At 71.1% G+C, this 115,343-nt stretch carries 98 protein-coding genes, 1 tRNA gene and 1 pseudogene (2 of these 100 only partly in view); 49 read left to right on the top strand and 51 right to left on the bottom strand.

Annotated features, from left to right (window positions below):
• Nucleotides 1-95: the 3' end of an ATP-dependent helicase HrpB gene (hrpB, locus tag AS594_RS25825; RefSeq protein WP_069935418.1), read on the top strand. The gene continues 2,551 nt to the left of window position 1, outside the view; only the last 95 of its 2,646 coding nucleotides appear in the window; its start codon lies off the left edge, out of view; the stop codon is at nucleotides 93-95.
• A gap of 105 nt (nucleotides 96-200) precedes the next feature.
• Here hrpB and pgfA read toward each other — a convergent pair whose 3' ends face one another.
• The 3 genes from pgfA to AS594_RS25815 form a co-directional block, all read right to left on the bottom strand.
• Nucleotides 201-1,196 carry a cell envelope lipid trafficking protein PgfA gene (pgfA, locus tag AS594_RS25820; protein ID WP_069935417.1) on the bottom strand — a complete coding sequence of 332 codons (996 nt, stop codon included), beginning with the start codon at nucleotides 1,194-1,196 and terminating at the stop codon, nucleotides 201-203.
• 13 nt (nucleotides 1,197-1,209) lie between these two features.
• Nucleotides 1,210-1,347: an SPW_0924 family protein gene (locus tag AS594_RS43075; RefSeq protein WP_107357885.1), complete on the bottom strand. Its 138-nt coding sequence runs from the start codon at nucleotides 1,345-1,347 to the stop codon at nucleotides 1,210-1,212.
• A gap of 187 nt (nucleotides 1,348-1,534) precedes the next feature.
• Nucleotides 1,535-3,361: a lytic transglycosylase domain-containing protein gene (locus AS594_RS25815; protein WP_069935416.1), complete on the bottom strand. Its 1,827-nt coding sequence runs from the start codon at nucleotides 3,359-3,361 to the stop codon at nucleotides 1,535-1,537.
• 188 nt (nucleotides 3,362-3,549) lie between these two features.
• Here AS594_RS25815 and AS594_RS25810 point away from each other — a divergent pair, with 188 nt between their 5' ends.
• On the top strand, nucleotides 3,550-4,539 hold the full coding sequence (locus tag AS594_RS25810) for a DUF4184 family protein (RefSeq protein ID WP_069935415.1): 990 nt from the start codon (nucleotides 3,550-3,552) through the stop codon (nucleotides 4,537-4,539).
• Between the two features lie 29 nt (nucleotides 4,540-4,568).
• On the opposite strand, the gene polA is transcribed toward AS594_RS25810, so the two are convergent.
• On the bottom strand, nucleotides 4,569-7,283 hold the full coding sequence (gene polA, locus AS594_RS25805; RefSeq protein ID WP_079148752.1) for a DNA polymerase I: 2,715 nt from the start codon (nucleotides 7,281-7,283) through the stop codon (nucleotides 4,569-4,571).
• Nucleotides 7,284-7,399: 116 nt separating this feature from the next.
• Between polA and AS594_RS25800 the strand changes: the two genes are divergently transcribed.
• The 9 genes from AS594_RS25800 (at nucleotide 7,400) to AS594_RS25760 (ending at nucleotide 18,730) form a co-directional block, all read left to right on the top strand.
• Nucleotides 7,400-9,679: an FdhF/YdeP family oxidoreductase gene (locus tag AS594_RS25800; protein WP_069935413.1), complete on the top strand. Its 2,280-nt coding sequence runs from the start codon at nucleotides 7,400-7,402 to the stop codon at nucleotides 9,677-9,679.
• A 50-nt stretch (nucleotides 9,680-9,729) separates the two neighbouring features.
• Nucleotides 9,730-10,197 carry a PaaI family thioesterase gene (locus tag AS594_RS25795; RefSeq protein WP_069929249.1) on the top strand — a complete coding sequence of 156 codons (468 nt, stop codon included), beginning with the start codon at nucleotides 9,730-9,732 and terminating at the stop codon, nucleotides 10,195-10,197.
• Between the two features lie 671 nt (nucleotides 10,198-10,868).
• A complete protein-coding gene (locus AS594_RS25790) occupies nucleotides 10,869-11,765 on the top strand; it encodes a trypsin-like serine protease (RefSeq protein ID WP_079148751.1) in 897 nt (298 codons plus the stop codon).
• 199 nt (nucleotides 11,766-11,964) lie between these two features.
• Complete coding sequence (locus AS594_RS46285) at nucleotides 11,965-12,225, top strand: hypothetical protein (RefSeq protein ID WP_240509091.1); 261 nt, start codon at nucleotides 11,965-11,967, stop codon at nucleotides 12,223-12,225.
• A 579-nt stretch (nucleotides 12,226-12,804) separates the two neighbouring features.
• Complete coding sequence (locus AS594_RS25780; RefSeq protein ID WP_069929247.1) at nucleotides 12,805-14,037, top strand: branched-chain amino acid ABC transporter substrate-binding protein; 1,233 nt, start codon at nucleotides 12,805-12,807, stop codon at nucleotides 14,035-14,037.
• Between the two features lie 133 nt (nucleotides 14,038-14,170).
• Nucleotides 14,171-15,103: a branched-chain amino acid ABC transporter permease gene (locus tag AS594_RS25775; protein WP_069929246.1), complete on the top strand. Its 933-nt coding sequence runs from the start codon at nucleotides 14,171-14,173 to the stop codon at nucleotides 15,101-15,103.
• Between the two features lie 5 nt (nucleotides 15,104-15,108).
• The gene (locus tag AS594_RS25770; protein WP_069929245.1) at nucleotides 15,109-16,842 is read left to right on the top strand and encodes a branched-chain amino acid ABC transporter permease; all 1,734 of its coding nucleotides are present in this window, start codon (nucleotides 15,109-15,111) and stop codon (nucleotides 16,840-16,842) included.
• 5 nt (nucleotides 16,843-16,847) lie between these two features.
• On the top strand, nucleotides 16,848-18,017 hold the full coding sequence (locus AS594_RS25765; protein ID WP_069935984.1) for an ABC transporter ATP-binding protein: 1,170 nt from the start codon (nucleotides 16,848-16,850) through the stop codon (nucleotides 18,015-18,017).
• Nucleotides 18,014-18,730, top strand: coding sequence for an ABC transporter ATP-binding protein (locus AS594_RS25760; protein ID WP_069935411.1), 717 nt, complete (start codon nucleotides 18,014-18,016; stop codon nucleotides 18,728-18,730). The genes AS594_RS25765 and AS594_RS25760 overlap by 4 nt, the downstream gene beginning before the upstream one ends.
• A 74-nt stretch (nucleotides 18,731-18,804) precedes the next feature.
• Here AS594_RS25760 and AS594_RS25755 read toward each other — a convergent pair whose 3' ends face one another.
• A complete protein-coding gene (locus tag AS594_RS25755) occupies nucleotides 18,805-19,461 on the bottom strand; it encodes an ANTAR domain-containing response regulator (RefSeq protein WP_069929243.1) in 657 nt (218 codons plus the stop codon).
• A gap of 91 nt (nucleotides 19,462-19,552) precedes the next feature.
• Between AS594_RS25755 and AS594_RS25750 the strand changes: the two genes are divergently transcribed.
• Nucleotides 19,553-19,635, top strand: a tRNA-Leu gene (locus AS594_RS25750).
• 85 nt (nucleotides 19,636-19,720) lie between these two features.
• Nucleotides 19,721-20,509, top strand: coding sequence for a hypothetical protein (locus tag AS594_RS25745; RefSeq protein WP_069935410.1), 789 nt, complete (start codon nucleotides 19,721-19,723; stop codon nucleotides 20,507-20,509).
• A 106-nt stretch (nucleotides 20,510-20,615) separates the two neighbouring features.
• On the opposite strand, the gene pyk is transcribed toward AS594_RS25745, so the two are convergent.
• Together pyk and AS594_RS25735 are read right to left on the bottom strand one after the other, a co-directional pair.
• Nucleotides 20,616-22,067: a pyruvate kinase gene (gene pyk, locus AS594_RS25740; protein WP_069935409.1), complete on the bottom strand. Its 1,452-nt coding sequence runs from the start codon at nucleotides 22,065-22,067 to the stop codon at nucleotides 20,616-20,618.
• Nucleotides 22,068-22,201: 134 nt separating this feature from the next.
• Nucleotides 22,202-22,921, bottom strand: coding sequence for an SIMPL domain-containing protein (locus tag AS594_RS25735; RefSeq protein ID WP_069929240.1), 720 nt, complete (start codon nucleotides 22,919-22,921; stop codon nucleotides 22,202-22,204).
• 183 nt (nucleotides 22,922-23,104) lie between these two features.
• Between AS594_RS25735 and AS594_RS25730 the strand changes: the two genes are divergently transcribed.
• The 3 genes from AS594_RS25730 (at nucleotide 23,105) to AS594_RS25720 (ending at nucleotide 26,615) form a co-directional block, all read left to right on the top strand.
• Nucleotides 23,105-24,913, top strand: coding sequence for a bifunctional metallophosphatase/5'-nucleotidase (locus tag AS594_RS25730; RefSeq protein WP_069935408.1), 1,809 nt, complete (start codon nucleotides 23,105-23,107; stop codon nucleotides 24,911-24,913).
• 151 nt (nucleotides 24,914-25,064) lie between these two features.
• The gene (locus tag AS594_RS25725; protein WP_206281722.1) at nucleotides 25,065-25,859 is read left to right on the top strand and encodes a hypothetical protein; all 795 of its coding nucleotides are present in this window, start codon (nucleotides 25,065-25,067) and stop codon (nucleotides 25,857-25,859) included.
• A gap of 21 nt (nucleotides 25,860-25,880) precedes the next feature.
• On the top strand, nucleotides 25,881-26,615 hold the full coding sequence (locus AS594_RS25720) for a hypothetical protein (RefSeq protein WP_069929238.1): 735 nt from the start codon (nucleotides 25,881-25,883) through the stop codon (nucleotides 26,613-26,615).
• A gap of 102 nt (nucleotides 26,616-26,717) precedes the next feature.
• On the opposite strand, the gene AS594_RS25715 is transcribed toward AS594_RS25720, so the two are convergent.
• From AS594_RS25715 to AS594_RS25695, 5 genes are all read right to left on the bottom strand, one after another.
• Entirely contained in the window at nucleotides 26,718-28,139 is a 1,422-nt protein-coding gene (locus AS594_RS25715) for a lysine N(6)-hydroxylase/L-ornithine N(5)-oxygenase family protein (protein WP_069929237.1), read from the bottom strand.
• The gene (locus tag AS594_RS25710; RefSeq protein ID WP_069929236.1) at nucleotides 28,136-29,557 is read right to left on the bottom strand and encodes a pyridoxal phosphate-dependent decarboxylase family protein; all 1,422 of its coding nucleotides are present in this window, start codon (nucleotides 29,555-29,557) and stop codon (nucleotides 28,136-28,138) included. Before AS594_RS25710 ends, AS594_RS25715 begins: the two co-directional genes overlap by 4 nt.
• 376 nt (nucleotides 29,558-29,933) lie before the next feature.
• Nucleotides 29,934-32,426, bottom strand: a complete 2,493-nt coding sequence (gene pepN, locus AS594_RS25705) for an aminopeptidase N (protein WP_069935407.1) — start codon at nucleotides 32,424-32,426, stop codon at nucleotides 29,934-29,936.
• Between the two features lie 97 nt (nucleotides 32,427-32,523).
• A complete protein-coding gene (locus AS594_RS25700; RefSeq protein WP_069929234.1) occupies nucleotides 32,524-32,838 on the bottom strand; it encodes a chorismate mutase in 315 nt (104 codons plus the stop codon).
• Nucleotides 32,839-32,849: 11 nt separating this feature from the next.
• A complete protein-coding gene (locus AS594_RS25695; RefSeq protein ID WP_069929233.1) occupies nucleotides 32,850-33,737 on the bottom strand; it encodes a helix-turn-helix domain-containing protein in 888 nt (295 codons plus the stop codon).
• Between the two features lie 129 nt (nucleotides 33,738-33,866).
• On the opposite strand from AS594_RS25695, the gene AS594_RS25690 reads away from it, so the two are divergent.
• The gene (locus tag AS594_RS25690; protein WP_069935406.1) at nucleotides 33,867-35,627 is read left to right on the top strand and encodes a glycoside hydrolase family 35 protein; all 1,761 of its coding nucleotides are present in this window, start codon (nucleotides 33,867-33,869) and stop codon (nucleotides 35,625-35,627) included.
• A gap of 117 nt (nucleotides 35,628-35,744) precedes the next feature.
• On the opposite strand, the gene AS594_RS25685 is transcribed toward AS594_RS25690, so the two are convergent.
• Nucleotides 35,745-38,906 carry an endo-alpha-N-acetylgalactosaminidase family protein gene (locus tag AS594_RS25685; RefSeq protein WP_079148750.1) on the bottom strand — a complete coding sequence of 1,054 codons (3,162 nt, stop codon included), beginning with the start codon at nucleotides 38,904-38,906 and terminating at the stop codon, nucleotides 35,745-35,747.
• 105 nt (nucleotides 38,907-39,011) lie between these two features.
• Entirely contained in the window at nucleotides 39,012-39,797 is a 786-nt protein-coding gene (locus AS594_RS25680; protein WP_069929230.1) for a S1 family peptidase, read from the bottom strand.
• 368 nt (nucleotides 39,798-40,165) lie between these two features.
• Here AS594_RS25680 and AS594_RS25675 point away from each other — a divergent pair, with 368 nt between their 5' ends.
• Nucleotides 40,166-41,083 carry a hypothetical protein gene (locus tag AS594_RS25675; RefSeq protein ID WP_069935404.1) on the top strand — a complete coding sequence of 306 codons (918 nt, stop codon included), beginning with the start codon at nucleotides 40,166-40,168 and terminating at the stop codon, nucleotides 41,081-41,083.
• A gap of 23 nt (nucleotides 41,084-41,106) precedes the next feature.
• On the top strand, nucleotides 41,107-42,630 hold the full coding sequence (locus AS594_RS25670) for an ankyrin repeat domain-containing protein (RefSeq protein ID WP_069929228.1): 1,524 nt from the start codon (nucleotides 41,107-41,109) through the stop codon (nucleotides 42,628-42,630).
• 118 nt (nucleotides 42,631-42,748) lie between these two features.
• Here the strand turns inward: AS594_RS25670 and AS594_RS25665 are convergent, their stop codons facing one another.
• The gene (locus AS594_RS25665) at nucleotides 42,749-43,687 is read right to left on the bottom strand and encodes an SDR family oxidoreductase (RefSeq protein ID WP_069935403.1); all 939 of its coding nucleotides are present in this window, start codon (nucleotides 43,685-43,687) and stop codon (nucleotides 42,749-42,751) included.
• A gap of 94 nt (nucleotides 43,688-43,781) precedes the next feature.
• Nucleotides 43,782-44,555 (bottom strand): SDR family oxidoreductase, encoded by a 774-nt coding sequence (locus AS594_RS25660; RefSeq protein ID WP_069935402.1) that lies wholly within the window; start codon nucleotides 44,553-44,555, stop codon nucleotides 43,782-43,784.
• 56 nt (nucleotides 44,556-44,611) lie between these two features.
• On the opposite strand from AS594_RS25660, the gene AS594_RS25655 reads away from it, so the two are divergent.
• From AS594_RS25655 to AS594_RS25635, 5 genes are all read left to right on the top strand, one after another.
• Nucleotides 44,612-45,406: an enoyl-CoA hydratase family protein gene (locus AS594_RS25655; RefSeq protein WP_069929225.1), complete on the top strand. Its 795-nt coding sequence runs from the start codon at nucleotides 44,612-44,614 to the stop codon at nucleotides 45,404-45,406.
• A complete protein-coding gene (locus tag AS594_RS25650) occupies nucleotides 45,403-46,251 on the top strand; it encodes a CoA transferase subunit A (protein ID WP_069935401.1) in 849 nt (282 codons plus the stop codon). The genes AS594_RS25655 and AS594_RS25650 overlap by 4 nt, the downstream gene beginning before the upstream one ends.
• A 92-nt stretch (nucleotides 46,252-46,343) precedes the next feature.
• Nucleotides 46,344-47,048: a CoA-transferase subunit beta gene (locus AS594_RS25645; RefSeq protein WP_069930782.1), complete on the top strand. Its 705-nt coding sequence runs from the start codon at nucleotides 46,344-46,346 to the stop codon at nucleotides 47,046-47,048.
• On the top strand, nucleotides 47,048-48,259 hold the full coding sequence (locus AS594_RS25640) for an NAD(P)H-dependent flavin oxidoreductase (protein WP_079148749.1): 1,212 nt from the start codon (nucleotides 47,048-47,050) through the stop codon (nucleotides 48,257-48,259). Before AS594_RS25645 ends, AS594_RS25640 begins: the two co-directional genes overlap by 1 nt.
• A gap of 26 nt (nucleotides 48,260-48,285) precedes the next feature.
• Nucleotides 48,286-49,215: a tyrosine-protein phosphatase gene (locus AS594_RS25635; RefSeq protein WP_069929223.1), complete on the top strand. Its 930-nt coding sequence runs from the start codon at nucleotides 48,286-48,288 to the stop codon at nucleotides 49,213-49,215.
• A 190-nt stretch (nucleotides 49,216-49,405) separates the two neighbouring features.
• On the opposite strand, the gene AS594_RS25630 is transcribed toward AS594_RS25635, so the two are convergent.
• The 5 genes from AS594_RS25630 to AS594_RS25610 form a co-directional block, all read right to left on the bottom strand.
• Nucleotides 49,406-51,127: a DEAD/DEAH box helicase gene (locus AS594_RS25630; RefSeq protein ID WP_069935400.1), complete on the bottom strand. Its 1,722-nt coding sequence runs from the start codon at nucleotides 51,125-51,127 to the stop codon at nucleotides 49,406-49,408.
• Nucleotides 51,128-51,216: 89 nt separating this feature from the next.
• The gene (locus tag AS594_RS25625) at nucleotides 51,217-51,420 is read right to left on the bottom strand and encodes a cold-shock protein (protein WP_015607926.1); all 204 of its coding nucleotides are present in this window, start codon (nucleotides 51,418-51,420) and stop codon (nucleotides 51,217-51,219) included.
• A gap of 264 nt (nucleotides 51,421-51,684) precedes the next feature.
• Nucleotides 51,685-52,842, bottom strand: a complete 1,158-nt coding sequence (locus AS594_RS25620) for an acetyl-CoA C-acetyltransferase (RefSeq protein ID WP_069929221.1) — start codon at nucleotides 52,840-52,842, stop codon at nucleotides 51,685-51,687.
• Between the two features lie 40 nt (nucleotides 52,843-52,882).
• Nucleotides 52,883-53,494 (bottom strand): TetR/AcrR family transcriptional regulator, encoded by a 612-nt coding sequence (locus AS594_RS25615; RefSeq protein WP_069929220.1) that lies wholly within the window; start codon nucleotides 53,492-53,494, stop codon nucleotides 52,883-52,885.
• 50 nt (nucleotides 53,495-53,544) lie between these two features.
• Nucleotides 53,545-54,351 carry an SDR family oxidoreductase gene (locus AS594_RS25610; RefSeq protein WP_069935399.1) on the bottom strand — a complete coding sequence of 269 codons (807 nt, stop codon included), beginning with the start codon at nucleotides 54,349-54,351 and terminating at the stop codon, nucleotides 53,545-53,547.
• A 46-nt stretch (nucleotides 54,352-54,397) separates the two neighbouring features.
• Between AS594_RS25610 and AS594_RS25605 the strand changes: the two genes are divergently transcribed.
• From AS594_RS25605 to AS594_RS25595, 3 genes are read left to right on the top strand one after another with little or no spacing between them, the layout of a single operon-like run.
• The gene (locus AS594_RS25605) at nucleotides 54,398-55,264 is read left to right on the top strand and encodes an enoyl-CoA hydratase (protein WP_069929218.1); all 867 of its coding nucleotides are present in this window, start codon (nucleotides 54,398-54,400) and stop codon (nucleotides 55,262-55,264) included.
• A complete protein-coding gene (locus AS594_RS25600; RefSeq protein WP_069932184.1) occupies nucleotides 55,264-56,409 on the top strand; it encodes an acyl-CoA dehydrogenase family protein in 1,146 nt (381 codons plus the stop codon). Before AS594_RS25605 ends, AS594_RS25600 begins: the two co-directional genes overlap by 1 nt.
• Nucleotides 56,409-57,440 (top strand): acyl-CoA dehydrogenase family protein, encoded by a 1,032-nt coding sequence (locus AS594_RS25595; protein WP_069929216.1) that lies wholly within the window; start codon nucleotides 56,409-56,411, stop codon nucleotides 57,438-57,440. Before AS594_RS25600 ends, AS594_RS25595 begins: the two co-directional genes overlap by 1 nt.
• Before the next feature lie 122 nt (nucleotides 57,441-57,562).
• On the opposite strand, the gene AS594_RS25590 is transcribed toward AS594_RS25595, so the two are convergent.
• Complete coding sequence (locus tag AS594_RS25590) at nucleotides 57,563-58,063, bottom strand: pyridoxamine 5'-phosphate oxidase family protein (protein ID WP_069929215.1); 501 nt, start codon at nucleotides 58,061-58,063, stop codon at nucleotides 57,563-57,565.
• A gap of 222 nt (nucleotides 58,064-58,285) precedes the next feature.
• On the opposite strand from AS594_RS25590, the gene AS594_RS25585 reads away from it, so the two are divergent.
• Nucleotides 58,286-59,782: an FAD-dependent monooxygenase gene (locus tag AS594_RS25585; protein WP_069935398.1), complete on the top strand. Its 1,497-nt coding sequence runs from the start codon at nucleotides 58,286-58,288 to the stop codon at nucleotides 59,780-59,782.
• A gap of 24 nt (nucleotides 59,783-59,806) precedes the next feature.
• Here AS594_RS25585 and AS594_RS25580 read toward each other — a convergent pair whose 3' ends face one another.
• Together AS594_RS25580 and AS594_RS25575 are read right to left on the bottom strand one after the other, a co-directional pair.
• A complete protein-coding gene (locus AS594_RS25580; RefSeq protein ID WP_069929212.1) occupies nucleotides 59,807-60,361 on the bottom strand; it encodes a HutD/Ves family protein in 555 nt (184 codons plus the stop codon).
• Complete coding sequence (locus AS594_RS25575; protein ID WP_069929211.1) at nucleotides 60,358-61,092, bottom strand: VWA domain-containing protein; 735 nt, start codon at nucleotides 61,090-61,092, stop codon at nucleotides 60,358-60,360. Before AS594_RS25575 ends, AS594_RS25580 begins: the two co-directional genes overlap by 4 nt.
• A gap of 215 nt (nucleotides 61,093-61,307) precedes the next feature.
• Between AS594_RS25575 and AS594_RS25570 the strand changes: the two genes are divergently transcribed.
• From AS594_RS25570 to AS594_RS25560, 3 genes are all read left to right on the top strand, one after another.
• Complete coding sequence (locus tag AS594_RS25570) at nucleotides 61,308-62,039, top strand: SDR family NAD(P)-dependent oxidoreductase (RefSeq protein WP_069929210.1); 732 nt, start codon at nucleotides 61,308-61,310, stop codon at nucleotides 62,037-62,039.
• Between the two features lie 169 nt (nucleotides 62,040-62,208).
• Nucleotides 62,209-63,105, top strand: coding sequence for a rhomboid family intramembrane serine protease (locus AS594_RS25565; protein ID WP_069930781.1), 897 nt, complete (start codon nucleotides 62,209-62,211; stop codon nucleotides 63,103-63,105).
• Nucleotides 63,106-63,232: 127 nt separating this feature from the next.
• Nucleotides 63,233-64,810 carry an MFS transporter gene (locus tag AS594_RS25560; protein WP_069935397.1) on the top strand — a complete coding sequence of 526 codons (1,578 nt, stop codon included), beginning with the start codon at nucleotides 63,233-63,235 and terminating at the stop codon, nucleotides 64,808-64,810.
• Between the two features lie 134 nt (nucleotides 64,811-64,944).
• On the opposite strand, the gene AS594_RS25555 is transcribed toward AS594_RS25560, so the two are convergent.
• The 3 genes from AS594_RS25555 to AS594_RS25545 form a co-directional block, all read right to left on the bottom strand.
• Entirely contained in the window at nucleotides 64,945-66,405 is a 1,461-nt protein-coding gene (locus AS594_RS25555; protein ID WP_069935396.1) for a glutamate synthase subunit beta, read from the bottom strand.
• A complete protein-coding gene (gltB, locus tag AS594_RS25550; RefSeq protein WP_069935395.1) occupies nucleotides 66,398-70,957 on the bottom strand; it encodes a glutamate synthase large subunit in 4,560 nt (1,519 codons plus the stop codon). The genes AS594_RS25555 and gltB overlap by 8 nt, the downstream gene beginning before the upstream one ends.
• A 292-nt stretch (nucleotides 70,958-71,249) precedes the next feature.
• Nucleotides 71,250-71,981 carry a VIT1/CCC1 transporter family protein gene (locus tag AS594_RS25545; RefSeq protein ID WP_069929206.1) on the bottom strand — a complete coding sequence of 244 codons (732 nt, stop codon included), beginning with the start codon at nucleotides 71,979-71,981 and terminating at the stop codon, nucleotides 71,250-71,252.
• A 219-nt stretch (nucleotides 71,982-72,200) separates the two neighbouring features.
• Between AS594_RS25545 and AS594_RS25540 the strand changes: the two genes are divergently transcribed.
• Genes AS594_RS25540 through AS594_RS25515 form a run of 6 tightly spaced genes read left to right on the top strand, consistent with a single transcriptional unit; the run spans nucleotide 72,201 to nucleotide 79,515 of the window.
• On the top strand, nucleotides 72,201-73,364 hold the full coding sequence (locus tag AS594_RS25540) for an ADP-ribosylglycohydrolase family protein (RefSeq protein WP_079148110.1): 1,164 nt from the start codon (nucleotides 72,201-72,203) through the stop codon (nucleotides 73,362-73,364).
• The gene (locus AS594_RS25535) at nucleotides 73,361-74,680 is read left to right on the top strand and encodes an ADP-ribosylglycohydrolase family protein (protein WP_079148748.1); all 1,320 of its coding nucleotides are present in this window, start codon (nucleotides 73,361-73,363) and stop codon (nucleotides 74,678-74,680) included. The genes AS594_RS25540 and AS594_RS25535 overlap by 4 nt, the downstream gene beginning before the upstream one ends.
• The gene (locus AS594_RS25530) at nucleotides 74,677-75,834 is read left to right on the top strand and encodes an ADP-ribosylglycohydrolase family protein (RefSeq protein WP_069929205.1); all 1,158 of its coding nucleotides are present in this window, start codon (nucleotides 74,677-74,679) and stop codon (nucleotides 75,832-75,834) included. Before AS594_RS25535 ends, AS594_RS25530 begins: the two co-directional genes overlap by 4 nt.
• A complete protein-coding gene (locus tag AS594_RS25525) occupies nucleotides 75,831-77,444 on the top strand; it encodes an ADP-ribosylglycohydrolase family protein (protein WP_069935394.1) in 1,614 nt (537 codons plus the stop codon). The genes AS594_RS25530 and AS594_RS25525 overlap by 4 nt, the downstream gene beginning before the upstream one ends.
• Entirely contained in the window at nucleotides 77,441-78,688 is a 1,248-nt protein-coding gene (locus tag AS594_RS25520) for a CaiB/BaiF CoA transferase family protein (protein WP_069935393.1), read from the top strand. The genes AS594_RS25525 and AS594_RS25520 overlap by 4 nt, the downstream gene beginning before the upstream one ends.
• The gene (locus tag AS594_RS25515; RefSeq protein WP_069929202.1) at nucleotides 78,685-79,515 is read left to right on the top strand and encodes an HpcH/HpaI aldolase/citrate lyase family protein; all 831 of its coding nucleotides are present in this window, start codon (nucleotides 78,685-78,687) and stop codon (nucleotides 79,513-79,515) included. Before AS594_RS25520 ends, AS594_RS25515 begins: the two co-directional genes overlap by 4 nt.
• Here the strand turns inward: AS594_RS25515 and lgt are convergent.
• The 11 genes and pseudogenes from lgt to hisI all read right to left on the bottom strand — a co-directional run bounded on the left by lgt (nucleotide 79,512) and on the right by hisI (nucleotide 88,596).
• Nucleotides 79,512-80,453, bottom strand: a complete 942-nt coding sequence (gene lgt / locus AS594_RS25510) for a prolipoprotein diacylglyceryl transferase (protein ID WP_069929201.1) — start codon at nucleotides 80,451-80,453, stop codon at nucleotides 79,512-79,514. The two genes, AS594_RS25515 and lgt, sit on opposite strands and share 4 nt — an antisense overlap.
• Nucleotides 80,454-80,705: 252 nt before the next feature.
• Nucleotides 80,706-81,578 (bottom strand): annotated as a pseudogene (locus AS594_RS25505) (DsbA family protein); the annotation flags it as partial.
• Nucleotides 81,579-81,663: 85 nt separating this feature from the next.
• Nucleotides 81,664-82,488 (bottom strand): tryptophan synthase subunit alpha, encoded by an 825-nt coding sequence (trpA, locus tag AS594_RS25500; RefSeq protein WP_069929200.1) that lies wholly within the window; start codon nucleotides 82,486-82,488, stop codon nucleotides 81,664-81,666.
• On the bottom strand, nucleotides 82,485-83,777 hold the full coding sequence (gene trpB / locus AS594_RS25495; RefSeq protein ID WP_069929199.1) for a tryptophan synthase subunit beta: 1,293 nt from the start codon (nucleotides 83,775-83,777) through the stop codon (nucleotides 82,485-82,487). The genes trpA and trpB overlap by 4 nt, the downstream gene beginning before the upstream one ends.
• A 151-nt stretch (nucleotides 83,778-83,928) precedes the next feature.
• A complete protein-coding gene (trpM, locus tag AS594_RS46280) occupies nucleotides 83,929-84,153 on the bottom strand; it encodes a tryptophan biosynthesis modulator TrpM (RefSeq protein WP_069929198.1) in 225 nt (74 codons plus the stop codon).
• Nucleotides 84,154-84,162: 9 nt separating this feature from the next.
• Complete coding sequence (trpC, locus tag AS594_RS25490) at nucleotides 84,163-84,972, bottom strand: indole-3-glycerol phosphate synthase TrpC (protein ID WP_069929197.1); 810 nt, start codon at nucleotides 84,970-84,972, stop codon at nucleotides 84,163-84,165.
• Between the two features lie 115 nt (nucleotides 84,973-85,087).
• Nucleotides 85,088-85,567 carry a DUF2752 domain-containing protein gene (locus AS594_RS25485; RefSeq protein WP_069929196.1) on the bottom strand — a complete coding sequence of 160 codons (480 nt, stop codon included), beginning with the start codon at nucleotides 85,565-85,567 and terminating at the stop codon, nucleotides 85,088-85,090.
• 92 nt (nucleotides 85,568-85,659) lie between these two features.
• Nucleotides 85,660-85,926, bottom strand: coding sequence for an HGxxPAAW family protein (locus AS594_RS25480; protein WP_069929195.1), 267 nt, complete (start codon nucleotides 85,924-85,926; stop codon nucleotides 85,660-85,662).
• A 128-nt stretch (nucleotides 85,927-86,054) separates the two neighbouring features.
• Entirely contained in the window at nucleotides 86,055-86,714 is a 660-nt protein-coding gene (locus AS594_RS25475; RefSeq protein WP_069935392.1) for a TIGR02234 family membrane protein, read from the bottom strand.
• 23 nt (nucleotides 86,715-86,737) lie between these two features.
• Complete coding sequence (locus tag AS594_RS25470; protein ID WP_069932190.1) at nucleotides 86,738-88,216, bottom strand: anthranilate synthase component I; 1,479 nt, start codon at nucleotides 88,214-88,216, stop codon at nucleotides 86,738-86,740.
• A gap of 11 nt (nucleotides 88,217-88,227) precedes the next feature.
• Nucleotides 88,228-88,596, bottom strand: a complete 369-nt coding sequence (gene hisI, locus AS594_RS25465) for a phosphoribosyl-AMP cyclohydrolase (RefSeq protein ID WP_069930779.1) — start codon at nucleotides 88,594-88,596, stop codon at nucleotides 88,228-88,230.
• 105 nt (nucleotides 88,597-88,701) lie between these two features.
• Here hisI and AS594_RS25460 point away from each other — a divergent pair, with 105 nt between their 5' ends.
• Nucleotides 88,702-89,340: a TIGR03085 family metal-binding protein gene (locus tag AS594_RS25460; protein WP_069929192.1), complete on the top strand. Its 639-nt coding sequence runs from the start codon at nucleotides 88,702-88,704 to the stop codon at nucleotides 89,338-89,340.
• Between the two features lie 43 nt (nucleotides 89,341-89,383).
• Here the strand turns inward: AS594_RS25460 and hisF are convergent, their stop codons facing one another.
• From hisF to hisD, 8 genes are read right to left on the bottom strand one after another with little or no spacing between them, the layout of a single operon-like run.
• Nucleotides 89,384-90,139 (bottom strand): imidazole glycerol phosphate synthase subunit HisF, encoded by a 756-nt coding sequence (gene hisF / locus AS594_RS25455; protein ID WP_069929191.1) that lies wholly within the window; start codon nucleotides 90,137-90,139, stop codon nucleotides 89,384-89,386.
• Nucleotides 90,136-90,567 carry a RidA family protein gene (locus AS594_RS25450; protein ID WP_069929190.1) on the bottom strand — a complete coding sequence of 144 codons (432 nt, stop codon included), beginning with the start codon at nucleotides 90,565-90,567 and terminating at the stop codon, nucleotides 90,136-90,138. The genes hisF and AS594_RS25450 overlap by 4 nt, the downstream gene beginning before the upstream one ends.
• Nucleotides 90,564-91,304, bottom strand: a complete 741-nt coding sequence (gene priA, locus AS594_RS25445) for a bifunctional 1-(5-phosphoribosyl)-5-((5-phosphoribosylamino)methylideneamino)imidazole-4-carboxamide isomerase/phosphoribosylanthranilate isomerase PriA (protein ID WP_069929189.1) — start codon at nucleotides 91,302-91,304, stop codon at nucleotides 90,564-90,566. Before priA ends, AS594_RS25450 begins: the two co-directional genes overlap by 4 nt.
• A complete protein-coding gene (gene hisH / locus AS594_RS25440; protein WP_069929188.1) occupies nucleotides 91,304-91,948 on the bottom strand; it encodes an imidazole glycerol phosphate synthase subunit HisH in 645 nt (214 codons plus the stop codon). The genes priA and hisH overlap by 1 nt, the downstream gene beginning before the upstream one ends.
• Complete coding sequence (locus AS594_RS44765) at nucleotides 91,945-92,112, bottom strand: hypothetical protein (RefSeq protein ID WP_167368044.1); 168 nt, start codon at nucleotides 92,110-92,112, stop codon at nucleotides 91,945-91,947. The genes hisH and AS594_RS44765 overlap by 4 nt, the downstream gene beginning before the upstream one ends.
• On the bottom strand, nucleotides 92,109-92,702 hold the full coding sequence (gene hisB / locus AS594_RS25435) for an imidazoleglycerol-phosphate dehydratase HisB (RefSeq protein WP_069929187.1): 594 nt from the start codon (nucleotides 92,700-92,702) through the stop codon (nucleotides 92,109-92,111). The genes AS594_RS44765 and hisB overlap by 4 nt, the downstream gene beginning before the upstream one ends.
• On the bottom strand, nucleotides 92,699-93,823 hold the full coding sequence (locus AS594_RS25430) for a histidinol-phosphate transaminase (protein WP_069929186.1): 1,125 nt from the start codon (nucleotides 93,821-93,823) through the stop codon (nucleotides 92,699-92,701). The genes hisB and AS594_RS25430 overlap by 4 nt, the downstream gene beginning before the upstream one ends.
• Complete coding sequence (hisD, locus tag AS594_RS25425) at nucleotides 93,820-95,142, bottom strand: histidinol dehydrogenase (RefSeq protein ID WP_069929185.1); 1,323 nt, start codon at nucleotides 95,140-95,142, stop codon at nucleotides 93,820-93,822. Before hisD ends, AS594_RS25430 begins: the two co-directional genes overlap by 4 nt.
• A gap of 145 nt (nucleotides 95,143-95,287) precedes the next feature.
• Between hisD and AS594_RS25420 the strand changes: the two genes are divergently transcribed.
• From AS594_RS25420 to ybaK, 4 genes are all read left to right on the top strand, one after another.
• Nucleotides 95,288-96,895 carry an oxidoreductase gene (locus AS594_RS25420; protein WP_069929184.1) on the top strand — a complete coding sequence of 536 codons (1,608 nt, stop codon included), beginning with the start codon at nucleotides 95,288-95,290 and terminating at the stop codon, nucleotides 96,893-96,895.
• A 171-nt stretch (nucleotides 96,896-97,066) separates the two neighbouring features.
• Complete coding sequence (locus AS594_RS25415) at nucleotides 97,067-98,125, top strand: hypothetical protein (protein WP_069935391.1); 1,059 nt, start codon at nucleotides 97,067-97,069, stop codon at nucleotides 98,123-98,125.
• A gap of 5 nt (nucleotides 98,126-98,130) precedes the next feature.
• The gene (locus tag AS594_RS25410; protein ID WP_069935390.1) at nucleotides 98,131-98,928 is read left to right on the top strand and encodes an LON peptidase substrate-binding domain-containing protein; all 798 of its coding nucleotides are present in this window, start codon (nucleotides 98,131-98,133) and stop codon (nucleotides 98,926-98,928) included.
• Nucleotides 98,929-98,949: 21 nt separating this feature from the next.
• Entirely contained in the window at nucleotides 98,950-99,444 is a 495-nt protein-coding gene (ybaK, locus tag AS594_RS25405; RefSeq protein ID WP_069935389.1) for a Cys-tRNA(Pro) deacylase, read from the top strand.
• Nucleotides 99,445-99,478: 34 nt separating this feature from the next.
• Here ybaK and AS594_RS25400 read toward each other — a convergent pair whose 3' ends face one another.
• The 4 genes from AS594_RS25400 to AS594_RS25385 form a co-directional block, all read right to left on the bottom strand.
• A complete protein-coding gene (locus AS594_RS25400; RefSeq protein ID WP_240509089.1) occupies nucleotides 99,479-100,225 on the bottom strand; it encodes an ABC transporter permease in 747 nt (248 codons plus the stop codon).
• A 101-nt stretch (nucleotides 100,226-100,326) separates the two neighbouring features.
• Nucleotides 100,327-101,190, bottom strand: coding sequence for an ABC transporter permease (locus tag AS594_RS25395; protein WP_069929180.1), 864 nt, complete (start codon nucleotides 101,188-101,190; stop codon nucleotides 100,327-100,329).
• The gene (locus tag AS594_RS25390; protein WP_069929179.1) at nucleotides 101,187-102,167 is read right to left on the bottom strand and encodes an ABC transporter ATP-binding protein; all 981 of its coding nucleotides are present in this window, start codon (nucleotides 102,165-102,167) and stop codon (nucleotides 101,187-101,189) included. The genes AS594_RS25395 and AS594_RS25390 overlap by 4 nt, the downstream gene beginning before the upstream one ends.
• Nucleotides 102,168-102,261: 94 nt before the next feature.
• Nucleotides 102,262-103,635, bottom strand: coding sequence for an NYN domain-containing protein (locus AS594_RS25385; protein WP_079144412.1), 1,374 nt, complete (start codon nucleotides 103,633-103,635; stop codon nucleotides 102,262-102,264).
• A 292-nt stretch (nucleotides 103,636-103,927) separates the two neighbouring features.
• On the opposite strand from AS594_RS25385, the gene AS594_RS25380 reads away from it, so the two are divergent.
• Nucleotides 103,928-104,107, top strand: a complete 180-nt coding sequence (locus AS594_RS25380; RefSeq protein ID WP_069929177.1) for a hypothetical protein — start codon at nucleotides 103,928-103,930, stop codon at nucleotides 104,105-104,107.
• A 75-nt stretch (nucleotides 104,108-104,182) separates the two neighbouring features.
• Here the strand turns inward: AS594_RS25380 and dnaE are convergent, their stop codons facing one another.
• Nucleotides 104,183-107,722, bottom strand: coding sequence for a DNA polymerase III subunit alpha (gene dnaE, locus AS594_RS25375; RefSeq protein WP_069929176.1), 3,540 nt, complete (start codon nucleotides 107,720-107,722; stop codon nucleotides 104,183-104,185).
• A gap of 167 nt (nucleotides 107,723-107,889) precedes the next feature.
• Here dnaE and AS594_RS25370 point away from each other — a divergent pair, with 167 nt between their 5' ends.
• The 6 genes from AS594_RS25370 to AS594_RS25345 form a co-directional block, all read left to right on the top strand.
• Entirely contained in the window at nucleotides 107,890-109,224 is a 1,335-nt protein-coding gene (locus AS594_RS25370; protein ID WP_069932193.1) for a DUF2252 domain-containing protein, read from the top strand.
• Between the two features lie 61 nt (nucleotides 109,225-109,285).
• Nucleotides 109,286-109,984 (top strand): hypothetical protein, encoded by a 699-nt coding sequence (locus tag AS594_RS25365; protein ID WP_069935388.1) that lies wholly within the window; start codon nucleotides 109,286-109,288, stop codon nucleotides 109,982-109,984.
• A 51-nt stretch (nucleotides 109,985-110,035) separates the two neighbouring features.
• On the top strand, nucleotides 110,036-110,851 hold the full coding sequence (locus tag AS594_RS25360) for a DsbA family protein (protein WP_069929173.1): 816 nt from the start codon (nucleotides 110,036-110,038) through the stop codon (nucleotides 110,849-110,851).
• Nucleotides 110,852-110,936: 85 nt separating this feature from the next.
• Nucleotides 110,937-112,586, top strand: coding sequence for an alkaline phosphatase D family protein (locus tag AS594_RS25355; protein ID WP_069929172.1), 1,650 nt, complete (start codon nucleotides 110,937-110,939; stop codon nucleotides 112,584-112,586).
• 344 nt (nucleotides 112,587-112,930) lie between these two features.
• Nucleotides 112,931-113,866: a zinc metalloprotease gene (locus AS594_RS25350; RefSeq protein ID WP_420877900.1), complete on the top strand. Its 936-nt coding sequence runs from the start codon at nucleotides 112,931-112,933 to the stop codon at nucleotides 113,864-113,866.
• 24 nt (nucleotides 113,867-113,890) lie between these two features.
• Nucleotides 113,891-115,343: the 5' portion of a serine/threonine-protein kinase gene (locus AS594_RS25345; protein WP_069935387.1), read on the top strand. It continues 134 nt past the right edge of the window; only the first 1,453 of its 1,587 coding nucleotides appear in the window; the start codon lies at nucleotides 113,891-113,893; its stop codon lies off the right edge, out of view.

Raw genomic sequence — 115,343 nt, 5'->3', positions numbered from 1 at the left:
AGCTGCGGGGCCGCTATCCGAAGCACCCGTGGCCGGAGGACCCGGCGGCAGCCGTCCCGACGAAGTACACCAAGGCGCGTCTCGGACGCGGCTGAACGCAGGGGCGGTCCGGACGCGGCTGAACGCAGAGTGCGGTTCGCGCGCGGCTGAACGCAGGGGCTTCTCGGGCGCGGCTGAACGCAGTTGGCGGTTCGCTGCGTTCAGACGCCGACCGGCTCGGGCCGGAGGGCTTCTCCGCCAGCCGGGTCCCTCGGCCCGCGACCGCGCGCCTCCAGGTAGAGGGCGAGCGCCAACAGGGCCGCTCCGAGGAACAGGAAGCCCCACGGGAGGTACGACGTGAGCATGAGCACCGCGACGCGGTTCGCGCTGACCAGCTCCACGGTGGAATCGATGTAGTCCTCGCGCATCTTCACGTGACCGGCGAAAGCGGTGACCTTGTCACGGCCGCCCAGCAGGCTGCCGCCGCGCAGCTCTTCCCGGTGGATCTCCTCGCCGTTCACGGGAGCGCCCGTAACGGGGTCGACCCAGAACATCCGCTTCGTCGTGTACCAGCGCGTCGTACCGGTCTGTTCCTCCAGCTTCGTCGCGTCGATCCCCGGCATCGGCATCTTCTTCGGGTACCTGACCTTGGTCCAGGGGATGGTCTGCTCGAAGTAGTAGACGTCCATTCCGCGGAACGTCCGTTCGCCCTTGTAGTGGATCGGCGCGGAAGTGCGGGTCTGGGCGTCGAAGTACGCGTAGTCGCGCTTCTCGGTGAGGAAGGGCCACTTGAACTCGATGCCCTCACGCCTGACCCGGTCCCCGTCGACCATCTCTCCGGTGGCGTGCACGGGGGCCTGGGTGTGCGCGTCGAAGATGTAGCGCTCGGGTATGGCCGAGACCATTTTGCCGTCGGGGCCCTGGACGTACGAGAGCGAGTCCCAGACGACCACGTCGCGCCCGGCGCTCCGCTCGATCTTCTCGGATTCCTCGACGTTGCCCTTGAGGGTCTGGACGATGGTGACCTTCTCGACCTTCTTCGCCTTCATGGAGCCGTACTCGAGGAGCGTCGCGGGCTTCGCCTCCAGCACCATCTCCTGGTACTGACCGGCCGGGATCTTGGCGAGGCGGGGGAAGGCGTACCAGCGCAGCAGCGGGGACAGGGCGGCGAAGAAGACCGCGAAGGCGAGCAGGACGAGGCTGGCTTTGCGGCGCACGACGGGAGCCCCTCTACTTCTTCGGCCCGGGAACGGTCGTCAGCAGGGGCTTGGGCGACGTCTCCCCCGGCGGGCTGCCGACGGCCGTGACCGTGAGGACGAGCGCGAGGGCGGCGGCCAGCCCGACAACGGCGGCGACGAGAGCACGCATGCTCGGCCTCCAGGGATCTGATACGGCGTCAGACGAATCGGCGGGGGCACCGTAGCAACGCGGCCGTGAGATGAGAACACGTCGTACCGATACGCGGCTGCACATGCGGCCGCACATGCCGCTGCCCCGCCCGGAACGCGTTCGGTTCCGGGCGGGGCAGCGGCGGCGGATCGGGGAGGAGCGGTGGTCAGGTGGTGGGGGTGGGGGTGGGGGACGAGGGTGCCGGCGTGGACGGGTCGGTCGTCGGTGCGGTGGTGGCCGCGGTGACGGTCAGTGCGATCGTGAGGACCACGCCGTCGGCTGTCGTCAGACGCAGCTTGTACGTTCCCGCGTTGCCGTCCGTGCGGATCACGGGCAGCTTCAGAAGGCCGTTGGCGTCGGTCTTGAGAGCGGTCAGCGTACGGACCGGCTCGCCGTCGGCGTCCTTGAAGTACGGGCCCTTGTCGTTGGGGACGGGATGGTCGGCGTCGTCCGTGACCATCGTGGCGGTCACGCCGACACCTGCCGCCGCGTTGCCCTTGTACGTCGCCTTGATCTCGACCGTGTCGGAGAAGGCGGCGCCGGTCTCGGCCTTGAGCTCCTTGTCGGTGGTGCGGGCCAGGGCGTCGGAGCGCGGCGCGGGCGCCGGTTCGGCCTTGACCGTACCGGCGAAGGCGACGGCGGGGGCCGTGGCGCCGAGCGCCTTGGCGTGGACCACGAACCGGCCGGGGCGGTCGCCCGCGCTGAGCACCGGGGCGGTCGCGATGCCGTCGAAACCGGTGGTGACGACGATGCGGGTCTCACTGTCCGCGAAACGCGCACCCGTGTCGCCGACGATCTGGAACTGGACCTTGGCGCCCGGGACCACCTTGCCCGCGGAGGTCTTGGCCCGTACCCGCAGCCGCTCGGTGAACTTCTCCCCCTCGGTGGCGCTCACGCTCTGGCTGCCGAGCCGTTCCAGAGTGGCGACAGGCGCCTGGGCCGGGGGACGCGGGGACGGTGGCGTGGTGGGCGGAGGCGTGGTGACCGGGGGCGTGGTGGGCGGCTTGACCGGCGGCGTCTTCGGGGGCTTGGTGGCGCCGCCGCCCGGCTTGCCACTGCCGGGCCTGTCCGGCTTCGCAGGCGGTGTCGTCGGACCCCGGGTACCGGGACGGCCGTTGCCGTTGCCGGTGCCGTTGGTGCCGCCGTTCCCGTTTCCGGCACCGCCGACGTGGCTGTCGGGTACGCCGCTGCCCGGCAGGACTCCTGTGCCGTCCGGCACCTCATGGTTGTCGCGCCGGTAGTAGTCGAACCACGACATGACCGTACGCAGGTACTCCCGCGAGCGGTTGTAGCCGAGGATCGCCTGGTCGAGGTCGCCCTGGGCGGAGAGGTCGCGGTCGTGGGCGCAGAGGTAGCGTCCGGCGGCGAGCGCGGCGTCGTAGATGTTGTTCGGGTTCTTCCGGCCGTCGGCGTTGCCGTCCTGGCCCCAGGTCGCCCAGGTGGAGGGGATGAACTGCATCGGGCCGACCGCGCGGTCGTGCGTCGGGTCACCGTCGTACGCGCCGTTGTCGGTGTCGGAGATGTTGGCGAAGCCGACCCCGTTGAGCTGCGGGCCGAGGATCGGCGTCAGCGTCGTGCCACTGGCGTCGACCCGGCCGCCGCGCGCCTGGCCCGACTCGACCTTGCCGATGGCGGCCAGCAGTTGCCAGGGGAGGCGGCAGCCGGGCTGGGTGTCCCTGATGTTCTCTTCCGCCCGCTTGTACGCGGCGAGGACCGTGGCGGGTATGCCCGCTTCGGCCGGGCCGGTCACCACGGGGAGATCGATCGAAGTGCCCGGCTTGTTGGGTGTGTTCAGCGGCGGAAGGTCCGTGAAGTACGGCGAGTTGCCCGTCACCGGCGTGCCGGGCGGTTCGGTCGCCTCCGCTGCTCTCTCGTCGGCGCGCAGGGACGTACTGCCCGGTGCCTCGGAGGCGGAGAGCGCTGCCACTACGAGCGCTGCCACCGTGGTGGCTGTAGCACCCTTGCGCAGCCTGCGACCGAATTGCGCTGCCATATCGTCTGGCCCCTCCCGTCAACGGCTGACCGCGCTCCCCAGCGCGAGACTCAGGCGACACTACGACAACTCCGGGCGGCGTGACACCGGCCGCTGTCGTCTTATTGCCGGTTGTTCACGGAAATTCAACTCGGAACCACGGGCGGCATACTGATCGTCATTGAACAGAAGCGGTCCGAGGGGGATTTTTGCCGTTCACACTGAGCCATGCGGCAGCGGTGCTGCCGGGCATTCGACGCGACGGTACCGGACGCGGGCCGTTGCTCGCGTCGGCGCTCGTCGCAGGGTCGTTCGCGCCCGACATGACCTACTTCGCGGCCACCGCCGCACCGGCAGCGATGAGCTTCGGGGACGTCACGCACTCCCTGCCGGGCCTGGTCACGGTCGATGTGCTCATCACGGCGGCGCTCGTGGGTCTGTGGCTGCTGATGCGCGAACCTCTGGTGGCGCTCGTGCCGCGGCGCCGGCAGGCCCGCTTCCACGGCTTCGTACGGGGCGAGGACTGGAGCGGTACGCAACTGCCGGCCCTGGCCTGGAGGTTCTTCCTCTCGGCCGCCATCGGCAGCTGCACGCACGTCTTCTGGGACAGCTTCACGCATCTCGACCGGTGGGGCATGAAGGTGCTCCCGGTGCTCAGCGAGATCGTCGCGGGCTTCCCGATGTACCTGTACGCGCAGTACGGCGGCTCGGCGGTGGCCCTCGTGGTGATCGTGTGGTTCACCGTGTCGGCGCTGCGGCGCCGTCCGGACGGGCCCGCCCCCGTTTGCGTACCGCTGCTGGACGCGCGCGGCAGGTGGGCGGCCTGGGGGCTGCTCGCGCTGTGCGTACTCGCCGGTGTCGTACACCGGTGCGTCCGCTGGTACGCCGCGCAGACCGTGCCACTGAAGCCGCTCGACTTCGTCCCGACCGCGTGCTTCGGCGCCGGGGCCGGGCTCGCGGTAGGGCTTGTCCTGTACGCCCTGGCGGTGCGGCTGTGGCCGCGCCGCGCCGAGCACCGGGACTCCGCCGCCACGGCCGACGACCTCCGGTCGCCGGCCGGCCGCCCTCAGTCCCCGGACGGCAGTGGCCCTCGGCCACCGGACGGCAGTGGTCCTCAAGCACCGGACGGCACCACCCGGCCGCCGGACGGGCGCGGCCTGCCCGTACGGGCGGGACAGCGCGGCCGGTCCGGCGGCTGAGGACGCCCCCCCGGGAGCGGGCGCGGGGATCAGTGGGCGGCGGACTCCCAGTCCGTCCCCACACCCACCGACACATCGAGCGGGGCGCGCAGGCTGACGGCACCGGCCATCTCGCGGCGGACGATCTCCTCCACCTGCTCGCGCTCCCCCGGGGCCAGTTCGAGGACGATTTCGTCGTGCACCTGGAGCAGCATCCGGGTCTTCAGACCGGCCTGCGTAAGAGCCCGGTCGACGTTCAGCATGGCGACCTTCACGATGTCGGCGGCCGTGCCCTGGATCGGGGCGTTCAGCGCCATCCGCTCGGCTGCCTCGCGGCGCTGCCGGTTGTCGCTGTTGAGGTCCGGGAGGTAGCGGCGGCGGCCGAGCATCGTCGCCGTGTACCCGGTGGCGCGGGCCTCGTCGACGGCGCGGCGCAGGTAGTCGCGGACCCCGCCGAACCGCTCGAAGTACGTGTCCATCAGGACCCGGGCCTCACCCGCGTCGATGTTCAGCTGCTGCGACAGGCCGAAGGCGGACAGGCCGTACGCCAGCCCGTACGACATGGCCTTGATCTTGCGCCGCATCTCCGCGTCGACCGCGGACCGCTCCACGCCGAAGACCTGGGAGGCGACGGTGGTGTGCAGGTCCTCGCCCGAGGTGAACGCCTCGATGAGGCCCTCGTCCTCCGACAGGTGCGCCATCACGCGCAGCTCGATCTGGCTGTAGTCCGCCGTCATCAGCGACTCGAAGCCCTCGCCGACGACGAAACCGCGCCGGATGGCCCGGCCCTCGTCCGTACGCACCGGCACGTTCTGGAGGTTCGGATCGGTGGAGGAGAGCCGGCCGGTGGCCGCGACCGTCTGGCTGAAGGTGGTGTGGATCCGCCCGTCGCCGGCGATCGTCTTGATCAGCCCCTCGACCGTGGACCGCAGGCGGGCCTGCTCACGGTGGCGCAGCATGATCACCGGCAGTTCGTGCTCGGTCTGCGCGGCCAGCCAGGCCAGCGCGTCCGCGTCCGTGGTGTAACCGGTCTTGGTCTTCTTCGTCTTGGGGAGGTTCAGCTCACCGAAGAAGACCTCCTGGAGCTGCTTGGGCGAGCCGAGGTTGAACTCGTGCCCCACCGACGCGTGCGCCTCCTTCACGGCCTGCTGCACCGCGCCGGCGAACTGCTGCTCCATCGCCTCCAGATGGGCGCGGTCGGCCGAGATGCCGTACCGCTCCAGCCGGGCCAGCAGCACGGACGTGGGCAGCTCCACCTCGTGCAGCAGCTCGGTCGCGCCCACCTCCTGGAGCCTCACACCGAACGCGTCGCCGAGGTCGAGGACCGCGCGGGCCTGCGCCATCAGGGCGTCGGCCTCGGCCTGCTCGTCCTCCTCGGAGCCGAAGGAGAGCTGGCCGTCGGCGGCGGCCGGAGCCAGCTCGCGGTGGAGGTACTCGACCGACAGGGCGTCCAGTGCGAAGGAACGGCGGCCGGGCTTGACGAGGTAGGCGGCGAGGGCGGTGTCCATCGTGATGCCCTCGATGCGCCAGCCGTGCTCGGGGAAGACCCGCAGCGCGTCCTTGGCGTTGTGCATGACCTTCGGCCGGGCCGGGTCGGCGAGCCAGGCGGCGAAGGCCCGCTCGTCGGACTCGTCGAGCTGGGTCGTGTCGAACCACGCCGCCTTGCCGTCGGCGGCCGCCAGCGCGACCTCGCTGACATTGCCGACGCCCAGGGCCCAGGTCGCCACGGTGGAGACGCCGAGCGGCTGCCCGCCGTGCTGCTCCAGCCAGGCCGCCAGCTCGCCGGCGCCCAGCACCGTGCCGTCCAGCTGTACGCCGACGTCCGGCGCGGGAGCCTCTTCCTCCTCCGCGCCCGGGTCGACGGCGAGCAGCCGCTCCCGCAGGCTCGGGTTGCGGATCTCCAGGACCTCCAGGAACCCCTTCAGCGCGGCCCGGTCGTACGGCGCGCGCTCCAGGTCGGCCACGGTCTTGGGCAGCTCCACGTCCCGCACGAGCTCGGTGAGGTGGCGGTTGAGCTTGACCGACTCCAGGTGGTCGCGCAGGGCCTGCCCGACCTTGCCCTTGATCTCGTCGGCGCGCTCGACCAGCTCCGAGAACGAGCCGAACTGGTTGATCCACTTCGTGGCGGTCTTCTCACCGACGCCCGGGATGCCCGGCAGGTTGTCCGACGGGTCGCCGCGCAGTGCGGCGAAGTCGGGGTACTGCGAAGGGGTCAGCCCGTATTTCTCCGCGACCTTCTGGGGGGTGAACCGGGTCAGCTCGGAGACGCCCTTGGTCGGGTAGAGCACGGTGACGTGGTCGGAGACCAGCTGGAAGGAGTCCCGGTCGCCGGTGACGATCAGCACGTCGAAGCCGGCCGCCTCGGCCTGGGTGGCGAGGGTCGCGATGACGTCGTCGGCCTCGAAGCCGTCCACCGCGAAACGCTCCGCGTTCATGGTGTCCAGCAGCTCGCCGATCAGCTCGACCTGCCCCTTGAACTCGTCGGGGGTCTTCGAGCGGTTCGCCTTGTACTCCGGGAAGTCGGCCGAGCGCCACGTCTTGCGCGACACGTCGAAGGCCACCGCGAAATGCGTGGGCGCCTCGTCGCGCAGCGTGTTCGCCAGCATCGACGCGAAGCCGTAGATGGCATTCGTCGGCTGGCCGCTCGCGGTGGTGAAATTCTCCGCGGGCAGCGCGAAGAACGCTCGGTACGCCAGGGAGTGCCCGTCCATGAGGAGCAGGCGGGGACGGTTTTCTGCGGTCTTCTTCGATGCTGTCTCTGACACGCACCCGATCCTAGGCCGCACCACTGACAATGCGGGCCCGTGCCCTCGCACTGTCGGCGCAGCGTGACAGGATCGGAGATGTACGTAACAGAACCGCACGCTCAAAGGGGAGCGCCATGGCTGCCAAGCCGCCCGCAGGTGACCCGGTCCAGGACGCGCCGCAGGTCGCGGCCCCCCAGCACGCCGCGGCAGGGCTCCCCGCCATCGGGCACACGCTGAAGATGGCCCAACAGCAGATGGGCGTGCGCCGCACCGCGCAGACGCTCCTCAAGGTCAACCAGAAGGACGGCTTCGACTGTCCCGGCTGCGCCTGGCCCGAGGAGGACAAGCGGCACAAAGCGGAATTCTGCGAGAACGGCGCGAAGGCCGTCGCCGAGGAGGCGACGCTGCGCCGCGTCAGCCCCGACTTCTTCGCCGCTCACCCCGTCGCCGACCTCGCCACCCGCAGCGGGTACTGGCTCGGCCAGCAGGGCCGCATCACCCAGCCGATGTACCTGGCGGAGGGCGCGGAGCGGTACGACGCGGTGACCTGGGAGCGGGCGTTCGAGATCATCGCGGAGGAGCTCAAGGCGCTCGGTTCCCCCGACGAGGCCGTCTTCTACACCTCGGGCCGCACCAGCAACGAGGCGGCGTTCCTGCTCCAGCTCTTCGCCCGCGAGTTCGGCACGAACAACCTGCCGGACTGCTCCAACATGTGCCACGAATCGTCGGGCTCGGCCCTGGTGGAGACCATCGGCATCGGCAAGGGAAGCGTCTCCCTCGAAGACCTGCACCGGGCCGACCTGATCATCGTCGCGGGACAGAACCCGGGCACCAACCACCCGCGGATGCTCACCGCCCTGGAGAAGGCCAAGGCCGCCGGAGCGAAGATCATCTCAGTGAACCCGCTGCCCGAAGCCGGACTCGAACGCTTCAAGAACCCGCAGACCCCCCAGGGCATGATCAAGGGCGCCGCCCTCACCGACCTCTTCCTCCAGATCCGCCTCGGCGGCGACCAGGCCCTCTTCCGGCTGCTGAACAGGCTGATCGTGGAGACCGAAGGCGCCGTCGACGAAGCGTTCGTACGGGAACACACCCACGGGTACGAGGACTTCGCCGCGGCGGCGCGCGACGCCGACTGGGACGAGACCCTCGCCGCGACCGGCCTGGAGCGCGCGAAGATCGAGCAGGCGCTCGCCATGGTCCTGGCCTCGAAGCGCACGATCGTCTGCTGGGCCATGGGCCTGACCCAGCACAAGCACGCGGTGCCGACCATCCGCGAAGTCGTCAACTTCCTGCTGCTGCGCGGCAACATCGGCCGCCCCGGCGCCGGCGTGTGCCCCGTGCGCGGCCACTCCAACGTGCAGGGCGACCGCACCATGGGCACCTTCGAGCGCCCCGCCCCCGCCTTCCTCGACGCCCTCGACAAGGAATTCGGGATCACCTCTCCCCGCCACCATGGATTCGACGTCGTACGGTCCATCCAGGCGCTGCGCGACGGCGAGGCCAAGGTCTTCTTCGCCATGGGCGGCAACTTCGTCGGCGCGACCCCCGACACGGACGTCACGGAAGCCGCGATGCGCCGGGCCCGGCTGACCGTTCACGTGTCGACGAAGCTGAACCGCTCGCACGCCGTCACCGGCGCCCGCGCGCTGATCCTGCCCACCCTCGGGCGCACCGACAAGGACGTACAGGCGGGAGGCAAGCAGTTCGTCACCGTCGAGGACTCCATGGGCATGGTGCACGCCTCGCGCGGCAACCTCGCCCCCGCGAGCCCGCACCTGCTGTCCGAGCCGGCGATCGTCGCCCGGCTGGCGCGGGCGGTCCTGGGCCCCGCGTCGCGCACACCCTGGGAAGAGTTCGAGAAGGACTACGGCACGATCCGCGACCGCATCTCCCGCGTCGTCCCCGGCTTCGAGGACTTCAACGCGCGCGTCGCCCGCCCCGGCGGCTTCACCCTCCCGCACGGTCCGCGCGACGAGCGCCGCTTCAACACCCCGACCGGCAAGGCCAACTTCACCGCGGCGCCCGTCGAGTATCCCCGGCTCCCCGAGGGCCGGCTCCTGCTTCAGACGCTGCGCTCGCACGACCAGTACAACACCACGATCTACGGCCTCGACGACCGCTACCGGGGCATCAGGGGCGGCCGCCGCGTCGTCCTCGTCAACCCGGACGACGCCCGCGAACTGGGCCTCGCCGACGGCGCGTACACCGACCTCGTGAGCGAGTGGAAGGACGGCGTCGAGCGGCGTGCGCCCGGCTTCCGCGTGGTGCACTACCCGACCGCGCGCGGCTGCGCCGCCGCGTACTACCCGGAGACCAACGTCCTGGTCCCCCTCGACGCCACCGCGGACACCAGCAACACCCCCGCGAGCAAGTCCGTCGTCGTACGTCTGGAACAATCACCAACCGCCTAAGCGTTCGCTTAAGGACGATGGATGCCGTACGACGATCGGAGCCGGGCCCCATGGGCGAGCAGACCGCAGGTGTGAAGTTCCCGCAAGAGGTCATCGACGAGTACGCCCAACTGGGCGTCGACCTGCCCGCACTCTTCTCCGCAGGGGATCTCGGCACCCGCATGGGAGTGCGGATCGTCGAAGCCGCCGCGGAGCGCGTCGTCGGCACCATGCCCGTGGAGGGCAACACCCAGCCGTACGGGCTCCTGCACGGCGGCGCCTCCGCCGTCCTGGCCGAGACCCTCGGCTCCATCGGCTCGATGCTGCACGGCGGCGCCTCCAAGATCGCCGTCGGCGTGGACCTCAACTGCACCCACCACCGGGGCGCCCGCAGCGGCCTGGTGACGGGCGTGGCCACCCCCGTCCACCGCGGGCGCTCCACCGCGACGTACGAGATCGTCATCACCGACGAGCAGGACAAGCGGGTCTGCACAGCCCGCCTCACCTGCCTGCTGCGCAACGCCAACGGCGTCGCCTGACCCGACCTGTCGCACCGTGAGCCCCGGCCGGACCGCGCGCGTCCGGCCGGGCCGTGGTGACGGAGCGTGCGGACTCGCCGCCGATATCGCCACCAAACTCCTCCGGCGCCCCTCCCCCGCGACGCGCCGGCGCAGTCGTAGCGCCCGCTTCATCCCGCATTCGTCACCCCCCAAGGCCCGTCCGCGGCACGCCCCGGATGTCCGGTTACGAGCATCCCGCCACGCCTCGAAATCGCGCTTGCGGGCGGCTTTCCCGTCACCACTCCCTGTTCGATATACGTACCCGCTGTCCGCGAGAACGCCCGTCGCCGACGCGGCACCGACGCGCGCCGATCCGTCACCGCGCCACGAGGCGGGCCGTGAACCAACGCCGTGGCCGGACGGCCAGAGCCATCACGCACCGTGACCACGCCCGGCCCGCCCGAGGGCCGGTGACCACACGGGCGAACCGCGCGGACACCCTCCGACCGCCGGCGCGGACGGCCCGGCGCCCCGCGCCCCAGCCGCTCTCGCCGGGGCGCGACCGCACCGCCGGCCGCCTCGCCCTCGGACATCGGCACCGTCAAGTGACGCCGCGGCGAAGCCACTTGCTCCGCAGATCGTCAACCGGTTCACTGTCGCCCACCCCCACAGGAGAACACCGCCCGTCCCGTCACACACAAGGGGTTCTCTTGACCGCAGTACGCATCACCGCAGCACGCGCTGCCACGGTCGCCACGGCCACCGCCGGGGCCTGCGCGCTCGTACTGGCGGCGGCCCTGCCGTCCTCCGCGATCAACTCGTACAACGCGACGCCCGCACCCGAGCGAACCGAAGTCGGGGCGCTCGTCGCCACTTGGGACGCCGACGCGAACCCCGCCACCCCGGACCGCGTCGACTGGGTCTGCTCCGGCACCATGGTCGACGCCGACACCTTCCTCACGGCCGCGCACTGCACCACCGACTGGCCCGACAACGCAAAGTTCTACGTCTCCCTCGACCAGGACGTGCAGGCCGGACTCGACAAGGCCGCCGCCGAGCACCCCTTTGACCCGGCGGCCGTGGCCCGCGCCGTGGCGATCCCGGGGACGGCGCACAACCACCCCGCGTACCCGGGCCCGGCCTCCGACAACCACGACATCTCCGTCGTCGAACTGCCCGCCGCCCAGGTCAAGGCCCGCTGGACCTTCAGCCCCGCCACGCTCCCGAAGGCCGGCGCCCTCGACGCCCTCGGCCCGCAGGGTCTGAACGACACGGACTTCACCGTCGCCGGTTACGGCACACGGGAAGCAGAACGCGGACCCGGCGGCCACACCCACCCCGGCGGCGGCGTACGCATGAAGGCCCCCGTCACGTACAACGCGCTCAACGACGCCTGGCTGCGCCTGTCCATGACCGCCCCCCAGGGCAACGGCGGTGCGTGCTACGGCGATTCGGGCGGCCCGAACTTCGCGACGATCGGCGGCAGGCGCACCCTGGTCGCCACCACCATCACCGGCGACACCCCCTGCTACGCGACCAACGTCACCTACCGGCTCGACACGCCGGGAGCCCGCGCCTTCCTCGCTCCCTTCACCAAGCTTCCGTAAGGCACACGCACGGCCTGTTGTGTCACAGATCGTGACGGCCTAGCGTTTCCGCATGGGGACGAGACCTCACGCGCGGGGCAGGTACGCCGCCTGCGCCCTCATGGCCGCCATGACCGTCGGCGTCGCGGGCTGCTCGGCCTCCCGTACGGCCGGGCGGCCCGCGACGCCGAGCCCCGCTGCGTCCACGACAGCGCCCCACGTGACATGCACGAAGCTGGTGTCCTACTGGGCCGGAGAAGCGCTCAAGGGGAGCAAGTGGGCCGGCCTCGACTGGGAACAGAAGGGGCTGTCGAACGAGCAGTACGCCATCCACGAGGAGGTCGTCGCGGCAGGCCGCGCGGAGGCCGCCCGGCGGGGGCGTGCAGCGGGCCTGCGCTTGACCGACCAGCTGGCCGAAAAGGAATGCAGGGCGGCGAACGGCGCGACCGGCAGCTCGGAGAACTGGCGCCCGCCCCGCTGAGCCGCGCCGCCGCACCGGCCTCCCCCTCCCCGGCGCCTGGGCCTCCGAGCCGCCCTTCCTCAAGCCGCGGGACCACCAACTCCCGTTCACAGCAGGCTAGTTGCGCTGCGGGCGATCGCGGCATCAACCGCAGGTCAGCGAGGTGGAGGCGCCACTCGACGAGGGAGCGCGCCTCCTCGGCGTAACACTCCGTAACAGCGACGCGGTCGAAATCAGGGGCCTCGCGCTCAGCACCGCCCACCCCTGTCCCGGCGACAGCGTTTCGGCCACCCTCGGAAGCGGACGGCAAGATCGCTTCAAGCGCTGCTGCGGAACTGGGGATTCTCACTATGTGGGCATTCTTGTTGGTGAACTTTCAACCCATCTGTCCACACTGCCCCACCCAGCATTGGCCTTGGCATAACAAGAGCGTCACATCCTGACTTCACACCTCCACGACCCCTCCACCTCCGCCTAGAGTCACGGCCAGTCACCGCGCCGCCGGGCGCGTCTGCTGCACGGCCCCTGTATCGACCAGTACGGCCCGGCGATCGTCACGGCACCTCAGCAGAGGAGGCCGCGCCAGGGAAAGGACCTTTCGTGCGACACCGTTCTTTGCTCATACTCACCACAGCGCTCACGACCGGAGCGCTGACGCTCACCGCCTGTGGGTCGCGCGACGACGCCAAGGGCGGCGACGACAGCAGCAAGAAGACCACCGTCGTCATCGGTGTCGACGTCCCGCTGACCGGTTCGCTGTCCGCGCTCGGCCAGGGCATCAAGAACTCGGTGGACCTCGCGGCCAAGACCGCGAACAAGAACAACGAGGTCCCGGGCATCGAATTCAAGATCGAAGCCCTCGACGACCAGGCTGTTCCTGCCTCCGGCCAGGCCAACGCCACCAAACTCGTAGGCAACAAGGACGTCATCGGTGTCGTCGGCCCGCTGAACTCCGGCGTCGCCCAGTCGATGCAGAGCGTCTTCGAGAAGGCCAGCCTCGTCCAGGTCTCCCCGGCCAACACCAACCCGGCGCTCAGCCAGGGTGACAACTGGGGCAAGGGTGAGCTGAAGCGTCCGTTCAAGACGTACTTCCGCACCGCCGCCACGGACGTCGTCCAGGGCAAGTTCGCCGCGCAGTACCTCTACAACGACGCCAAGAAGCGCAAGGTCTACGTCGTCGACGACAAGCAGACCTACGGCGCCGGCCTCGCCGCGATCTTCTCCGCCGAATTCAAGCGGCTCGGCGGCAAGGTCGTCGGCACCGACCACGTCACGGTGAAGGAGACCGACTTCTCCAGCACCGCCGACAAGGTCAAGGCGTCGAAGGCCGACTCCGTCTACTTCGGTGGCCAGTACCCCGAGGGCGGCCTGCTCTCCGACCAGATCAAGAAGACCGGCGCCAAGATCCCCACCATGGGTGGCGACGGCATCTACGACCCCGCGTTCATCAGCGCCTCCGGCGTGGCGAACGACGGTGACTTCGCGACCTCGATCGGCTACCCGGTCGAGAAGCTCCCGACGGCGAAGAAGTTCATCGCCGACTACGAGGCAGTGAAGTACGACGACCCGTACGCGGCCTACGGCGGCTACTCGTACGACGCCGGCTGGGCCGTGGTCCAGGCCGTCAAGGCCGTCGTCGCGGAGAACGACGGCAAGCTGCCCGAGGACGCCCGCGCCAAGGTCGTCGAGGCCATGTCGAAGGTCTCCTTCGACGGTGTGACCGGCAAGGTCGCCTTCGACCAGTACGGCGACACCACGAACAAGCAGCTCACCGTCTACAAGGTCGAGGGCAAGGTCTGGAAGGACGTCAAGTCCGCCACCTTCAAGGACTGATCCACCACGGTCCCCGTTCGACCCGCACCACCTGCCTGACCCGCTTCACCCGATCCATCTGATCGAACCGCGCGAGGGCGCAACAGCGCCCTCGCGCGGTGTCATATCCGACAAGCTCATCGGAGGCCCTGCGGTGCACGAACTGCCGCAACAGCTGGCCAACGGCCTTGCACTCGGCGCCCTTTATGGCTTGATAGCCATCGGGTACACCATGGTGTACGGCATCGTCCAGCTCATCAACTTCGCCCACGGCGAGATCTTCATGATCGGGGGCTTCGGCGCCCTCACCGCGTACCTCGTGCTCCCCAGCGGGACAACGCTCCTCGTGGCCATCCCGGTCATGATCATCGGTGGCGCCCTCGCCTCTGTCGGCGTAGCGACCGCAGCGGAACGCTTCGCCTACCGCCCCCTGCGCGGCGCCCCCAGGCTCGCTCCGCTCATCACCGCAATCGGCCTCTCGATCGTTCTCCAGCAGCTCATCTGGGGCTTCTACCCCGATGCGAAGAAGCCGCGCAGCTTCCCGGAGTTCCAGGGCGAGTCGTTCAAGATCTTCGACAACCTCTACCTCCAGCGCGCCGACGCCTTCGTCCTCGTCCTCGCCCCCCTGTGCATGCTCGCCCTCGGCCTCTTCGTGGCCAAGAGCCGCAGCGGCCGCGCCATGCAGGCCACCGCACAGGACCCCGACACGGCGAAGCTGATGGGCATCAACACCGACCGCATCATCGTCATGGCCTTCGCCATCGGTGCCGCGTTCGCCGCCGTCGGAGCCGTCGCGTACGGCCTCGACAAGGGCCAGATCAACTTCGAAATGGGCTTCATCCTCGGACTCAAGGCCTTCACCGCCGCCGTCCTGGGCGGCATCGGCAACATCTACGGAGCCATGGTCGGCGGAGTCGTCCTCGGTCTCGCGGAAGCCCTGTCGATCGCCTACATCGAAGAGATACCCGGGATGCAGCAGCTCGGCGGTGGCGCTTGGGCCAACGTCTGGGCATTCGTACTTCTCATCGTCGTGCTTCTCGTCAGGCCACAGGGCCTGCTCGGCGAGCGCGTCGCGGATCGGGCGTGAGAGCCATGACAACCGACACCACGACAGTCAAGACGGCGACCGCCGACACCGGCGCCCGCGCCGACCTCTTCCGCTGGATCATCGCCGCGGGCGGCCTCGCCACCGTCGCCAGCACCTTCATGTCCTGGACCTACACCGACGAGTTCCCCGGCGACCTCACGGTCTACGGATACCCCGGCGGTCTCCAGGTCCTCACCCTCGTCGCGGGCCTCCTCACCACCCTGTACGCCCTTGCCGCACAGGACTTCAAGGGCCTGCGCTGGCTCGCGCCCACCGGCACGACCAAAGCCCTGCGCCTCTTCGCGCTCGGCGCGTTCGGCACCACCTGGTTCACCGTCGTCGCCATCGCCGTCGAACTCGGCGGCGTGGTCAACCTCGAACCCGGCGGCTTCGTAGCGGCCGTGGCCTCCGCCATCCCCGTCGCCGCGGCGTTCCAGCTGCCCGACGACACCCGCAAGGCCCGGCGCCCCAAGGAACTGCCCTCCTGGGCCGAAATCCTGATCATCGTCGCCGCGTTCGCGATCGGCCTGTTCGTCGTCACCTACGGCATCGACACCGAGTACGCCGAACTGTTCACCGGCTACATGATCACCGCCGGCTTCGCCATCGCCGCGCTCTTCAAGGCCGGCCTCATGGCACGCCTGTCGGCGCTCACGGCCAAGTACCGCTCGATCGCCGTGGCAGCCGCCTTCGTCGCCGCAGCGGCCTTCCCCTTCACCCAGAACACCGACCAGTTCACGCTGATCGCGGTCAACATCCTCATCTTCGCGACCGTCGCACTCGGACTGAACATCGTCGTCGGCCTGGCCGGACTCCTCGACCTCGGATACGTCGCCTTCCTCGGCGTCGGCGCCTACACGGCCGCCCTCGTCTCAGGCACCACCGCATCCGCCTTCGACGTCCAGTTCCCCTTCTGGGCATCCGTCCTCACCGGCGGCGCCGTCTCCCTGGTCTTCGGCGTCGTCATCGGCGCCCCGACCCTGCGGCTGCGCGGCGACTACCTCGCCATCGTGACCCTCGGCTTCGGCGAGATCTTCCGCATCACCGTCGGCAACCTCGACGGCGTGTCCGGGCCGCAGGTCACCAACGGCCCCAACGGCGTACCGAACGTCCCCGACCTGAACTTCTTCGGATACGACTTCGGCGAGTCCCACACCATCGCCGGCTTCGAACTCGGGTCGTACGCCAACTACTACCTGCTGATGCTGCTCGCGATGATCCTCGTGATCCTCGTCTTCAGCCGCGCCGGCAGCTCCCGCATCGGCCGCGCCTGGGTCGCCATCCGCGAGGACGAGACCGCCGCCACCGCCATGGGCATCAACGGCTTCCGGGTCAAGCTCATCGCCTTCGCCCTGGGCGCCACCCTCGCCGGCCTGGCCGGCACCGTCCAGGCGCACGTCCAGAGCACCGTGGTCCCGGAGATGTACGTCTTCGCCGGCCCCGTACCGCCGAACTCCGCCTTCCTCCTCGCCGCCGTCATCCTCGGCGGCATGGGAACGATCAGCGGACCGCTCATCGGCGCCACGCTCCTCTACATGATCCCCGCCAAGCTGCAGTTCCTCCAGGACTACCAGCTGCTCGGCTTCGGCATCGCGCTGATCCTCCTCATGCGCTTCCGCCCCGAGGGCCTCATCGCCAACCGGCGCGCCCAGCTCGAGTACCACGAGACCGACCAACTCGACGTCCCGGAAAAGGGCCTGCCCGACACCGGCGTCGGCATCACGAAGGCGGGGGCGTGAACAACATGACGACCACCACCGAGAACACCACCGCAACCGCCGAGACCACCACGGTCCTGGACGCCAGCGGCGTCACCATGCGCTTCGGTGGCCTCACCGCCGTACGCTCGGTCGACCTCACCGTGAACGCGGGCGAGATCGTCGGTCTCATCGGCCCCAACGGCGCCGGCAAGACCACCTTCTTCAACTGCCTCACCGGTCTCTACGTGCCGACCGAGGGCAAGGTCTCGTACAAGGGCACCGTCCTGCCGCCCAAGCCGCACCTGGTCACGCAGGCAGGCATCGCCCGTACCTTCCAGAACATCCGGCTCTTCGCCAACATGACCGTTCTGGAGAACGTCCTCGTCGGACGCCACACCCGCACCAAGGAGGGCCTCTGGTCGGCCCTCCTGCGCGGCCCCGGCTTCAAGAAGGCCGAAGCCGCGTCGCACAAGCGGGCGATGGAGCTGCTCGAGTTCATCGGCCTGGAGCACAAGGCCGACCACCTCGCGCGCAACCTCCCGTACGGCGAGCAGCGCAAGCTCGAAATCGCCCGCGCCCTCGCCAGCGACCCCGGCCTCCTGCTCCTGGACGAGCCCACCGCGGGCATGAACCCCCAGGAGACCCGCGTCACCGAAGAGCTCATCTTCGCGATCCGGGACCAGGGCATCGCCGTACTCGTCATCGAGCACGACATGCGCTTCATCTTCAACCTCTGCGACCGGGTCGCCTGCCTGGTCCAGGGCGAGAAGCTCGTCGAGGGCACACCCGCCGTCGTCCAGGGCGACGAGCGCGTCGTCGCCGCCTACCTCGGTACGCCCTTCGAGGGCGCACCCGGCGCGGACGAGGTCGCCGCGGTCGAAGCCGCCGAAGCGGTCGCGGAAGCGGCCGGGGCGAGCAAGGCCACGTCGGCCGAGGTGACGGAGGCGACCGGAGCGGCGGAGGCCACTGAGGCCGCCGAGGCCACTGAGGCCGCCGAGGCCGCCACTGAGGCTGCCGCCGCTGAGGAGAACGCCGCCGAAGCCGCCGCGACCGCCGAGGCTGCTGAAACCGCCGAGCCGACCGAGGCCGCTGAGGAAGCTGAGGCGACCGAGGAAGCCGAGGCCACCGAGCCGGCCGCGGCCACCGAAGCCACCCCGGCCGAGGGCACCACCAGCAAGACCAGCAAGACCAGCCCGGAAGGGGAAACCCAGTGACCGCTCTCCTCGAGGTCGAGGACCTCAGGGTCGCCTACGGCAAGATCGAAGCCGTCAAGGGCATCTCCTTCAGCGTCGAAGCCGGCCAGGTCGTCACCCTCATCGGTACCAACGGTGCGGGCAAGACCACCACCCTGCGGACGCTGTCCGGACTGCTCAAGCCCTCCAGCGGCCAGATCCTGTTCGACGGCAAGCCGCTGCACGGAGTACCCGCGCACAAGATCGTGTCCCTCGGGCTGGCCCACTCCCCCGAAGGCCGGCACATCTTCCCCCGCCTTACCATCGCCGAGAACCTCCAGCTCGGAGCGTTCCTGCGGACGGACAAGGCGGGCATCGAGAAGGACATCCAGCGCGCCTACGACCTCTTCCCCATCCTGGGAGAACGCCGGAAGCAGGCCGCGGGCACCCTCTCGGGCGGTGAGCAGCAGATGCTGGCCATGGGACGCGCGCTCATGTCCCAGCCCAAGCTCCTGATGCTCGACGAGCCGTCGATGGGCCTCTCCCCGATCATGATGCAGAAGATCATGGAGACCATCGTCGAGCTCAAGGCCCAGGGCACGACCATCCTGCTCGTCGAGCAGAACGCCCAGGCCGCGCTCTCACTGGCGGACGAGGCGCACGTCATGGAAGTCGGCACGATCAAGCTCTCCGGTCCCGGCCGGGAGCTGCTCCACGACGAGTCCGTCCGCAAGACGTACCTCGGCGAGGACTGACCGCACCGTACGCAAGAAAGAGGCCGCCCCCGCGCGATGCGGGGGCGGCCTCTTCCGTCGCGTACGCGGGCGTACTACTCGCCCTTCGCCGCCTTCTTCTCCTCGGCGTCCTCGATGACCGCCTCCGCCACCTGCTGCATGGACAGACGGCGGTCCATCGACGTCTTCTGGATCCAGCGGAACGCGGCCGGCTCCGACAGCCCGTACTGCGTCTGGAGCACCGACTTCGCCCGGTCCACCAGCTTGCGCGTCTCCAGCCGCTGCGTCAGGTCCGCGACCTCGTTCTCCAGCGCCTTCAGCTCCGTGAACCGCGAGACAGCCATCTCGATGGCCGGCACCACGTCACTCTTGCTGAAGGGCTTCACGAGGTACGCCATGGCACCGGCGTCCCGCGCCCGCTCCACGAGATCCCGCTGCGAGAACGCCGTCAGCATGAGCACGGGGGCGATGGACTCCTCGGTGATCTTCTCGGCGGCCGAGATCCCGTCCAGCACGGGCATCTTCACGTCGAGGATCACGAGGTCGGGCCGGTGCTCGCGGGCGAGCTCGATGGCCTGCTGCCCGTCACCGGCCTCGCCCACGACCGCGTAGCCCTCTTCCTCGAGCATCTCTTTGAGGTCGAGGCGGATGAGGGCTTCGTCCTCGGCGATGACGACGCGGGTCGTCAGCGGCGGGACGTGCGACTTGTTGTCGTCGTCGGCGGCGGGCTGGGGCGACTCGGGGGTGGTCACGGGGCTCCTCGTTCCGGGGCAGATGCTGCCCCTTGAGCCTACCTAGGGGCGGCGACGTGCGGTGACCCGGTACACTTCCGTGCAGCACCGGGCCGGGTTGGTGGAATGGTATACACGGAGGTCTCAAACACCTCTGCCTGAAAGGGCTTGCGGGTTCGAATCCCGCACCCGGCACACTGATCACCAAGCGGATGTTCACCTTCTCGTGAACGTCCGCTTTTGCTGCGCACCGCGACTCCCTATCACGCAGAGTGGCGGTGTGAACATGCACGGTATCGAGGTAAGGCAGAAGGCTCTCGCACTCCTCAGAGAGAGGGTGACGAATGCCGAGGTGGCCCGTCAGCTGAACGTGCCCAGCGGCACGCTGGGATACTGGCGCCACATGGACCGTGCCAGTCGCGGCGAATGCCCCGGCCGGCGAGGGGCGAAATGTCCCCGCTGCGACGGTCGCCCCCTGGACCACGCGGCCTACGCGTACCTGCTCGGGCTCTACCTCGGCGACGGCCACATCAGTCAGTACTCGACGCACAGATCCCCGAGCCTGATGATCACGCTCGACGATTCCTGGCCGGGCATTCAGGACGAGGCCGAAGCGGCGATGCGGGCTGTGTTCCCGGACAATGCCACGTGCCGGGTCCGCAGGACCGGCTGTCACAACATCAAGGTGTACTCGAAGCACCTCGCGTGTCTGTTTCCGCAGCACGGCCCCGGCAAGAAGCACGCACGCCGGATCGCGCTGGAACCCTGGCAGCAGCACGTGGTCGACGAACACCCGTGGGCTTTCGTCCGGGGCCTGGTCCACTCCGACGGCTGCCGGAACATGAACTGGACCACGCGCGTCGTGCGCGGCGAACGGAAGAGGTACGAGTACCCGCGCTACTGGTTCACCAATGTCTCGGACGACATCCGCCAGCTGTACACCGGAACCCTCGACCGTCTCGGCGTCGAGTGGAAGCACTGCACGCGCCATGGGAGGCCGTACAACATCTCCGTCGCCAAGCGCGCTTCTGTCGCCGCGATGGACGCGCATATAGGACCGAAGTACTGACGCCCCGCAGGGCGGGCCCCCAGGGGTGCGGGGGCCCTTGTCGTCGTGCCGCGTGGTGTGCGGTGTGCGGTGCGGGGCCCGGGGTCGCCGGGCCGCATCGGCGGTGTTACGCGTTGACGGCCTGGCCGGCGGCGGTGTCGTCCTCGCCGATGTGGTGGACGCGGACGAGGTTGGTGGAGCCGGCGATGCCGGGCGGGGAGCCGGCCGTGATGATCACGATGTCGCCCTTCTGGCAGCGGCCGATGCGCAGGAGGTGTTCGTCGACCTGGGCGACCATGGCGTCCGTGGAGTCGACGTGGGGGCCGAGGAAGGTTTCGACGCCCCAGGTGAGGTTGAGCTGGGAGCGGGTCGCCGGGTCGGGTGTGAAGGCGAGCAGTGGGATGGGCGAGCGGTAGCGGGAGAGGCGCTTCACGGTGTCGCCGGACTGGGTGAAGGCCACGAGGAACTTGGCGCCGAGGAAGTCGCCGATGTCGGCTGCGGCGCGGGCGACGGCTCCGCCCTGGGTGCGGGGTTTGTTGCGTTCGGTGAGTGGCGGGAGGCCCTTGGCGAGGATGTCCTCCTCCGCGGCTTCGACGATGCGGCCCATGGTGCGGACGGTCTCGATGGGGTATTTGCCGACGCTGGTTTCGCCGGAGAGCATGACGGCGTCGGTGCCGTCGATGACGGCGTTGGCGACGTCGGAGGCTTCCGCACGGGTGGGGCGGGAGTTCTCGATCATCGAGTCGAGCATTTGGGTGGCGACGATGACCGGTTTGGCGTTGCGCTTGGCGAGTTTGATGGCGCGCTTTTGCACGATCGGGACTTGTTCGAGGGGCATTTCGACGCCGAGGTCGCCGCGGGCGACCATGATGCCGTCGAAGGCGGCGACGATGTCGTCGATGTTCTCGACGGCCTGCGGCTTTTCGATCTTCGCGATGACGGGGAGGTGGCGGCCTTCCTCCTTCATCACGCGGTGGACGTCCTCGATGTCGCGTCCGCTGCGCACGAAGGAGAGGGCGATGATGTCGGCTCCGGTGCGCAGGGCCCAGCGGAGGTCTTCGATGTCCTTCTCGGAGAGTGCGGGTACGGAGACGGCGACCCCGGGGAGGTTGAGGCCCTTGTGGTCGGAGACCATGCCTCCCTCGATGACGAGGGTGTTGACGCGGGGTCCTTCGACGCTGGTGACTTCGAGGGTCACCTTGCCGTCGTCGACGAGGATGCGTTCGCCTGTGCTGACGTCGGTCGCGAGGCCGTCGTAGGTGATGCCGCAGGTGTGGCGGTCGCCCTGGACGGGTTCGACGGTGATGGTGAAGTCGTCGCCCCGTTCAAGGAGTACGGGTCCTTCACGGAAGCGCCCCAGGCGAATCTTCGGGCCTTGAAGGTCGGCGAGTACGCCGACGCTGCGGCCGGTCTCGTCGGAGGCTTTGCGTACGTGCTGGTAGCGCTCTTCGTGTTCGGCGTAGGTGCCGTGGCTGAGATTGAAGCGGGCGATGTCCATTCCGGCTTCGACCAGTGCCTTGATCTGGCCGTATGTGTCGGTGGCGGGGCCAAGGGTACAAACGATTTTTGCTCGGCGCATACGTCGAGCCTAGGGCTTACCAGTCAGTAGGTAATTGGCCGCACATGACTGTCCAACAACCTTTGCATGAAAGGTTATTGACAAGTGTTGAATTGTGCACGGGGGTGCTCTGATGAGCATTCACCCGGCCCGCTTCAGAGTTGGGGCGGAGTCATGACGAAGCGGGCGTTCACCAGGGCGTGGAGGGTCTGGCGCTGCGGTTCGAGGTCGAGGGCGGGGGCGTCCTCGGCCCTTTCGCTGCTCATGGACCGGCGGGTGAGGCCGCCGGCGAATCCCATCGGTACGGGGTGGGCCTCTTCCGCTCCGGGGTCGGCCAGTTCGACGAGGGCGGCGAGGTCGGCGCCGAGGGCCTGGGCGTATTCACGGGCGCGTTTGACGGCTTCCCGTACGGCTTGGCGGCGCACTTCGCCGTAGGCGGGCGAGTCGGGGCGCATGGCCCACCAGGGGCCGTCGACCTGGGTCAGTTCGAGGTCGGCGAGGCGGGTGGTGAGCTCACCGAGGGCGGTGAAGTCGGTGAGTACGGCGGTGAGGTGGACGCGTCCGTGGTAGGCGCGGACGCGCTCGCCGCGGCCGTGCCGGGTGAGTTCGGGGCTGATGGAGAAGGTGCCGGTTTCCAGCTTCTCGACCGCGTCGCCGTAGCTCTTGACGAGGTCGAGGGCGATGCCGTTGCGCCGGGTGAGGTCGTCGAGTGCGGTGCGGCGGTCCGTACCGCGGGCGCTGACGGTGATGCCGATGTGGGCGGTCTCGGGGTCGAACTCGAGGTGTGCTTCGCCCTGGACGGCGAGGCGGGGGGCCGCCGGGGTGCCGTAGGGGGCGGGGTGGCTCGCTGCGGGGTTCGTGGGTTCGTCGGTCACGCTCTCCACTGTCGCACCCGGGTGTGACAGCGGGCGGTCATCAGATCGAAACGTGTGAGGGGTGTTGCCGGTGTGGCTCGCTGGGCCAGAATCTACGCGCGTCACGTCGCGCCCCCTGAAGTCGCGACCAAAAAAGTCGCGACCAAGAGGGCGCGACCGCAGTTCGGAACGAGGAGACAAGAAATGCCGCTGAACCGTAGGACGTTCCTGGGCCGCTCGGCCGCCGCCGGTGCCGGTGTGGCCGTGGCCGGCGGGGCGGTGGCGGCGCCCGCCGCGGCCCACAGCCACGGCGGCGGCGACGGACGCCCGCCGAAGCGCTACTCCTTCACCGTCATGGGCACGACGGACCTGCACGGCAATGTCTTCAACTGGGACTACTTCACGGACAAGGAGTTCGACGACAAGGCGCACAACGACGTGGGCCTGGCGAAGATCTCCACCCTGGTGAACCAGGTCCGCGCGGAAAAGGGGCGCCGTAACACGCTGCTGATCGACGCGGGCGACACGATCCAGGGAACGCAGCTTTCGTACTACTACGCCAAGGTCGACCCGATCACCGCGCAGCACGGCCCGGTGCACCCGATGGCGCAGTCGATGAACGCGATCGGGTACGACGCGGCCGCTCTCGGGAACCACGAGTTCAACTACGGCATACCGGTGCTGCGGAAGTTCGAGGAGCAGTGCGACTTTCCGCTGCTCGGTGCGAACGCGCTGGATGCGAAGACGCTGCGCCCGGCGTTTCCTCCGTACTTCATGAAGAGGCTGCGTACGCCGCACGGCCGTGATGTGCGGGTGGCGGTGCTCGGTCTGACGAACCCGGGTATCGCGATCTGGGACAAGCAGAACGTGCAGGGGAAGATGACGTTCCCGGGTCTGGAGGAGCAGGCGGCGAAGTGGGTGCCGAAGCTGCGTTCCATGGGTGCGGATGTCGTCGTCGTGTCGGCGCACTCGGGTTCGAGCGGTACGTCGTCCTACGGTGACCAGCTTCCGTACGTCGAGAACGCGGCGGCTCTGGTCGCCGAGCAGGTCCCCGGTATCGACGCGATCCTGGTCGGGCACGCGCACACTGAGATTCCCGAGTACCTCGTGGAGAACAAGGAGACGGGCAAGAAGGTCGTCCTGTCGGAGCCGCTCAAGTGGGGGCAGCGGCTGACGCTGTTCGACTTCGACCTGGTGTGGTCGAAGGGCCGCTGGGTGGTGGAGAAGGTGGGCGCGAAGGTCCTCAACTCCAATACGGTCGCGGAGGACCCGGCGATCACGAGGCTGCTCGGTGACGAGCACCGGAAGGTCGTCGCGTACGTCAATCAGGTCATCGGTACGTCGACGGTGGCGATGACGACGGCGCAGGCGCCGTGGAAGGACGAGCCGCTGATCGACCTGATCAATCACGTACAGGCCGAGACGGTGAAGGCGGCGCTGGCGGGCGGGGCGTACGCGGGGCTGCCGGTGCTGTCGCAGGCGTCGTGTTTCTCCCGGACGGCGGCGGTTCCCGCGGGTGAGGTCACGATCAAGGACGCGGCGGGTCTGTACCCGTTCGAGAACACCCTTGAGGCGCGCCTGCTCACGGGTGCGCAGCTGAAGGAGTATGTGGAGTTCTCGGCGCGGTACTACGTGCAGACGCCGGCGGGGGCGCCGGTGGACACGTCGAAGCTGACGAACGCGGGGAGCATTCCGGACTACAACTACGACGTGGTGTCGGGTCTGACGTACGAGATCGACATCGCGAAGGCGGCCGGTTCTCGCGTGGTGAATCTGGCGTTCGAGGGGAAGCCGGTGGACCCCGCGGCGGAGTTCGTTCTGGCGGTCAACAACTACCGGGCGAGTGGCGGCGGGGCGTTTCCGCATGTCGCGGGCGCGAAGCAGTTGTGGGCGAATTCGGAGGAGATCCGGAACACGATCATCACGTGGGTGAAGGCGAAGGGGACGCTAAATCCGGCGGAGTTCGCGACGGTTGGCTGGAAGCTGACGCGGGACGGTGTGCCGGTGTTCTAGGGGTGCGGGTTCTTCGGGAGCGTTGTTCGAAAGTGCCGGACGGGCTTGATCTTCCCGTTGTACGGTCGTCGCGACCACAGGGGGCCTAGAGCTGGAGCGGGCGATGGGGAGCGGTATTCGCTACCGGGCCGAGCGGATCGCGCTCGCGCTCATGGCCACGGCCGGCATAGCGGTCCTGCTCGCCGATCTGCTCGGGTGGCTCGACAAGCTGGCTCCGGGTGGTGCGCTCCCGAAGATCACGTTGCTCATTCTGAGTACGGTCACCCTGTTCCTTCTGCTGGAGGTCGACCGTCTGAAGGTGCTCGACCATGTCGACGCGCAGCTTTCGAAGCTGGACATCGACGCGATCGCCCGCGAATTGAAGCAGGAGCACTACGGGGGCGTGATCCGGGTGCATCAGCGTTTCCCGGAGGCGGCGTTCACCGAAATGCTGGGGCGCACGGGTCATGAGGTGACCATTCTTCAGACGTGGATTCCGAACCTCCACCAGTTCCACGGTGAGTTGAGAAAGGCGATCGTCGACCGGCGGGTGCTGGTGCGGGTCCTGCTGTTGCATCCGCATTCGCCCGTGGCGCGGCTGCGGGACGAGGCGTTGCGTACCGTGCGGGATCCCGCGCAGGAGGAGGACGTGGAGCGGGGCATCGAGCGGTGCCTGTCGCTCCTGGGGTCGGTCTTCCACGACGTTCCGGAGGACGAGCGGGGGCGGCTCCAGGTACGCGTGTACAACTCGCTCCCGTCGGTTGCCGTGTTCAAGACGGACGAGCACTATCTGGTCAGTTCGTTTCTGCACGGCCGGCTCGCCATCGAGTCCACCCAGATCGAGATCGATGGCTGTGACACCGTGATGGGCAGGGAGGTCCAGGGCGAGCTGGACACGTTGTGGAGCATCGGCCGCACTGTGGATCTCCGTGACTGGCGCCAGTCGATCCGAAACATCAATCTGTGATCTGGGGGACGGAGGACGATCGTGCGGGAGCTGGACAGGTTCGAGGACGAACTGATCGAGCGGTTCAAGGGGCATCCGGTACTGGCGAACATCGCGTCGCTGGCGGAGGAGGACTTCGTCGCGATCCTGCTTCAGCGGCGGTTCGTGTCGCTGGCATTCACTCCGTCGTACGACCTGGCGATCGACCTGTTGCGCGACGAGGCGGGGCTGCGGATCGCGCGGAGCATTCTGCGGGAGGAGTACCCGGACAGCCACGGGAACACGCGCTCGCACCGTGAGGACATGAAGGACGATCTCCTTGAGCTCGGCGTTTCCCGCAGTGCTCTGGTGGGGTCGAGGCCGACGACGGCGACGAAGCGGGTCATCGAGGACACGTTCGAGCTGATCGCGGACGCGGGCGCTCATGCCCGCGCGGACCTGCGTCTGCTGACGATGCTGCGGTTCTGGGGCGAGGTGCTGGTCTCCGTCGAGTACGGGCGGCTGTGGGAGCGGATGGGGCCGCTGCTGACGCGCGACGGGGAGAACCGCTCCCGTTTCTACCACCCGCATTACGTGCACGACGCCAAGGCGAATTCGCTCGCGGCGGTGTCGCGGTTGTCGACGTCCCACTCCGACCGTCTGGCCACGCGGCTGAGCGAGTTGCTCGCCCGCGAGGAGTCGGCCGGCTGCTTCCGGGAGGTGGAGGAGCGGTCCCTCCGGCTGAAGGTGGACTTCTACGACCAGTTCCTGCCCGCCCTGGAGCGCGCCGGGGCCTGACCGCTACCACTCGCCGGGGCTCACCGCGCCCACGCGTCCGGGCTCACCGCGCCCGCTCGTCGGGCCTGACCGCGCCCGCTCCCCCGGTGCGCACGGCGGCGGCTAGCGGCCCTGGGCCAGTGGGGTGAGGGCCGGTTGCTGGGCGGGGACCCGGGGAGCTTCGCGGCGTTCGAGGCCGAAGCTGGTGAACGCGGTCCGGCGGGGCAGCGGGTAGGGGTCCAGGCCGGTGAGTGAGTTGAGGATCGTCGCGCTGCGCCACGCGGCGAGGCCGAGGTCGGGGGCCCCGACGCCGTGGGTGTGCCGTTCGGCGTTCTGTACGTACACGGAACCGGTGACGGCGGGGTCGAGGACGATGCGGAACTGGTCGTCGATCCGGGGACGGTCGGCGGCGTCGCGGCGGATGTAGGAGTCGAGTCCCGTGAGGAGCTGTCCCAGGGGGCGTTCGCGGTAGCCGGTGGCGAGGACGACGGCGTCGGTGGTGAGGCGGGAGCGGGTGCCCTGCTGGAGGTGTTCGAGGTGCAGTTCGACCTTGGTGGTGCCGACCCGGCCGGCGGTGCGTACGGAGACTCCCGGGGTGAGGACCGCGTCGGGCCAGCCGCCGTGGAGGGTGCGCCGGTAGAGCTCGTCGTGGATGGCGGCGATGGTGTCGGCGTCGATGCCCTTGTGGAGCTGCCACTGGCGGGGGCCGAGGTCGTCGCGTACGGACTCGGGCAGGGCGTGGAAGTACCGGCTGTAGTCGGGGGTGAAGTGTTCCAGGCCGAGTTTGGAGTACTCCATGGGGGCGAAGGCTTCGGTCCTGGCCAGCCAGGTGATCTTCTCGCGGCCCTCGGGGCGGGCGCGCAGCAGGTCGAGGAAGACTTCGGCGCCGGACTGGCCTGATCCGATGACGGTGATGTGTTCGGCGGCGAGGAGCCGTTGGCGGTGGTCGAGGTAGGCGGAGGAGTGGATGACGGGGACGGTGGGGGCTTCGGCGAGGGGCTTGAGGGGTTCGGGGATGTAGGGCTGGGTGCCGACGCCGACGGCGACGTTGCGGGTGTAGGCGCGGCCGAGGGCTTCGGCTTCGCCGTCGGCGTCGAGCTGGGTGAAGTCGACTTCGAAGGCGTCGCGTTCGGCGTTCCAGCGGACGGCGTCGACCTGGTGGCCGAAGTGGAGCCCGGGGAGGTGGTCGCTGACCCAGCGGCAGTAGGCGTCGTATTCGGCGCGCTGGATGTGGAAGCGCTCGGAGAAGTAGAAGGGGAAGAGCCGTTCGCGGGTGCGCAGGTAGTTGAGGAACGACCAGGGGCTGGCGGGGTCGGCGAGGGTGACGAGGTCGGCGAGGAAGGGGACTTGGAGGGTCGCGCCGTCGATGAGGAGGCCGGGGTGCCAGTGGAAGGCGGGGCGTTGTTCGTAGAAGGCGGTGGCGAGGCCGCCGTGAACACCGTCGGCGAGGGCGGCGAGGGAGAGGTTGAACGGGCCGATGCCGATGCCGATGAGGTCGTGTGGCTGTTCGGGTTCTTGGGGCCGGCGGGCGGGGGCGGCGGTCATCGGTGGGTGCTGCCTTCCGGGAGTGACAGGGGTGCCGGGTGGGAGAGGAGCGCGAGGAGTGCTTCGAGGTCCTTGCGGGTGGTGTGGGGGTTGAGGACGGTGGCTTTGAGCCAGAGGCGTCCGTCGGCGCGGGCGCGGCCGAGGACGGCGCGGCCGTGGGTGAGGAGGGTGCGGCGGATGCCGGCGATGTCGTCGTCCGTGGCGCCGGTGGGGCGCAGGAGGACGGTGCTGATGGCGGGCCGGTCGTGGAGTTCGAGGCCGGGGGTGTTCTCGACGAGGTCGGCGAGCTGGTGGGCGGCGGCGCAGGTGCGGTCGACGAGGTCGGCGAGTCCTCGGCGGCCGAGGGCGCGGAGCGTGACGGCGGTCTTGAGGATGTCGGGGCGTCGTGTCGTGCGCAGGGAGCGGCCGAGGAGGTCGGGGAGGCCCGCTTCGGTGTCGTCGTCGGCGTTGAGGTAGTCGGCCTGGTGGCCGAGGGGGGTGAGGGCGGCGGTGTCGGGTACGGCGAGGAGTCCTGCGGCGACGGGCTGCCAGCCGAGTTTGTGCAGGTCGAGGGTGACGCTGTGGGCGCGGTCCAGGCCGTCGAGGCGGGTCTTGTGCACGTCGCTGAACAGGAGTGGGCCGCCGTACGCGGCGTCGATGTGGAGTTCGGCGTGGTGGCGTGCGCAGAGGTCGGCGATCGCGGGGAGCGGGTCGATGCGGCCGGTGTCGGTGGTGCCGGCGGTGGCGGCGACGAGGAGGGGGTGGTGCAGGCGGGTGAGGGCTTCGTCGAGCGCGGTGAGGTCGATGACGCCTGCGGGGGCGGGGACGGCGACCGGTTCGGGGAGGCCGAGGAGCCATGCGGCGCGGGACAGTGAGTGGTGGGCGTTGGCGCCGTGGACGAGCTGCACGGGGCCGTGGCGTTCGCGGGCGAGGAGGAGGGCGAGCTGGTTGGACTCGGTGCCGCCGGTGGTGACGAGGGCGTCGGGTGCGGTGGCGTGGGGGTAGACCTCGGCGGCGAGCGTGCGGGTGACCTGGGCTTCCAGGGCCGAGGCGGCGGGTGCCTGGTCCCAGGAGTCCATGGAGGGGTTGAGCGCGGACGCGGCGAGGTCGGCGGCTGCGGCGAGGGCGAGCGGCGGGGTGTGGAGGTGCGCGACGCACAGCGGGTCGGCCGGGTCGGCGGAGCCGCGCGCGAGTGCGTGGACGAACGTACGGAGGGCTTCTTCGGCTCCTGTGCCGATGTCGGGGAGCACGGGCCCGGCGGTGTCCAGGAGCTGGCGCGTGACGGCGTCGGGTCCGCCGGCGGGCAGCGGGCCGCGACGGGCGAGGGCGCCTTCGCGGAGGGCGTCGAGGACGGTGTCGAGCAGGGGCCGCAGGGCAGCGGGCCCGCCTGCGCCGCCGGCGAGGGGCGGCAGGGGGTCGGCGGGGGGCGGCGTACTCATGCGAGGTCCTTCGGTGCGCTTGGCTGGCACACCAGCGTGTACAGGCATCAGCGGGCGCGTCCGGACTGCTCAACGATCTCAACCCGAAAGTGGTACTGCCGTGCGGGTGGGCAGAGTCGGGCGACGTGCAGCTGATATAGGGCGCGGTGGGTGGGGGCGGGGCCGCGCGGTGCGGTGGGCCGCGCGGTGCGGTGGGCCGCGCCCAGTTGCGCGCGGGGCGCCGGGCGGGCGCGGCGACCGTGGGAGGCGAGGGCCCGGCGGCCGGGGAGGCTAAGGCCGGGCCCCCGGGTGGGCGTGAGAGCCGGACCAGAGAGCCTGCTCCGGGGGCGGGACGCGAACCACCCCCGGAGCAGGACGGGCGCCGGCCCCCGGCGGCTCAGTTCCCCCGTACCGTCAGGGCTCGGCGCAGGTCGTCGAGCTGGTCCACGAGCTTGCGGCGCAGGGACGGGATCGGTTCGGCGTCGCGCAGGAAGTCCTCGCCGAGGCGCAGGGAGTCCTTGTCGACGGCGAACTGGGGGAAGGCGTAGCGGCCGGCGGCCTCGGCGATGGCGGGGCCGCGGCGGTCTGCGACGGCCTTGGCGTCGCGGTAGTAGCGGAGGACGTAATCGCTTGTGAGCGCGGTCTGTTCGGGCTGCCAGAAGCCCTGGGCGGTCGCGCTGAAGAGGTAGTTGGACAGGGTGTCGTCCTCGAACATGCGGGTCCAGGCCGCGGCCTTGGCCTCGGGTGTGGGCAGGGCGGCGCGGCAGCGGGCGGCGCCTTCCTGGCCGGTGGCGCTGGGGTCGCGGTCGAGTTCGGCGGCGATGGCGCTTTCGTCGGTGGCGCCGAGTACGGCGAGGCGGCGCAGGATGCGCCAGCGCAGTTCGGGGTCGAGTTCGGGGCCGCCGGGGACGCTGCCGGTGTGGAGCCATTCCTGGATGCCGTCGGGCTGGCTGGCGGCATCGATGAAGTGGCGTACGGCGGTCAGTCGCAGGCCGGTGCCGTTGCCGTCCTCGGTGCGGCGGATCAGGTCGCGGCAGATGTTCCGGAGGGTGGCGAGGGCCGCAGGGCGTTCGGCCGCGCCAAGGTAGCGGTCCGTGGCCTGGCCGTGGGCGAAGGCGAGTACTCCCTGGACGATCGCGAGGTCGGTTTCCTCGGGGAGGTGGGCGAGCGCGGTTTCGAGGTACTCGACCGGTCCGAGTTCGCCGTCGCGGACCATGTCGCGCAGCGTGTTCCACAGCACGGCGCGGGTGAGGGCGTCGGGGACGGCGGAGAGGTTGCGCAGCGCCGGTTCTTCGGACCGTTCGTCGAGGCGGATCTTGGCGTAGGTGAGGTCGCCGTCGTTGAGTACGACGAGCGCGGGGCGGCGGCCGGGGCGGCCCGTCGCGGATTCGCCCTGTGGTACGTCGACTTCGAAGCGCTCGCGCAGGATCAGGCTCGCGCCGTCGATGGGGTCGCGGTCGTACGCGCCGACGGCGAGGCGGTGGGGGCGGGTGCCCTGCTGGTCGACGGTGACGTGCCACATGCCGTCCGCCTCCGTGACGGCGGGGGTGAGGGTGTCGACGCCGGTGGTGCGCAGCCATTGGCCGGCCCAGGCGTGGACGTCGCGGTCGGTGGCGGAGGCGAGGTTGTCGAGGAAGTCGGCGAGGGTGGCGTTGGCGAACTTGTGGCGGGCGAAGTGGGTGTTGATGCCGGCCAGGAAGTCCTTCTCGCCGAGCCAGGCGACGAGCTGGCGCAGGGCGGAGGCGCCCTTGGCGTAGGAAATGCCGTCGAAGTTGAGCAGGGCGGACGCGGTGTCGGGGACGGCGTCCGGGTCGGGGGCGACGGGGTGGGTGCTGGGGCGTTGGTCGGCGTCGTATCCCCAGCCCTTGCGGGCGACGGCGAAGTCGGTCCAGGTGTCGGTGAAGCGGGTGGCTTCGGTGAGGGTCTGGTAGCCCATGTACTCGGCGAAGGACTCGTTGAGCCAGATGTCGTCCCACCACCGGAGGGTGACGAGGTCGCCGAACCACATGTGGGCCATCTCGTGGGCGATGACCATGGCGCGGGTCTGGCGTTCGGTGTCGGTGACGGCGGAGCGGAAGACGAACTCGTCGCGGAAGGTGACGAGGCCGGGGTTCTCCATGGCGCCGGCGTTGAATTCGGGGACGAACGCCTGGTCGTAGGAGTCGAAGGGGTAGGGCTCCTCGAACTTCTCGTGGTAGCGGTCGAAGCAGGCGCGGGTGATGTCGAGGATCTCGTCGGCGTCGGTGTTGAGGTACGGCGCGAGGGAGCGGCGGCAGTGGATGCCGAAGGGCAGGCCCGCGTGTTCGGTGCGTACGGAGTGCCAGGGGCCGGCGGCGACGGCGACGAGGTAGGTGGAGATGAGGGGGGTGGGGGCGAGTGTCCAGCGTCCGGCCCCCTGGTGGTCCGCGACGCCGTTGCCGAGGACGGTCCAGCCTTCGGGGGCGGTGACGGTGAGGGCGAAGACGGCTTTGAGGTCGGGCTGGTCGAAGGCGGCGAAGACGCGCTGGACGTCTTCCAGGAAGAGCTGGGTGTAGACGTACGTCTCCCCGTCGGTGGGGTCCGTGAAGCGGTGCATGCCCTCGCCGGTGCGGGAGTAGCGCATGTCGGCTTCGACGCGCAGCTCGTGCTCGCCGGCGGTGAGGCCGGTGAGGGGCAGGCGGTTCCCGGCGAGTGCTTCGGGGTCCAGGGGCTGTCCGTCGAGGGTGACGGTGCGCAGGGCGGCGGGCTTGAGCTCGACGAAGGTGTCCCCGGTCGTGCGGGCGGTGAAGTGGATGACGGTGCGGGAGTCGAAGGTCTCTTCGCCGCGGGTGAGATCGAGTTCGATCGTGTACCGGTGGATGTCGAGGAGCTGGGCTCGGGTCTGCGCTTCGTCGCGCGTCAGTACGGACATGGGGACATGCTGCCCGATGGGGTGCGGGTGGCACAGCGGGTCCTGGTACGTCGTGAGCCCCCTGCCGGAGCAGGCCGGGGGCCACCGGTGACCGCTTCTAGGACTTCGCGATCGTTTCGTGGTGGCGGATGACCTCCGCGATGATGAAATTGAGCAGTTTTTCGGCGAAGGCCGGGTCGAGTTTGGCGCTTTCCGCGAGTTCGCGCAGGCGCACGATCTGGCGGGCCTCGCGGGCCGGGTCGGCGGGCGGCAGCTGGTGCCGCGCCTTGAGGAGGCCGACCTGCTGGGTGCACTTGAAGCGCTCGGCGAGCATGTGGACGACGGCGGCGTCGATGTTGTCGATGCTGTCGCGCAGCCGGCCCAGTTCGGCGATGACGGACTCGTCGATTTCGCTGGATTCGCTGGAGGTCATGGTCAGCGAGCTTACGTCGGCCGGGTGGCGATGGTCGGTGGGTGTTCGGGATCTGGGATCCGGTGGCTCCAGCCGCCGTGGACGGTGCGGCCCTGCTGGTCCCGGAAGCGGACGGGCGCCGTGCCGACACGGCGGGTGAAGAGGCGGGAGAAGTAGGCGGGGTCGTCGTAGCCGACGCGGCGGGCGACGGCGGCGACGGGGAGCTCGGTGGCGGCGAGGAGTTCCTTGGCGCGGCCGAGGCGGATGCCGAGGAGGTAGTCCTTGGGGCTGCATCCGGCGGCCCTGCGTACGGCGGCGCGCAGCTCGGCGGGGGTCATGCCGTGGCGGGAGGCGTGCTCGGCGACGGACAGGGGCTGGAAGGCGTCGCGGGCGAGGGCCTGGAGTACGGGGTCTCCGTCGGCTCCGACGTCGGCGCGGGCGCGGCGCAGTGCGACGAGGAGTTCGTGGACGGCGGCGCCGGTCTCCACTTCGAGGAATGGGTTTCCGCGGCGTGCGGCGCGGGCGATGCGGCCGACGGCGGCGCGGGCGGCGGCGGTGTCGGCGAGGGGGACGACGGGGCGGTCGGGTTCTATGTAGCCGAGTTCGGTGTAGGTGGTGGTGGCGGGCCCGGTGAAGTCGACGAAGCTCTCGTCCCAGCCGGTGGCCGGGTCGGGGCCGTAATGATGCGGAACACCCGGTATCAGCCAGATGAGGGCGGGTGCGGTGACGGCGACGCGGCGCCCGTCGGGGTGCCGGTACCAGCCGGCGCCGGCGCTGACGACGACGGCGACGTGGTGGTCGAGGGTGCGGGGGCCGACGGCGGGCAGGGCTCCGTGCTGGAGGCCGACACCCAGGCAGACCAGCCCGAGCTTGTGGTGGGTGGGGCTGGGGGTGAAATAGCGCATCCAGGTGTGGTACATCCGCTTTGCTCCTCCCCGACCGCTCGTATGCGTTCCGTTGTGTCCAAACAGCGCTGATCTTTGTCCATGGACCGCTCGGCCGCCAGAGGGTGACGCTGAGGCGCTGTTGGTGGAGCGAGAGGCGGGACCGTGGCTGACTTCACGGTGGGTGAGTCGGACTTCGAGCTGGACGGGCGGCCGGTGCGGCTGCTGTCGGGGGCGTTGCACTACTTCCGGGTGCACGAGGGGCAGTGGGGGCACCGGCTCGCGATGCTGCGCGCCATGGGGCTGAACTGCGTGGAGACGTACGTTCCGTGGAACCTGCACGAGCCGGAGCCCGGGCGGCTGCGTGACGCGGGGGCCCTGGGCCGGTTCCTGGACGCGGCGCGGAAGGCGGGGCTGTGGGCCGTCGTGCGCCCTGGGCCGTACATCTGCGCCGAGTGGGAGAACGGCGGGCTGCCGCACTGGCTGACCGGTGCGCTCGGCACGCGCGTGCGCACGCGCGACGCGGAGTACCTGGCGCACGTGGAACGGTGGTTCGGGCAGTTGCTGCCGCAGGTGGTGGCCCGGCAGATCGACCGGGGCGGCCCGGTGATCATGGTGCAGGTCGAGAACGAGTACGGCAGCTACGGGTCGGACCAGGTGTATCTGCGGCACCTGACGGCGTTCCTGCGGGAGTGCGGGGTGAGCGTTCCGCTGTTCACTTCCGACGGTCCCGAGGACCACATGCTGACGGGCGGTTCGGTGCCGGGGGTGCTCGCGACGGCGAACTTCGGGTCGGGGGCGCGCGAGGGCTTCGAGACGCTGCGCCGGTACCAGCCGTCGGGTCCCCTGATGTGCATGGAGTTCTGGTGCGGCTGGTTCGGCCACTGGGGTGCGGAGCCTGTCGTACGGGACCCCGCGGACGCGGCGGCGGCGCTGAACGAGATTCTCCGGTGCGGCGCCTCGGTGAACATCTACATGGCGCACGGGGGCACGAACTTCGCGGGCTGGTCGGGAGCGAACCGTTCCGGGCGGCTCCACGGGGGCGAGCTCCAGCCGACCGTGACGTCGTACGACTACGACGCGCCGGTCGACGAGTACGGCCGTCCCACGGAGAAGTTCTGGCTGTTCCGCGATCTGCTGGCGCTCTACCAGGACGGCGGGGCGCCGCTGCCGGGCCTGCCGGCCGCGCCCGACGTGCTGGGTGAGCCGGTACGGGCCGGGATCACGCAGTGGGCGCCGCTCGGCGACGTACTGGAGGTGCTCGGTGGACCGGAGACCGAGCGCGCGATGCCGCCGACGTTCGAGGACCTGGGGGTCGACCGGGGGCTTGTCCGCTACCGGGTGGAGGTGCCGGGGCCTCGGCAGGCGTATCCGCTGGGCGTGACGGGGCTGCGGGACCGGGCGGTGGTGTACGTCGATGGGGTCCGGGCGGGGGTGCTCGACGGCGGGGCGGACGACTACGCGGCGCTGGAGGAGCCGGTCGCGGGGCCGGCTTCGGTGGAGCTGTGGGTGGAGTCGTTGGGGCGGGTCAACTACGGGCCGCGTGTCGCCGAGCCGAAGGGCATCACGGGCGGCGTTCTGCACGAGCGGCAGTACCTGCACGGCGTGCGGGCGCGGGGGCTGTCCCTGGACTCGTTCGAGGACGCGGGCGCGGTGGGGAAGGTCCCGTACCGTTCCCCGGAAGCGGGCGCGTCGGGACTGTTCCGGGGAACGTTCGAAGTCCGGGGTGCGGGTGACGCGTCGCTGAGGCTCCCGGGCTGGGAACGGGGCTTCGTCTGGGTGAACGGCTTCTGTCTGGGCCGGTACTGGGCGGTGGGCCCGCAGGAGTCGTTGTACGTTCCCGGGCCCGTTCTGCGGGAGGGTACGAACGAGGTGTGGGTGCTGGAGCTGGAGAGTTCCGGGGAGCGCTCCCCGGAACTCTCCTGACTGACGCCGTACGGCGGGGGGTCCGGTCCGTCCGTAGTAAGGACCGGCCCTCCTGGGCGCTGCCCCTTACACCTCGCGCTCCTTCACACCTCGCGTCCCTCTACACCTCGCGTTCCTCTACACCTCTCGGACTTCGAAGGTGTCAAGGACGAACTCCGCCGTCCCGTCGTCGCCGGTCTTGCGCAGCCCGACCCACGTCTCCCCCTGGGCGGGTGCGGTGAACTCGTAACTCAGCAGGGTGGGCCGCGTCGCGACGGGCAGCGCCTGGCGGTGGAGTTCCCGGGTCGCCGGTTCGTCGGCACCGGTGATCCACGCGTACTGCCCGGCCTTCTCGTTCTCGTAGCGGAAGGAGACCCGGTAGCGTCTGCCCGCGTCGAAGCGGACGGTGTGCTGCACGGTCCGGTAGACCAGTCCGTAGTTCTCGCCGCGCGACTTGAGCGATTCCGAGCCGTCGATGACGTCGTCGATCACCTTGCCGTTCCAGCCGCGCTGGGTGAACGGTGCGTGCCGCTGCGCGATGTGGGTGCGCGGGTCGGTGGAGCCGCCCGCGTCGCCCTTGACGAAGACGCCCCACCCCTGCGGCACGTTCTCGAAGTCCTCGAAGGCGACCGTTCCCGGCTTCGTGGTTCGCTTCGCGGGAACGATCCGGACGTTGTCGAAGCGCACCCGCGCGTCGCCCTCACCGGCCCGCAGAGCCAGGTCCACCCTGCCCCCGCCCTCCGGCACGGTGAAGTACGTGAACATCCGCTGGAAGCGGGTGTCGTGCTTGCGGTCCGCGGCGACGAGGTTGACGGCCGTGGAGGAGTCGGTCCAGTTCTCCGCGGTGGTCCCGTCGGCGGTCCGTACGGTGAGCGCCGCGCGCCGCCGCTCCCCCGCGGTCGCCCCGACCTCGACCTGTACGGACGCGGCGTACGTTCCGGGCGCAAGGCGCGCGAGGCGCTGTCCGACGGAGGCGGCGGCGCCCGCACCGATGACCAGTTCGTAGTCGCCGGTCGCGCTCAGTTCGACGGAGGCAGGCCCGCTCACGTCCCAGCCGGCCAGGGAGCCGGAGCTGAATCCCGGGTCGCGCAGCGGGGTGGCCTGCCCCCAGCGCGGGTCGGCGGCCGCCGGCAGCCGGGTGCGGTGGACGACGTACGGCTGCTTCGCCTCGGCGTCGATGGTGACCCTGCCAAGGCGGACGGGCACCTCGCGGACGTACTGCCGTCCCTGGTCGGTGAGCTTGTAGAGCGCCACCTTCGAGACGCCCGCCCAGCCGCGCGGCAGCTGCCAGCCGCTCCTGCCGCCCGCCGGGTTGTAGTGGTAGAGCCGGTGGGGGTCGGTGGCCTCGCGCGGCTCCCAGGGCAGCAGGTAGCGCCCGGCGTCGTACACGGTCCGCCCGTCGGTGGTGATGCGGCGCGTGCCGTCCGCGTCGCTCACGGATGTCTTCGTGGGGCCGAAGAAGGTGATCTCGTGTGCGGCCCAGGTCCTGACGGGGTACGCCTGGAGGTACTTGGCGGGCAGGCTGTCGGTCCAGATCTGCTGGTAGAAGGTGTTCCAGTCGGTCTTGTTGACCCAGCCCTCGAAGTTCCCGGTGCGCGGGATGCCGAGAAGGGTCGGCCACTTGTCGGCGAAGACGTCCTTCTGGTGGTTGCGGATGAAGCGGATCAGCTGGGAGTTGATGCCGCGCGAGGTGTCGCCGCCGTAGTCGGTCTCGGTGGCCCAGTGCGCCCACAGGGCCGAGCGTTCCAGGCCGTGGCCCCATTCGGTGGTGACCTGCCAGCCCTGTTCGCGCAGTGCCCTCTGCAACCGGTCGGAGGTCCAGCCGGACTCACGGAAGACGTCGATGTAGAGCATGTTCAGTGCGGGGTCCGTCTCGTCCCGCAGGTCCTGGAAGCGCTTGACGATGTCGCCGGACACCAGATCGCGCCGCTGGTCGATGCGGTAGCTCTGGTCGAGCCAGTCCCACTGTTCGTTGGTCTTGTCGACGAGCGTTTCCGAGAACGCGTGCGCGACGGGGTACGACTCCGTGGCGTTCACGTGAACGCCGAAGTCGCTTCCCCACGCGCGCCCTTCACGCATCAGGGTGTTGAGGTCGGCGAGACCCCCTGCGCGCTTGTTGTGGTTGCCCGCGTAGTCGGGGTGGGCGGAGTCGTGGCCTTCCGACTGGTAGCCCTTGAGGAGCGTGTACTGGCGCAGCCCGTCCGTCGCGAGACTGACGCGCTTGACGTTGTCGAGCGTCGCGAGGAACGGGTTGGTCGCCTGGCTGGCGAAGTTGAAAGGGATGTGCGGAACGACGCGCAGGTGCTGCTCGTCCGCGCCCAGCGGATTCACCATGATGTCGCGGAATGCGATGGCGGCGTCCTGCCAGTCCACGACGCCGTCGCCGTTGCGGTCACCGGTGATGACGACGGTGGCGTACGGGAGCGGTTCGGTGGCGTTCACGGGAGCGGTCGCGGCGCGGTGCGTCCACTGTCCGCAGGACAGCTGAGCCTTGACGTAACCCTCCCTCTTGAGGGTCTGCCGCCACAGCCGCCCGTTCTCCCAGGTGGTGCCGGCCGCGCTGTCGGGTTTGTCGTACGACGTGTTGGTCTCGACGGCGCCGCCGAGCCGGTCGTGGGCGACGACGGCGTACGCGCAGCCGAGCGGGGCGGCGTCGGGGACGGTGTCGGCCGCGGGCTTCACGAGCGTGTCGCCGCTCTTCGCCTTGTCGAGCTGGACACGGGCGGCGAGGAGTGCGGCGCCGGGCTGGTCGCTGCGTACGGACAGGAAGGCGAGTGAGGGGATCTGGAGGGTGCCGACGCGCAGTGCGGTGGTGTCGGTGATCTCCGTGACGCGCCAGTCGACCTGCCGGCCGGTGACGCGGATCTCCACGCGTATCTCGGTTCCGCCGTCGAAGGCCAGGGTGTACGCCGCCTGGTCGCCGTCGGCGCGGGAGCTCACTTCGGGGGTACGTGCCGTTCCGTCGATCAGCACGGAGGTGACCGGGTCCTCCTGCCCGTACAGCGTCGCGCCCGTGCGGCGGTCGGTGTACGAGACGATGCGCGGGAAGCTCGGGTCGACCCGTACCTCCAGTTCACGGGAACGCAGCACCGTCTCGGCCTCCGCCGCCAGGGCGACGGCGGACGGCCCGGCGAGGACGAGGCCGGCGCCGCCCGCCAGTGCGGTGGCGGCGGTCGCGGCGGTGGCGGCCACCACGGTCCTGCGGCTCGGTCCCGGGTCTTGTGCGTGCACGCTCGCTCTCCTGTCGCTCGTCGGCTGGTGTGCACGCCAACATGCGCCGGGAGGGACGGGTGCGCCCATGGACAAAGGAGGAGCGGGTGTTGGACTAACGCGTCCGGACCCGCCCCTCCGATGCGGTGCTTCAGCGCATCTGTACTTCAGCGCCTCAGCACTTCAGCGCGTGCCTCACAGTGTCGCCGCGGCCTTCTTGATGTCGGCGGCGAAGGTGGATACCTCGGTGTACACGCCCGGGTAGTCGGGCCGGGCGCAGCCGGTGCCCCAGCTGACTATGCCGACCTGTATCCAGGCCCCCGCGTCGTCCTTGCGGAACATGGGGCCGCCCGAGTCGCCCTGGCAGGTGTCGGTGCCGCCCTCCTCGACGAAGCCGGCGCACAGTTCCTCGGCGGGCACGAGTTCGTTCCCGTACGCCCTCTGGCAGGTGGCGTCGTCGACGAACGGGACCTTCGCCTTGAGGAGGTAGCGCTGCTGGCCGCCACCCTCGGTGGCCGCGCCCCATCCGGCGATGTCGAACGTGCCCTTGTTGTACGTGTTCGTGGTGGCGATGCCGAGGGTCGGCAGACTGATTGGCCTGGCGAGCTTGATCAGCGCCCAGTCCTTGCCCTTGCCGTTGTAGCCGGGGGCCTGGAGGACCTTGGTGGACTTCACCTTGATGGCGCTGCTGCTGCGCAGGTCGACCACACCGGCGGTGGCGGTGATGCCGGTGTTGTTGCCCGACCCGCTCACGCAGTGGGCGGCGGTCAGGACGATGTCCTGGGCGTAGAGCGAGCCGCCGCAGCCCATCGAGAGCCGGACCATGAACGGGAACTCGCCCTGGGCGGCGCGGGTTCCGCCGACGACGGGTGGCGTCGAAGCGGAGGCCGCGGACGCGCCGGCGGGCTGGAGGCTGACCGCGGCGAGGATCACTGCGCCTGCGGCGGCACATCTCTTGAAGGCACGCAGAAGGTTCTTCAACGAATTGCCTCTCGTGGGAAACCGTGGGGGGTCGTTGTGCTCACGCGCGGCGGACAGCACGCACACCAGCGAGAAACATGGCATGTGCCCGTCAAAGCGTTGTTGGATTATGCGGAGCGTTTCACCCGCTCGACAAGGGAGGCATTCCAGCCACAGCCCGCGCACCCGCCACAACCGGCCGTCGCCCGGCGGGCCGTCCACGGCCCGCCCACGGCCACGTCCACGGCCCGCCCACGGCCACGTCCATGGCCCGCCCTCGGCCCGTCCACGGCCCGTGCCGGTCCATCGAGCCCGTCCTGCGCCGCCGAATCGGCCTACAGTGGAGACCTGTTCACCGTCGTACCGGACGTGTGGGGGTGAGTTCTGACGTGACCAGCGGGAGCGAGGTCGTGCACGGCTACCCGCACCTGGCAACCGTGCGGTCCGCCCTCGCCGCGCTGCACAAACGGCTCTCGTACGACGGTGTGCACTCCTACGCCCCGAGCGTCCTCCCCGTCGACGTGGCCTTCTCCGACCAGGACGATCTCCACCTCGGCACCCAGCGCGTGGCCCGTGCCCTCGTCCACCACCTGCGGCTGCCGGACGCCCGCGTGATCGTGAGCTTCCGCGAGATGGAGCACGCCGCGAGCGTGGAGCTCGCGGCGGGGCCGGAGTACTTCATGGAGCTCAACGACCGCTTCAGGACCCACCGCAACGACATCGGTGCCGCCCTCGCGCACGAGATCACCCATGTGCTGCTGCACCGGCTCGGCCTCGCCTTCGCCGGCCGCCGCGACAACGAGATCCTCACCGACACGGTGACGACGTATCTCGGGGCGGGCTGGCTGCTGCTCGACGCGTTCCGGGAGGACGACGTGTCCAGCCAGAAGCTCGGCTACCTCACCCCGGAGGAGTTCGGGTACGTCCTGGCGAAACGGTCGATCGCCTTCGGTGAGGACCCCTCGCCCTGGTTCACCAGCGCGCAGGCGTACACGGCGTACACGAAGGGTCTCGCGCAGGCCCGCCGCGACGAGCAGCAGCCACCGCTGACCGCCGCCGGCTGGGCGGGGCGCCGGCGGTACGCCAAGGAGCGGCGGTACGCGCAGGAGAACAGCAGCCGTACCCACCACGGTTCCCCCTCCTCCGCGTCGTCCCCCGTGTCGTACGCCTTCGAGGGAGGAGGGCGCGACACGCTGCGCGTGTCGTTCCCGTGTCCGACGTGCCAGCAGCGCCTCCGCGTTCCCGTGAACGGCCGGATACGGGCGCGCTGCGCGCTGTGCCGCACGGTTCTCGAATGCGACACGTGAACACGCACACGTAGGGTCGCACCATGACGAACGATCCCGCGGCGGGTCCGCAGACACTGTTCGAAGCGGTGTACGAGGGCGGGGACGACTCCGTCGTACGGCTGCTGCGCTCCGGCGTACCGGCCGAGGCCACCGACGACGAGGGCGAGACCGCGCTCTACAGAGCATCCGTACAGAACCGTCCGGGCATCGTGCGACTGCTGCTCGCGGCGGGCGCCGACCCCGACCGGGCGAGCGGCCGGGAGGGCGGTGACCTGCCCCTGTGCGGCGCCGCGGTCGGCGGCCACACGGAGGTCGTGGAGGCCCTGCTGTCGGCGGGCGCGACGCCCGACCTGCGCGAGGCTCTGGGGTTCACCGCGATGGCGTGGGCCGTCCGCCAGGGGCACGCGGACACCGTCGAGACGCTTCTGGAGTACGGCGCCGATCCCGACCTGCCCGCTCCTGGTACGGAGGCGCCGCTGGTACTGGCCGCGCGGCGCGGGTCCACGGAGACCGTACGGGCCCTTCTGCGGCACGGCGCCGCCGCGCGGCAGGAGGCGCTGGAGGAGGCCCGGCGCTGGCTGGGAGTCGACGTGGAACAGGAGCTGCGTGCGGGCCTTCTGGCAACCTTCGCCGACGGGTCGGCCAGTGGCGAGGAGCCCGAGACGGTCACCAGTCTCGTCGAGGAGGACGGCGGGGTGACCGTCGTGGTGGAGCTGCTGCGGAACGGCAGGCCGTCGGCCGGAACGGAGCAGCAGACCGGGCACGCCGCGATCGCCACTCTCCTGGAGGAGCGGCTGGGCGTCCGTACCCCCTTCGAAGAGCTCGCCGAGCGGGCCCTGGGTGCGGGTGACCCCGGCCGGGACGAGTGGATGGAGTCGGTGGCCGCGCTGTGGAGGCGTGGTGACGAGGAGACGTTCCGGGCGGCGGCCGAGTGGTGTGCGAGCGGCGATCCGCTGCGGCAGGCGTTCGCCGCCGACGTACTGGCGCAGCTCGGCTTCGAGCAGGGCGGGAAGCCGTTCGCGGCCCGTGCGCTGCCGCTGCTGCGGGAGCTGGCACGTGAGGCGGGGGATTCCGATTCCGAGCTGGCCCAGGCGGCCGTGCTGGCGCTGGGGCACCACGGTGACCCCGCGGCCCTTCCCGAGATCCTGCGCCACGTCGGCCACCCCGACGCCGATGTACGTCACCGGGTCGCGCTGTCCCTCATCGGGCTTGTCCCGGCGGGTCACCAGGAGGGCACGGCGGCGCTGATCGCGCTCAGCGGTGACCCGGACGACGAGGTGCGCGACTGGGCGACGCTGGCGCTCGCCGGTCTCGACGCCGATACGCCGGAGGTCCGAGAGGCGCTGGCGGACCGCCTGGAGGACCACGATCCGGACACGGCGGCGGAGGCGGCACGCGGTCTGGCGGCGCGCGGTGACGCCCGCGCGGTCGACGCGCTGGCCCGGCTGCTGCGGGAAGAGGATCCGGAGGGGTACGCGTACGCGACGGCGGTCGAGGCACTGGAGCACGTGAAGGACGCCCCCACACGACGCCGCCTGGAACGCACGCCACCGCGCTACCGCTAGCGCGTTCGCGGGGGCGCGGGGCTGCGTGTGACGGCCGGGCTGCCCTGCCGGGCTGCTGCCCTGCCGGGCTGCCGGGCTGCCGACAGGGCCGCGGCCGCTCACCGGGCCCCCGGGGCGGTCACACGCCGCCCCGCGCCCCGTACACCTCCCCCGGTGTCGCGGACTCCGCCACCAGCTTCGACGCCGCTTCGCCCGCCTCCGACGGCGTCCACCGCGCACCCTTGTCCGCCGAGGGGCCGGGCCGCCAGCCCTCCATGACGGTGATGCGGCCCCCCTCCGCTTCGAAGACCCTGCCGGTGACCCCCGCCGACGCCGCCGAACCCAGCCAGACCACCAGCGGCGAGACGTTCTCCGGGGCCATGGCGTCGAACGCGTCGCCCTCGTCCGGCGCCGCCATCGTCGCCGCGAAGGTCCGCTCCGTCATGCGGGTACGGGCCGCCGGGGCGATCGCGTTCACCAGGACGCCGTAGCGGCCCATCTCCTCCGCCGCTACCAGCGTCAGCCCCACGATCCCCGCCTTCGCCGCCGCGTAGTTGCCCTGCCCCACGCTCCCCAGCAGGCCCGCCCCCGAACTGGTGTTGACGACTCGTGCCGCCACTTCCCGGTCCGCCTTCGCCTCCGCGCGCCAGTACCGCGCGGCGTACTGGAGCGGAAGGAAGTGCCCCTTCAGGTGTACGCGCACGACGGCGTCCCAGTCGTCCTCCTCCAGGTTGACCAGCATCCGGTCCCGCAGGAAACCGGCGTTGTTGACGAGGGTGTCCAGCCGCCCGAACGTCTCGACCGCCGTGGTGACCAGCGACGCCGCGCCCTCGGCCGTCGCGACGTCCGCGCCGTGCGCCACCGCCACCCCACCCGCCGCCACGATCTCCTCGGCCACGTCCCGCGCGGGGCCGGCCGACGCCCCGGCGCCGTCCAGTCCGGCCCCCAGGTCATTGACGACCACCTTCGCGCCCTCCGCCGCGAAGGCCAGGGCGTGGGCCCGGCCCAGTCCTCTCCCCGCGCCCGTGACGACGACGACGCGTCCGGCGCAGATTCCCGTGCGGGTGGTGTCGGTCATTCGGCTTCTCCTTGAGACGGGCGGATGTGTCGGATGTGGTGTCGGTGCGCCAGGTGCACCAGGTGCGTCAGGTGCGTCAGGTCTGTCCGGTGCGTCAGGTCTGTCTGGCGTGGGTGTTCGCGGTGGCCGCGCCGAGGAACGCCGGACGCTCCCCTCCCCCGTGGACGAGCAACGACGCGCCGCTCACGTACGCCGCCCGCGCGGACGCCAGGAAGACGGCGGCGTCGCCGATCTCCCCGGGTTCCGCGAGCCGGCCCGCCGGGACCGTCCGGCCGACGGCCGCGACGCCGGCCTCGTCGCCGTAGTGCAGGTGCGCGAGCCCCGTGCGGACCATGCCGAGGACGAGCGTGTTCACCCGCACTCCGGGCGCCCACTCGACGGCCATTGACCTGGCCAGGTTCTCCAGCCCCGCCTTGGCCGCCCCGTACGCCGCCGTTCCCGGCGAAGGGCGGGTCCCGCTGACGCTGCCGATCATGACGACCGAGCCGCCGGCCGCGCGGAGGTGCTCGTACGCCGCAACGGAGACCGTCAGCGGTGCGGTCAGATTGAGTTCCAGCACGCGCGCGTGGCGGGTGGCCTCGCCCTCGCCCAGGAGCCGGTACGGGGTCCCGCCCGCGTTGTTGACCAGAACGTCCAGGCGCCCGTACGTCGTGACTACGCCCGCGAAGAACTCCTGGACGGCCGCCCCGTCGCGCACGTCCAGCGGCCGGAACTCCGCCGCCCGGCCTGCCGCTTCCACCGCCTCGTCAGGTGGCCGGCGGGCGCAGACGACCACCCGTGCGCCCGCTGCCAGGAACGCGCGCGCGATGCCGGCGCCGACGCCGCGCGTGCCGCCGGTGACGACGGCGACCCTCCCGTTCAGTTCCATTCGCTGCTACCTTCCCCACCTAACAAATGTTTGGTGGAAAGGTAGCTGATCCGCTCATGGGTGTCTCCACCTCCAGCCCGGCAGGCCCGACAGGGCCGGACAAGGGCATCCGCGTCGTCACGGTCGACTTCCCGCCCGTCAACGCGCTTCCCGTACAGGGCTGGTACGACCTCGCCGACGCCCTGCGCACCGCCGGCCGGGATCCCGACGTCCGCTGTGTCGTGCTGGCGGCCGAGGGCCGGGGCTTCAACGCGGGCGTCGACATCAAGGAGTTGCAGCGCGACACCGGTCACGCCTCGCTCATCGGCGCGAACCACGCATGCGCCGAGGCGTTCGCCGCCGTGTACGAGTGCGAGGTGCCCGTCGTCGCCGCCGTGGGCGGCTTCTGCCTCGGCGGCGGCATCGGCCTGGCCGGCAACGCCGACGCGATCGTCGCGTCCGACGACGCGACCTTCGGCCTTCCCGAGCTGGACCGGGGTGCCCTAGGCGCCGCCACCCACCTCTCACGCCTCGTCCCGCAGCACCTCATGCGCGCGCTGTACTACACCTCGCGCACCGCCACCGCCGCCGACCTGCACGCCCACGGTTCGGTCTGGAAGGTCGTCCCGCGCGCCGAACTCCTGGGCGAAGCGCTCGCCCTCGCGCGCGAGATCGCCCGGAAGGACGGCAGTCTCGTACGGCTGGCCAAGGCCGCCATCAACGGCATCGACCCGGTGGACGTACGCCGCAGTTACCGCTTCGAGCAGGGCTTCACCTTCGAGGCGAACCTCAGCGGCGTCGCGGACCGCGTACGCGACACCTTCGGCAGTGCCCCCGGCACCACCACCCCCCAGGAGGACAGCCGGCCGTGACCGACAAGACGATGACGCCCGACGAAGCCGTCGCGCGACTCCACAGCGGCATGACCGTCGGCATCGGCGGCTGGGGTTCGCGCCGCAAACCGATGGCCCTTGTGAGAGCGTTGCTCCGTTCCGAGATCACTGATCTCACCGTCGTCTCGTACGGCGGTCCCGACATCGGCCTCCTCGCCGCCGCCGGCAGGATCCGCAAACTCGTCACCGCCTTCGTCACCCTCGACTCGATCCCCCTGGAGCCGCATTTCCGTACGGCCCGCCAGAGCGGCACCGTCGAACTCACCGAGATCGACGAGGCGATGTTCATGTGGGGGCTCCACGCTGCCGCCAACCGGCTCCCCTTCCTGCCGGTCCGCGCGGGCATCGGCTCCGACGTGATGCGCGTCAATCCGTCTCTCCGTACGGTCACTTCGCCGTACGAGGACGGGGAGGAGTTCGTCGCCGCACCCGCCCTGCGGCTGGACGCCGCGCTGGTCCACATGAACCGTGCCGACCGGCTCGGCAACGGTCAGTACCTCGGCCCGGACCCGTACTTCGACGACCTCTTCTGCGAGGCCGCGGACACCGCGTACGTCTCCTGCGAGCAAGTGGTCGAGACGGCGGAACTGACGAAGGAGGCGCCGCCGCAGAGCCTGCTCCTCCAGCGCCAGTACGTCACCGGCGTGATCGAGACGCCGAACGGCGCACACTACACGTCCTGCGCCCCCGACTACGACCGCGACGAGGCATTCCAGCGGCTGTACGCCGCCACCCCCTGGGCGGAGTTCGCCGAGCGCTTCCTGTCCGGCGACGAGAAGGCATACCAGTGCGCCGTGCACGCCTGGCACGAGGAGCAAAGGTGACCACCCCACACAGCCCAGCAGCCGAAACCGAAGCCGCAGCCGCAGCCGGCGCAGCGGACACATCCGCTCCCGTCACCCGCGCCGAGTACTGCGTGATCGCCTGCGCCGAGACCTGGCGCGACAACGGCGAGATCCTCGCCAGCCCCATGGGCACGGTCCCCGGCATCGGCGCCCGCCTCGCGAAGCACACCTTCTCCCCCGACCTGCTGCTCACCGACGGCGAGGCCCTGCTGGTCGCCCTCGACGGGACGCCGGAAGGGTGGCTCCCGTACCGCCGTCACCTCGCCATGGTCACCGGAGGCCGGCGCCACGTGATGATGGGCGCGAGCCAGATCGACCGCTTCGGCAACCAGAACATCTCCTGCGTCGGCGACTGGCGGCAGCCCTCCCGACAGCTCCTCGGTGTACGCGGAGCCCCCGTCAACACGCTGAACAACCCGACGAGTTACTGGATCCCCCGGCACTCGCCCCGCGTCTTCGTCGACCGCGTCGACATGGTGTGCGGCGTCGGCTACGACAGCGCGGCGGCCGCCGGTCCCAGCGCGCGCCGCTACCACCGCATCCCGCGCGTCGTCACCGGCCTCGCCGTCCTCGACTTCGACACCGCCGACCACTCGATGCGCCTCGCCGCCCTCCACCCCGGCGTCACGGCCGCGCAGGTCCAGGAAGCGACGGGCTTCGCCCTCACCGTCCCCCGGGACGTGCCGTACACCCGCGAGCCCTCCGCCGAGGAACTCCGCCTGATCCGCGAAGTCATCGATCCGGACGGCCTGCGCGACAGGGAGGTGGGGAGCTGATGGAGACGGCGCTCACCACTCTCACCGGCGTCGCGCACCCCATCGTCCAGACCGGCATGGGCTGGGTCGCGGGCCCCCGCCTCGTCTCGGCCTCCGCCAACGCGGGCGCCCTCGGCATCCTCGCGTCCGCGACGATGACCACCGGGCAGCTCCGTGACGCCGTACGGGAGGTCAAGTCCCGTACGGACGCACCCTTCGGCGTCAATCTGCGCGCCGACGCGAGCGACGCGCGGGCACGGATACGGATCGTCATCGACGAGGGCGTGAAGGTCGCCTCCTTCGCGCTCGCGCCCTCCAGGGACCTCATCGCGGAGCTGAAGGACGCCGGTGTGGTCGTCATCCCGTCCATCGGCGCGCGCCGGCACGCGGAGAAAGTCGCGGCGTGGGGCGCGGACGCGGTGATGGTGCAGGGCGGCGAGGGCGGCGGCCACACCGGAGACGTGGCGACCACCGTCCTGCTCCCCCAGGTTGTCGACGCCGTGGACATTCCGGTGATCGCCGCGGGTGGCTTCTGCGACGGCCGCGGCCTCGTCGCCGCACTCGCGTACGGCGCTGCGGGCATCGGGATGGGCACGCGTTTCCTGCTCACCTCCGACTCGACGGTCCCGGACGCGGTCAAGGCCCGGTACCTGGCGGCGAGCGTGCAGGACGTCACGGTCACGACGGCCGTGGACGGGCTCCCGCACCGCATGCTCCGCACGGCCCTGGTCGACTCCCTCGAAGACTCGGGCCGTACGAGGACGCTGGTGCGGGCAGTGCGCCACGCGACGGAGTTCAAGAAGATCTCCGGCCTCGGGTGGGCCGCGATGGTGCGCGACGGCCTCGCCATGCGGCACGGCAAGGAGCTGACCTGGAGTCAGGTACTGCTGGCCGCCAACGCACCGATGCTGCTCAGGGCGTCCATGGTCGACGGCCGCACGGATCTCGGCGTGATGGCGTCCGGGCAGGTGGCGGGGCTGATCGGCGACCTGCCGTCCTGCGCCGAACTGGTGGCACGTGTCATGGCCGAGGCGGACCAAACCCTCGAACGACTCCAGGCCCCCAGGACCTCACCCGCCACATCGCACGGCACACCGCTAGGCACACCCCTCGCCACATCGCACGGCGCTCCCCCCGGCACCGCACCCAGCGCTTCACCGGGCACGTCCCCCGGCACAACGCCCAGCAGCACGCCCAGCAGCACGCCCAGCACCCTGCCGACACCAGGGTGACTCCGTCTCCTCACAGGAGTGATCAGATGAGCCGTACCCGAACCCGCCTCGGCCTGGCGACCGGAGCGGTCGTCTCCGCTCTCGCGATCGGCTGCCTTCCCGCATCGGCCTTCGCCGTACCCGAGACGGCCACCACCAGCGCCGTCGCGCAGGGGGAAACCGCCCGCCGGATACCGCTTCAGGGCGCGATCAACGTCCGTGACCTGGGCGGCTACCGCACCTACGGCGGGCAGGAGGTGCGGTACGGACAGGTCTACCGGGCCGACGCGCTCAGCAAGCTCACCGACTCCGACGTCGCCGCGCTCGCCCGGCTCGGACTGGCGAAGGTGGTCGACTTCCGGGTCGCCGCGGAGATCCAGTACGACGGTGCGGACCGGCTCCCGGCCGGCCTCACGCCCACGTCCCGGCCGGTCACCGACAACGGCCTGTTCGCGCGGCTGATGACCGCCATCGGCTCCAGAGACCCGGTCAGACAGGAGGAGTTGCTGGGGGACGGCAGGGCGGCGGCGTTCATGCGGGACGTCTACCGTACGTTCGTCACGTCCCCCGAGAACCGCGCGCGGTTCGCCGAGACCCTGCGCGACATCGCGGACAGCGACCGCCGCTCACCGCTGCTGTACCACTGCACGGCGGGCAAGGACCGGACGGGCTGGACGAGTTACGTACTGCTGCGGGCGCTCGGTGTACCGTCGCGCACGGCGGAACGCGACTATCTGGCATCGAACACATATCGCGCGGCGCACGACGCCAAGGTGCGTGACGGGCTGAAGCAGTCCGGAATGATGCAGAACCCGGATCTGCTGATTCCGCTCCAGGAAGTACGGCTGGAATACCTTGACGCGGCGCTGGAGCGGATGAAGGCGGAGTACGGCGGCTTCGACCGCTATCTCACGCAGGGGCTGGGCCTGGACCGCCGTACGCTCGCGAAGCTGCGGGCGGGACTGCTGCGCCATTGACGCGCATTACCGAACTCGCATTACGCAAAAAGGCCGTCCGGGCCCGGGACTTACTTGCCCCGGGCCCGGACGGTACGCGGTGAAGAGCGGAAGCAAGGAACCTCCCACAGGACGGCCCCACAGGACACGCCCCGCAGGACGGCCCGCATGACGCCGCCGTCCCCCGCCCTCGCTTTGCGCCGCGGCAGTTCTACGCCGCCGCGCTCCGGCTGCCGCCCTGGGAACGTCCCCCGCGCCCACGGCCACGCCCGCCACCGGCCTGCGCGCGCTCGCCCTGCGGCGCCGGGCGCCCAGCGGCCTGCCCGCGCCCACCAGCGCCACCCCGTCCACGCCCGCCGGCACCGGCACTAGCACCAGCACCAGCACCAGTCTTCGTACGACCGCCGGCGCCGCCCTGGGCTCGCTCGCCCTGCGCGCGGCCGCCACCCTGCGTACGAGCGCCTCCACCCGTACCACCGGCACCGCCCGCACCACCGCGACCCGCGCCGCCACCGCGCCCGCCGCTCTGCTGCGGACGGCGCTTCGGCTTCGCGGAAGCCTGCTGCTGCTGCGGGACCTCGATCACGATGGCGACGCCCGAGGGCTCGCGCGCACCGGTGATCCGGGTCAGCTCGTCGTCGCTGGACTTGACCCGCGCGGTCTGCGGGACGATGCCGGCGGCAGACATGAGCTGCGTCATCTCCCGCTTCTCGTCGGGCAGCACCAGCGTGACGACACTGCCGGACTCGCCCGCGCGGGCGGTACGGCCGCCTCGGTGCAGGTAGTCCTTGTGGTCGGTCGGCGGGTCCACGTTGACGACCAGGTCGAGGTCGTCGACGTGAATACCGCGGGCCGCCACGTTGGTCGCCACCAGCGCGGTGACCTGCCCGGTCTTGAACTGGTCGAGCGTCCGGTTGCGCTGGGGCTGCGAACGGCCGCCGTGCAGCGCCGCCGCGTAGACGCCGCTGGCCAGCAGCCGCTTCGCGAAGCGGTCCGCCGCGCGCTTGGTGTCGACGAAGAGGATGACCCGCCCCTCGCGGGCGGCGATGCGCGTGGCGACGGCCTTCTTGTCGGTCTCGTCGGCGACGTACAGCACGTGGTGCTCCATCGTCGTCACCGCGCCCGCCGACGGGTCGACGGAGTGGACCACCGGGTCGGTCAGGAACATCCGTACGAGCCGGTCGACGTTCCGGTCGAGCGTCGCCGAGAACAGCATCCGCTGCCCGTCCGGCTCGACCTGCTTCAGCAGCGCCGTGACCTGCGGAAGGAAGCCCATGTCGGCCATCTGGTCGGCCTCGTCGAGGACGGTGATCGACACCTGGCCGAGGTCCGCGTCACCGCGCTCGATGAGGTCCTTCAGGCGGCCGGGAGTGGCGACGAGCACTTCCGCGCCGCGCCGCAGCGTGTTCGCCTGCTTGGTGATCGACATGCCGCCGACGACCGTGGCCATCCGCAGGTTCACGGCCGTGGCGTACGGCGTGAGCGCGTCGGTGACCTGCTGTGCCAGCTCGCGCGTGGGCACCAGGACCAGTGCGAGCGGCGCGCGGGGCTCGCAGCGGCGGCCGGCCGTGCGGGCGAGCAGTCCGAGGCCGAAGGCGAGCGTCTTGCCGGAACCGGTGCGTCCGCGGCCGAGGATGTCGCGGCCCGCGAGCGTGTTCGGCAGGGTCGCGCCCTGAATGGGGAAGGGCTCGGTCACACCCTGGGCCGCCAGGGTCTTGAGCAGTGCCGCGGGCATGTCGAGATCGGCGAAGTTCTCGACGGGCGGCAGCGCCGGGGTAATCGTCTCCGGCATAGCGAATTCACCCTGCACAGGCGTGGCCCTGCGGGCGGGACCCTTTGCGGGGGCCTTGCCGCGGGCGGGCTGCGCGGAGCGGTTGCGGGCGGGACGCGCGGAGCGTGCGGTGGCGGCGGCCGGGCGTTCGGAGCGGGTCATTCAGGTTTTGCCTTCCTGGAAACAAGCACAAGCCGGGGCCCGCACCTTCACGGTGCGGGCCCCGGCTGGCGAGGTATCGCGTCGGCGAATTAGGCCGGGACGATGTTCTCCGCCTGCGGGCCCTTCTGGCCCTGCGTGACGTCGAAGGAGACCTTCTGGCCCTCCTGGAGCTCACGGAAGCCCTGGGTGGCAATGTTCGAGTAGTGAGCGAAGACGTCAGCGCCGCCGCCGTCCTGCTCGATGAAGCCGAAGCCCTTTTCCGAGTTGAACCACTTCACGGTTCCAGTAGCCATGTCATTCTCCTAAAAAACTGGGGCAGATCCGGAAATCCGCACTGTACGGATTCCACGTCGCCGCAATGAGCCCCATCCGGAGAACCGGAAAACAAAATGCGCCTGAGGAAGCATTCCCGTCAGGCGCACATAATGTTTATGGGTACCAAAACTGCAACTCGCCCACTCTAACACGATGGCGCCGGAGCACCAGCCCCTGACGGCAGGAAGATCGCCGTACGGAGGAACGGCTTGCGGCTCGCGGTGAACGTACCGGCGAGCCCCTCAGAGGCGTTCGATGATCGTGACGTTCGCCTGGCCGCCGCCCTCGCACATCGTCTGGAGGCCGAACCGGCCCTCTGTGCGCTCCAGTTCGTGCAGCAGCGTCGTCATCAGCCTGGCGCCGGTCGCACCCAGGGGGTGGCCGAGTGCGATCGCGCCGCCGTTGACGTTGACCCGGGCGGGGTCCGCGCCCGTCTCCTTCAGCCAGGCGAGCACGACCGGTGCGAACGCCTCGTTGATCTCGACCAGGTCGATGTCGTCGATCGTCATGCCGGCCTTCTTCAGTGCGTACGCCGTCGCCGGGATCGGCGCCGACAGCATCCGGATCGGGTCTTCGCCCCGCACCGACAGATGGTGGATACGGGCGCGCGGCGTGAGCCCGTGTTCGGCGACCGCCCGTTCGGAGGCGATCAGCATCGCCGCGGCCCCGTCCGAGACCTGCGACGAGCACGCCGCCGTGATCGTGCCGCCCTCCACCACCGGCTTCAGCCCCGCCATCTTCTCCGGCGTGGTGTCACGGCGCGGCCCCTCGTCGACCGTCACGTCCCCGTACGCCACGGTCTCCCGTTCGAAGCGGCCCTCGTCGATCGCGCGCACCGCGCGCTGGTGCGACAGGAGGGCGAACTCCTCCATGTCGGGCCGCGAGATGCCCCACTTCGCGGCGATCAGCTGCGCCCCGTGGAACTGGTTCACGGGAAGGGAGCCGTACCGCGCCCGCCAGCCCTCCGATCCCGCGAACGGGCCCTCGGTGAGGCCCAGCGGCTCCGCTGCCTGCCGGGACGCGAAGGCGATCGGGATCTGCGTCATGTTCTGGGTGCCTCCGGCGACCACGAGGTCCTGGGTCCCCGACATCACGCCCTGCGCCGCGAAGTGCACCGCCTGCTGCGAGGAACCGCACTGCCGGTCGATCGTGACCCCGGGCACCTCCTCGGGCAGTCCTGCCGCCAGCCATGCCGTACGGGCGATGTCGCCGGCCTGCGGGCCCACCGTGTCCAGGCAGCCGAAGACGACGTCCTCGACGGCTGCCGGGTCGATGCCGGTGCGCGACACGAGGGCCTTCAGGACGTGCGCCCCGAGGTCGGCCGGGTGGACGGCTCCGAGGCCCCCCTTGCGTCGGCCGACAGGGGTGCGTACCGCTTCGACGATGTATGCCTCGGCCATGGCTGCTGCTCCTTCGTATGACGAACGTCCGACAAGCTGTTCACGTACGCAGAGCGATGCCGTCCAGGACCATCGACAGGTACTGGCGGGCGATCTCCTCGGGGCTGTGCAGGCCGCCCGGCCGGTACCAGGACGCGGCGACCCAGACGGTGTCGCGGACGAATCGGTAGGTGAGCCGGATGTCGAGGTCGGCGCGGAAGACCCGCGCCTCCACCCCGCGTTCCAGCGTTCCCAGCCATGCCTTCTCGAACTTCTGCTGCGAGTCGGCGAGGTAGTGGAAGCGTGGCTGCGTCGACAGGTGCCGGGATTCCTTCTGGTAGATCGCCACGGCGTCGCGGTGACGGTCGATCTCCCGGAAGGACTCGGTGACGAGCGCCTCGATGGTCTCGCGCGGCCCGAGGCCCGCGGCGAGCACGGCGTCGTATCCCTCCCACAGCTCGTCGAGGAAGGTCGACAGGATCTCGTCGAGCATCGATTCCTTGGAATCGAAGTGGTAGTAGAGGCTGCCCGCGAGCATGCCCGCCGCGTCCGCGATCTTGCGGACGGTGGTGGCGTTGTAGCCCTGGGCGGCGAACACCCCGGCCGCCGTGCCGAGGAGTTCACGGCGCCGCTCGGGTGAGGCGGTCACCTGGTTCTTCTTCTTGGCGGGCACGTTGTCAGACACGTTGTTAGGCACGCTGCCATTGTCCGCCCCGGGCGCGCCTAGGCACGCTGGCTGCTGACGGAGACGGTCTCGCCGGTCATGTACGAGGAGTAGCCGCTGGCGAGGAAGACGATGACGTTCGCGACCTCCCAGGGTTCGGCGTACCGCCCGAACGCCTCGCGCTCGGTGAGTTCGGCGAGCAGCTCGGCGGAGGTCACTTTCACCAGGTGCGGGTGCATGGCCAGGCTGGGGGCGACGGCGTTGACGCGCACGCCGTACGCCGCCGCCTCCACCGCGGCGCAGCGGGTGAGTGCCATGACTCCGGCCTTGGCGGCGGCGTAATGCGCCTGGCCGGTCTGGGCGCGCCAGCCGACGATGGAGGCGTTGTTGACGACGACGCCGCCCCGCCCGGCCGTCCGCATGGCACGCAGGGCCGCCCTGGTGCAGCGGAAGGTGCCGTTCAACGTGACGTCGATGACCTTGGACCACTGTTCGTCGGTCATGTCGGTCAGCTCGGCCGTACCGCCGAGGCCCGCGTTGTTGACGACGATGTCCAGGGCGCCGTGTTCGCGTACGGCCAGGTCGAAGAGGGCCCGCACCTGCGCCTCTTCGGTGACGTCGCAGGGCAGGGAGGCGACGTTCGCGGCGCCGAACTCCGCTGCGAGCGCCTTCTCGGTCTCCGCCAGGCGGCGGGCGTGGGCGTCACCGATGAGGACGCGCGCCCCCTCCTCCAGGAACCTGCGCGCGGTCGCTCCGCCGATGCCCGCGCCGGCGGCCGCGGTGACGACGGCGGTACGCCGCCTGAGCAGGCCGTGCCCCGGAACGTACTCGGGGCGTGGGGCGCGGGACTCCTCGACGCTGCTCATGGCCGTACGGTAACCTACCAAACACTTGTTAGGGAAGGATGCGCTGATGCCCACTGCTCCCCAGGAAGCGGAAGAAGCCGGACACCCCGTGCTCTACGAGCGCCGCGGCCCGCTCGCGTACATCACCCTCAACCGCCCGCGCTACCGCAACGCCCAGAACTCCGCGATGACCTACGCGCTGGACGGCGCCTTCTACCGCGCGGCGGAGGACTCCGACGTGAAGGTGATCATGCTGGCCGGAGCGGGTGAGCACTTCTGCGCCGGTCACGACATCGGCACGCCGGAGCGCGACGCCCATCTCCCGTTCGAGCGCAGGGCGGGCCTGTGGTGGGACCACTCCGACAAGCAGGGCGCCGAGTCGCGCTTCGCACGGGAGTCGGAGGTCTACCTGGGGATGTGCCGGCGCTGGCGCGAACTGCCCAAGCCGGTCGTCGCGTGCGTCCAGGGAGCGTGCGTCGCGGGCGGGCTGATGCTCGCCTGGATCTGCGACCTGATCGTCGCTTCCGAGGACGCGTTCTTCGCCGACCCCGTGGTGCGGATGGGCATTCCCGGGGTCGAGTACTTCGCGCATCCCTGGGTGATGCCGCCGCGGATCGCCAAGGAGTTCCTCTACACGGGCGACCGGATGTCCGCGCGCAGGGCGTACGAGGTGGGCATGGTCAACCGCGTCGTGGAGCGGGCCGAACTCGCGGAACGCACCGGGGAACTGGCCCTTCGGATCGCCGCGATGCCGCGTCTGGGGCTCGCCCTCACCAAACGGGCCGTGAACCAGGCGGAGGACCTCCAGGGCATGCACGCCGGCATGGACTCGGTGTTCGGACTGCACCACCTGGCCCACGCCCACAACGCCGAGACGGCGGCGGATCCGCTCGGCGGGATGGACGTGTCCGCGATGAAGCGGGCGAGCACCTGATGGACCTGCTGCACACCTTCGAGGAGGACGCCTTCCGCGACGAGGCGCGGGCATGGCTCGCGGAGCACGTCCCCGCCCGGCCGCTCCCCTCCCTGGAGACACGGGAGGGTTTCGCCGCCCACCGCGCGTGGGAGGCACGGTTGCACGCGGACCGCTGGTCGGTGGTGTCGTGGCCGCGGGAGTACGGCGGCCGGGGCGTCGACATCTTCAAGTGGCTGGTCTTCGAGGAGGAGTACTTCGCGGCGGGCGCCCCTGGGCGCGTCTCGCAGAACGGCATCAACCTCCTCGCGCCGACGCTCTTCGACCACGCGACCGCCGAGCAGCGGGCCCGTGTCCTGCCGCCCATGGCGAGCGGCGAGGTGATCTGGGCCCAGGCATGGTCCGAACCGGAGTCGGGCTCGGACCTGGCCTCGCTCAGGTCCCGCGCCGTGCGGACGGACGGCGGGTGGCTGCTGTCGGGGCAGAAGACGTGGTCGTCGCGGGCGGCCTTCGCGGACCGGGCCTTCGGGATCTTCCGCACGGATCCGAAGGCGCCGAAGCCCCACCAGGGCCTGACCTACCTGATGTTCGACCTGCGGGCGGACGGGGTCACGATCCGCCCCATCGGCCGGCTCGACGGCAAGCCCGCCTTCGCCGAGATCTTCCTGGACGAGGTGTTCGTACCCGACGAGGACGTCGTCGGAGAGCCGGGGCAGGGCTGGCGGATCGCCATGTCGACGACGGGAAACGAACGCGGTCTGACGCTGCGCTCTCCCGGCCGTTTCCTCGCCGCCGCGCAGCGGCTCGTACAGCTGTGGCGTACGTCGGGGGATCCGGCGGACACGGCGCTGCGCGACCGGGTGGCGGACGCCGTCGTCGGGGCCCGCGCCTATCAGCTGTTCACGTACGCCAACGCTTCACGCTTCGCGGCGGGGTCGGTCATCGGAGCGGAGGCCAGCCTCAACAAGGTCTTCTGGTCCGACTACGACATCGCTCTGCACGAGACCGCGCTCGATCTGCTGGGCGCCGACGGGGAACTGGCGCAGGGCGAGTGGGCAGAGGGCCATGTGTTCTCGCTCGCCGGACCGATCTACGCGGGCACGAACGAGATCCAGCGCGACATCATCGCCGAGCGGCTGCTCGGCCTCCCGAAGGGCCGCCGCTGATGAGGTTCCTGCTGACCGAGGAGCAGGCCGCTTTCGGACGTTCCCTGGAAGCGATGCTGACGGCCGCTGACACGCCGTCGGCCGTACGGGCGTGGGCGGCGGGAAACGCCGTTCCCGGGAACGCTCTGTGGGAGCGGCTCGCCGGGGCCGGCGTCTTCGCGCTGGCCGTTCCCGAGACGTACGGGGGGATGGGGCCGCTGCCGGTCGAACTGGCGGTGGCGTGCGTGGCGGTCGGACGCCACGCCGTACCCGGCCCGGTGGTGGAGACGGTCGCGGCCGCCGCCCTGCTGGCCGGGCTCGCCGGGCAGGGTGAGGACGGGCCCGCGAAGCGGCTGCTGCCGGCCCTGTCCTCGGGCGGGGCGCGCGCGACGCTGACGCTCCCGGACGGCGGCCCGTACGCGCTGGACGCCGATACGGCGACGTACCTCCTGACCGTGCGCGGCGACGAGCTGCGGCTTGCTCCCGGGTACGGCGCGCTCCACGCGTCGGCGGATCCGGCGCGACGGCTGTACCGGCCCGAGGCGGGCGGTGAACTGCTCGCTTCGGGGCCCGCCGTGGTGACGGCCGCCGGGTACGCCGCCGACTGGGCGGCGTTCGCCACGGCGGCGCAGGCCCTGGGGACGGGGCTCGCGCTGCTGGACCGTACGGTGGCGTACGTGAAGCAGCGCACGCAGTTCGGGACGGCCGTCGGCGGCTTCCAGGCGGTCAAGCACCGGTTGGCCGACACCTTGATCGGGCTGGAGTTCGCCCGGCCGCTGCTTTTCGGCGCCGCGCTGTCCATGACGACGGCCGACGTCGCCGCCGCGAAGCTCACGGCGGGCGAGGCCGCGTACGCCGCCGCCCGGACGGCGCTCCAGCTCCACGGGGCGGTCGGCTACACCGAGGAGCTGGACCTGTCCCTGTGGCTGCGCAAGGCCCGCCCGCTTCGGGACGCCTGGGGCACGCCGTCACACTGCCGGTCGCGAGTGCTGGCCGGTCCGGTCCGTGACGCTTCCCCTGGCGGATGGCGAGGTGCGCTCGGCAGGGGGTGAGGTGCGCTCGGCGGAGGCGGGGCGGCTGGGGGCGCTCGGCGGGGCCGGCACGCTCGACGCGCCGCCGGGCGGCGCCGGGCGGCGCCGGGCGGGCACACTCACCGGCCGCCGGGGCGGCGCGCTCACTCCTCCTGGGCCGCTTCGTCGCTGTTCCCCCGGCGGATCGTGCGTACCGGACGGCCCGGCCGCCAGGCCCGTACGACGAGCGTCTCCGCCTCGATGGAGGTAGTGACCACTTCGGTCGGCTCCACACGGAACAGATGAAACGGCTCCGGCGGCTTGACCTCCCCGGAGAAACGCGCGATCTCTTCCGGATCGGTCACCTCGACGGCGCGGCCACTGATCCGCGCGTCCCCGTCCCGCATGTCGTCGTCCGGACCGGGGTTCGCCTGGACGGCGAAGCGCGGGCCGCGCCTGAGGTCCTGCGCTTTGCGTGAATTCGGCATCATGCCAAGCCACAGTTCACCGTGCACGAAAGTCACTTCGAGACCGGTGACGCGCGGCGATCCGTCCTTGCGGATCGTCGCGAGGACATGGTGCCTGTACTGCTGAAACCGCTGCCGCACGGCCACTGCGAACTCCGGCTCCGCCGCCTCGAACTCTGTCCAGCCGCTCTTCGTCATGGCGTCATTGAACCCGGTATACCGGACACCCACTGTCCGGATATCGGCATCCGTCCCGGCCGGTCCCGACCTCGGCCGCCGCGCACGGACCGGCGGCCGAGCGAGACAACAACACCCGTAGGCCAACAACCGTTGACATCAGCGTCACACCTGCTCTACATTCACCAACAAGCGTTGACCAACAAACGTTGACCAACAGCCTGTTGGCATCAGGAGGCCGCCATGAACGGCACGATCACCGCCCCGTCCCAGCACACCGTCGTCGTCGTGGGCGCGGGCCCCACCGGCCTGCTGCTCGCAGGAGACCTGGCCGCGGCGGGAATCCCCGTCACGGTGGTGGAGCGGCGCCCCCGGGGCATCAGCAATCTGACCCGGGCCTTCGGCGTGCACGCCCGCACCCTTGAGCAGCTCGACGCGCGCGGCCTCGCGGACGACCTGATCCTCACCGGCCGGGCGGTCACCCGGCTCCGGCTCTTCGGTTCCCTCTCCCTCGACCTCTCCAATCTCCCCTCCCGCTTCCCCTACTTGCTGGTGAGCCCCCAGTACGAGGTGGAGAAACTGCTCCTGCGCCGGGCCGAGGAGAACGGCGCCACCTTCGTGTACGGAACGGAAGTCACCGGGGTCGCACAGGACGCCACGGGAGTGACGCTCGACGTGCGGCGCGAGAACGGCACGGCCGGCAGTCTGCGGGCGGCCTACGCCGTCGGCACCGACGGCGTGCGCAGCGCCGTGCGTGAGGCCCTCGGCCTGCCCTTCCCCGGGCGCTCGGCCATCAAGTCGATCGTCCTGGCCGACGTGCTGCTGGCGGAAGAGCCCGACGGGGCGGTGGCGATCAACGGCATGGGGACGGCCTTCGGCTTCCTCATCCCCTTCGGGGACGGGCACTGGCGTGTGGGCGGCTGGGACTGCACGCGCGGCGCGACTCCCGACTCCGCCCCCGTCGAGCTGGAGGAGCTGCGCGACATCACCCGCCGCGCCTTCGGCAGCGACTTCGGCATGCACGACCCGCGCTGGATGTCCCGCTTCCACAGCGACGAACGGCAGGTCCCGCGCTACCGGGTGGGCAGGGTCCTGCTGGCCGGCGACGCGGCGCACACCCACTCCCCGGCGGGCGGCCAGGGCATGAACACCGGACTCCAGGACGCGGCCAACCTCAGCTGGAAGCTGGCTGCCGTGGCGAGCGGCCGGGCGCCGGAGGGCCTGCTGGACTCGTATCACGACGAACGGCATCCGGTCGGCAAGTCGGTGCTGCGCAGCAGCGGCGCCCTGCTGCGCCTCTCGATGGCCCACACGCCACTCCAGCGCGGACTGCGGACTCTGCTGACCACGGCCGCCGACCGTGTGGGCCCCGTGACGCGCGGGGCTGTCGGCCGGATCACCGGCCTCGGTTACGCGTACGGGGCTCCGCGCGGCGCCCATCCGCTCACCGGCAAGCGCGTACCCGACGTCGAGCTCCGGGAAGGCAGGCTGTACGAGCGGCTGCGGGACGGGAAGTTCGTGCTGGTCACCCCGCGCGGCACGCAGATCGACCATGACGAGTGGCTCACCGTGGCGCACTGGGCGAGTGACCGCCGTACGACGCTGCTCGTCCGCCCCGACGGATACGCGGCCTGGGCTTCGGAAGAGGATCAGGCAGGTTCCGTCACCGCGAGGCTCGGCGGCGGCGCCGTGCGGATCTCCTGGAACCGCCTGGCACCGGCGCCGATACCGCGCGCCTGATCCTCGCCCCGGCCGCGGCGCGGGTCAGCCGGTGGGCGTGAGGGTGACGACCACCGCGTGTCCCCGGGTGACCAGGGTTCCGGGTGACGTGGTCACCACGGCGTCGTACCGGGCCAGGGGTGCGCCGTCGAAGGACGCGGTGCCGTCCAGGGCGACGATCACCACGGTGGAGCCGGTGGGGACTTCGACGTGCGGGCCACCGCGCAGCACCGCCACGCTCGCCGCCGTCCGGCCTCTGCGGTACATGACGTTGAGGTTCACGACCGGGTCGCCGAGCAGCCGGCAGTCGGTGGCGACGTCCCCGGGGAAGTGCTGCGGGACGTACCGCTCGTCGACGAGCCGCCGCTCGCCGCCCACCGTGAGGTCCATTCCCGTGCCCTCGGCCATCGTCAGGATCCGGTCCACCTCGGGGAACGCCGAGAAGGGGCCGTCCCCCGCGACATCCGCGAGGCTGATCCGCCAGTCGAAGCCGGTCGCACCCGCGCCCTCGGGGAATGCCGCGATCTCCCGCGTGAGCCCGCCGCCGTTCTTCCACGCCACGGCCTCACGGTCCGCCGCCCTCAGCACCTTGACCGTCACCGCACGATGCCCTGCGCCTGCGCGGCCGCCAGCCACACCGGGAACTCCCGCACCAACTGGTCGTACAGCTCCGCGTCCGAGACCTGGCGCGGGTCCTGGCCGGCGTGGAAGTAGCCGGCGTTGTCGACCGGGCGCCTCGCCGGGACAGCCAGTTCGTCCAGCTTGCGCAGGAAGTCGAACTGGGTGCTCCGGGTGTTTCCGAAACCCACGAACTGCCAGAACAGTGGCAGCTTCGCGGCCTTGCAGACGTACCGCTCGGCCGCGAGTTTGTTGATCGGACCGCCGTCGGTCTGGAAGACGACCAGCGCCGGGGCCGTCGAACCACTGTCGAGGTAGTGGTCGATCACGGCGTCCATGGCCAGGTGGTAGCTGGTCTTGCCCATGTGCCCGAGCCCGGCGACGATCTTGTCGATCCGCCCCTGATGGTTGTCGAGGGCGATGTCCGTGATCGCGTCGACGTCCGTGGAGAAGAAGACGAGAGGGACGGTGCCGTCGTCGTCGAGATTGGCCGAGAGCCCGAGCACCCGGTCGGCGAGTGCCTGCACACTGCCGTCCTGGTAGTACGGCTTCATCGATCCCGAGTAGTCGAGCACCAGGTAGACCGCCGCGCGCCGGCCGCTCAGCCCGTGCTTCCGCACGGAGACACCGGCGCTCTTGTAGAGGTTGACGAGGGCGGGCGCGGTCTCCTCGACCTTGTGAAGGCTTATCGCCACGTCGGGTCTCCGTTCCATACGGGTTCGAAAGGGGCCGGCGCAGAACAGACGCACACGGACAGGACTGCTGAGGCACGGGCAGGACTGCTGAGGTTACGTCACCGGGATCCACCCCCGGTTCCGGCGGAGACAGAGCGCGGGCGGGTCTTCCCGCGAGAGGCGTACTCCTGGTAGATGTATTTCAATTAGGCATATCCCCAGCCGAGTTGGACGACGCGTGCGCCGGAGGACAAGTGAGCCTCGTACCGCTGGACGGCAAGGTGGTCGTGGTCACGGGCGCGAGCCGTGGCCAGGGCGCGGCGGGGGCCCGGCTCCTCGCCGAGTCCGGCGCGCGCGTGGTCCTCACGGACGTGCGGGAGGAAGAGGGCCGGGAGGTCGCGAAGGCGCTGGGCGAGCAGGGTCTGTTCGTACGCCACGACGTGTCGTCGCGGGAGAGCTGGGCCGGGACGGCCCGCGCCGCGCTCGCCGCGTACGGCCGGATCGACGCGCTCGTGAACAACGCCGCCCTGTGGCGCACCGCGCCCGTCGAGGACGAGACGCTGGAGAACTTCGAGGCTCTGGTACGGGTCAACCTCCTCGGGCCGTTCCTCGGCATCCAGGCGGTCGTGCCCGCGATGAAGGAAGCGGGCAGCGGCTCGATCGTGAACGTGTCCTCGACGGCCGGCCTGGTCGGCATCCCCGGCCATGCGGCGTACGGGTCCACGAAGTTCGGCCTGCGCGGACTGACCCGCTCCTGCGCACTGGACCTGGCGCCGTACGGGATCCGCGTCAACTCCGTCCATCCCGGTGCGATCGACACCCCGATGGTGTCGTCGGTCGCGGGCCGGGACTGGTCGCACCTGCCGCTCGGGCGGATGGGGCGTCCGGAGGAGGTCGGTGAACTCGTACGGTTCCTGGTGTCGGACGCGTCCTCGTACATCACCGGCGCCGAGCTGACGGTGGACGGCGGATCGACGGCCGGATGACGCGGGGCCGGTACCGATCCCCATGCCCACAGGTTGTGGGCCGATGACCGGGCGGCCACGATCCAGGCCGGACGCCCCAACGAGTGACCGGGGCCCGTGCGTTATGTTGATCGGCGCGCCGACCCCCACCGGCTCTCCCCCGTTCGCCCAGCAGTCCAAGGAGCCGGCCGTGGAAGCCGCTGTCACGACGTGTTACCGCCACCCCAAGTACGAGACGTACGTGAGCTGCACGCGGTGCGAACGGTTCATCTGCCCCGACTGCATGCGCGAGGCCGCCGTCGGCCACCAGTGCCCCGAGTGCGTGAAGGAAGGCCACAAGTCCGTCCGCCGGGCGCGCACGGTCTTCGGCGGCTCGGTGGCCGGAACAGCCGCGCCGGTGGTGACGTACACGCTGATCGCCCTGAACGTCCTCGCCTACCTCGGTGAACTGGCGCGCCCCGATCTCGTCGACCGTTTCGGCATGCTCGGCTGGGGCCTGCTGGGGCCCGAGGGCGGGGTGTACCCCCACCCGACCCTCGTCGGGGTGGCCGAGGACGAGTGGTACCGCCTGCTCACCGGCGCGTTCCTCCACCTGCCCGTGACCGGCGGCAGCTTCGGGATCATGCACATCATCATGAACATGTTCTGCTTGTGGAACGTGGGCAGGACCGTCGAGGACCAGCTCGGCCGCGCGCGCTACGCGGGCCTCTACCTGCTGTCCGCACTCGGCGGTTCGGTGCTGGTCTACCTCCTCACCCCGCATACCGTCGTCGTGGGCGCCTCGGGCGCGATCTTCGGCATCTCCGCCTCGTACTACGTGATCTGCCGCCGCCTGGGCCGCGACATGCAGGCGGTCAACCGCTTCCTGGCCGGGCTCATGATCTGGATGGTGCTCTCCGCACTGTTCACCTCGTGGCAGGCCCATCTGGGCGGCCTGCTCACCGGTGGCCTGGTCAGCCTGGCCCTGGCATACGCACCCCCCAAGCACCGCACCGTCGTGCAAGTGGCGGCGGGCGCCGGAGTACTGGTGCTGCTGATCGCGCTCGTCCTCATGAAGACGTCGGCGCTGACGTCCTTCGCCGGCTGACAGCCCGGGCCGCCGGCCGCCACGGCAGCGGCGGCGGCGACGAGGGAAAGGGGGAGGAGGGGCGGACGGTACCGAGCGGCAGGTGACCACTTGACCTCAACTCCGCTTGAGGTACGAGCCTTTGGCCATGAAGCCGATACGTCCCGCGATACGCGCCCACCGCCCCCAGCTCACCCTGCTGATCGTCCTGCTCGGCTACCTCACCTTCCCCATGTCCATGTCCGGCACGACGATCGCCCTCCCCGAGATCGGCCGGGACCTCGACGCGTCGGGCGCGTCCCTCCAGTGGGTCGTCACCGGCTACTTCCTGACCGCGTCCGCCTTCATGCTCGTCGCGGGTTCGCTCGGTGACCTCTTCGGACGCCGGAAGGTCTACGCGACGGGAGCCGCCGTCTACACCGCCGGCACCCTCGTCGCCTCCGCCGCCCCGGACATCCTGGTCCTGGACGCGGCCCGGACCCTTTCGGGCATCGGCGCGGCCGGTGTGATGGCGGGCGGCGGCGCGATCCTCGCGACGGCCTTCGAGGGACCGGCCCGCACGAAGGTGTTCGCGACGGTCGGCACGGTCGCGGGCATCGGCATCGCGGTCGGCCCGACCGTCTCCGGGGCGCTGGTCGGCGCGTTCGGCTGGCGTACGGCCTTCCTCGTGTTCGCGGTGGCCGGCGTCGTCATCGTCTCCGCGACCTTCCTGATGTCCGAGTCGCGCGCCACGGCCCGCCCGCACCTGGACAAGGCCGGCGCCGTCACGTTCATCGCGGCGCTCGGACTCGTCATGTTCGCCGTCACTCAAGGGGGTCAGGCGGGCTGGGCGAGTCCGCGCGTACTGGCGCCCCTCCTCGGCGGCCTGGCGCTGATCGCGCTCTTCGTACGGGTAGAACGCCGCGCCGCCCGCCCGATGCTGGATCTGGCGCTGTTGCGCAATCGCCGGTTCATGGGCTGGATCGTCGGCGCGACGTCCGTGGCGATCGGCTCCACCGGGGTGATGATCTTCTTCCCCACCTACCTCCAGGGCGCGAACGGCCTGACCGCCGGTGACGCGGGCCTGGTCATGCTGATGATGACCGCCCCCGTCTTCGTCGTCCCCCAGATCGGCGGCCGTCTGGTCAACCGCGGCGTCCCGCCCCGTCACCTGCTCGGTACGGCCCTGCTGCTGTCCGCCGCCGGCAACGCCCTGCTGGTTCTCCTGCTGCACCCCGGCGCCGGCGCCGCCACCCTCGCCGCCCCGCTGATTCTGATCGGTGTGGCCGGCGGTCTGAGCATGGGCCTGGTCGACGCGCAGGCCATGAGCATGGTCGGCCGGGAGCAGGTGGGCATGGCGTCGGGTCTGCTGAACACCATCCGGGCCGGTTCCAACTCCCTGGTGCTCGCCATCTTCGGCGCCGCTCTGATCACGCTGGTCCAGACCCGCGTGGGTGACGCCGCCCTGGCCGCGGACGTCGCGGCAGGCAAGCTCGCGGGCCCCCGCCACGCCGAACTCGCCGGGCAGTTCACGTACGCCTGGCAGGTCGCGCTGACGCTGGTGGCCCTCACGTTGGCGGTGGCCGCGGTCCTGGTCCACCGGATGCTGGCCCCGTCGAAGGACCGGCCCGCCGCCCCGCACGTTCCCGCCGAGCCCGTCGCCACCCCCCCTGCCCGCCGGGTCCGGCGAGGTGCGGGAAGGAGGAGACAAGCACCCGGCCCTGCGGCCCTGACAGCCCCGGCCTGACAGCCCCGGCCCGGCCGGGCCGCAAACGCGCCGCGGCGCCCACCCAGTGTCCGGTCGGGGACAGGGCAGGCGCCGCGTTCAGTTCCGCACGCCGTTGTGCGGGACGTTTGTTGGCCGGGTTCACCCGGCGTGCGTCAGACAGTCAGCGCACGGTCCGTGGGCTGCACCGGGGCCGGCAGCTCGCTCGTGCCGGTCAGGAACCGGTCCACGCCACGGGCAGCCGAGCGGCCCTCGGCGATCGCCCACACGATGAGCGACTGACCACGGCCCGCGTCACCGGCGACGAAGACGCCGTCGACGTTCGTAGCGTACTGCCCGTCGCGCGCGACGTTGCCACGCGCGTCGAGCTCCAGGCCGAACTGCTGGACCAGACCGTTCTCCTGGTCCGTGCCCGTGAAGCCCATGGCCAGCGTGACCAGCTGCGCGGGGATCTTCCGCTCCGTACCGGCCTTCTGCTCCAGCTTGCCGTCCTTGAACTCCACCTCGACGAGGTGCAGGAACTGGACGTTGCCGTCCTCGTCGCCCTCGAAGTGGGTGGTCGAGACGGAGTAGACCCGCTCGCCGCCCTCCTCGTGCGCGGAGGTGACCTTGTAGAGCATCGGGAACGTCGGCCACGGCTGGTTGGCGTTACGCTCCTCGCCCGGCTTCGGCATGATCTCCAGCTGCGTGACGGACGCCGCGCCCTGGCGGTGGGCGGTGCCCACGCAGTCCGCGCCGGTGTCGCCGCCGCCGATGACCACGACGTGCTTGCCCTCGGCGGTGATCGGGGAGACCGTCAGGTCGCCCTCCTGCACCTTGTTGGCGAGCGGCAGGTACTCCATCGCGAAGTGGATGCCGTTGAGCTCGCGGCCCGGCACGGGCAGGTCACGGGAGACCGTCGCACCGGCGGCGATGACCACCGCGTCGTACCGGCGCCGCAGCTTCGCGGCGTCGATGTCGCGGCCGATCTCGACCTCGGTACGGAACTTGGTGCCCTCCGCGCGCATCTGCTCGATGCGGCGGTTGATGTGCACCTTCTCCATCTTGAACTCGGGGATGCCGTAGCGCAGCAGTCCGCCGATGCGGTCGGCGCGCTCGTACACCGCGACCGTGTGGCCGGCCCGGGTCAGCTGCTGGGCGGCGGCGAGACCCGCCGGGCCCGATCCGATGACGGCGACGGTCTTGCCCGACAGGCGCTCCGGCGGCTGCGGCGTGACGTCGCCGTTGCCCCACGCCTTGTCGATGATCGAGACCTCGACGTTCTTGATGGTGACGGCCGGCTGGTTGATGCCGAGCACGCACGCCGACTCGCAGGGAGCCGGGCACAGCCGCCCGGTGAACTCCGGGAAGTTGTTCGTGGCGTGCAGCCGCTCGGAAGCGGCCGCCCAGTCCTCGCGGTAGGCGTAGTCGTTCCACTCGGGGATGAGGTTTCCGAGCGGACAGCCGTTGTGACAGAACGGGATGCCGCAGTCCATGCAGCGCCCGGCCTGCTTGCTGATGATCGGCAGCAGGGAGCCGGGAACGTAGACCTCGTTCCAGTCCTTGACGCGCTCACCGGCGGGACGGGTCTTGGCGACCTCGCGGCCGGTGGTCAGGAAGCCCTTGGGGTCAGCCATTGGTCGCCGCCTCCATCATCTTCTCGGTGGTCTCCTGCTCGGAGAGACCGGCGAGCTCAGCGGCGTCCTTGGCGGCGAGCACTGCCTTGTACGTGGACGGGATGATCTTGCTGAAGCGGGCCACGGCGGTGTCCCACTCGGCCAGCAGCTTCGAGGCGACCGTGGACCCGGTCTCCTCCTCGTGGCGGCGCACCACATCGTGCAGCCACAGCTTGTCGGTGTCGTCGAGCGCCTCGACCGCCCCGGCGTTGCCGGAGTTGACGTTGTCCGGGTCGAGGTCGATGACGTACGCGACGCCACCCGACATGCCGGCCGCGAAGTTGCGCCCGGTCTCGCCCAGCACCACCGCGCGACCGCCGGTCATGTACTCGCAGCCGTGGTCGCCCACGCCCTCCGAGACCACCGTGGCGCCGGAGTTGCGGACGCAGAAGCGCTCGCCCGTCCGGCCGCGCAGGAAGAGCTCGCCGCTCGTGGCGCCGTACGCGATGGTGTTGCCCGCGATCGTCGAGTACTCGGCCAGGTGGTCGGCGCCCCGGTCGGGACGGACGATGATCCGGCCGCCCGAAAGGCCCTTGCCCACGTAGTCGTTGGCGTCGCCTTCGAGGCGCAGCGTCACGCCGCGCGGCACGAAGGCGCCGAAGGACTGACCGGCCGAGCCGGTGAAGGTGATGTCGATGGTGTCGTCGGGCAGACCGGCCCCGCCGAACTTCTTCGTCACCTCGTGACCGAGCATCGTGCCCACGGTCCGGTTGATGTTGCGGATCGCGACCTGCGCGCGGACCGGTCCTGCGGCCTCTGCGCTGTCCACGGCCAGGGCGTCGGCGGCGAGCTTGATCAGCTCGTTGTCGAGCGCCTTCTCCAGCGCGTGGTCCTGGGTCGTGACCTGGTGGCGCACCGCGCCTTCCGGCAGCTCGGGCACGTAGAAGAGCGGCTCCAGGTCGAGACCCTGCGCCTTCCAGTGGTCCACGGCCGCGTCGGTGTCGAGCAGCTCGGCGTGGCCGACGGCCTCTTCGAGCGTACGGAAACCGAGCTCGGCCAGGAGCTCGCGCACTTCCTCCGCGATGAACTGGAAGAAGTTGACGACGTACTCGGCCTTGCCGGAGAACCGGTCGCGCAGGACCGGGTTCTGCGTGGCGATGCCGACCGGGCAGGTGTCCAGGTGGCAGACGCGCATCATGACGCAGCCGGAGACGACGAGCGGCGCGGTCGCGAAACCGAACTCCTCGGCGCCGAGCAGCGCGGCGATGATGACGTCGCGGCCGGTCTTCAGCTGGCCGTCGGTCTGCACGACGATGCGGTCGCGCAGCCCGTTGAGCAGCAGCGTCTGCTGGGTCTCGGCGAGGCCGAGCTCCCAGGGTCCGCCCGCGTGCTTGAGCGAGGTCAGCGGCGAGGCACCCGTGCCACCGTCGTGGCCGGAGATCAGCACCACGTCGGCGTGCGCCTTGGACACACCCGCGGCGACCGTGCCGACGCCGACCTCGGACACGAGCTTCACGTGGATGCGCGCGGCCGGGTTGGCGTTCTTGAGGTCGTGGATCAGCTGAGCCAGGTCCTCGATGGAGTAGATGTCGTGGTGCGGCGGCGGCGAGATGAGGCCCACGCCCGGCGTCGAGTGCCGCGTCTTGGCGACCCACGGGTAGACCTTGTGGCCGGGCAGCTGGCCGCCCTCGCCGGGCTTCGCGCCCTGCGCCATCTTGATCTGGATGTCGTCGGCGTTGACCAGGTACTCGCTCGTCACGCCGAAGCGGCCGGAGGCGACCTGCTTGATGCTGGAGCGCCGCGCCGGGTCGTACAGCCGCTCGGCGTCCTCGCCGCCCTCACCGGTGTTGGACTTGCCGCCCAGCTGGTTCATGGCGATGGCGAGGGTCTCGTGCGCCTCCTGGGAGATGGAGCCGTACGACATGGCGCCGGTGGAGAAGCGCTTGACGATCTCGGAGACGGGCTCGACCTCGTCGATCGAGATCGGCGTACGCCCGCTCTTGAAGCCGAAGAGCCCACGCAGCGTCATCAGCCGCTCGGACTGCTCGTTCACCCGGTCCGTGTACTGCTTGAAGATGTCGTACCGGCGGCCCCGCGTCGCGTGCTGGAGGCGGAAGACCGTCTCCGGGTCGAACAGGTGCGGCTCGCCCTCGCGGCGCCACTGGTACTCGCCGCCGATCTCCAGCGCGCGGTGCGACGCGGCGATGCCGGAGGCCGGGTACGCCTTGGCGTGCCGGGCGGCGACCTCCTTGGCGACGACGTCGAGACCGGCGCCGCCGATCTTGGTCGCGGTGCCGTTGAAGTACTTCTCGACGAACGCCTCGTCCAGGCCGACGGCCTCGAAGACCTGCGCGCCCCGGTAGGAGGCGACGGTCGAGATGCCCATCTTGGACATGACCTTCAGGACGCCCTTGCCGAGCGCGTAGATCAGGTTCCGGATGGCCTGCTCGGGCTCGGCGCCCTCGATGAAGGTGCCCGCGCGGACCAGGTCCTCGACGGACTCCATGGCCAGGTACGGGTTGACGGCGGCGGCGCCGAAACCGATGAGCAGCGCGACGTGGTGCACCTCGCGGACGTCGCCGGCCTCGACGAGCAGCCCCACCTGGGTGCGCTGCTTCGTACGGATGAGGTGGTGGTGCACGGCGGAGGTGAGCAGCAGCGACGGGATCGGCGCGTGCTCGGCGTCCGAGTGCCGGTCGGAGAGCACGATCAGGCGGGCGCCGGCCTCGATGGCGGCGTCGGCCTCGGCGCAGATCTCCTCGATGCGGGCGGCCAGTGCGTCGCCGCCGCCGCTGACACGGTAGAGACCGGACAGCGTGGCGGCCGTCATGCCCGGCATGTCGCCGTCGGCGTTGATGTGTATGAGCTTGGCCAGCTCGTCGTTGTCGATCACCGGGAACGGCAGCGTCACGTTGCGGCAGGTCGCGGCGGTCGGCTCCAGGATGTTGCCCTGGGGGCCGAGCGAGGAGCGCAGCGAGGTGACGAGCTCCTCGCGGATGGCGTCCAGCGGCGGGTTCGTGACCTGCGCGAAGAGCTGGGTGAAGTAGTCGAAGAGCAGCCGGGGCCGCTCGGACAGCGCCGCGATGGGAGAGTCCGTGCCCATGGAGCCGAGGGGCTCGCCACCGGTGCGGGCCATCGGGGCGAGGATGACGCGCAGCTCTTCCTCGGTGTAGCCGAAGGTCTGCTGGCGGCGCGTGACCGAGGCGTGCGTGTGCACGATGTGCTCACGCTCGGGCAGGTCCTCCAGCTCGATCTCGCCGGCTTCCAGCCACTCCTGGTAGGGGGCTTCGGCGGCGAGGCCGGCCTTGATCTCGTCGTCCTCGATGATCCGGTGCTCGGCGGTGTCGACGAGGAACATCTTGCCGGGCTGGAGCCGGCCCTTGCGGACCACCTTCGCCGGGTCGATGTCCAGCACGCCCACCTCGGACGACAGCACGACGAGCCCGTCGTCGGTCACCCAGTAGCGGCCGGGACGCAGACCGTTGCGGTCGAGTACGGCGCCGACCTGGGTGCCGTCGGTGAAGGTGACGCAGGCCGGGCCGTCCCAGGGCTCCATCATCGTGGCGTGGTACTGGTAGAACGCGCGGCGGGCCGGGTCCATGGAGTCGTGGTTCTCCCACGCCTCGGGGACCATCATCAGCACCGCGTGCGGCAGCGAGCGGCCGCCCAGGTGCAGCAGTTCCAGCACCTCGTCGAAGGACGCGGAGTCGGAGGCGTCGGGCGTACAGACGGGGAAGATCCGCTCCAGCTTGTCCGCACCGAAGAGGTCGGACGCGAGCTGGGACTCGCGGGCCTTCATCCAGTTGCGGTTGCCCTTGACCGTGTTGATCTCGCCGTTGTGCGCGACGAAGCGGTACGGGTGGGCCAGCGGCCAGCTCGGGAAGGTGTTCGTCGAGAAGCGCGAGTGAACGAGGGCGACCGTGGTCGCGAAGCGCCGGTCGGACAGGTCCGGGAAGAACGGCTCCAGCTGCCCGGTGGTGAGCATGCCCTTGTAGACGATGGTGCGCGCGGAGAGCGACGGGAAGTAGACACCGGTCTCGCGCTCGGCGCGCTTGCGCAGGACGAACGCCTTGCGGTCCAGCTCAAGACCCGTCGACGTACCGTCCGCCACGAAGAGCTGGCCGAAGGCCGGCATGGTGGCGCGGGCGCCGTTGCCCAGCAGCTGGGGAGTGACGGGGACCTCACGCCATCCAAGGACGTCGAGCCCTTCCTCGGCCGCGATCGCCTCGATCCGCGAGACGGCCTGTGCGGAGCCGTCGGCGGGGAGGAAACCGATACCGACGGCGTACGCGCCGGCCTCGGGAAGGTCGAACGCGGTGACCTCGCGCAGGAACGCGTCGGGGACCTGGAGCAGGATGCCGGCGCCGTCGCCGGAGTCGGGCTCGGATCCGGTGGCACCGCGGTGTTCGAGATTGCGCAGTACGGTCAGCGCCTGCTCGACCAGCTCATGGCTGGCCACACCGGTGAGGGTGGCCACAAAGCCGACGCCGCAGGCGTCGTGCTCGTTACGGGGGTCGTACATCCCCTGCTGGGCGGGGCGACCGTCCATGGGCGACCAGGCGTCGGAACGCATTGGCACTCCCGTCGTCGTCGTGGCATATGCAACTACCGAGGGACGACGTTGGCCCTCCGCGAAATTTCGTGCAGGTTACATGATGGCTGGCTTCTCGCGAAGTGGATAGCTCATTCCAGCATGCGGACACCGCTCATAGCGGTGAGGGTGACTCAGAGGCGGACGGACCGGCATCCTCCGGTCGCCACAGCGCAGGCTTCATTGCCTGCCGGTGTTGAGGGCTCTTGCCCGGTGGACGCGAGAACGAAACCACCAGGTAACAGATTACTTATGTGGAGCCCTGCATAGCATCTCACCCTACGGCTGTTCCGAACAGAGCGCCGAGGGCGTAGGTCACACCGGCGGCCGCCCCGCCCAGGGCCAGCTGCCTGACTCCACTGAACCACCACGACCGCGCCGTCACCTTCGCCACGAGTGCCCCGCAGGCGAAGAGCCCGACGAGCGCGAGCACCACCGCGGGCCACATCGTCGAGGCCCCGAGGAGGTACGGCAGTACGGGCAGCAGGGCGCCCAGCGCGAACGCCCCGAACGACGATACGGCGGCGACCAGGGGTGAGGGAAGGTCTCCAGGGTCGATCCCGAGCTCCTCGCGGGCGTGAATCTCCAGCGCCTGCTCGGGATCCCTGGAGAGCTGGGTGGCGACCTCGCGCGCCAGCGCGGCGTCGACCCCCCGCGACTCGTAGAGCGCGGCGAGCTCCTCCAGCTCGTCCTTGGGGTGCTTGCGCAACTCCCGGCGTTCCACGTCGAGTTCGGCCTCGACGAGCTCACGCTGCGAGGCGACCGAGGTGTATTCACCGGCGGCCATGGAGAAGGCACCGGCGGCCAGCCCCGCGAGCCCGGTGATGATGATCGTCTGCTGCCCCACGGACCCGCCGGCCACCCCGGTCATCAGGGCCAGATTCGAGACCAGGCCGTCCATGGCGCCGAAGACCGCCGGGCGCAGCCAACCCCCATTGACGTCACGGTGCGTGTGGTTGTCGCGGTGCGCCTCGTGGAGCGTCGCCTCGGTCTCGATGATGGCCATTTCGCCTGTTCCCCTCTCCCAGGAGGCGGGGCCGTATGCGGCCCCTCCGCCCCCTCAACAGCATCGAAAGTACGCACGATTCGCGAGCCCCGCCAGCAAGGCAGGCCGTACTTACCCGCAGCTCAGACCCCACGCCGACCGGGTGACGCTGACGTTTCGAAGCCTTCGCCGGGCCCTCGCGTGGCACAGATCCAGGAACGAGCCCAGGGAGTTGATTGCATGCAATCCCGCACCGATCACGGCCGCGCGCGGCAGGCCCTGCGCGAACTTCACGCCGTCCGCGCACTCCGCGACCGAGGGCGGGGCGCCCTGCTCGGCCTCGCCGTGGGTGACGCGCTCGGGGCTCCCGCGGAGAACATGAAACCCTCCGAGATCCGCCGCCGTTGGGGCCGTATCCAGGGGTTCATGTCCGCCGACCCCGCCGGCACGGACGACACGGAGTACGCCATCTTCTCCGGCCTCCTGCTGGCCCGCCACGGCTCGGCGCTCACCGTGGCCCACGTCGAGAACGCCTGGCACCTGTGGATCGCCGACCTGGACGAGGGCCCGTTCCGCGGTGCGGGCTTCAGCGAGCGCGGCACGCTGGAGAACCTCCGCCGGGGCCTGGCCGCCCCCATCTCCGCCCAGCACCGCCATGCGTGGAGCGACGGCCTGGCGATGCGCGCCGCGCCGTTCGGCGTGTTCGCGGCGGGCCGCCCGGCGGAGGCGGCGCGGCTGGTGGCGATCGACGGCAGCGTGAGCCACGAGGGCGAGGGAATCTACGGCGGCCAGGCGGTGGCTGCGGGAGTGGCGGCGGCCATGACGGGCTCCGGCCCCTGTGCCGTCACCGCCGCGGCGCTGTCGGTCGTCCCCTCCGACTCCTGGACGGCCCGCTCCCTGCGCCGCGCGGTGGCCGCGGCCCCCGACGGCGAACGTGCGGTGCGCTCGGCCGTGGTGATCGGCGGCTACCCGTGGACGGACCTGGCCCCGGAGGCGGTGGGCCTGGCGTTCGGCGCGTTCGCGGCGGCCGGGGGCGACTTCAGGGCCTCCGTACTCACCGCCGTGAACATGGGCCGCGACGCCGACACGACGGCGGCGGTGGCAGGCGCGCTGGCCGGCGCGCTGTGCGGCGCGGGAGCGATCCCGCCGGCCTGGTCGTCGGTGATCGCCCCGGCGCGGGGCAGCTGCCTCCCGTCCATGCGGGGCCACCACGTCCTGGACGTGGCCGACCTCCTCACCCCGGACGACGACTACCCCGACGACGACTACCCGGCCGACGACTGCCCCGGCGACGGCTCCCCGGATGACGACCACCCCCCGGACGGCCTCGCCCGGGACGCGGGCGACCTCCGCGAAGGCCGGGCTGCCGACGCGGGCGCCCCCACCCCCGGGCCTGTCTCATGACCCCCTACAACCCTCCGCACCCGCTCCCGGGCCCGGAGGACGGCATCAGGGAGTCCGCGGCCCCGCTCCACCCGGCGACCGGGAGCGGGCCCACGTCCCCCGGTCCCGCAGCCGGAACGGACGCTGCCCCCGCCCGAGCGGCGGTGGCGGTCGCGGCCCCGCCCGCGCCCGCCACCGCACAAGGGGCCCCCGGCCCGCGCCGGATCGAGGGGCTCCTCCTCGGCCTCGCCGCGGGAGACGCCGCCGGATGGCCGGCCGCACGCCACCGCGCCGCCCGCATGCCCGACTGGACCCGGCGTCTGACCAGGGAACTCGACACCTTCGCCGAGCAGAACGCCACCACCACCCTCCCGGTCCCCATCGCCCTCAACCAGCCCCCCGAACCACTGCGCCTGGGCCCCTCCGACGACGCCGAATGGGCCGCTTTCACCGCGGGTACGCTCCTCGCCGCCGCCCCGGGCAAGATCCGCGCCGCGGTCGACCGGGCGTGGACCGCCCTCGCCGCCGAGGTGGCCGCCGCGGCGGAACGCGCCCCCGAGGTCGAGTCGGCCGTACTGCCCCTGCGCGCCCGGATTTCCGTACGCGCGGGCCTCGGCAACCTCGCCACCGGACTGCGCCCGCCCGCGACCGGCCACGACAATCCGCACTACTTCGACGACGCCGCCTGCATCCGCGCCGCCGTCCTCGCCGCCGCGCACCCCGGCGACCCGGCCGCAGCCGCCGAGCTGGCCGAGTTCGACGCCCGGTACACCCAGGACGGCGACGGAGTCCACGGCGCCCGCGCGACGGCCGCGGCCGTCGCGGCGGCCCTGGGCGGCGCCGGGGTCGACGAAGCGGTGGACGCCGCCCTCGCCCAGCTCCCCCGGGCCACCGAGATCGGCCGCAACGCCACCCACGCCGTCCGCCTGGCCCGGGAAGCCCGCGCCACAGCGACCGGATCGCCGCTCGGCGGCGCCTTCGCCCTGGTGCCCACCCTGGAACACCAGATCGTCGACCACGTCTACAGCTACGGCATCGCCGCCGCCGAAACCGTCCCCGTCGCCCTCGCCCTCGCCACCGCCGCCCGCGGCCGCGTCACCGAGGCGGTACCGGCCGCCGCGTGCCTCTCCCGGGTGGCGGATTCCGCCCCCGCCCTGGCCGGCGCGCTGACCGGCGCACTGTGCGGCGGTGACGCGCTCCCCCCGGGCTGGCGCGACACCTGCCGCACGCTGGTCGGCTGCGCCCTCCCCCGCCTGGCCGGCACGGACCTCGTCGATCTCGCCGCCCGGCTGGCCCGACGCCACCCCCACCCCACGAACGGACGCCTCGCACCATGACCACTTTCCCCCCGCTCACCCTGGAGGACCGGATCACCGGCAGCCTGATCGGCGCGGCCGTCGGCGACGCGCTCGGCGGCCCGGTCGAGGGCTGGTCCCCCGAGCAGATCTGCGAACGCCACGGCGGCCGCGTCAACGGCATCGTCGGCCCGTTCCACGACAACTGGCGTACGGCGCGCCCCATCGCCCCGTACCACAAGGGCGACGGTCACATCACCGACGACACCCTGATGACGCACGCCCTGATCCGCGTGTACGACGCCGTACGCGACCACCTCGACGCCTACGCGATCGCCGACCACCTGGTCCCCCAGCTCATCGAATCCCCCGTATGGATCCCGGAGCTGGAGGCGGAGGCACTCCCCCTCCAGCGCGTCTTCCTGGCCGAGAAGTGGATCGTCGCCCGCCTCCACTACGGCCACGTGGACCCGCGCGAGGCCGGCAACGGAAACATCGTCAACTGCGGCGCGGCGATGTACATGGCCCCCGTCGGACTGGTCAACGCGGGCAATCCCACCGCCGCGTACGCCGAGGCGATCGACGTCGCCGGCGCGCACCAGTCGTCGTACGGACGTGAGGCGGCGGGCGTGTTCGCCGCCGCCGTGGCCGCCGCCTGCGCACCGGACGCCACGCCCGCGTCCGTGGTCGACACGTGCCTGTCCCTGGCCAAGGACGGCACCCGCGCGGCGATCGAGGCAGTGGCCGAAGCAGCGGTCCGCCACCACGACTTCGAGTCGGCGCTCTCCCCCCTCCGCGCCGCCGTCGCTCCTTTCGACACCGTCGGCCCGGACTACCGCAAACCGACCCTCGCCGCCCGCCGCCCCTCGCGCCTGCACTCCATCGAGGAGCTCCCCATCGCCCTCGGCATGCTCCTGGTGGCCGGCGGCGACTACCGCCACACCGTCCTGGGGTCGGTCAACTACGGCCGTGACTGCGACTCGATCGCCACGATGAGCGGTGCCGTCTCCGGGGCCCTGTACGGCGAATCGGCCATCCCCTCCGACTGGGCGAAGACCGTCGCGGAAGCAAGCCGGACCGACCTGCACGCTCCGCCGCGCACCCTCGCGGCCGTGACCCGCGAGATCTACGCCCGCGACACGGCGCGCCGCCGGTCCCACGAGACGGCCTTCGCGGCCCTGACAGGCACACCGTGACCGTACGGCTGACCTGGGTGCAACCGGAGGACCTGATCACCCACGAACTGCGCCAGGCGGCGGAGGACGGCCGCGACGCGACAGCGGTCCGTACGCGCTGGCAATCGGCGGGCGGCCCGCCGTCACCGCCGCGCGCGGGCGCGTCGCTGGCCCCCGCGCCACCCCATCTGCGCGCTCTGGCGGAACGGCTCCTGGACGCCTTGTCCCAACTCCCGGTGCCCACCGCCGCATCGGAGCCGACGGACCTCCCGGCCATCGAATCCGCGTGCCCCGCCTGGCCCGCTCCCGGCACACGGGCACCGGCTCCACCCACCGCCGCCGTCAAGGTGCTGGTCGGCGTCGCCCGGCCCGACCCCGCCGCACCGGTCCACTCGCCGCCAGGAGGGGACGGGTCGGGGCGCTCCCCGCAGGGCGCCGGACACCGCGCGCCCGAACACACCGCAGCGCTGCCCGCACGTACGGCGCCCGAGGCGACGCTCCGGCGCGGCTCCGACCACGAAGCCCTCGCGAACGGGGGACGCGCCCGCACCCCTGAAGCGACCACAGCCCCGCTCCTCAACCGCCTGCACGCCTCCTGGCTCGGCCGCGCCGCCGGCTGTCTCCTCGGCAAACCGGTCGAGAAGCTTTCCCTGCCCGCCATCCGGGAACTGGCCACCGCCACGGGGAACTGGCCCCTGCGAACGTGGTTCACCGCCCGGGGCGTCCCCCCGGCCCTCCTCGCCCGTCACCCGTGGAACCGCCGCTCCGCCCCCACCTCCCTGGCCGAGAACATCAACGGCATGCCCGAGGACGACGACCTGAACTACCCCCTCCTCAACCTGCTGCTCCTCCAACGCCACACGAAGTCCTTCACGACCTCCCAGCTGGCCACCCTCTGGCTGGACGAACTCCCGGCGGGCCGCACCTTCACCGCGGAACGCATCGCCTACCGCAACCTCCTCCAGGGCCTGACGCCTCCCGCAACGGCGACTCACCACAACCCCTTCCGGGAATGGATCGGCGCCCTGATCCGCGCCGACGTCCACGGCTGGACCCACCCCGGCGACCCGGCCGCCGCCGCCGGACAGGCGCACCGGGACGCCACCCTGACCCACACCGCCAATGGCGTGTACGGCGCGATGTTCATCGCCGCGACCATCGCCGAAGCCGCCGCCGGCGCCGGCGACGTACACCACTGCCTGCGCACCGGCCTGACGGTCGTCCCCCCGGATTCCCGCCTCGCCCGCGCCGTGCGCCACGGCATCGAGACAGCGGCCAGGGCCTCCGGCGACTCCTTCGACACGGTGGTGGACGAGCTCCACGCCGCCTACGGCCACCACCACTGGGTACACGTGATCCCGAACGCCGCCCTGATCTCCGCCGCCCTCACCCACGCCGACGGCGACTTCACCGCCTCGATCTGCCGAGCCGTGTCCGGCGGCTGGGACACCGACTCCAACGGCGCCACGACCGGCAGCATCGCGGGCCTCGTCGCCGGCTCCCCACAAGCCATTCCCACCCGGTGGACTGCTCCCCTCCGCAACCGCCTCGCCACCTCCGTGGCGGGCCTGGACGGCATCGGCTTCGACACCCTGGCCCACCTCACCCTCACGGAGGCACTACGCCCATGACCCAGGTCTCCACCCCCCCACCCGGACCCGCACCCGCACCCGCACCCGCACCACAACCCCACCCCCTCGGCTGCCTGCGCGTCCTGGACCTGGCCACCCTCTTCGCCGGCCCCCTGGCCGCCACCATGCTCGGCGACTTCGGCGCGGACGTGATCAAGGTCGAGCACCCCACCAGGCCCGATCCCTCGCGGGGCCACGGCCCCTCCAAGGACGGCATCGGCCTGTGGTGGAAACTGCTGGGCCGCAACAAGCGCACCATCACCCTCGACCTCTCCGCCCCCAGCGGCCGCGACGCCCTCCTGCGCCTCGCCGAGACCACCGACGTGATCATCGAGAACTTCCGGCCCGGCACCCTGGAGAAGTGGGGCCTCGGACCGGCGGAACTGCACGCCGTCAACCCCCGCCTGGTCCTGGCCCGCGTCACCGGATTCGGCCAGTCGGGCCCGTACTCCCACCGCCCGGGCTTCGGAACGCTCGCCGAGGCCATGAGCGGCTTCGCGGCGATCACCGGCGAGCCGGAAGGCCCGCCCACCCTTCCCCCGTTCGGCCTGGCGGACTCGATCGCGGCGCTCGCCACCGCCTACGCGGTCATGACCGCGCTCGCGGCCCGCACCGCCACCCGGCGCGGCCAGGTCGTCGACATGGCGATCATCGAACCGATCCTCACCGTCCTCGGCCCCCAGCCGCTCTGGTACGACCAGCTCGGTTACGTCCAGCCCCGCACCGGCAACCGCTCCCGCAACAACGCCCCGCGCAACACCTACCGCACCGCCGACGGCGCCTGGGTGGCCGTCTCCACGTCGGCCCAGTCCGTGGCCGAGCGGGTGATGCGCCTGGTGGGCCGCCCCGACCTGATCGACGAACCGTGGTTCGCCACCGGCAGCGGCCGCGCCGAACACGCCGACGAACTGGACGAGGCGGTGGGCCACTGGATCGCCCGCCGCACCCGCGACGAGGCCCTCGCGGCGTTCGAGAAGGCCGAAGCGGCGATCGCTCCCGTCTACGACGTACGGGACGTCATGACCGATCCGCAGTACCGCGCCCTGGACACCATCACCGAAGTACAGGACCCCGAACTCGGCCCGCTGCGCATGCAGAACGTCCTGTTCCGCCTCTCCGAGACTCCCGGCGCGATCCGCTGGGCCGGCCGCCCGCACAACGCCGACACGGACGCGGTGCTGACCGAGGCGGGCCTGTCCGAAACCGAGATCGCCACGCTCCGGGCCACCGGCGGCACCCGATGACGACCACCCTGACCGCCCTGACCTGGCTGTACGTTCCCGGAGACCGCCCCGGGACGGTGGCCAAGGCACTGCGGTCCGCCGCCGACGTCGTGATCGTCGACCTGGAGGACGCGGTCGCGCCCGACCGCAAGGAGTACGCCCGCTCGGCGACCGCCGAACTCCTCGCCGAGCCCCCTCGGGTGCCCGTCCACGTCCGGGTGAACGCCCTCGGCACGCCGTACGCCGAGGCGGACATCCGGGCCCTGGCCGGCCTGCCCGGCCTGTCGGCCCTCCGCCTCCCCAAGGTGACGGACCCGTCGGAGGTACGGCACACCGCGCACCGGATGCCGGACGTACCGCTGTACGCCCTGCTCGAATCGGCGCTCGGCATCGAACAGGCGCACGCGATCGCGAGTGCGCACCCCTGCCTGCGCGGCATCGCACTGGGCGAGGCGGATCTCCGCGCGGATCTGGGCGTACGGGACGACGCCGGCCTGGCATGGCCGCGCAGCCGGGTCGTGGTCGCGGCACGGGCGGCGGGTCTTGAGCCGCCGGCCCAGTCGGTCTACCCGGACATCCGGGACCTGGAGGGACTGGCGGCGTCGTGCGCGCGCGGCCGGGCGCTGGGCTTCCTGGGCCGTACGGCGCTGCACCCCCGCCAGCTGCCGGTCATCGAGCGCGCGTTCCTGCCCACCCCCCGGGAGATCGAGGAGGCGGAGGAGACCGTCAAGGCGGCAGCGGCGGACGGGGGCGCGCTGGCACTCCCCGACGGCCGCTTCGTCGACGCGGCCGTGGTGACGGCCGCCCACCGCACCCTGATCCTGGCGTCGCGCGGCGCCGGGAACTAGTCCTTGGCCTCCGCGTCGGCCCTGTGGCCGGCGGAGTCCTCGGCCGCCGCATCAGCACCGTCGTCGGAACCGGCGCCGTCGCCGGAACCGGAGTCCGACGTGTCCGACGACCCGGACTTCTCCAGGGAGACCGGCTCGACGACTTCCTCGCGCCCCGGCCGCATCTTCGCCGAGATCACGAAGTACGCCACCGCACACACGAACACGACGATCGAGGTCCAGACGTTGAGCCGGAGCCCCAGCACATGGTGCGCCTCGTCGACCCGCATGTACTCGATCCAGCCGCGGCCCGCGCAGTACAGCGCGACGTACAGCGCGAAGACCCGGCCGTGGCCGAGCTTGAAGCGCCGGTCCGCCCAGATGACCAGCAGCGCGGCGCCGACGCACCACAGCGACTCGTACAGGAAGGTCGGGTGGTAGGTCCCCGCCTCGCGGTTCACGCCCTCGGAGATCTTGAGCGCCCAGGGCACGTCCGTCGGCCGCCCGTACAGCTCCTGGTTGAACCAGTTGCCCCAGCGGCCGATCGCCTGCGCGAACGCGAGACCGGGAGCCATCGCGTCGGCCCAGGCCGGGAGCGGGATCCCGCGGCGGCGGCAGCCGATCCAGGCACCCACCGCGCCGAGAGCGACGGCGCCCCAGATGCCGAGGCCGCCCTCCCAGATCTTGAACGCGTCGACCCAGTTCTGGCCCTCGCTGAAGTACAGCTGGTAGTCGGTGACGACGTGGTACAGCCGCCCGCCGACGAGGCCGAACGGCACCGCCCACACGGCGATGTCGGCCACCGTGCCGGCTTTACCTCCCCGGGCGACCCAGCGCTTGTTGCCGTACCAGACGGCCACAAAAACGCCAATGATGATGCAGAACGCGTAGCCGCGGAGCGGGATCGGTCCGAGCTCGATCACACCGGTCGACGGGCTGGGGATATAGGCAAGGTCCATGGCAAGGTCGACGCTACCCTGCCGGGCGGGACGTACGGCAACCCACCCGGCAACGTCTGGATAACGGGCGCCCGTCCCGAGCCCCACGCCCAGCGCCTACGGAGTGCCCGGAGGCACGTACCCCTGGGGCACGGACCCCTGAGGCACGGTGGCCGGCGGCACGGAAGCCTGCGGCATGGAGGCGGGCGGCACAGAAGCGGGCGGCACGGACGAGCCCGCCGCCGGCGGCACGGCGCCCTGCGGCACGGACGGCGACGCAGGCACGGACGACCCCGGAGCCCCCGGCGCCGGGGACCCGGTGGGCGCCGACGGCGTGGCCCTCGCCGTCCCTGTCTTCTTGCCCTTGTTCGCCTCGGCGACCCACTTCTTCAGATTCTCCGGGGAGATCTGCTCGTCGCCCTTCTTGGGGAAGACCGACTCCCCGTTGAGCTGCACGGTCGGTGTTCCGCTGAAGTTGCCCTTCTGGAACGCCTCGTTGGACTTGCGCACCCAGCCGTTGTGCGTTCCGTCGGCCACACACTGCCTGAACGGTTCTGTGACGAGCCCGTCGACCTTGCCGGCCAGCTCGATCAGACGGCTGTCCTTGCTGAAGGCGTCGTCCGGCTCCGGCGGCTGGTTCTGGTACAGCACGTCGTGGTACGGCACGAACTTGCCCGCGCCCTGCGCGCAGGCGGCCGCGTTGGCCGACTTCAGCGATCCGGAGCCGCCCATGTTGCCGTCGATGAGGGTGGCCAGGTGGTACTCGACCTTGATCTGGCCGGCCTCCTCCAGCTCATGGATCGTGTCCCGGAAGGCGTTCTCGAACTGGGCGCACGCCGGGCAGCGGAAGTCCTCCCACACCGTGAGCGTCGACGGCGCGTCCGTCGCCCCCACCGGGATCATCGGACCGCTCCTGTCGCCCGCGCCCCGGGGGGCCACCACGGCGCTCGCGCTGTCGTCGCCGTCCCCGTCCGAGCCCGAGTTCGCGGCGAGGATGCCCACCACGGCCGCCAGGCCCAGCACGCCGACCACGGCGCCGGCCACGATCAGTGTCCGCCTGCGCCTGTCGCGCGCCTTCTGCGCCTCGCGCTCCTGGATCAGGCGCTCGCGGGCGGTTCGTTTTCCGTCACGGTTCTTGTCACTCACACCCGCAGCAACGAACCGGGGAGGCACCAGCGTGCCTCCCCGGTCCAGGTCCACCCGTACGAGCTACACCGCTCAGGTGTTCGCGTCAGGCGCTCGTGCCGCTCCTGCGGACGCCTTCCGCCAGCTCGCCGGCGAGTGCCCGCACGGCGTCGAGACCGGCCGCCGCGTCCGGCGCGTCGAGCAGCCGCTGCACGAACGCCGAGCCGACGATCACGCCGTCCGCGAAGGCGGCGACCTCCTTGGCCTGCACGGCGTTGGAAACCCCGAGCCCGACGCACACGGGCAGCGCGGTCGTGGCCCGGGTCCGCCGCACCAGGTCCTGCGCCTGGGCTCCGACCGACTCACGGGTGCCGGTGACACCCATCAGCGAGGCCGCGTAGACGAACCCGGACCCGGCCGCGGTGATCGTGGCGAGCCGCTCGTCCTTGCTGCTCGGCGCGACCACGAACACCGTGGCCAGGCCCTGCTTCTCGGCCTGCTCGCGCCACAGCGCGGACTCCTGCACCGGGAGGTCGGGCAGGATGCAGCCCGCGCCGCCCGCCTCCGCCAGCTCCGCCGTGAAGCGCTCGACGCCGTACCGGTCGATCGGGTTCCAGTACGTCATGACGAGCACCGGGGCCCCGGTCGCCTCGTGCGCCTCGCGCACCGTCCGCATCACGTCGGCGATCTTCACGCCGCCCCGCAGCGCGATGTCGTCGGCGGTCTGGATGACCGGCCCGTCGAGGACCGGGTCGCTGTGCGGCAGTCCGATCTCGACGACGTCCGCGCCGCCCGCGATGACGGCCTTGACCGCGTCGATGCCGCCGTCGACGGTCGGGAATCCGGCCGGGAGGTAGGCGATGAGGGCCGCCCGGTTCTCGGACCTGGTCCGCTCCAGGGTGTCGCTCAGCAGCTGAATGTTCCCGCTCACTTGGTGTCCCTCTGGATCTCGGCGGCGCCGTCGGCGGCGGAGGCGTCGGCCTCGACCGCGGCGTCGGTGTCGTACAGGCCGAAGTACCGGGCGGCCGTGTCCATGTCCTTGTCGCCGCGCCCGGACAGGTTGACCAGGATCAGTCCGTCCTTGCTCAGTTCCTTGCCGAGCTCCAGCGCGCCGGCCAGCGCGTGGGCGCTCTCGATGGCCGGGATGATGCCCTCGGTGCGCGACAGCAGCAGCAGGGACTGCATCGCCGCGTCGTCCGTCACGGCCCGGTACTCGCCGCGTCCGCTGTCCTTGAGGTAGGCGTGCTCGGGACCGATGCCCGGGTAGTCGAGCCCCGCCGAGATCGAGTAGGGCTCGGTGATCTGGCCCTCCTCGTCCTGGAGGACGTACGACCGCGAGCCGTGCAGAATGCCGGGCTCGCCCGCCGACAGGGTGGCCGCGTGCTCACCGGTCTCGATGCCGTGCCCGGCGGGCTCGCAGCCGACGAGGCGTACGTCGGTGTCCGGGATGAAGGCGTGGAAGAGACCGATCGCGTTGGACCCGCCGCCGACGCACGCGACGGCCGCGTCGGGCAGCCGCCCCGCGCGCTCCAGGATCTGGCGGCGGGCCTCGACGCCGATGACCCGGTGGAAGTCGCGGACCATGGCGGGGAAGGGGTGCGGTCCGGCGACGGTGCCGAAGAGGTAGTGCGTACGGTCGACGTTGGCGACCCAGTCGCGGAACGCCTCGTTGATGGCGTCCTTCAGCGTCCGGCTGCCGGACTTCACCGCGACGACCTCGGCGCCGAGCATCCGCATCCGGGCGACGTTGAGCGCCTGGCGCTGGGTGTCGATCTCGCCCATGTAGATGGTGCATTCGAGGCCGAACAGGGCGCACGCGGTGGCGGTGGCGACGCCGTGCTGGCCGGCGCCGGTCTCCGCGATGACGCGTGTCTTGCCCATGCGCTTGGTGAGCAGTGCCTGGCCCAGCACGTTGTTGATCTTGTGTGAGCCGGTGTGGTTGAGGTCTTCCCGCTTGAGGAAGATCCGCGCCCCGCCCGCGTGTTCGGCGAACCGCGGTACCTCCGTCAGCGAGCTGGGCCGGCCGGTGTAGTTGACCATGAGCTCGTTCAGCTCGGCCGCGAAGGCCGGGTCGGACTTGGCCTTGTCGTACTCGACGGCGACCTCGTCGACCGCGGCGACGAGCGCCTCGGGGATGAACTTGCCGCCGTACGCGCCGAAGTAGCCCTCGGCGCTGGGGACGGTGCCCTCGGGGTCCGGAATGAAGAAGTCAGAAGACATCCGACGTACTCCTCAGAAGGGGCTCGCGCCCCATGAAAGATCAACGGGTGGACTGACCGTATGCGCGCCGCGCGAATCCACCCCGGTACGCCCCCGTGCGCCCCACTGCGTCAGGGCATTCGGGCGTACGGGTACGACGGATCGAGGATCGCTACAGCGCGCCGTGGGCGCGACGCCATCGCATGCCGTTGATCTGGCCCGGCTCGGAGCCGATGTGGTACCTCACCCGGCGTCCCCGTACCCGCCGCGCCGGCGCCCGGCACCCGCGCGGGCGGCACCCGCGCGCCAGCGGGGCGTGCGGGTCGCGCGCCGACGGCCCGGCGAACGGGCGAAGGCCCGGCCGGGCGAGTGCGGCGGTACGGCGGACTGCGGTCATGGGGCCGGGTCAGCTCCGGCCGTGGCGCAGGGCCGGGTGGGCGCCCGCGGCGACCAGGTCGGCGACGGCGCCCTTCGGGTCGCGGCCGGTGACCAGGGACTCGCCCACGAGCACCGCGTCGGCGCCCGCGTTGGCGTACGCGATGAGGTCGTGCGGGCCGCGGACACCGGACTCGGCGACCGTGACGATGCCGGCCGGGACCTCGGGGGCGACGCGCTCGAACGTGCCGCGGTCGACCTTGAGGGTCTTGAGGTTGCGCGCGTTGATACCGATGATCTTCGCGCCGGCCTCGACCGCGCGCTCGACCTCTTCCTCGTCGTGCGCCTCGACCAAGGGCGTGAGTCCGATGGACTCGGCCCGCTCGATGAGGGAGACGAGGGCCTCCTGCTCCAGGGCGGCCACGATCAGCAGCGCCAGGTCGGCGCCGTATGCCCGCGCCTCCCACAGCTGGTAGGCCGTGACGATGAAGTCCTTGCGCAGCACCGGGATGTCGACCTTGGCGCGTACGGCCTCCAGGTCGGCCAGCGAGCCGCCGAAGCGGCGCTGCTCGGTGAGTACGGAGATGACGGCCGCGCCGCCCGCCTCGTAGTCGGCGGCGAGCCCGGCGGGGTCCGCGATCGCTGCCAGCGCGCCCTTGGAGGGGCTGGAACGCTTGACCTCGCAGATGACCTTGACGCCGTCGCCGCGCAGGGCGGCGACTCCGTCCTTGGCCGGGGCGGCCTTGGCCGCGCGGTCCTTGAGCTCGTCGAGACTCACGCCTGCCTGCCGCTCCGCGAGGTCGGCGAGCACGCCTTCGATGATCTCGTCGAGCACACTCACGCGAGCGGCCCCCTTCCGGGAGGGTGATGGTGGACCAGGATCAGCCATACCAATGGTATCCGCAGGTGGCCTCAGGTCTCGCATCGAGTGGCGATCAGTCCCACTACCTGGAACTTCACGGCGCGAGCGCCGAGCCGAACGGCAGGTTCCGGACGACGCTGAAGACCGCCGCCACCGCGCCGATGCTCCACCACCAGACGGGCCGCAGCGCGATCCGCATCGGGATTCCGCGGCTCGCCCGGACCACCCATACGGTCCACAGCACGGCGGCGGCGCCGTACCCGGCGACGGCCATGGCGTTGGCCCCCAACGCGGTGACCAGATCGCCGGTGGCGACGGCGTGCGCGCTGCGCAGTCCGCCGCAGCCGGGGCAGTAGATGCCGGTCAGCCGGAGCAGCGGGCAGGCGGGGTAGTGGCCGGGTTCGTTGGGGTCGACCATGCCCACGTACGCGAAGGCCGCCGCTACGCCGGCCAGCGCCACGACGGGCACGGCGAGCCGCCGGGCGAGGGGCGCGGGAGCGGGCCGCGCGGGGTGCGGCGCGGGGGCGGGGGCGGGCGTAGGCGCGGTATCCACCCGCCGATTGTCCCCGCTCATGAGGAAAGGCGCAGCCCTCGGGGGGCTGCGCCTCGCGCCGGACCGTACCGGCACCGCGTCGGCGCGGCGAAGGCCGGGCCGGGGAGATCCGGTCAGTGGGTGCGGATCTGGGCGTGGGGCTGGGCCCGGCCGGCCTCTTCACGGGCCTGCCGCATCTCGTCGGACTCCTTCGGCGCGCCGAGGCCCGCTGCCTTCATGGCCATTCCGACGACACCACCGAGCAGTATCACGACGAATCCCGCCCAGAAGCCGAGCGGGCTGGCCAGCACCGTGAAGGCGCCCGAAATGCAGAAACCGATGAAGGAGATGGTGACACCGGTCCAGGCGGCCGGGGTGTGTCCGTGGCTGCTGCCCGCCATGAGTTGCTCCTCGTTGCTGTTGCTCTGTGGTGGGGTGGTGAGTGCGTGCTCGGCGACGCGTGCGCTCGCCGCTCATTGTCCCGTACGAGCATTGTCCCGTACGGGCAGCGGTGAGGTGATCTCGGGGGTCATGCGTCGCGCGTCGGGTCCTCGCCGCGGTCGAGTGCCTTCCAGAGGTCCTCGGGCCGGTCGGGGCTGGAAGCGGCGGGCGCCCTGCGGGTGCGGGGGCTGCCGTCGCGCTCGTAACGGCCCGACATGGACGGCCACTTCCGGCCGCACCACAGCGCGAGCAGCCCTGCGGCCAGGATCAGCAGGCCGCCGGCCGCGGTCACGTACGGCCATGCGGTGTGCGTCAGCGAGTCGGCCGTGGCGGCGGTGTCGCCGGTCATCTGCGCGGCCTTCTCGTCGAGCGCCGCGCCTCCGGTCGCCCCGAGGAGGGCGGTGACGGCGGCGCCCGCGCCGCTCAGCGCGAGCAGCCCGGCGACCAGCACACGGCCGGCCCGGCGGACGGCGAAGACCGCGACGAGCGCGGCGAGGCCGACGACGGCCAGCGCCGCGGGGGCGCCGGTGACGTCCTGCCCCTCGGCGTCGAGGGGCAGCGCGCCGCCCGGGACGGCGGCCGCGCCCTCGGCCCAGACACGGCCGGAGGCGAGGAGCACGACGGCGGCGCCGAGGGCGCCGAGCAGGAGCGCGGCGGCGAGACTGCGCCGGCCCGTGGAGGGGGCCGGCGCGCTCTCGCCGCGCGGAAGCGGAACGGGTACGGGGGATGCGGCACTCACGTACCCCACTATCCCTTACGTCCCGATCGCGCTCAGAGGCGGTTCGCCGTGTGGACGGCGCGCAGGACGGCGGCCGCCTTGTTGCGGCACTCGTTGTCCTCGGCGACCGGGTCGGAGTCGGCCACCACACCTGCTCCGGCCTGCACGTACGCCGTACCGTCGCGCAGCAGGGCGGTCCGGATGGCGATGGCGGTGTCCGAGTCGCCGGCGAAGTCGAGGTAGCCGACGCAGCCGCCGTACAGGCCGCGCCGCGACGGCTCCAGCTCCTCGATGATCTGCATGGCGCGCGGCTTCGGCGCCCCGGACAGCGTCCCGGCCGGGAAGCAGGCGGTCAGTACGTCGAAGGCGCTGCGGCCGGGGGCGACGCGGCCGGTCACGGTCGACACGATGTGCATGACGTGCGAGTACCGCTCGACGGACATGAAGTCGACGACCTCCACGCTGCCGGGCTCGCAGACGCGGCCGAGGTCGTTGCGGCCGAGGTCGACGAGCATCAGGTGCTCGGCGCGCTCCTTGGGGTCCGCGAGCAGCTCGTCGGCGAGGGCCTGGTCCTCCTGCGGCGTGGCGCCGCGGTGGCGGGTCCCGGCGATCGGGTGCACCATCGCGCGGCCGTCCTCGACCTTGACCAGCGCCTCGGGGCTGGAACCGACGACGTCGAAGCCGTCGAAGCGGAAGAGGTACATGTACGGCGAGGGGTTGGTGGCGCGCAGCACCCGGTAGACGTCCAGCGCGCTCGCCGTGCAGGGCGTCTCGAAGCGCTGGGACGGCACGACCTGGAACGCCTCGCCCGCCCGGATGCGCTCCTTGATGTCGTCGACGGCCGCCTGGTACTTCTCGCCGCCCCACAGGGCGGTGTACGGCGGCAGCTCGGACGGCGGCAGGGCGGCGGGCGTGGTCGGCACGGCGCGGCTGAGGTCGGCCTCCATCGCGTCGAGCCGGGCGACCGCGTCGGCGTACGCCTCGTCGACGCCCGTGTCGAGGTCGTTGTGGTTGATCGCGTTGGCGATCAGCAGGACGGAGCCGTCCCAGTGGTCGAGGACGGCGAGGTCCGAGGTGAGGAGCATGGTCAGTTCGGGCAGCTTCAGATCGTCGCGCCCGTGCTCGCCGATCTTCTCCAGGCGGCGTACGACGTCGTACCCGAGGTAGCCGACCATGCCGCCGGTGAACGGCGGCAGTCCGCCCGTGAGGTCGCGCGGGGTGTGCAGGGTCTCGATGGTGGCGCGCAGCGCGTCGAGCGGGTCGCCGTCCAGGGGTACGCCGACGGGCGGCGTCCCGAGCCAGTGCGCCTGCCCGTCGCGGGCGGTGAGGGTGGCGGCGCTGCGTACGCCGACGAAGGAGTACCGGGACCACGAGCGGCCGTTTTCGGCGGACTCCAGGAGGAACGTGCCGGGGCGCTCGGCGGCGAGCTTGCGGTAGAGCCCCACCGGGGTGTCGCCGTCCGCGAGCAGCCTGCGGCTGACGGGGACGACTCGCCGGTCGGCGGCCAGCTTGCGGAAGGTCTCGATGTCCATGGCCGGTGACCTTACTTCGCGAGCGGGAGGAGGACGTCGGAGTCGAAACAGGTGCGGTCGCCGGTGTGGCAGGCGGCGCCGACCTGGTCGACCTTGACGAGCACGGTGTCGGCGTCGCAGTCCAGCGCGACGGACTTGACGTGCTGGAAGTGGCCGGAGGTGTCGCCCTTGACCCAGTACTCCTGACGGCTGCGCGACCAGTACGTGCAGCGGCCCGTGGTGAGGGTCCGGTGGAGCGCCTCGTCGTCCATCCAGCCGAGCATGAGCACCTCGCCGGTGTCGTACTGCTGGGCGATGGCCGGGACCAGGCCGTCGGCGCTGCGCCTGAGGCGGGCGGCGACGGCGGGGTCGAGGCTGCTTTGAGGGGGCGTACTGGTCATGTCCGCCATTGTGCCGCGCCGACGGTCCGTCACCGCGCCGCCGTCCGGTCATTGGACGCGCGGCGCCGTGGCCGTGGCGGGGGTGGCGGCCGTACGCTGGCCGTCATGTCGACTCATGCCAAGCGCGAACGACTGCTCCTCGCCGACCTGCTGGAGGCGGCCGGACCCGATGCCCCGACGCTGTGCGAGGGCTGGACCACCCGTGAACTGGCCGCCCATGTGGTGGTGCGCGAGCGCCGCGCCGACGCGGCGGGCGGGATAGTCCTCGCGGCGCTGAAGAGCCGGCTGGATCGGGTGCAGGCGGAGTTCGCCGCCAAGCCGTACGAGGAGCTGATCCAGCTCATCCGAACGGGTCCGCCACGCATGTCCCCGTACGCCCTAAAGCAGCTCGACGAGGCCGCGAACACCGTCGAGTTCTACGTCCATGCCGAGGATGTCCGGCGGGCGCAGCCAGACTGGACGCCGCGCGAACTCGACGCGGTCTTCGCGAACGCCCTGTGGTCGCGGATCGAGAAGGCGGCGCGGCTGCTCGGCCGCAAGGCGCCGGTGGGTGTGGTGCTGCGTCGGCCGGACGGCCAGACGGCGGTGGCCCGTCGCGGGACGCCGGTGGTGACGGTCACGGGCGAGCCGGGCGAGCTGGTGCTGTTCGCCTTCGGCCGGCAGGAGGTGGCGCGGGTCGAGACGGCGGGCGACAAGGACGCCGTCGAGCGCCTGCGCGAGGCGCAGCTCGGCATCGCGATGTAGTAGCGCGACGCCGCTGCGCCCCGCAGGGCGCAGCGCGTCGCGTCTAGCGGACCGGGTGGCCCGCTTCGCGCAGGGCGTCCTTGACCTGGGAGATGCGCAGGTCGCCGAAGTGGAACACGGACGCCGCGAGGACCGCGTCCGCCCCTGCCGCGATCGCCGGCGGGAAGTGGGCCAGCCTGCCCGCGCCGCCGGAGGCGATCACCGGGACCGTGACGTGCTTGCGCACCGCCGCGATCATCTCGGTGTCGTAGCCGTCCTTCGTACCGTCCGCGTCCATCGAGTTGAGCAGGATCTCGCCCGCGCCCAGCTCCGCCGCCCGGTGCGCCCACTCGACCGCGTCGATGCCTGCGGACTTGCGGCCGCCGTGCGTGGTGACCTCGAAGGAACCCGAGTCCGTACGGCGGGCGTCGACCGACAGGACGAGGACCTGGCGTCCGAAGCGCTCCGCGATCTCGCGGATCAGGTCGGGGCGGGCGATGGCGGCGGTGTTGACACCGACCTTGTCCGCGCCGGCCCGCAGCAGCTTGTCGACGTCCTCGGTGGTGCGTACGCCGCCGCCGACCGTGAGCGGGATGAAGACCTGCTCGGCGGTGCGGCGCACCACGTCGTACGTCGTCTCCCGGTTGCCGGAGGACGCGGTGATGTCGAGGAACGTCAGCTCGTCGGCACCCTCCGCGTCGTACAGCTTCGCCATCTCGACGGGGTCGCCGGCGTCGCGCAGGTTCTGGAAGTTGACGCCCTTGACGACCCGGCCGTTGTCGACGTCCAGGCAGGGGATCACTCGTACCGCGAGGGTCATGACTCCTGGTCTCCTCGGTCCGCCCGGTCGCCCCGGTACGCCTCTACCTCGATCTCGACGACCAGGCTCGGGTCCACGAATCCGGAGACGATGATCATGGACGCCGCCGGGCGCACGTCGTCGAACAGTTCCTTGTGCGCGCGGCCCACGTCGTCGACGTCCCGGGCGTGCGTGATGTACATGCGGGTGCGTACGACGTCCTCGCGCCCGAGGCCGAGCTGCTCCAGCGCGCCGAAGGCGACCCCGAAGGCGGTGACGGTCTGCTGGTACGGCGTACCGGCGTCGATGACGCCGTCCACGACCGACGTGCAGCCGGACACCAGGACCAGCCCGTTCGGCAGCTCCACGGCGCGGGAGTAGCCGAACTGCTCCTCCCACGGGGCGCCGGTCGTCACCTTGCGTACCGAACCGGAAGAGGAGACCGTCATCCGGACACCGCCGCCAGCGCCTCTTCGAGCGTGAACGCCTTCGCGTACAGCGCCTTTCCGACGATCGCGCCCTCCACGCCCTCGGGGACGAGCGACGCGATCGCGCGCAGGTCGTCCAGCGAGGAGACGCCGCCGGAGGCGACGACGGGCTTGTCGGTCACGGCGCAGACGTTCTTCAGGAGCTCCAGGTTGGGGCCCTGGAGCGTGCCGTCCTTGGCGATGTCGGTGACGACGTACCGCGCGCAGCCCTCGGAGTCGAGGCGCGCCAGCGTCTCGTAGAGGTCGCCGCCGTCGCGGGTCCAGCCGCGTCCGCGCAGGGTCGTGCCGCGTACGTCGAGGCCGACGGCGATCTTGTCGCCGTACTCCGCGATGACCTTGGCGACCCACTCGGGGGTCTCCAGCGCGGCCGTGCCGAGGTTGACGCGCTTGCAGCCGGTGGCGAGCGCCGCGGCGAGCGAGGCGTCGTCGCGGATGCCGCCGGACAGTTCGACCTTGATGTCCATCGAGCGGGCGACCTCGGCGATGCGCTCCCGGTTGTCACCGGTGCCGAACGCCGCGTCGAGGTCGACGAGGTGGAGCCACTCGGCGCCCGCCTGCTGCCAGGCGAGGGCGGCCTGGAGGGGGTCGCCGTACGACGTCTCGGAGCCGGACTCGCCATGGACGAGGCGTACGGCCTGGCCGTCGCGGACGTCGACGGCGGGGAGGAGTTCGAGCTTCGCGGTGTTCGCGGAGGACATCAGAGGGTTCCGATCCAGTTGGTCAGCAGCTGGGCGCCGGCGTCGCCGGACTTCTCGGGGTGGAACTGGGTGGCCCACAGCGCGCCGTTCTCGACGGCCGCCACGAAGGGCTCGCCGTGCGTGCTCCAGGTGACCTTGGGCGCACGGATCTTGGCGTTGGTGACTTCCAGGCTCCAGTCGTGCACGGCGTACGAGTGCACGAAGTAGTAGCGCGCTTCGGCGTCGAGGCCGGCGAACAGCTCGCTGTCCGCGGGTGCGTCGACCGTGTTCCAGCCCATGTGCGGGACGACCGGCGCCTGGAGGGGGCCGACCGTGCCGGGCCATTCGTCGAGACCCTCGGTCTCCACGCCGTGCTCGATGCCGCGCTCGAAGAGGATCTGCATGCCGACGCAGATGCCCATGACCGGGCGGCCGCCGGACAGCCTGCGGCCGACGATCCAGTCGCCGCGCGCCTCGCGCAGCCCCTTCATGCAGGCGGAGAAGGCCCCGACGCCGGGGACGAGCAGTCCGTCGGCGTTCATGGCCTTGTCGAAGTCGCGGGTGATCTCGACGTCCGCGCCGACGTGGGCGAGGGCCCGCTCGGCGGACCGGACGTTCCCGAAGCCGTAGTCGAAGACGACGACCTTCTTGCTCGCGTCGCTCATTCCCAGATTCCTTGGATTCGCATGACACCGGCGACCAGGCACATCACGGCGCCGATGCCCAGAAGCACGATCACGCCCTTGGGCAGCTGCTGCTTCCAGAAGGAGTACACGCCGCCGAGGAGGAAGAGCCCGACGACGATGAGGATGGTGGACAGGCCCGTCACAGTGCGCCCTTGGTCGAGGGGAGGATGCCGGCCGCGCGCGGGTCGTGCTCGGACGCGTACCGCAGGGCACGGGCCAGGGCCTTGAACTGGCACTCCACGATGTGGTGCGCGTTGCGCCCGTACGGGACGTGCACGTGCAGGGCGATCTGGGCCTGCGCGACGAAGGACTCCAGGATGTGCCGGGTCATCGTCGTGTCGTACTCGCCGATCATCGGCGCCATCTTCTCGGGCTCGGTGTGCACGAGGTAGGGGCGGCCGGAGAGGTCGACGGTGACCTGGGCGAGCGACTCGTCCAGCGGGACCGTGCAGTTGCCGAAGCGGTAGATGCCGACCTTGTCGCCGAGGGCCTGCTTGAAGGCGGCGCCGAGCGCGAGAGCGGTGTCCTCGATCGTGTGGTGGGAGTCGATGTGCAGGTCGCCGTCGGTCTTCACGGTGAGGTCGAAGAGGCCGTGGCGGCCGAGCTGGTCGAGCATGTGGTCGTAGAAGCCGACGCCTGTCGACACATCGACCTTGCCGGTGCCGTCGAGGTCTATCTCGACGAGGACCGAGGTCTCCTTGGTCGTGCGCTCGACGCGTCCTACGCGACTCATGAGCTGTGCTCCTTCTTCAGTGCGCGTACCGCATCGAGGAACGCGTCGTTCTCTTCGGGGGTGCCGGCGGTGACCCGCAGCCAGCCCGGTACGCCGTTGTCACGGACCAGGACGCCCTGGTCGAGGATCCGCTGCCACGCCTCGTGGGAGCCTGCCGCGCCGTCGAACCGACCGAACTGGACGAAGTTCGCGTCCGAGTCCGTGACCTCGTATCCGATGGCGCGCAGCTCGGTGACCAGGCGGTCCCGCTCGGCCTTGAGCTGCTCGACGTACCCCAGCAGCGTATCGGTGTGCTCCAGCGCGGCGAGCGCGGTGGCCTGGGTGACGGACGACAGGTGGTACGGCAGGCGCACCAGCTGTACGGCGTCGACCACGGCGGGGTCGGCCGCGAGGTACCCCAGGCGCAGGCCGGCGGCGCCGAACGCCTTGGACATCGTGCGGGAGAGCACCATGTTCGGCCGGCCCTCGATGAGCGGCAGCAGGGACGGGTGGTGGCTGAATTCGCCGTACGCCTCGTCCACGACGACGAGTGACGGCTTGGCCTCCTGGGCCGCGTCGTACAGCGCGAGGACGGTGTCGGCTCCGACGGCCGTGCCCGTGGGGTTGTTGGGGGAGGTGATGAAGACGACGTCCGGCCGGTTCTCGGCGATGGACTTCCGGGCCGCCGCGAGGTCGATGGTGAAGTCGTCGTTGCGCGGCCCGGAGATCCAGCCGGTGCCGGTGCCGCGCGAGATGAGGCCGTGCATCGAGTACGACGGCTCGAAGCCGATCGCGGTGCGGCCGGGGCCGCCGAAGGTCTGGAGCAGCTGCTGGATGACCTCGTTGGAGCCGTTGGCCGCCCAGACGTTGGCCATGGACACCTCGTACCCGGCGGTGCGGGTGAGGTAGCGGGCCAGCTCGGTGCGCAGCTCGACGGCGTCCCGGTCCGGGTAGCGGTTGAGCTCGCGGGCGGCGTCGCGTACCCGCTCGGCGATGCGCTCGACGAGCGCCTCGGGCAGCGGGTACGGGTTCTCGTTGGTGTTGAGGCGTACGGGCACGTCGAGCTGGGGCGCGCCGTAGGGGGACTTGCCGCGCAGCTCGTCGCGGACGGGGAGATCGTCGATCCGGATGCTGCGGGTCATTCCGTCGGCACCTTCCATCCGAACCGGGCCTTCAGGGCGGCGCCGTGCGCCGGCAGGTCCTCCGCCTCGGCCAGCGTCACCACGTGGTGGGTGACTTCGGCGAGGGCGTCGCGGGTGTAGTCGACGATGTGGATGCCGCGCAGGAAGGACTGGACCGACAGGCCCGACGAGTGGCAGGCGCAGCCGCCGGTGGGCAGGACGTGGTTGGAGCCGGCGCAGTAGTCCCCGAGGGAGACGGGGGCGTACGGGCCGACGAAGATCGCGCCGGCGTTGCGCACCCGCCGGGCGAGCGCCGCGGCGTCGGCGGTCTGGATCTCCAGGTGTTCGGCGCCGTACGCGTCGACGACCTTGAGGCCCTCCTCCAAGGAGTCGACCAGGACGATCGAGGACTGCTTGCCGGCAAGCGCAGGGAGGATCCGGTCGTCGCGGTGCTTCGTGGCCGCGACCTGCGGCTCCAGCTCCTTGGTGACCGCGTCCGCGAGGTCCTCGGAGTCGGTCACCAGGACCGCGGCGGCCAGCGGGTCGTGCTCGGCCTGGCTGATCAGGTCGGCGGCGACGTGCACCGGGTCGGCCGTCTCGTCGGCGAGGACCGCGATCTCGGTCGGGCCGGCCTCGGTGTCGATGCCGATGAGGCCCGTGAAGTAGCGCTTCGCGGCGGCGACCCAGATGTTGCCGGGGCCGGTGACCATGTTGACGGGCGCGCACTCGTCGGTTCCGTACGCGAACATCGCAACGGCCGTGGCGCCGCCCGCGGCGTACACCTCGTCGATGCCGAGCAGCGCGCAGGCCGCGAGGATCGTCGGGTGCGGCAGGCCGCCGAACTCCTTCTGGGCGGGGGACGCGAGCGCGATGGACTCGACGCCGGCCTCCTGCGCCGGGACCACGTTCATGATCACGGAGGAGGGGTAGACAGACCGGCCGCCGGGCGCGTACAGGCCCACGCGTCCGACCGGCACCCAGCGCTCGGTGACCGTGCCGCCGGGCACGACCTGGGTGGTGTGCTCGCCGCGGCGCTGCTCGCGGTGGACGATGCGGGCGCGCCGGATCGACTCCTCCAGCGCGGCTCTGACCTTGGGGTCGAGCCCTTCGAGGGCGGTGCTCAGCGCTTCGGCGGGCACGCGTACGCGCTCCAGTTTCACGCCGTCGAACTTCTCCGCGTACTCGATCAGCGCCGCCGTTCCCCGATGGTGCACGTCCTCGCAGATGGGCCGCACCTTGTCCAGGGCGGCCTGTACGTCGAAGTCGGCACGGGGCAGCAGGTCGCGCAGGTCGGCGCCCTCGGGGAGGGCGTCGCCGCGCAGATCGATTCGAGAGATCACGCTGCCAATTCTCTCAGACCGCGTCCGGCGGCCGAGCCTCCGTATCACTGGCTGATACACGCCCCAGGAGTCTTTCGTCACCACTAGCGTTCAGCCCGTCACCCAGAGGGAAGAACGGCTGTACGAATCGGCGAAAGGGGCGGCCTTGACCGAGCCGCAGCAAGACGTCGAAGCGCCCGACTGGCTCAGTGCCCCGGAGAGGGGCATGTGGCAGGCGTTCCGCAACGGCAGTACCTACGACCTTCGCACCCGCAATCCCGTCCTGGACGACCCGTTGTCCACCCGGCCGTGGCCCCAGGAGCGCAGCGTCCGCGCGCGCGTCGTGGCACTGCTGCTGCTCAGTGGACCGGCCGCGCTGCCCGGGCGGGTCGCGGCGCTCAAGCTCAGCGGCGTACAGATCACCGGCACGCTCAAGCTCTCGGGCGGCCGCGTCGAGCCGTACGTCGAGATGAGCAACTGCCGCTTCGAGAAGGAGGTTCTGCTGCCCGAGTGCCACTTCACCACCCTTCGCATGGTGGGCTGCTCCATTCCCAGGCTGGAGGCCGCCCGGCTGCACACCGAGGGCGATCTCCATCTGCCCCGGTGCAGCGTCCCGGGCGGCATCCGGCTCACCGACGCGCAGATCGGCACGGATCTGCTCATCAACCAGATCGTCGTGCACCAGGACCGCAACGGGCGTTCGATCGCGGCCGACGGTCTGTGCGTGGCCCAGGACCTCCAGGCCGAGATGATCGAGTCGCACGGCGAGTTCAGCCTGCGCGGCGCGAAGGTCGGCGTGTCGCTGAGCCTCCGCGGCAGCCGGTTGCGCAGGCCGTACGGCGTGGAGGGGCGGCGTGCGCTCAACGCCCCGCAGCTGACCGTCGAGCGCACGCTCTACATGACACCGGCCGGCATCGGCCCCCGGGGCGCCGCTCCGGGGACCACTCCGCCGTACGGCATAGGGAACACCCCGGTGCGCGGCACCCGCGTCCAGCGGTTCGAGTGCGAGGGCGGGCTGCGGCTCGACGACGGACGCTTCGGCGACGCGGTGGACTTCGACGGGGCGCGGTTCGTGATGTCGCTCGGCCAGGAGCTGTCGCTGCGCCGGGTCCAGGCTCCCGAGCTGCGGTTCCTCTGCGAGCGGCCCGACGAGGGAAAGGTGGTGCTGTCCGGCGCGAAGGTGGGCAACCTGGTGGACAGGGCGGACAGCTGGCCGCGGCCCGGCGGCCTGACGATGCACGGCTTCACGTACGAGAGCCTCATACCGCGTGGGCTGTTCACGCTCGCGCAGCGGCTGGAGTGGGTGACGGCCGCGACTCCGGAGTACGCCCCGGAGCCGTACGAGCGGCTCGCGGCCGTCCTGCGCAGCTGCGGCGAGGACGCCGACGCGCGGGAGGTGCTGCTGGCCAAGCAGCGAAGACGGCGCGAGACGCTGCCGCTCGCCGGGAAACTGTGGGGCGTCCTCCAGGACTGGACGGTGGCGTACGGCTACCGCCCGGGCCGGGCCGCCGTGTGGATGGCCGTGCTGTGGGCGGCCGGCGCGGTGGCGTTCGCGCAGCTCGACCCGCCCGCGATCAATCCCGACCAGCACCCGGACTGGAACGCGTCCCTCTACGCGCTCGACCTGCTGCTGCCGGTGATCAATCTGGGGCAGGACGGCTACTGGCGGCTGGCCGGCCTCTGGCAGTGGGCGGCGGCGAGCCTGATCCTGCTCGGGTGGATCCTCGCGACGACGGTGGCGGCGGGGGCGTCACGACTGCTGCGGAGGGGGTGAGGGGCCGGGCTCCCCGGCTCCGATCCCCGGTGGCGGGGTCACCGGCGCACCACGTCGCCCCCGCCACCCACCCTTCCTTTACCGTCCCTTGACCGGCGGTGGCACAACCTTTCCAGCCGATACGAAAGCTTCACCGACACCCCCTGGCGCCGCCCCGACCTGCGGTTTTCAATGGTTCGCACCATGTCATTCCTTCGCGCTCTGATCAGCACCGCGCGCATGATCCGCCACACCCCGGATCTCGGCGCCGGTCTGCTCGGCGACGACGAGGTGCTGCTCGACGTCGCAGACGAACGCCTGGGACCGACGCTCGTCGCCGCCGCCCTCGGTGACCACGGGCCCGCGGCCAAGCTGCTCGCCGCCACCCGGGAGGGCGCCGAGTGGGAGAACCGCGACCGGTACGCCACCCGCCTCGCCACCTTCGCGTACCACCGCGGGGACTGGCTCGGCGACTGGCTGGCGGCGTCGCCGCGCGACCCCGACGCCCTGCTGGTGAAGGCGGAACTGTCGGTGTGCAGGGCGTGGGAGTCGCCCGCGCGCGCCGAGCGGCTGCGTGACGTCGGCCCACTGATCGAGGCGGCGGCCGACGCCGCTCCGCGCGACCCGGTGCCGTGGCGCATCGCCCTCGACCACGCGCGCGGCACGCACGCGTCGCATTCCGCCTTCGAGGAGCTGTGGGCGGAGGCGGTGGGCCGCTCCTCGCACCACTACGGATGCCACGTCTCCGCGCTCCAGTACCTCTCCGCCCAGTGGTACGGCTCCCACCGCGAGTGCTTCGACTTCGCCGAGCGGGCCGCCGAGGACGCTCTGCCCGGATCGCTGGTGCAGGCACTGCCGGTACGAGCGGCCTTCGCGCACCTGCTGAGCGGCGGCGCCGCCGGCACGGCGGGTACGACCACGACGGTCGGGCCGGAGCGCGTCGACGCGGCGGCGGATCTCGCGATCGCGCTCTCCGCCGAGTACGCGGCGGGCGACCCGTGGCCGGCCGAGGTCCGCAATCTGCTGGCGTACGTCCTGATCACCAGGGGGCGGTGGTCCGACGCCCTGGAGCAGTTCCGGCTGATCGGGCCGTACGCGACCTCGTTCCCCTGGGCGTATCTCGGCGAGGACGTACTGGGACGGTTCCTGGAGCTGCGCGACACCGCGAGGCTCCAGGTGGCCACGGGCATGCCTCTGCCGCCTTTGCGCAGGACGGGCCGCCGGGCCCGCTCCGGCGGCCATTACGCTTGAGCGCTGTGACCACCGCTCGCCTTCCCCTCTTCCCGCTGAACTCGGTGCTGTTCCCCGGCCTGGTGCTGCCGCTGAACATCTTCGAGGAGCGTTATCGCGCCATGATGCGCGACCTGTCGAAGGGCGCGGACTCCGGCGACTCCGCACTGCCCGCGGATTCGCCCTCACCCTCACCTTCGTCCTCGGACGACGAGCCGCGCCGCTTCGTGGTCGTGGCCATCCGCGACGGCCGGGAGGTCGCCCCGACCGCGCCCGGCATGCCGGACTCCACCACCATGACCGAGCGGGGCCCGGCCGCGGGCTTCGGCCCGGACCCGGTGCAGGCTTTCCACCGGGTGGGCTGCGTCGCGGACGCGGCGACGATCCGTGAGCGCGAGGACGGCGGTTTCGAGGTGCTGGCCACCGGGACGACCCGCGTCAGGATCCTCTCCGTCGACGCGAGCGGCCCGTACCTCACCGCCGAGGTGGAGGAGCTGCCCGAGGAACCGGGTGACGACGCGGGTGCGCTGGCGGAGGGGGTGCTGCGGGCGTTCCGCAGCTACCAGAAGCGGCTGGCGGGGGCGCGGGAGCGCTCGCTGACCACGGGCGCGGAGCTGCCGGACGAGCCGTCCGCCGTCTCGTACCTGGTGGCCGCCGCGACGGTGCTCGACATCCCGGCGAAGCAGCGGCTGCTCCAGGCGCCCGACACCGCGACCCGGCTGCGCGAGGAGCTGAAGCTGCTGCGCGCCGAGACCGCGGTGATCCGCCATCTCCCCTCGCTGCCGGCGGTCGAACTGACCAGGAAACCCACGAGCCCCAACTGACGCCCCGGAGGCAGAGCCGCAGTGACCAAGAACAAGCGCCAGGCCGGAGGAACCCCCGCGACGGTCGCCCTGGCCGCGGCGGGGACGGCGTACGTCCTGCACGCCTACGAGCACGACCCGGCGTCCCCCTCCTACGGCGAGGAGGCGGCGCGGGCGCTGGGCGTTCCGCCGGAGCGCGTCTTCAAGACGCTGGTCGCCGACATCGACGGCACGCTGACGGTCGCGGTCGTGCCGGTGGCGGGCTCGCTGGACCTCAAGGCACTGGCCGCGGCGGTGGGCGGCAAGCGCGCGGCGATGGCGGACCCTGTGGCGGCGGAACGCACCACGGGTTACGTCCGGGGCGGCATCTCGCCGCTGGGCCAGCGCAAGAAGCTCCGTACGGTACTGGACGCGTCGGCGTCGGAGTACGAGACCGTGTGCGTCTCGGCGGGCCGCCGGGGCCTGGAGGTGGAACTCTCCCCGACGGACCTGGCGACGCTGACGGACGCGGTGACGGCGCCGATCGGCCGCGTCTGACCCGTCGGGGACCACCCGGCCCGCCACCCTGGCGTCAGCCCTGCGTACCCTCCCGCGCACCTGAACCCGCACCGGGCGTCGGGGCCGGGTCCCCGTACCCCACGCCCCACTCCGGCTCCGGGTCGCGCGGCCCGAACAGCGCCGTCAGCCCGAGGTGAACCAGCAGCGCGGCCATCGGCCACGCCAGCAGCGCCCCCTTCGCGCCCAGCTTGAGCGGCGCGTCGAACGGCACGCCCTGACCGACCTCCCGGGCCCGCGCGACCACATCGCCCGTCGGGCCGAACCACACGCCGGTCCCCCACGCCAGCATCGAGCCGAGCAGCCCGCCCAGCGCCAGACCGATCACCAGCGGGATGCCCCCACGGCGGTTGAACCAGAAGACCAGGGCCGCGCTGACCGCACCGAAGCCGAGCGCCAGCAGCACGAACGTGCCGTCGGCCCCGACCGCTTCCTCGCCCTCGGTGTCCTTGAGGAAGACGGCCTTGTCGGTGGCGATCAGCGGCACGCGCGGCGCCAGCCACATCCACAGCAGGCCGAGTGCCACCCCGAGGGCCGTCAGCGCCAGGACGACCACGGCGGCCCGTATCACCTCCGTGGACACGGGGGTGCGGTCCTCCGGTCCCCCGGGCGCGGCGGACCCGTCGGCGGCTCCGGCATCGGACCGGGCGCCGGTCCCCGCGTGGGGACCGGACGGAGGCCGCGCGTCGGGGGCCCCGGCGTCGGACTTCTGCCAGGGATCGTTCGGCGGCTGGTGGTGAGGCGGCGTCAGAGGAGCGGTCACCCTGCCATCGTGCCAGGCGGCCCCGGCACCCGCCTCACCGGACCGCTGCGGGCGGCCGGCCACCGGCCGGAAGCCGGGCCGGCCGACGCGCCGCCGACCGGCTAACGCACCGCCGCGCGGCGGTACGCCCAGGTCGCGGCCGCCAGCGAGAAGACCCCGACGGCCGCGCACACGGTCAGATCGAGGGTGACCGCGCTCCAGTCCGGATGCGCGTCGAAGGTCCGCGCGAAGGCCTCGACGCCGTACGTCGAAGGCAGCAGATCCCTGGCGTACGAGATCGGCACGGGCAGCCGCTCGGCCGGCAGCACCCCTAGCAGGAGCGCCGCGGACATGCCGAGCTGCCCCAGCAGCGTCGCCAGCTCCTGACGCGGCGCCAGCAGTCCGAGCGCCGCGCCGAGACCGGCCAGCGCGGCTCCCGCGAGCGGGACCACGGCCGCCAGCACCCACAGATGCGTGAGCGGCAGCTGGAAGAGCACGCAGCCCACCACGGCGGTGACGAAGGTGCCCGGCACGGTGAAGGAGGCGTACGCGGCGGCTGCTCCCAGCACCACCGCCGCCGGCGGCACCGGCAGCGTGGCGTAGTGGTCGAGGCCGCCGCTGGCCCGCAGCTGGCCGAAGTACTGGGCCAGCAGATTCAGCGCGACGAAGGCGACGACGAGCACACTCGAACCGGCGACGACGGCCCGCGCCTCACCGCCCCCGTCGACGACCCCGCGCATCAGGACCATGATCCCGACGGACTGGAACGTCGCCACGAAGAGCAGCGGGATACGGGCGACCCGCGCGCGGGACAGCTGCGCCCGGTAGACGGCGGCGAGCGACGGCAGCAACCGCGCTTTGGGCGCGAGCGGCGCGGGCACGGACGCGCTCGCAGCACCGTCCTCCGCGTTCTTCGCGTTCTTCGCGTTCTTCGCCGTCCGGGTCCGCATGGAGCCGGTCTCGGTCTCCGCAGGCACGACACTCACGCCTTGACCAGCCCCTTCGTACCGTTCGTGCTTCCGCCGAGCGCCAGGTAGACGTCTTCGAGGCTCGGTGTCGCCAGCGTGAAGTCGTCGAGTGCGGCGAACGCCTTGCCCCCGGTCACGGCGGCGACGGCCGCGCGCGCCTCGTCGGGGGCGAGCCGCAGTACCCAGCGCCGCCCGGACTCCTGGGCCGATTCCCGCAGCGCCGCGACCTCGGGCACGTCCAGCGGTGCCCGCTCCCGCCACACGAGGTCGAGCCGCACCTCACCGGCGACGCGCGCCTTGAGCCCGGCAGGGGTGTCGCAGGCGATCACCCGGCCGCTCTCCAGCACCGCGACGCGGTCCAGCACCGTCTCCGCCTCGATCACGTTGTGGGTGACGAGCAGCACGGTCGCACCGTTCTCCGCCCGCCGCCGGTCGACGGCCGCCCACACCGCGCGGCGCGCGACGGGGTCCATGCCGGTGGTCGGTTCGTCCAGTACGAGTACGGGCCGCTCGCCCACCAGCACGGCGGCGAAGCAAGCGAGCCGCCGCTGGCCGCCGGACAGTTTCTTGAGCGGCCGTCCGGCGATCTCGCCCAGACCGAGCTCTTCGAGTACGTCGTCGCGCTCCGCCCGCGCGGCCTTCGCGGTGAGCCCGCGCAGGCGTCCGGTCGTCTCGGCGGCGAGCGAGACCGTCAGCTCGTCCAGCGCGGTGGATTCCTGCCCCAGGTAGCCGACGAGGCGCGCGGCGCGTTCCGGATGGCGGACGAGATCGTGCCCGAGCAGTTCGACACCCCCCGAGTCCGGTCGCATGAGACCGGTCAGCTGCCGTACGAGGGTGGACTTGCCGGCGCCGTTGGGACCGAGGAGCCCGAAGATCTCGCCGCGGCGCACGTCGAGGGAGATCCCGTCGGTGGCCCGCACGGCCGGGGTCGCGGGCACTCCGCGGCGGCCACGGACCGCGGGATACGTCTTGACCAGCTCCCGCACGGCACACACGACTCCCGTGCCGCGTCCCGCCTGCGCTGTGCCCGTACTCACGAGGAACGAGCCTACGGGGTTCCCGGCGGGCCGACGCCCTCGGGGCGGGGAACTACTCTCCCGCGCTCACGTGCTCGGCCGCCGCCCGTACGTCGATCTCGCGCCAGAAGCCCGCCCTGATCGCGTACCGGTCGTGCTCGTCGATCTGGTCGTCCTTGTGCGCCAGCAGCCCGAAGCGCGCCGCGTACCGCAGCAGTTCGCCGTCGATCCGGTGCGGGATCCTGGGGTACATCGTCGAGAGTTTCTGGGTGTGCGCGGGGTCGGGAAGGCGCTCCATCCAGCGGCGGGCGAAGACCTGGCCGACTTCGAAGGGGTCACCGCCGACCGTGGTGATGTCCTCCTCCCGGTCCGCCCAGCGCTGCTCCGCGCTCGTCAGCTGGGCCAGTGTCGGCAGCGACGCGGTCTCGGGCGGCTCGCCGAGTGCGCCGCCGTTGCCCGGACGCTCCGCCCACCCCTTGTCGGACGACCAGCGCAGCGTCGCCCCGGCGGAGACGGCCGCCGTCGCCGGGGTGCCGTTCGGGTGCGGATGCTGCGCCGCCTGCGTTCCCGGGCCGCGCAGGCTCGCGAGGTCCTTCGGGGTCGGCACGCCTCTGGTGCCGTGCGCGGGGTGCGGCTCCTCGGGTCCCGATCCGTTCACCGCGGCGGTGGCGGGTGGCGGCGCCGGGGTCGCGGAGTCCGTCGCCGTCGCGTCCGCCCCGTTCCGTACAGCCGATCCCGGCGCCCGGTCCTCGGCCTGCGCCCGCGCCGCCCGCTCCGCGCGCTCGGCCCGCTCCGCCGAAGCCGCGAGCGCCGATTCCGGCAGCGGGGCCGACAGGATCGCGGCGATTTCCGGCCGCGGCACCGGCGGCGGCGCGCAGAGACCGGTGAGGTCCTTGGCCCGTACGGCCTTGGTGATCCAGGCCCGGTCCAGGACGCGCCGCTCGTCGGCCTCGGCGACCAGGTCCTCGGACTGGTTGTAGTCCCCGTCGGCGGCCTGCACGGCCCATAGGTGCACGGCCACGCCGTGTTCCTTGGCGGACATCAGCCCCGGTAGCAGATCGCCGTCCCCGGTCACCAGCACGATGTCCGAGCAGGCGCGATTTCTGGCCAGCTCGGTCAGCTCCGCGTGCATCGCCGCGTCGACGCCCTTCTGGGCCCACCGTCCGTCGCTCCGGGTCAGCGCGCCCAGCCTGACCGTCACGCGCGGCATGACCCGCAGCCGCCGGTGCTCGGGCTGGGGGACGCGGTCGGGTGCGCCGTCGAACCAGTAGATGCGAAGCAGCGGCTGCTGCGTATCCGCTTCGGCCCGTTCTCGCAGGCCCTGGATGAGGGCGGCGTGATCCACGGTGATGCGGGATCGGGCCGGTTCTCCGGCGAGCAGGCTCGCGGCGGCGCCCAGCAAATAGCCGGCGTCCACCAGGACGACGCAGCGGTCCACGCGTTCCACCCTCTTTCGGGAACCTCGGGATCGAAAGGTGTTTCGGGGGTCGGGAGTTCGGACTGGCCGGTATTGGGGTGCTGGGTACTCGGTGCTGAGTACCGCGTGTTCAGGCTTCCTTCGAGTCTGCCCGACTGCGTGAGGGTTAACGGCCGGAACTCGATCATCGGCGTGGCGGATGGCGAAGTTGTCGCGCGACAGCCCCAATTACGCACGGTAATGATCCAAAATGCGAGCTATGTCCGCCTGTGTGAATCTGATCCCGGCCCTGGCCCCCAGAAACCCCACAGGAGGCAGCACCATGGCCAAGAACAAGAATCGCAAGCAGGGCGCCCCGCAGGACCGTACGTCCTCGGCGGCGCGTGGTGTCGACCGCGCCAAGGACAGCGCCTTCGAGTCCCACGCCCAGCCTCAGACGCATGCCCAGGGCAGCCCCGCTGATGTGGCGCGGAAGCACCAGCGGCGCTTCGGCCACAACTGATCACTGTGTGAGTAACCGCGCGAAGAAGAAGGGGCGCGCCCGTGACGACGGGCGCGCCCCTTCTCGTACGCCTGCTCAGCCCGCCAGACAGGACGGGCCCAGCAGCACCTTCAGGTCGCCGAAGAGCGCCGGGTCCGGCTGCACGCGGTGCCGGTCGAGCCGCAGGACCGTCGTCTTGCGCGCCCCCTGGAGCTTGATCCGGACCTCCGTGTTGCCCCGGTGGTGCTTGAGGATCTCGCCGAGCTTGGTCACCATCGGCGGCGTCACCTTCACCGTCGGGATGGTGAGGACCACCGGCGCGTTCGTCCCCGCCGACGAGACGTCCGGGACCATCAGCTCCATCGCGACGAGCCGCGGCACGTCCTCGCGCTTGTCGAGGCGGCCCTTGACGAAGACCACGGTGTCCTCGACGAGCTGGGTCGAGACGAGCTGGTACGTCGCCGGGAAGAACATGCACTCGATGGAGCCGGCCAGGTCCTCGACGGTCGCGATCGCCCAGGCGTTGCCCTGCTTGGTCATCTTGCGCTGGAGGCCCGAGATGATGCCGCCGACGGTGACGATCGCGCCGTCGGAGTGCTCGCCGCCGGTGAGCTGCGAGATCGAGGCGTCGGCCTTGTCCGACAGGACGTGCTCCAGCCCGAACAGCGGGTGGTCGGAGACGTACAGGCCGAGCATCTCGCGCTCCTGCGCGAGCAGGTACGACTTCTCCCACTCGATGTCGGAGAACTCGACGTCGAGCCCGAAGCCCGGTTCGTCGCTCTCCTCCTCGCCCATGCCGCCGAAGAGGTCGAACTGCCCCTCCGCCTCCTTGCGCTTGACCTGCACCACGTTGTCGATCATCGGCTCGTGGTGCGCGACGAGGCCCTTGCGGGTGTGGCCCATCTCGTCGAAGGCGCCGGCCTTGATGAGGGATTCGACGGTCCGCTTGTTGCAGACGACCGCCTCGACCTTGTCGAGGAAGTCGGGGAAGGAGCTGTACTTCCCCTTCGCCTTGCGGCACCGGATGATCGAGTCCACGACGTTCTGGCCGACGTTGCGGATGGCGGTCAGGCCGAAGAGGATCACGTCGTCGCCCTGCGCGGCGAAGTTCGACTCGGACTCGTTCACGTTCGGCGGGAGCACCTTGATGCCCATGCGCCGACACTCGTTCAGGTAGACGGCCGACTTGTCCTTGTCGTCCTTGACCGAGGTCAGCAGCGCCGCCATGTACTCGGCGGGGTAGTTAGCCTTGAGGTACGCCGTCCAGTAGGTGACCAGTCCGTACGCCGAGGAGTGCGCCTTGTTGAACGCGTATCCGGCGAAGGGGACCAGCACGTCCCACAGCGCCTGGATCGCGGCGTCGGAGTACCCCTTCTTCTTCGCGCCCGCCTGGAAGAGGACGAAGTTCTTCTGGAGCTCGTCGGGCTTCTTCTTGCCCATGACGCGACGCAGGATGTCGGCCTCGCCGAGCGAGTAACCCGCGATGATCTGCGCGGCCTTCTGCACCTGCTCCTGGTACACGATCAGGCCGTGCGTCAGGCCGAGGACCTCCTTGAGGGGCTCCTCCAGCTCCGGGTGGATCGGCGTGATCTCCTGCTGGCCGTTCTTGCGCAGCGCGTAGTTCGTGTGCGAGTTCATGCCCATCGGGCCCGGCCGGTACAGGGCCGAGACGGCGGAAATGTCCTCGAAGTTGTCGGGCTTCATCAGCCGCAGCAGGGACCGCATCGGGCCGCCGTCGAACTGGAAGACGCCGAGCGTGTCACCGCGGCAGAGCAGTTCGTACGTCGCCGGGTCGTCGAGCGGGAGGCTGAGCAGCTCCAGGTCGACGCCCTTGTTGGACTTCACCATCTTGACGGCGTCGTCCATGATCGTGAGGTTGCGCAGGCCGAGGAAGTCCATCTTCAGCAGGCCGAGCGACTCACAGCTCGGGTAGTCCCACTGCGTGATCGTCACGCCGTCGGTGTGCCGCACCCAGACGGGCACGTGGTCGGTGATCGTCTCGCTGGACATGATCACGCCGGCCGCGTGGACGCCCATCTGCCGGACGAGGCCCTCGACGCCCTTGGCGGTGTCGATGACCTTCTTGACGTCCGGCTCGTTCTCGTACATCGACCGGATCTCGCCGGCCTCGCTGTAGCGCGGGTGCTTGGGGTCGGTGATGCCGTTGAGGTCGATGCCCTTGCCGAGGACGTCGGCGGGCATGGCCTTGGTGAGGCGGTCGCCCATCGCGTACGGGTAGCCGAGGACGCGTGCGGAGTCCTTGATCGCGTTCTTGGCCTTGATCTTTCCGTACGTGCCGATCATGGCGACCTTGTCGGCGCCGTACTTCTCGGTGACGTACCTGATCACCTCACCGCGCCTGCGCTCGTCGAAGTCGATGTCGACATCGGGCATCGAGATGCGCTCGGGGTTGAGGAACCGCTCGAAGATCAGGCCGTGCTCGATCGGGTCGAGGTCGGTGATGCCCATGGCGTACGCGACGATCGAGCCGGCCGCGGAGCCACGGCCGGGGCCGACCGCGATGCCGTTGTTCTTGGCCCACATGATGAAGTCGGCGACCACCAGGAAGTATCCCGGGAAGCCCATGTCGATGATGATCTTCATCTCGTACTCGACCTGCTTGAGCCGGTCGTCCGGGATGCCGTTCGGGAAGCGGCGGGCCATGCCGCGCATGGTCTCCTCGCGGAACCACGTCACCTCGGTGTACCCCTCGGGCACATCGAACTTCGGCATCAGGTTCCGCTCCTTGAACCAGCCCTCCGTGTCGATCTGCTGCGCGACCAGGAGCGTGTTGGCGCAGCCCTCCTGCCAGGCGTCCGAGGAGTCGACGGCGTACATCTCGTCGGTCGACTTCAGGTAGTAGCCGGTGCCGTCGAAGCGGAAGCGGTCCGGGTCGGAGAGGTTCTTGCCGGTCTGGATGCACAGCAGCGCGTCGTGCGCCGTCGCCTCGCCGGCGTAGGTGTAGTGGGAGTCGTTGGTGACGAGCGGCGGGATGTTCAGCTTCTTGCCGATCTCCAGCAGCCCGTCGCGGACCCGGCGCTCGATCTCGATGCCGTGGTCCATCAGCTCCAGGAAGTAGCGGCCCTCGCCGAAGATGTCCTTGTAGTCCGACGCGGCCTGGACCGCCTCGTCGAACTGGCCGAGCCGCAGCCGCGTCTGGACCTCGCCCGAGGGGCACCCGGTGGAGGCGATCAGGCCCTCCGACCACTGGGAGATGGTCTCCTTGTCCATGCGCGGCCACTTCGTGAGCCAGCCCTCGGCGTACGCGTCGGAGGACAGCCGGAAGAGGTTGTGCAGGCCGGTCTTGTTCGCCGCCCAGATCGTCTTGTGCGTATAACCACCCGAACCGGACACGTCGTCGCGCTTCTGGTGCGGCTGGCCCCACTGGATGCGCCGCTTGTTGCGCCGCGACTCGGGGGCGACGTACGCCTCGATGCCGATGATCGGCGTGACCCCGGCCTTCTTCGCCGAATGGAAGAAGTCGTACGCCCCGTGCAGGTTGCCGTGGTCGGTCATCGCAATGTGCGACATGCCCATCTCGTTGCACGCCTCGAACATGTCCTTGAGCCGCGCGGCACCGTCCAGCAGCGAGTACTGGGTGTGTACGTGAAGGTGCGTGAAGGGCGGCTTGGTCACGGCGAGGGCCTCCGGCAGAACGGTCGGTGACGGGTGGGGGGACAGCTCGGAAGTCTACGTCGGCCGACTGACAACGAAGGGGCACTCACGAGTACGGTCAGGCGTTGGACCCAGGGAATGCCCTGTCCATTTTGTCAAAAACGTCATGCACCAGGAGGCAACCGGCGATGTCGGTCCAGCAGACAGACGCCGCTCAGCGCGGCGAGCAGATCCTCGCCGTCTTCGAGACCGCGTTCGGCCGGCTCCTGGCCGCCGACCCCGCCGCCTTCCGGGTGAAGTTCCGCAAGATGGCAGCCTCCGCCTTCGCCTTCTACCGGGGCACCGCCTCCCTGTTCTACGCCGACCTGGAGCGCGAGCAGCAGGGCGGGCCGTACCTCGACGAGCGGACCGGGCGGGTGTGGATCCACGGCGACCTGCACGCCGAGAACTTCGGCACGTACATGGACTCCCAGGGCCGGCTGATCTTCAACGTCAACGACTTCGACGAGGCGTACGTCGGCCCCTTCACCTGGGACCTCAAGCGCTTGGCCGCCTCCGTCGCGCTCATCGGCTACACCAAGGCGCTCAGCGACGAGCAGATCACCGAACTGGTGCTGACGTACGCCGCCGCCTACCGCGAGCGCATCCGCGCGCTGGCCACCGGTGCCAAGAGCAGCGGTATAGCGGACCTGCCGCCGTTCACGCTGGACACGGCCGAGGGGCCGCTGCTCGGCGCGCTGCGCTCCGCCCGCTCGCTGACCCGGTTCGGGCTGCTCGACTCGATGACCGAGATCCGTGACTTCGAGCGCCGCTTCGCCCCCGGCGGCGGCTCCATCGACCTCGACGCCGCCACCCGCTACAAGGTGCTCGCGGCCTTCGACGGCTACCTGGAGACGCTGCCCGAGGCGAGCCTGACCCGGCCCGACTCGTACCGGGTGAAGGACGTCGTCGGGCGGCGCGGCATCGGGATCGGGTCCGCCGGCCTGCCGTCGTACAACATCCTGCTCGAAGGCAACAGCGACGCCCTGGAGAACGACGTCGTGATCTACATGAAGCAGGCACAGACCCCGGCGGTCTCCCGGCACATCACCGACGGCAGCGTCCGTGAGTACTTCCAGCACGAGGGCCACCGCACGGTCATCTCGCAGCGGGCCCTCCAGGCGCACGCGGACCCGTGGCTCGGCTGGACGGAGCTGGACGGCACGGGACAGCTGGTCGCGGAGGTCTCGCCGTACGCCGTGGACCTCGACTGGTCGGACATCGACGACCTGGACGAGATCGCGGCGGTCGTCGCGGACCTCGGCCGGGCGACGGCCACGATGCACTCGGCGGCGGACGACGAGAGCGGCCACTCGCTGGTGCCGTTCTCCACCGAGCGGGCCATCGACGCGGCGATCGCGGGCGACGAGGAGAGCTTCGGGGACCTGCTGGTGGACTTCGCGCACTCCTACGGGGCGCGGGCGCGGGCCGACCACCAGATCTTCGTGGACCTGTTCCGCAACGGCCGCATCCCCGGCCTCTGAGCGGCCGGACCGCGACGGCTTTAGGACTCCCTTACAGGAGGCCGTGGCAAACTCACGTTCCATGGACGTATCGGGGACGCAGCTGAGGGTGGTGCGTGCGGCGCTTTTCACCGCGCTCGTCGTCACGCTCTCGGCTGCCTCCCATGTGCTGCTGTCCCGGGTGCCGTTGCCGCTGACCGTGGTGGCCGGGATCGCGGCCGCCGTGTTCGCCGTGGCGTACGCGCTGGCGGGCCGCGAGCGGGGCTTCGGCGCCATCGCCGGGCTGCTCGTACCGCTGGAGCTGGCCGCCGACACCGTCTTCACCACCGGGCAGCACCTCTGTTACGGCGCCGCGGGCGGGCCGGTGGCCGGCTCGCTGCGCTCGGTCGGGTTCGACGTACTGTGCGGCGGCGGCGCCGACGGCGGACTGGGCGCTCAGCTCGTGGAGGCCACCGACCCCCGGAGCAGCGCCGCCGCCCTCCTCAGCTCGCCCGATCCCGCGCTGCCGTGGGCGCTGCTCGCCGCCCACGTCGCGGTGGGGCTGCTCGCCGCGGCCTGGCTGCGGCGCGGTGAGGCGGCGCTCGCCGGGCTGCTGCGGAGCGTGGGGGCGGTCACCTTCCGGCCGCTGCTGCTCGCGGCCGCCGCTGCCGGTGCGCTCGACCTTCCCGTACGCCGCACGGTGCGGCCCGCCCGCCGGGTCCGTACCGCCTCCCCCGGCCGCCTGTTCGTGCACTCCGTGGGACGCAGGGGTCCGCCGCGCTCGGCGCTCGTTTCCGCCTGAGCCAGACCGGCACCCCTCACCCCCTCGATTTCCCGTACGGAGAACACGACCATGAGCGCACGCAACAACCAGGCCAGCAAGGCAGCCGCCCGCGAGCGGCTGCGCATCGAGCGCGAACGCCAGGCGAAGAAGGACAGGACGCGCCGCCAGGTGATCGTCGCCCTGTCCGTCGTCGGCGTCCTCGCGGTGGCCGGCGGCGTCGGATACGGCGTCATGCAGGCCAACGAGCCCTCCGCCTGGGAGGCCGCCAAGAACCAGAAGCAGGTCACCGCGCCCGCGAACACCGAGGGAAAGGACGGCACGACCGTCCTCGTCGGCAAGAAGGACGCCAAGAAGACCCTGGAGCTGTACGAGGACTCGCGCTGCCCCGTCTGCGCGACCTTCGAGCAGGCGAACGGCGAGACGATCGAGAAGGATGTCGAGGCCGGCAAGTACAGGGTCAAGTACGTCGGTGCGACCTTCATCGACCGGACCATCCCCGGTGAGGGCTCACGGAACGCGCTCAGCGCGCTGGGCGCCGCGCTCGACGTCGGCCCGGAGGCGTTCCTGGAGTACAAGGGCGCGCTGTACTCGCAGAAGAACCACCCGGCGGAGCAGGACGACAAGTTCGCCGACGACGACTACCTGATCAAGGTGGCCGACGAGGTGGACGCCCTGAAGGGCAACAAGAAGTTCCAGCGGAACGTGCAGGACGGCACCTTCGACGCCTGGGCGCTGAAGATGTCGGCCGTCTTCGACAAGAGCGGTGTCAAGGGCACCCCGACGCTCAGGATGGACGGCAAAACGGTCACCGGTTCGGACAACGAGAACCCGCCCATGACACCGGCGGAGTTCCGGACCGCGATCGACAAGGCCCTCAAGGGATAGCGGAAACAGGGCACTTCACCGAAGGGTGGGCGAACGTTCCTGCGTTTGCCCACCCTTGAGCCGTACTGATCAGTAATGTACGGCCGTGACCAGTCGATTCATTTCATCTCCCAGTCGCCGTACGGTCGTCAAGGCCGCTGCCGTGACCGCTGTCGCCGTTCCCCTCGCCACCGGTACGAGTGCCGCCGCCGCGGCCGCCGCCGTACCGGCTCCCACGTTCCTCCACGGGGTCGCTTCCGGCGATCCACTGCCCGACGGCGTCCTGCTGTGGACCCGGATAACCCCCTCCCCCGACGCCGTGCCGGGTTCCGGCAAGGGGCCCGATGTGGCGGTGAGATGGGAGGTCGCCGAGGACAGGGCGTTCGCCAGAACCGTCGCCTCCGGCACGACGACCGCGAGCGCGGCGACCGACCACACCGTCAAGGCCGATGTGCGGGGCCTGTCCCCGGCGACCGCCTACTACTTCCGCTTCACCGTGGGCGACGCCGTGTCCCCCGTCGCCCGCACCCGCACCGCTCCCGCGGCCGACGCGGCCACGCCCGGTGTGCGCTTCGGTGTCGTCTCCTGCGCCAACTGGGAGTCGGGCTACTTCTCCGCGTACCGCCATCTCGCCGCCCGTACCGACCTGGACGCGGTCCTGCACCTCGGTGACTACGTCTACGAGTACGCCACCGGCGCCTATCCCACGGCCCCGTACGTCGTCCGGCGGCACGAGCCGGCCCACGAGATCGTCACGCTCGCCGACTACCGCACCCGCCACGGCGCGTACAAGACCGACGCCGACCTCCAGGCTCTGCACGCCACGCACCCGGTCATAGCCATCTGGGACGACCACGAGCTGGCCAACGACGCCTGGTCCGGGGGCGCGGAGAACCACACGCCCGGCGCCGAGGGCGAGTGGGCCGCACGCGTGGCCGCCGCGAAGCAGGCGTACTTCGAGTGGATGCCGGTCCGCGCCTCCACGGAGGGCACGGTCTACCGCCGGCTGCGCTTCGGCAAGCTGGCCGATCTGCACCTGCTCGACCTGCGGTCGTTCCGCTCGCAGCAGGCGAGCGTCGGCAGCGGCGCGGTCGACGACCCGGAGCGTTCGCTCACCGGCCGCGCGCAGCTGGACTGGCTCAAGTCGGGGCTCGCCTCCTCCGACGCCGCCTGGAAGCTGGTCGGTACGTCGGTGATGATCTCGCCGGTGGCGTTCGGCTCCGTACCGGCCCATCTGCTGGAGCCGCTCGCCGGGCTGCTCGGTCTGCCCAAGGAGGGTCTCGCGGTCAACGTGGACCAGTGGGACGGCTACACCGACGACCGCAAGGAACTGATCAACCACCTCAGGGACCGGGCGATCAAGAACACGGTCTTCCTGACCGGCGACATCCACATGGCCTGGGCCAACGACGTGCCGGTCAAGGCGGCGACGTATCCGCTCTCGCCTTCGGCTGCGACCGAGTTCGTGGTCACCTCGGTGTCCTCGGACAACCTCGACGACATCCTGCACGTCGCGCCGCAGACCGTCTCCCTGGTCGCCTCGACGGCCGTCAAGGCCGCCAACCGGCATGTGAAGTGGCTGGACATGGACTCGCACGGCTACGGCGTCCTCGACGTCACCGGTGAGCGCTCGCAGATGGACTACTACGTCATCTCTGACAAGGCGCGGCAGGACGCCACCGCGCGGTGGGCGCGCTCGTACCGCACGCTCAGCGGAACGCAGAAGGTCGAGCGGGTGAACCAGCCGGTCCGCTGACCGACGATTTTCAGCCAATCCTCGACCTGTTACACGTAGATCACGCGAAGAGGCGGGTGGTGTTGAATCCGCCATCCGAATGCGGACACACCACCCGCCTCGGTAACCCCAGGGCTTACCTGCGCATCTCAAAGTCTGGACCAGGCCGAAACTTTTCGTCCCGATGCCCCAATTGCTCTGAAGATTGATTGGGCTTGATCGCTTCTCATCGACATATGACATGCACACATAACCTCCGGGCAGCGGCGAGGAAAACCCAACCTCGCCCACCCCCGCGAGGAGTCAACGTGCGTGCTCTTGCTCGTATATCCCCCCTTCTGCGCAAGCGCTTCATCGGTACGGCGATGATGGCCGGAACCCTGGCTCTTTCCACGCTGTCCGCACCCGCAGGCGTCGCCGTCGCCAAGGCGTCCGCCGAGAAGTGTGTCGAGGAGGCCCCGGTGAGCGCCGCCCGCGAGGCGCGCCCCTCCGGCGACCAGCACGCCCATGAGCCCAACGAGGTGACCGCCGCCAAGGCCAAGGCCATGGACGCGGACCTGCGCAAGAGACTCGACAAGCTGCGCTCGTCGGGCGCCACCGCCAGGGGCTTTTCCGCCACCGCCGTGACGACCGTCCCCGTCTACTTCCACGTCGTGCACAGCGGCACCACCGGCAAGCTCACGGCTACCGACATCAACAACCAGATGGCGGTGCTCAACTCGGCCTTCGGCGGCCAGGGCACCGGAAACGTCAACTCCAACTTCCAGTTCACGCTGGCCGGTACGGACTACACGGACAACGCCTCCTGGTACAACCTGGCGTCCGGCTCGACCGCCGAGAAGGAGATGAAGTCGACCCTGCGCAAGGGCGGCGCTGGCGCGCTGAACTTCTACACCGCCAACCTCAGCGGCGGCCTGCTCGGCTGGGCGACCTTCCCGAGCTCGTACAACTCCAACCCGAGCATGGACGGCGTCGTCGTACTCGACAAGTCGCTGCCGGGCGGCAGCTCCGCCAACTACAACGAGGGCGACACGGCCACCCACGAAGTCGGCCACTGGATGGGGCTCTACCACACCTTCCAGGGCGGCTGCAACGGCAACGGCGACTACGTCACCGACACCCCGGCCGAGAAGAGCGCCGCGTACCAGTGCCCGACCGGCCGCGACTCCTGCGCCAGCAAGACCGGCGTCGACCCGGTCCACAACTTCATGGACTACACGTACGACAACTGCATGTACCAGTTCACCGCGGGCCAGGTCACGCGGATGACTGACAGCTGGACCGCGTACCGCGCCGGCTGACGCCCGGTCCTCTACCCTGACGCCATGAACGGGCCGGGGGACATCGGGGACATCGTGGACGGGCGTTTCGAGCTGCTGGAGCGGCTCGGCAGAGGGGGCATGGGCACCGTATGGCGTGCCCGCGACACCGCCCTTCACCGCGAGGTCGCCCTCAAGGAAGTCCTGTCCTCCGGCCCGGTGGCGGCCGGTGACGCCGAGGCCACGCGCGTCCTGCGGGAGCGCGTACTGCGCGAGGCCAGAGCACTGGCAAGAATCAGCCACCCCCACGTGGTGACGATCCATCACATCATCGACGAAGAGCCGCACCCCTGGCTCGTGATGGAGCTCCTGCCGGGCCGTACCCTCCAGCACCGCCTGGAGGAAGGGCCCCTGCCGCCCCGGGAGGCGGCGCGCACCGGCCGCGAGATCCTCGCCGCCCTGCGCGCCGCCCACGCCGCCGGTATCCACCACCGGGACGTGAAGCCGGCCAACGTCCTGCTGCGGGCCGACGGCCGGGCGGTCCTGACCGACTTCGGCATCGCCGCCGTCCAGGGGTCCGCGTCCCTGACCATGACCGGCGAGGTCATCGGGTCCCCCGAGTACATGGCGCCGGAGCGTGTCCGTGGTTCCGCCGACCTCCCGGCGTCCGACCTCTGGTCGCTGGGCATGACGCTGTACGTCTGCGTGGAGGGCGTGAGCCCGATGCGCCGCGGCAGCACCCTCGCCACGCTGGCCGCCGTGCTGGACGACCCCGTCCCGCCGGCCCGGCAGGCCGGGCCGCTGGGTCCGGTGCTCGCGGAGCTGCTCGTACGGGACGCTGCCGCGCGCCCGTCCGCCGACCGGCTCGACGCGCTGCTGGCGGTCGCCGAGGCGGGACACCTCCCGGCGCCGCCGCCCGTGCCCGTACCGCCCTCGCCGACGCGGACCGACACACCGCGGCCCGGCACGCCACGGCCCGGGGCGCCGACGCCGCACGTGCTGCCGACCGTCGGCCCGGGGAGCGCGTCCGCGACCGTGAGCGCGGGCCCGCGCCGCGGCCGGGCGCCGCTGGCGGCAGCGGCGGCCGTCGTGGCGCTGGCGCTGCTGGGCGCCGGGGCGTACGCCGCGCTGAAGCCGGAACCGCGGTCGCACACGGCGGACAAAGGGAACGGCGGCACGTCCGCGATCACCACGAGCGCGCCCCGGAAGGCCCCGCCGTCCCCCTCACCTCCGGGCCCGGACGCGCCTGCGACCACGTCGGCCCCACCGTCCGCCCCACCCGCGCCGGCCACGAAGACCTCGCCGCCCCGGCCGCCCTCCGTCGCCGGCGGCTGGATCACGCAGCTCCACTCCGAGCCGCTGACCGCCGGGCGGACCGCCCTCGAACGCCGCCTCGCCGCCGTCCGGCACCAGGTACCGGGGGCCCAGGTGCTGCGGAGCGACGACTTTCGGTCGTTTCGGCCCGGGTACTGGGTGATCTACGCCGCCGGCCCGTTCGCCGACGGCCGCGCGGCGCTGT

Origin of the sequence: Streptomyces agglomeratus, assembly GCF_001746415.1 — a bacterium.
GTDB classification, from domain to species: Bacteria; Actinomycetota; Actinomycetes; order Streptomycetales; family Streptomycetaceae; genus Streptomyces; species Streptomyces agglomeratus.
This window is presented reverse-complemented; position numbering and strand designations above follow the sequence as displayed.

Excerpts from the sequence above, each read along its gene's own strand:
- AS594_RS43075 (WP_107357885.1), bottom strand. The coding sequence starts at position 1,347 with ATGCGTGCTCTCGTCGCCGCCGTTGTCGGGCTGGCCGCCGCCCTCGCG.
- AS594_RS25815 (WP_069935416.1), bottom strand. The coding sequence starts at position 3,361 with ATGGCAGCGCAATTCGGTCGCAGGCTGCGCAAGGGTGCTACAGCCACC.
- AS594_RS25800 (WP_069935413.1), top strand. The coding sequence starts at position 7,400 with ATGGCTGCCAAGCCGCCCGCAGGTGACCCGGTCCAGGACGCGCCGCAG.
- AS594_RS25795 (WP_069929249.1), top strand. The coding sequence starts at position 9,730 with ATGGGCGAGCAGACCGCAGGTGTGAAGTTCCCGCAAGAGGTCATCGAC.
- AS594_RS25770 (WP_069929245.1), top strand. The coding sequence starts at position 15,109 with ATGACAACCGACACCACGACAGTCAAGACGGCGACCGCCGACACCGGC.
- AS594_RS25765 (WP_069935984.1), top strand. The coding sequence starts at position 16,848 with ATGACGACCACCACCGAGAACACCACCGCAACCGCCGAGACCACCACG.
- pyk (WP_069935409.1), bottom strand. The coding sequence starts at position 22,067 with ATGCGCCGAGCAAAAATCGTTTGTACCCTTGGCCCCGCCACCGACACA.
- AS594_RS25730 (WP_069935408.1), top strand. The coding sequence starts at position 23,105 with ATGCCGCTGAACCGTAGGACGTTCCTGGGCCGCTCGGCCGCCGCCGGT.
- AS594_RS25725 (WP_206281722.1), top strand. The coding sequence starts at position 25,065 with ATGGCCACGGCCGGCATAGCGGTCCTGCTCGCCGATCTGCTCGGGTGG.
- AS594_RS25715 (WP_069929237.1), bottom strand. The coding sequence starts at position 28,139 with ATGACCGCCGCCCCCGCCCGCCGGCCCCAAGAACCCGAACAGCCACAC.
- AS594_RS25710 (WP_069929236.1), bottom strand. The coding sequence starts at position 29,557 with ATGAGTACGCCGCCCCCCGCCGACCCCCTGCCGCCCCTCGCCGGCGGC.
- pepN (WP_069935407.1), bottom strand. The coding sequence starts at position 32,426 with ATGTCCGTACTGACGCGCGACGAAGCGCAGACCCGAGCCCAGCTCCTC.
- AS594_RS25700 (WP_069929234.1), bottom strand. The coding sequence starts at position 32,838 with ATGACCTCCAGCGAATCCAGCGAAATCGACGAGTCCGTCATCGCCGAA.
- AS594_RS25695 (WP_069929233.1), bottom strand. The coding sequence starts at position 33,737 with ATGTACCACACCTGGATGCGCTATTTCACCCCCAGCCCCACCCACCAC.
- AS594_RS25685 (WP_079148750.1), bottom strand. The coding sequence starts at position 38,906 with ATGGGCGCACCCGTCCCTCCCGGCGCATGTTGGCGTGCACACCAGCCG.
- AS594_RS25670 (WP_069929228.1), top strand. The coding sequence starts at position 41,107 with ATGACGAACGATCCCGCGGCGGGTCCGCAGACACTGTTCGAAGCGGTG.
- AS594_RS25665 (WP_069935403.1), bottom strand. The coding sequence starts at position 43,687 with ATGACCGACACCACCCGCACGGGAATCTGCGCCGGACGCGTCGTCGTC.
- AS594_RS25660 (WP_069935402.1), bottom strand. The coding sequence starts at position 44,555 with ATGGAACTGAACGGGAGGGTCGCCGTCGTCACCGGCGGCACGCGCGGC.
- AS594_RS25655 (WP_069929225.1), top strand. The coding sequence starts at position 44,612 with ATGGGTGTCTCCACCTCCAGCCCGGCAGGCCCGACAGGGCCGGACAAG.
- AS594_RS25640 (WP_079148749.1), top strand. The coding sequence starts at position 47,048 with ATGGAGACGGCGCTCACCACTCTCACCGGCGTCGCGCACCCCATCGTC.
- AS594_RS25635 (WP_069929223.1), top strand. The coding sequence starts at position 48,286 with ATGAGCCGTACCCGAACCCGCCTCGGCCTGGCGACCGGAGCGGTCGTC.
- AS594_RS25630 (WP_069935400.1), bottom strand. The coding sequence starts at position 51,127 with ATGACCCGCTCCGAACGCCCGGCCGCCGCCACCGCACGCTCCGCGCGT.
- AS594_RS25625 (WP_015607926.1), bottom strand. The coding sequence starts at position 51,420 with ATGGCTACTGGAACCGTGAAGTGGTTCAACTCGGAAAAGGGCTTCGGC.
- AS594_RS25620 (WP_069929221.1), bottom strand. The coding sequence starts at position 52,842 with ATGGCCGAGGCATACATCGTCGAAGCGGTACGCACCCCTGTCGGCCGA.
- AS594_RS25610 (WP_069935399.1), bottom strand. The coding sequence starts at position 54,351 with ATGAGCAGCGTCGAGGAGTCCCGCGCCCCACGCCCCGAGTACGTTCCG.
- AS594_RS25605 (WP_069929218.1), top strand. The coding sequence starts at position 54,398 with ATGCCCACTGCTCCCCAGGAAGCGGAAGAAGCCGGACACCCCGTGCTC.
- AS594_RS25600 (WP_069932184.1), top strand. The coding sequence starts at position 55,264 with ATGGACCTGCTGCACACCTTCGAGGAGGACGCCTTCCGCGACGAGGCG.
- AS594_RS25595 (WP_069929216.1), top strand. The coding sequence starts at position 56,409 with ATGAGGTTCCTGCTGACCGAGGAGCAGGCCGCTTTCGGACGTTCCCTG.
- AS594_RS25590 (WP_069929215.1), bottom strand. The coding sequence starts at position 58,063 with ATGACGAAGAGCGGCTGGACAGAGTTCGAGGCGGCGGAGCCGGAGTTC.
- AS594_RS25585 (WP_069935398.1), top strand. The coding sequence starts at position 58,286 with ATGAACGGCACGATCACCGCCCCGTCCCAGCACACCGTCGTCGTCGTG.
- AS594_RS25575 (WP_069929211.1), bottom strand. The coding sequence starts at position 61,092 with ATGGAACGGAGACCCGACGTGGCGATAAGCCTTCACAAGGTCGAGGAG.
- AS594_RS25560 (WP_069935397.1), top strand. The coding sequence starts at position 63,233 with ATGAAGCCGATACGTCCCGCGATACGCGCCCACCGCCCCCAGCTCACC.
- AS594_RS25555 (WP_069935396.1), bottom strand. The coding sequence starts at position 66,405 with ATGGCTGACCCCAAGGGCTTCCTGACCACCGGCCGCGAGGTCGCCAAG.
- gltB (WP_069935395.1), bottom strand. The coding sequence starts at position 70,957 with ATGCGTTCCGACGCCTGGTCGCCCATGGACGGTCGCCCCGCCCAGCAG.
- AS594_RS25545 (WP_069929206.1), bottom strand. The coding sequence starts at position 71,981 with ATGGCCATCATCGAGACCGAGGCGACGCTCCACGAGGCGCACCGCGAC.
- AS594_RS25540 (WP_079148110.1), top strand. The coding sequence starts at position 72,201 with ATGCAATCCCGCACCGATCACGGCCGCGCGCGGCAGGCCCTGCGCGAA.
- AS594_RS25535 (WP_079148748.1), top strand. The coding sequence starts at position 73,361 with ATGACCCCCTACAACCCTCCGCACCCGCTCCCGGGCCCGGAGGACGGC.
- AS594_RS25530 (WP_069929205.1), top strand. The coding sequence starts at position 74,677 with ATGACCACTTTCCCCCCGCTCACCCTGGAGGACCGGATCACCGGCAGC.
- AS594_RS25520 (WP_069935393.1), top strand. The coding sequence starts at position 77,441 with ATGACCCAGGTCTCCACCCCCCCACCCGGACCCGCACCCGCACCCGCA.
- AS594_RS25515 (WP_069929202.1), top strand. The coding sequence starts at position 78,685 with ATGACGACCACCCTGACCGCCCTGACCTGGCTGTACGTTCCCGGAGAC.
- lgt (WP_069929201.1), bottom strand. The coding sequence starts at position 80,453 with ATGGACCTTGCCTATATCCCCAGCCCGTCGACCGGTGTGATCGAGCTC.
- trpB (WP_069929199.1), bottom strand. The coding sequence starts at position 83,777 with ATGTCTTCTGACTTCTTCATTCCGGACCCCGAGGGCACCGTCCCCAGC.
- trpM (WP_069929198.1), bottom strand. The coding sequence starts at position 84,153 with ATGACCGCAGTCCGCCGTACCGCCGCACTCGCCCGGCCGGGCCTTCGC.
- AS594_RS25485 (WP_069929196.1), bottom strand. The coding sequence starts at position 85,567 with ATGAGCGGGGACAATCGGCGGGTGGATACCGCGCCTACGCCCGCCCCC.
- AS594_RS25480 (WP_069929195.1), bottom strand. The coding sequence starts at position 85,926 with ATGGCGGGCAGCAGCCACGGACACACCCCGGCCGCCTGGACCGGTGTC.
- AS594_RS25470 (WP_069932190.1), bottom strand. The coding sequence starts at position 88,216 with ATGGACATCGAGACCTTCCGCAAGCTGGCCGCCGACCGGCGAGTCGTC.
- hisI (WP_069930779.1), bottom strand. The coding sequence starts at position 88,596 with ATGACCAGTACGCCCCCTCAAAGCAGCCTCGACCCCGCCGTCGCCGCC.
- AS594_RS25460 (WP_069929192.1), top strand. The coding sequence starts at position 88,702 with ATGTCGACTCATGCCAAGCGCGAACGACTGCTCCTCGCCGACCTGCTG.
- hisF (WP_069929191.1), bottom strand. The coding sequence starts at position 90,139 with ATGACCCTCGCGGTACGAGTGATCCCCTGCCTGGACGTCGACAACGGC.
- AS594_RS25450 (WP_069929190.1), bottom strand. The coding sequence starts at position 90,567 with ATGACGGTCTCCTCTTCCGGTTCGGTACGCAAGGTGACGACCGGCGCC.
- priA (WP_069929189.1), bottom strand. The coding sequence starts at position 91,304 with ATGTCCTCCGCGAACACCGCGAAGCTCGAACTCCTCCCCGCCGTCGAC.
- hisH (WP_069929188.1), bottom strand. The coding sequence starts at position 91,948 with ATGAGCGACGCGAGCAAGAAGGTCGTCGTCTTCGACTACGGCTTCGGG.
- hisB (WP_069929187.1), bottom strand. The coding sequence starts at position 92,702 with ATGAGTCGCGTAGGACGCGTCGAGCGCACGACCAAGGAGACCTCGGTC.
- AS594_RS25430 (WP_069929186.1), bottom strand. The coding sequence starts at position 93,823 with ATGACCCGCAGCATCCGGATCGACGATCTCCCCGTCCGCGACGAGCTG.
- AS594_RS25415 (WP_069935391.1), top strand. The coding sequence starts at position 97,067 with ATGGTTCGCACCATGTCATTCCTTCGCGCTCTGATCAGCACCGCGCGC.
- AS594_RS25380 (WP_069929177.1), top strand. The coding sequence starts at position 103,928 with ATGGCCAAGAACAAGAATCGCAAGCAGGGCGCCCCGCAGGACCGTACG.
- AS594_RS25370 (WP_069932193.1), top strand. The coding sequence starts at position 107,890 with ATGTCGGTCCAGCAGACAGACGCCGCTCAGCGCGGCGAGCAGATCCTC.
- AS594_RS25365 (WP_069935388.1), top strand. The coding sequence starts at position 109,286 with ATGGACGTATCGGGGACGCAGCTGAGGGTGGTGCGTGCGGCGCTTTTC.
- AS594_RS25360 (WP_069929173.1), top strand. The coding sequence starts at position 110,036 with ATGAGCGCACGCAACAACCAGGCCAGCAAGGCAGCCGCCCGCGAGCGG.
- AS594_RS25350 (WP_420877900.1), top strand. The coding sequence starts at position 112,931 with ATGATGGCCGGAACCCTGGCTCTTTCCACGCTGTCCGCACCCGCAGGC.